Origin of the sequence: Grimontia indica (assembly GCF_000333895.2) — a bacterium.
GTDB lineage: Bacteria > Pseudomonadota > Gammaproteobacteria > Enterobacterales > Vibrionaceae > Enterovibrio > Enterovibrio indicus.
The window spans coordinates 1-111,577 of the sequence record NZ_ANFM02000011.1 but is presented as its reverse complement, the minus strand read 5'-3'; the positions used below and the strand labels follow the sequence as shown (position 1 = coordinate 111,577).

Below are 111,577 nucleotides of genomic sequence, written 5' to 3'. Positions count from 1 at the left end.
GCGCATTGAGGCCCTCCCTTCGGGCGAGTTGACTGACGCCGTGCCCTTTGTTGTTCCTTTTTGATGGAGATGACTACACCGGCAAAGGAACGCCGCGATCACAACGCCAGTCAATCTCGATGAATCCTGCATCTTCAGGTTGTTTGGGTATATTCAAAAAGGTCGGGCATCACTACCTTAATCAATGAGGAAAAGATGATGAAGGACCTCAAGTTAAAGATTTTGCTATTGCTCTCTTTCCTGATCTTAACAGGATGTATGAACGAGAAAGTCACCATTGCGGCGTTCAATCTCTCATTTGACCGCGCCACTTTTGAGCAACTCCAGGATGAAATGGCAACCTCACAAGAAGAGCAGGATGTGCTTGTTGCTGCGTATGTTGAAGACAAAGATGGGATGAGTGATGAAAACAAAGCGAAAGCGGAGAAAGTGATCCAAATCCGTAACGTCGCAGCAATCATCCAGCAAAACCGACCGGATATCCTGATGATGGGCGAATTCAACAATGAAGGATATGGGCAGGATCTCAGTGCCTTGCATGGCTTTCAGGATAACTACCTGTCAATTGGACAAAGCCTGAACAGTATTGATGGGGGAGACGTGCTTGAGCCTATTTCATATCCCATCATAGAAAGCTTTTCTACCAATACTGGCCTGAACAGTGGATTGGATTTAGACAACAATGGCAATGCAGGCCAGTTGCCTGGCGATGCATCAGGCTTCGGTTTTTATCATGGCCAGTACGCGTTTGCTGTTATGTCTAAGTTCGGTATCAGGAAGAACAAGGTAAGAACATTCCAAGCCTTCAAATGGAAAGATCTGCCCACTGCGAGTATTCCAACTATTACTAACTGTGACGATGAGAACAACCCAATTCCTGAAGGACTGGCTTGCGGTGATAACTGGTACACCGATGCAGAATGGGAACAAGTAAGGTTGTCTTCAAAAAATCATGTTGATCTTCCGATAGTCATTCGTACGCCTTATGGCAAAGAGATTGTGCACCTTCTGTTGTCACATCCCACACCGCCTGTGTTCGACACCGTGACCCAAAATAACAAGCTGCGGAACCGTGATGAAATTCAGTTTTGGATTGATTACATCAATGGCGAGAAGTTTATCTACGACGACAGCGGCAAAAAGGGCGGGTTGAAGAAGAATGCACACTTTGTCGTCATGGGAGACTTAAATGCCGATCCTGAAGCGGGTGATGGTGTTCGAGAAACTATTGCTGGGCTGCTTGAACACCCACGAGTCAATCAATCCGCGACAGTGGGTGAATTTGTGCCAACAAGTGCTGGTGCTTTAGAGGAAGCAGTTGATGCCCCGTTTCCTGAACGTGTTACCAGCACCTTTGGACTTCGTGTTGACTATGCATTTCCGTCGTCAATGCTGAAAGTAGAAGACTCCGGCGTATATTGGCCAGCAAGCGATGAACCGGGGCGACTACTGATGAATGACGATCGTGTGGGGCGCTTTGGCAACGGCAAAGATATTTCTTCGGATCACCGGATGGTTTGGTACACACTGGAACTGTACTGAACGAGTGATGAATGATGATAAAGCCGGGCGAAAGTCTGGCTTTTCTTTTTGCGGTTGGGGAATGTTTAGTGCGATGAAAGAGGATGAAGAAGTTGCCACTCTTTCTCAGAAGAACGGCAACGCTTTTGGGGAGTTAGAATTGTTTCGGTGCAAAGCCGGTAACGACTTCCAGTTTCAACTCTTTACCCAGTTTAGTCAGAGGATGAACGACGACCAGACCACGAACTGATTTCTTCAGCTTGCCCATGTCTGCTTGCTCTTGTTTGGTGATTTCACGCGAGAAAGGCATATCCAGCAGCGCCTTACGCTCCTTGTTCAGGGTAAAACTTTGCTTGTGCGTAAGTTGGCTGATTTTCTTGTTCAAATCTTCAATGTCGTTGGTGAACTTAGTCACCATCACGTCGTCACCACGAGACTTAGCAGCATCAAGTTTGACTTGGCTTTTGTTCAAACGGTTTTTCAGTTGTTGTAGTTCTTGTTTAATGCTCATGGTAATCGACCACTCAGATTGACTTGGGCGCGGAGTGTACCACAGGCAAAGCAAGATGGTAATGACATTTCCAGAAGCAAAAACGGCACCTATCGGTGCCGTACGTTTTCTTAAGCGCGGAGGCTCAGAAATCTTCCTGAATCACTCTTTCGATGTTTCTCTCCGCCAATGCAGCGATGGTGAGCGATGGATTTGCGCCGCCGGTGTTACCCGGAATCAGTGAACCATCCATCACGTAGAGGCCTGAGTGATTTATTACCCGTCCAAACAAATCCGTCGCTTTGCCAATTTCCATACCACCAACCGGGTGAGCGCCCGTGAAAATAACATCGTCAAATCCTGGCGCTCCAAGCTTCTGCCAATTAACCCAAGCCATCTTGTTGTTTACTGCACGAACAGCGTTGGTGGCGTCTGCTTGCAGCGTTTTAGGGTAATGCAACACCGCATCGTCTTTTGCGGCGTCGTAATAGAAGTAACCGCGGTTTGTGAAGTCTGCGGTCACTGCCAACGTCATGGAAACCCCAACTTCTGCGATAGCAGCGTTGGCCCAGTTTTCTGCGACAACTGGGCTTTGACCCGCATTGGTCACATAAATCGCTGAAGGTGACGGTGAGGCTTGAGGGCCGCCTTGTGGCAGTCCAAACCAAGATTGACGGAAAGCCATCCGGTTTCCGTTGTCGCCCCAGTTCTTACCGACGAAATCGTTCAGCTCCGGAAGTGTTCCTTTCGCTTTCGCACGGACCAGCATTCTTGGGGTGTGATAAGCGCCAGCCGCCATGATAAGTTTGTCACAGGTGACTGTTTTGGCGCTAATTACGTCACCGTAAGGGTTGTATTCGACCACGTCTAACTCGTAAATATCGCCGTTCGGCCGAATTTCTCTCACTTCATGATTGTGATGAACGGTGACATTCCCCGTCGCTTCCGCCATCGGAATGTAGTTTTGATCCAAACTGTTCTTACAACCATTACTGTTACCGAAATTCGTTAGGCCAATAGTGCTGGAAGGTAACGAGTGTCCGGTTAATTCGTCTCTCACTGTCCCCCAGTTCCAGTTTCCATCAATTTTGTAGGACCGATAGCCCGCTCTCGCGGCTTCTCTGTCCCAATCCCTGCAGTGTTTAAATGGCAGACTATTGTATATGTCGTCCGGCATTTGGGAGAAATTGAGCACTGATTTCACCCGTGGGTAATAAGTGTTCACCATGTAGCTGTAGGAAATGTCTGAGGGGAACAGGCGTTCAAAGTATGCCTGCTTTGGAACCGCTTTCACGCCGGTGTAAATGACAGATCCGCCACCCACTGCGGTGCCAAGAAGAAGGTCAGAACCGCCTGTATAGTTTTCTCCTGGTCTGTCGATGATATCCAATACACCACAGAAGTTATCAATGGCCTTTGAATCGATAGCATTGAAGAAAGGCAGTCGGTAAGTCAATGCAGGGAAAGTGGTAGTGGTGCGATGCCAGAACATTCTGCCATCAGCAAACATATCGTGAGCAAAAATTTTCCGTGATGGGCTTAGCGGCCAGCGATTCCCGCGCTCTAACACTGCGGTTTGAATACCTGCTTCCCCAAGGCGAAGTGCACTAACCGCTCCGCCAAACCCACTTCCGATAATTATGACAGGATAGTGGTAGGAAAGACGGGGTGGCGAATTGAATAGTTCTGGCAATAAAGTTTCGTAATTAAATAGCAGGGGAACGATTGATGCTTGGGTATTGCTGGCGTAAGGGGCAACAGCCGCTGCAACAGATACGCCCAAGGCTGATTTGACGAATTTTCTTCGCGCAGGGTTATTCATTTGTTCTCTCCTTAATACAGAATCCATGATGAATGCCTAACTGCTCGTGCAATTAGATGATGAGGGACAAAGTACAACTGAGATAAGTCCTGTTAACTAGATGAAGTTAAAGCTCCCGCATATGAGGCTGTGTGGAAGGCGTGTCCAGATTAGCATTCATTTTAGGCGGGATATTTTGCATGTTTAAGAAATAAGGAAAGGAAAAAGCCGGCTTACGCCGGCTTTGATAAGGTTTTTACTTACCACCCTTTGGAGATTTTTTTGACGGTCACTGTCATTTCAGTTCTGTCACTTGCTCCATCGTTATCTGTCACTTTCAATGATGTTTGATAAGTTCCGCGTTTGCGGTACTTATGGAGAATAATGCTGTTTCGAGTATCAAAACTTGTACCGTCACCAAAATCCCAATGGTGCTGTTTGATACTGCCATCTTTATCGGTGGAGCGGGAAATAAACAACGCCCATTTGTGGAATTGAAGGACATCGTAGTCAGCTTTCGGTGCCAGATTAAGTGAAATGGTTTTGGTGATGGTATGAGTTTGACCAAATTGATCCGTCACGGTCAACGAAACAGTGTAATCCCCACCCTGTGTATAGACATGTACCGGATTGGTCTGGTTTGAAGTATTTCCATCCCCATAATCCCAAAACCATGCGGTGATTGGACCTTCACGGTCAGTAGACTGGTTGATGAAACTAACCTGATAGCCATCAACTTCGAATTCAAAACCTGCTAGGGGTGCAACATCATCCAGTGAAATTTCAATGATACCGAATTGGTTATCTTCGGCTTGCTCAACAACGGAAATCATCAGACCGTATTCTGGAATGTTGCGGCCCGCATCGGGTTGATCGGCATTGGAATAATCATTTCGATCAGAAAAATGAGCGTTGGCATTGAGAGCATCGTCTATCAGAGAGCCAACGTCTTCACCACTGACATCAATACCGGCAAACTGATCCTGTAGGCTGAATGTTGCATCGTGGATTTGGTAGTGTGTTGAAGCAGCATTGCCAGTCTTGCTCCAGGTGACGGCAGATTGGTCTGCGTCAACGACACCAAGCCAACCGTAGCCGGGATGTTGTCCGACCCAGTTATCGCTGTATGAGTCATCCGCATACCAGATCACCAGTCCCGGTTCGTACTGCCAGACTTTCCCGTAACGGTTTAGATGTTTAAGCCCTTGATCAACGTCGGCATAGCTGCGCCATTGCAGCATGTAGTAATGGTCGTAAATACCGAAGCCATCATTGAGGGTGTAACCGTTAAGTGAAAATGCGCTTTCACCTTCTGCGTCGTCTGAAAAGAGTGCGCTTCCATCGGCAATTATTTGGATGTTATCAGCGTAAAAACCTTGTTCGATCCACCCACCGTCTGTGATGTATTCAAACGTGAGTGTGACATCTTTACCTGCAAATTGTGAGAGGTCAAAAGTTGCGGGTACCCAGCCGTCGACATTGTCAGGGTGATCTTTTGAATAACTGTGTACAGCAGGAACCAATCCGGATCCCAGTGGATCTTCATAAGTGGTGATATTCCCGGGAATTGCTTTGCCGTCAATCAAGACTCTGGCAAAGTCGTAGTTGGGTTCAACATCGTAGTGGGAGTCAAATGTCAAAACGATGCTTGCTGCATCAGGCAGTGATATATCTGCTGACATGCTGGTGTGAAGGTCATCCCCTTTGCCGGAATAGTACTGGTACTGTCCCTGTTTTGGAGGGATTTCCGGAATACGTTTTCCCGGTAGGTTGATGCGAACATGATTAGTGCCGTCGTTATTTTCTGTGGTTTCTGCCAATCGAACCGTTTTCGTGTTTCCTGCCAAATCCTCTAACGAATAGGTTTCCGGTGATAACCAGCTTCCCCCCATTTTGGCAAAGAGGAACTCTTTTGCCCAGGCACTGAATGCTACTGGTTCTGAGCCGGGAATTTTTCCAGCCCAAGAACCGGAAGACATAATCGACCATGCGGAAACTGGCTCTCCACGCCCTGAATATCGTGTGTCATATTCGTCGGGCAATCCCAGGTCATGGGCATACTCGTGCGCCGTTACTCCTGCTGCGGCATCAATCGGCTGCATAGTGTAATCGTAGGCTGCGTATTTGCCATTCCAGTAACCCAAACCGCTGTCAGTTCCTTCAAGTTCATAAACGGAAGAAAGGCTCCAACGGTGAGACCAAATTGCATCAGTGCCAATAGCTCCGCCGCCAGCTTCCTCGCCGACAGATGAATGGAAGATCATGAGATGATCTATTAAGCCATCCGGTTCGAAGAAGTCACCGTCGCCATCCTGGTCATATCGGTCTTCTTTATCGAAATCTGCCAGATTAATGGAAGGGTCTTTCGCGAGCGCATCCAGTGCTTCCATTACTAACGCTCTTGCGTTGATATCGCTGCCACCAGAATCAGTTCGAGCACCGTAGAAAGCCGCTGGATTTTTAGCGCGATACCAACCTGCGACCAAGCCATCAACGCTATAAGAGCCTCCAGATTCTTTTTCGTAATAAGCTTTCATGGTGATGAGAGGATTTCCGTCTGGCCCTTCATAAGAGTCGCCAAACAGTAGATTCTGATAATGCGATGCCGGATAGCTCTCGTAGTACATATCCGTTAAATCTGGCGTTAGCTGGTTATCGTCAAAGGGAAGATCAGGAAAATCAATCAGGATGCCGAGCACTTTATCCATACGTTGACTAGTAGCAAGTAGCGAGAAAAGGGCACGCTTATTCTGATCTGGAGCACTAAGCGACTCTTTGCGAGCTAATACATCGTGCTTGAGCTCTAAAGACTTTTTGGAGAAGACACCATCGTCTTTGGGCTCGGAACGGTTAAGGTATTCGGAGAGGGCTCTTTCTATTTCGTTTTTTGTTGAGTGGTTGTTGATGACTCCAGTTCTACGAAGGTACTCAATGATTTTCTCTTCATTGACGATAGCCCGATCGCTCGGTGTTTGCCCATGAGCCTGATAAGCCATCGCGATGGAGACTAACAGGAGCAGGGAGGTAGCTTTGACGTTGTTCATAAGGTGAAGATCCTTCTCTTTGGTTATGTTGTCGTATCTCTTTGCTTTGTATCGAGAGCCATTTGGGGCACTCAATTCGTTTTATCCTTTGGCTGGGTCTTTTTGTGGTGTGGAGGCTTAGGCTGATTGGGTTCTTTAGGAAATTGTCCGAGGTATTTTCTGAGTTGGTGTTGGACCTCTTCTTCACTCATGTCCTTGGTGATAATGCCTTTTTCTTTCAATGAATTGATAATCATTTGGTCGTTGGCCGGCATGGCAATTGAAAGGCGCGGAGTGGTGACGAGTGCAATGAATACGGTAATCAGCACTAAAGCAATCCAAAGTGATCGATGGAGTAACGCTGAAATCATGAATAGTCCAGAAAAACATATTGTATGCATTTATAAATAGGCATGATTAAGGGCAGGGAATGAATACGAAATGAGAAACGGGATCCTCTTTGGAAAATAAACAGAGATTGGGATTATCAATAAAAGTAAGTAGCCAGAAATTTGGAAGAAAGATTGAAGATCGAGCTTGCTGCGTGTTGTGGTAGAATCTTCGCAATTTTTCAAACGGTACTGAGCCTTATCGAGTCTTACGCTCGTATCGTGAGTGGATTTTCTTCAAAACAGCATTTCTTTGGATATCGATTTGACCGCTTCAATCCATCAAAACAACGCTAAAACGCTTTTCGCTGCGCTTGATGATTGCATGCTGAAAGACAAGTTCCGTCTCAGCAAACGCATCAAGGGAGCACAACGCATTAAGAAAGACGAAGCCCGTCAGGCTGTCTTCGATGAGATCGCGCTGGACATCGCTAAGTCGATGCAAGTGCGCATGCAACGCTTGGCTAATAAGCCAAACATTACTTTCCCTGAGCAACTGCCAGTCAGTCAGAAAAAAGACGACATTGCAGAGGCGATTGCCAACAATCAGGTGGTGATTGTCGCCGGTGAAACCGGTTCAGGTAAAACCACGCAGTTGCCTAAAATCTGCATGGAACTGGGACTTGGTGTATCAGGCGTTATTGGCCACACCCAACCCCGCCGACTGGCTGCACGTTCAGTAGCAACCCGTATCGCTGAAGAACTGGAAACTGAACTGGGTAAAACGGTCGGTTACAAGGTTCGATTCAACGACCAGGTGTCGGAAGAGTCCCGTGTGAAGCTGATGACGGACGGTATTCTGCTCGCGGAAATCCAGCATGACCGTTTTCTGAATCAGTATGACTGCATCATCATCGATGAAGCGCACGAACGCAGTCTGAACATTGACTTCATCCTTGGCTACCTGAAACAGCTTCTACCAAAGCGTCCAGACCTCAAACTGATCATCACATCAGCGACTATCGACCCTGAACGTTTTTCTAACCACTTCCGTGGCGCGCCGATTATCGAAGTCTCTGGCCGAACTTATCCTGTGGAAGTGCGCTATCGTCCTCTAGTCGAAGATAGTGAAGATACGGATCGAGACCAACTTCAGGCGATTTTCGATGCAGTCGATGAGCTGCATGATGAAGGGCCGGGCGATATTCTGATCTTCATGAACGGTGAGCGTGAAATCCGTGATACGGCCGACGCGTTGAATAAACGCAATCTGCGTGATTGCGAGATCTTGCCGCTCTATGCACGTCTGTCATCGGCAGAGCAAAACCGCGTGTTCCAGTCCCACTCTGGTCGACGCATTGTTCTGGCAACTAACGTCGCAGAAACCTCGCTGACAGTGCCGGGTATCAAATACGTGATTGACCCGGGTACGGCGCGTATTTCGCGTTACAGCTATCGCACCAAGGTTCAGCGCCTGCCTATTGAACCTGTTTCTCAGGCGAGTGCGAACCAGCGCAAAGGTCGCTGTGGTCGTGTGTCTGACGGTATCTGTATTCGCCTGTACTCAGAAGAAGATTTCCTGTCGCGTCCTGAGTTCACCGATCCGGAAATTCTGCGTACCAACCTAGCGTCCGTTATCCTTCAAATGACGGCCATTGGTCTGGGTGACATTTCTGCATTCCCATTCGTTCAGCCGCCTGACAGTCGCAACATTTCTGACGGTGTTCGTCTGCTTGAAGAACTTGGTGCGCTGAAAGAAGGCAAGAAAGGTGATGACCACAAACGTCTGACCGAAACGGGGCGTAATCTGGCACGTTTGCCAATCGACCCGCGTTTGGCGCGTATGGTGCTGGAATCAGCCCGTCTTGGCTCATTGCATGAAGTCATGGTGATTGCGTCTGCGCTGTCGATTCAGGATCCGCGTGAGCGTCCATCTGATAAACAACAGCAGTCTGATGAAAAGCATCGCCGCTTTAATGACAAAGAGTCAGATTTCCTCGCTTATGTGAATCTTTGGGAATACATCAAAGAGCAGCAAAAAGAGCTTTCCGGTAACCAGTTCCGCAAGCAGTGTAAGAAAGACTATCTGAACTACCTTCGTGTTCGTGAGTGGCAAGACGTTCATTATCAAATTCGCCAGGTGGTGAATGAGTTGGGCTTCAAGATTAATCAGGAACCGTCTGATTATCAGTCCATTCATATGTCGTTGCTGGCTGGTTTGCTCTCTCATATTGGTCTCAAAGATCAGGAGAAGAACGAATATCAGGGTGCGCGTAATGCCCGTTTCAATATCTTCCCAGGATCAGGCATTTTCAAGAAGCAGCCGAAGTGGGTGATGGTCGCCGAGCTGGTTGAAACCTCTAAGCTTTGGGGCCGTGTTGCCGCTAAGATCCAGCCTGAATGGGTAGAGCCACTGGCGAAACATCTTATCAAGCGAAGCTATTCCGAGCCGCACTGGGAGAAGAAACAGGCAGCGGTATTCGCGTTCGAGAAAGTCATGCTTTATGGCATTCCTATCGTTCCAAAGCGTAAGGTGAATTACGGCAGCATCGATTCGATTGTCAGCCGTGAGATCTTTATCCGCTCTGCGCTGGTGGAAGGGGATTGGGATACCAAACATAAGTTCTTCCATCAGAACCGTAAAATGCTGGCGGAAGTCGAGGAGCTTGAGAAGAAATCACGTCGCCGCGATATTCTGGTTGATGATGACACGCTCTACGAGTTTTACGACCAGCGCATCGAACATACCGTAGTTTCCGGACGTCATTTCGACAGCTGGTGGAAGAAAGCCAGCCGTGATGAACCAGAAAAGCTGAACTTCGAAAAAGCCATGCTGCTGGCAGGCGATGCCAGCCATGTGACTGAACTGGATTACCCGAACTTCTGGCATCAAGGCAATCTGAAGCTCAAGTTAAGCTATCAGTTTGAACCAGGTGAAGATCACGATGGTGTGACGGTTCACATTCCGCTGCCGGTGTTGAACCAGATTGAACCTGAAGGGTTTGATTGGCAAATCCCGGGATTACGCCACGAGCTGATTGTTGCGCTTATTAAATCGTTGCCAAAAACGTTACGTCGTAACTTTGTGCCGGCACCAAACTATGCGTCTGCATTCCTGCAGCGTGTTACGCCAATGGAAATGCCCTTGTTGGATGCGTTGGAGAAAGAGCTCAAACGTATGACTGGCGTGACCGTGCTTCGTGAAAACTGGCAGTTGGACCAGTTGCCTGAGCATTTGAAGATCACTTATCGCGCGGTGGACCATAAGAATCGCAAGCTGAACGAAAGCTACGATTTGTATGAGTTGAAAGATGGCTTGAAAGAGAAGGTTCAGGAAACCTTGTCTCAGGTTGCGGATGACGATATCGAGCAACAAGGGCTGACCACCTGGAGCTTTGGTACGTTGCCGAAAATGTATCAGCAAAAACGCGGTGGCTTTGAGGTAAAAGCTTTCCCGGCGATTGTTGATAACAAAGATTCGGTGGGCATTAAGCTTTACGAAACCGAAGAAGAGCAGCGTCAGGCGATGCAACAAGGTCAGCGTCGTCTGATCCTCCTTAACGTGCCATCGCCAATCAAATATCTGCACGACAACTTGCCGAACAAGTCCAAACTCGGTTTGTACTTCAACCCTTACGGTCGTGTGCTGGATTTGATTGATGACTGCATTGCCTGTGGTGTGGATAAGCTGATTGAGTCACAGGGCGGTTTGAAGTGGCAGCCTGAAGAGTTTGAAGCGCTGAAGGAATATGTTCGTGCAGAACTGGGTGACACCGTGGTGGAAATCGCCAAACAGGTAGAGCAGATATTGACGACGGCATTCAGCATCAACAAGAAGCTGAAAGGTAAAATCGACTTCACCATGGCGTTCGCCCTGTCGGATATTAAAGCTCAGGTTGAGGGATTGATCTTCAAAGGGTTTGCGACGGAATGCGGCTGGAAGCGTTTGCCGGATATTCAGCGTTACCTGAATGCAGTGGAGCGTCGTCTGGAAAAACTGCCGATTGATCCCAATAAGGATCGTCTGCACATCCTCAAGATTGAATCTGTCACTAACGACTACAAAGAGCTGCTGAATAAAATCCCGAAAGGGCAGCGTGTTCCTGAGTCAGTGAAGGAAATCCGCTGGATGATTGAAGAACTTCGTGTCAGCTACTTCGCCCAGCAACTTGGTACGCCTTATCCGATTTCAGATAAGCGAATCAAGAACGCTATAGACGCTATCTAGCTCTGCTTTACAGTCATGCTTCATCTTAGAAGCACTTATCTATAAAAATAGAAAGCCAGCGTTGTCGCTGGCTTTCTCACCTTTTGCCGCTATGGCAACATTCCTTCATACAGGTGATGACAAACGGCAAGCATATGCCTTTCTCACCGACCACATGCAGGTTACGCACGAAAGGAAAAATGCGCAGCTTGTAAACTAAAAAAGCTAACTTACTGAAAAATATAATTAATCGTTTCAGATAAGGCTCTGGCACGAATTTTGGTATGACATAAATGGGATTAGCCGATTTGCATTGCTCGGCACGCATTTTTAATCACATACCATTTACGGGGAATGTTATGTTTAAGGCGTTGAAAGCGACTTTTGCGCTCATTTTATTACTGTTTTCTGCGAACGTATTCGCAGCCATTCTGCCAGATGCACAGTCTATGTATCGGCAACTTAGCCTCTCTGACGAGGTATCGTTCGACAAATTCCAAAAAGCCTACAATCACTTCCGCACACACAGAACAGGAAAATCTGTTTTCACTCTCATTGACTACGGCAAACCTTCTTCAGAAAAACGTTTTTGGGTCGTTGATGCAGAAAAACGCAAAGTGCTGTTCGCTTCTTATGTCTCTCATGGCAAAAACAGCGGCTCGCTATACGCGAAGAAATTTTCTAATGTGGTTAACTCGCGTCAAACTTCTATCGGCGTGTTCCGCGCTGCGGAGACTTACTACGGGAAACACGGCTATTCATTGCGTCTCGATGGTTTGTCTAAAGGTGTGAACGACAACGCGCGTCGCAGAGCGATAGTGATTCATGGTGCGGCATATGCTCATCCAAATGTCATTGCGAAAACAGGTCAGCTGGGTCGCAGTTGGGGTTGTCCGGCGCTACCAAATTACTTGTCGAAGAAAGTGATCAATACCATCAAGGACGGTACTTATATTTACGCCTTTGCTTGATGTTTAAATACGAATTTAAGAGCGGCGCATTCAGACGAATGCGCCGTTTTTTTGTTTGTATCTGCAACAGCAAACAAAGTTCTTGATGAGATATCTCAAATACCTCATCCAAACTGGTAATAGGGCGCTTCGCAGGAAAAATGGATATCTACCTTCTGAATATATTGTGTAGAGACCATGAAACCTACTCCATTGCTTTTAGCCATCAGTTTAGGTCTGGCAACCAGTCAGCATGTCCATGCCACAACTTGCTTGCACTATAAGCCACAATTAGCGATTCCATTTGAAGAGTCTGAAATCAGTCACTGGGAAAACTATGTGTTCAGTGAAAAACTCGATGGTATTCGAGCTTACTGGAGCGGCCAGTACCTTTTTACACGACAAGGCAAACTGATATACGCACCGAAATGGTTTATTGATGCGTTACCGGAAATACCTCTGGAAGGTGAGCTTTGGATAGGCCGTAACCGCTTTGAAGAAACGATGGCGGCGGTCATGGATGGCAAGCCTGATGACAAAGAGTGGAAGAAGGTGAAATTTATGGTCTTCGACCTTCCTGCCAGCCTAGATAGCTTTGATGTTCGCTACAAGCAGTTTAAGAGCATGGCGCAAGGACTAAACATTTCTCATCTTGATTTTGTTGAACACAAACCTGTTGAAAGCAAAGCATCTCTGTTGGCATTACTTGAGACAATCAATGATGCAGGCGGTGAAGGTTTGATGCTCAGAAAGCTAAGCGGTGTCTATCAGGCCGGGCGCTCGGCAAATGTCATCAAAATGAAAGTGGCTGATGATGCCGAAGCTGAGGTGATTGGGTATGTAGACGGCAAAGGAAAGCATGAAGGCCGGATGGGTGCATTAGTAGTGAGGATGCCCAATGGGAAGGAATTTAAAATCGGGACAGGCTTTTCTGATTTTCAACGGGAAAACCCGCCAGAGCTTGGCGAGCTGGTAACCTATCGCCACAATGGTTTCACCAAAAATGGCATTCCAAAGTTCGCACGTTTTATGAGAGTAGATGCCAGTAAGCAATAACCTTTATTCGCTGGATATAGAGTTAATGTTATGGGTCACACTTTGCATATTCCTATTGGCGAATAACTGAATCGTCTCAAAAACTTATTGGAAGAGTGTTTTGAGGAGATTGCTATGGGAAAGAATCGTCGTCCTACCATGAGTGACGTGGCCGAGCGCGTTGGTGTCACCAAAATGACCGTCAGTCGCTACCTCAAACATCCACACAAAGTCGCTAAGAAAACAGGCGAGAAAATCCAGATTGCCCTCGATGATTTAGGCTACATCCCAAACCGGGTTCCCGATATTCTTTCCAACCGCAGCAGTAAAACGCTTGGCGTCATCCTTCCTTCTCTTCGTCATCCTGTTTTCCAGCAAGTGATCGCCGGTATAGAAGCCATTATAGAAGAAAACGGTTACCAACTGATGCTGGCTCACGGCGGCTATGAGGCAGAGATTGAACAGCAACGTATTGAGTCATTGCTTTCGTTCAATGTGGACGGGCTGATCTTGGCTGACAACGACCATACCGAGAAATCACTGAAGATGATTCACACCGCGGGTATCCCTTATATCGAAATCATGGACGCGACAGAAAATGAAACTGCCCAAAGCGTTGGAATCGATAACGAACTGGCGGCATTTTCTATGGTCACCCTGATGATTGAGCGCGGCTTCGAACACATTGTTTGTCTGAATGTGAAAAAGGGGATCCGAACCTCAAGCAAGCTTCAAGGTTATGTCGACGCGATGGAAGACGCAGGGCTGACACCAAGGAGTATTACCGCCAAGGCGGAATCCTCAGTATCCCTGGCCCGTAAAATGACGACTAAGGTATTGGAACGCTACCCGGATACCGATGCTTTCTTCTGCACCGATGATGAACTAGCCGCTGGCGTATTGATTGAGTGCCAAAATCAGGGATTGTCGGTTCCAGAGCAAATTGGCATTGCCGGTATTCATGCACTTGATATCGGGCAGTCTATGATGCCGAAATTGGCCAGTATCATTACGCCTGATAGAGAAACTGGCGAACATGCTGCACTGGCTTTATTCAGTCAAATTCATGGAACCCAAATTGACATGGAGCCGCTGGGCTTTGATATTGATGAAGGCGAGAGCCTTAGCTTATAAACCAACCTAAACGCCCTTAAAAATCATGTTGTTTGGGTGTATTGGATTCCCTGCGTATTCAGTTTGATACCATAAAGTGACGTTGTTGCAGTGATGAACAGGTAGGACTGATCTTTACCGCCAAAAGTGCAGTTACTGACCCGCTCAGGTACGGGTATTAATCCAAGTTTCTCGCCGGTTGGTGTAAAAACGGCAATTCCTTCATCGCAGCTGCAGAAGATGTTCCCTTGAATGTCTACTCTAAACCCATCTGGGATCCCTGGCTCGACAATACAGAGGGTGTCCCCTTTACCGAGTGAACCGTCTTCTTCGACAGTAAACTGGCGGATTTCTCGTCTGCCCTTGGTGGGAAATTCGACTATCGACATATCGGCTACGTACAGCGTCTGTTCATCCGGCGAGAAAGCGAGGCCATTCGGCCTCTGCACGTCCGTCGTCATGATATCCAGATCACCTGTTACCGGGTCGAAGCGATAAACATAACATCCAATCATCTGGCTTTGTGCCTGAAATCCCTCGTCATTCCCTAAAATCCCATATGGCGGATCCGTAAACCAAATGCTGCCATCTCGCTTAACCACAACGTCATTTGGGCTGTTCAATCTTTTTCCATCAAAGTTATCAACGAGAATAGTGCTGACACCGTCTGGTGTAGTTTTGCTGATGCAGCGCCTACCATGTTCACAACTGATAAGATTGCCATCTGAGTCAAGATAATTCCCGTTCGAAAAATGGGAGTAATTTTTTTCTATTCTGAGGCCATCCGCTTCACTCCATCGATAGAGCTTGCAGCCTTTGACATCACTAAAAAGTACCTCATTAGTTTCCCTCAGCCAGACCGGACCTTCTGCCCATATTACGCCAGAGCAAAGTTTCTGCGGTGTTTTTCCTTCAGCGAAAATATCATCGAAATGAATGGTGTAATCCATGAAGCGCTATCCTGATTCTTTATTTTATTCTGGCTTGCCATCTATCGTTCTGCTGACATTCAGTGGGTTATCTGCTTTCAACTCATCAGGTAGAAAAGCCTCTGGAACGTTTTGATAACAGACAGGACGAACAAATCTATCAATCGCGAGTGTACCCACAGATGTGGTTTGACTGTTCGATGTTGAAGGATAAGGACCGCCATGAACCATCGCGCTTGATACCTCAACCCCTGTGGGGAATCCGTTAAACAGGATTCGCCCAACTTTGAGCTCCATCGCTGACACGATGCCATGAACACACTCAGTGTCATCATCAGAATCGGCATGCACAGTACCCGTCAGTTGACCTTCAAGGCGTTTAATGACTTGGATCATATCTGTTGTGTTCTTACAGGTAACCAGCATGGAAAAAGCCCCAAATACCTCTGCATGTAGGCTTTCGTCTTCAAGGAAAGCTCTACTAGATACTTCGATAAACGCGGGCTGACAACTGTTTGGGCTGTCTGCTTTTCCCTCGACGATTACGTTTACCTTTGAGTGACCCATCATTGTGTTTCGCGCACTGTCGTAATTTTTAAAGATATTACTCGTCAGCATGGTCCCAGCACTACAGTCCGTAAGTTGCAGCTTTACTTGTTCAATAAACAGAGACAACGAGGGGCTAGGAGTTGCGAGTATCAAGCCTGGGTTGGTACAAAATTGTCCCGCACCCATCGTCAAAGATGCGGCAAACTGATTAGCTAAACCTTCAGGGTCAGCCTCAAGAGCTTTCGGCATCAACACCACTGGGTTAATACTGCTCATCTCTGCGTAGACTGGAATAGGCTCCCTCCTTGATTGTGCTGTTTGCATCAAAGCCAGACCAGCAGCTTGAGAGCCGGTGAATCCAATAGCTTTCACACTAGGGTGAGCAACAAGTTCATGTGCGATGGAGTTACCATTTGCAAAAACCAAAGAGAAAGTCCCGGGGTGTAACTCACATGATTTAACAGCCTCTGCGATACATCGCCCAACTAATTCGGATACCCCCATGTGTGCCTGATGTCCTTTTACAATGACTGGGCAACCAGCCGCCAATGCTGATGCGGTATCGCCACCTGCAACAGAAAAAGCAAGTGGAAAGTTACTGGAACCAAAAACAACCACTGGTCCTAAAGGCTGCTTCGTCATACCAAGGTATGGGCGGGGAAGTGGGCTTCTATCGGGGAGAGCAGAGTCAATTCTGACATCCTGCCAACTGCCACTTTCAAGAACATCTGCAAAGAGGTTCAACTGCGAACAGGTCCTTCCTCTTTCACCCACTAGCCTGGCTAGCGGTAGACCTGTTTCCAAAGTCCCCCGCTCTATAAGTTCGTCACCGAGCGACATGATGTTTTCAGCTATTTTTCGTAGAAATCTCGCCCTATGTTTCGGTGATGTGTGCCGATAACTCCCGAATGCTTTATCTGCTTCTATACAAGCTGCCATTGCTTGTTCACTGGATGCGCCAGCGAAGGGAGGACTAAAAGGTAAAGCGGTCGCAGGATTGATTGAATACATCTGACCGGTTTGGCCGTTGACTTCTTCGCCAGCAATAAACATTACGCCGTTTACAGACATACTCAGACTCCGTTTTGAGTTGAAGAGGATTGAAGGACCATTGAAACGTCGGGCTCCGCGAGGCAAGAGAATGAACGCTTCACGTTTAAATTATTCGCATCGAGCACTGCAACGGTGTCATTAGTCAATGAAACAAAAACATCACCGCTCGTTGGATGGAAGCTGACAGCAATTGGATCGGCAGGTAAGTCAATTATCCCTATATTTTCGAGTGCTAAGGTAAAAATACTGATGGACTGACCGCCGTAATTGGTGACATAAAGATGGTTGTCAGGAGACAGGTAGGCTCTGGTGGGATCGGCCCCTGTGTCTGCCCGCGCAGTCACTTCTAGCGAAGTTGTATCAACCGCGACAACTTGGTTATCAAGGCGGTTGGTCACAAATAGTGTCTTTTCATCACGGGTTAAACAATTACCCTCGGGCTTTTTACCCGGACATATGGCAACGGGGGCAAAGACAGGGTCCCAAGGTTTAATCTTTGTCACAGTATGGCTGAGAAGGTTCAGACAATAAGCGGTACTGCCATCCTTTGTTAGTGAAAACAGGTGCGTTTTAAGACCACCGGAAGGCAGTGCTCTATCAGGCGCGCAGGCCGTTCTGGGTGACTCAAAGATGACCATGACATTTTGGGATTCACTCATGGCATAAAGGCGGTCTTGGTTATCAAGCGCTAAGCCATGAATACGATAATATGGCCAAGTACTAATGGTGTGGACGTGCTCCTGAGTTTTCAAATCAATCACGAAAATACTACAGCCGCCATGGTCTTCGGTAATCCCAGAGTTTTGCACGCCGTAATGGCCTACATACGCAAACTCATTTTTAGAATCTACAACAAACTCGTGAGGAAACTGGCCCAACTCTATTTGCTTTACCGCTTCACCGCTTTCGACATCAAAAAAGCCGATTGTGTGCGCGCTCTTTTGGTTCAATAGCAAAATATCTTTATTCATGCCTAATCCCTTCAATACATCACATCAACAATCACAACTGAGTCTGTACTTGGGCTTTCCTGCACCAATTTGTTGCTCAGTGGTCTGCCGAACTCAGGCACTTCAATTTCAAACACGTCACCGTCTATGGTCTTTACCGAATCTGCAAAGCTGAGCGTCGACGTACCGAAAAAGTGTATATTGACGTCACCGGGACGACGGAAAAGACTGTACTTGAAATGGTGATGTTCAAGATTACGGATGTTGTGGGACATATTGCTTTCGCCTGTCACAAATGGCTTTTCCCAGATGACTTCGCCATTTCTAAGAATCCTGCTGGTACCTTCAAGACTCTCCGGAATTTCGCCAATCAGCAGTTCTGGTCCAAAGCTACAATTCCGGAGTTTGGAATGCGCTAGCCACAGGTAGTTGTGACGCTCGGTGACATGGTCAGAAAATTCGTTTCCTATTGCAAAGCCGATGCGATGGGGGTTCCCAAGACCGTCATTAATATATGCGCCTACGAGTTCGGGCTCTTCCCCTGCATCTTGCGCGAAAGAAGGGGAGGCCATCGCACCAAATGGCATTTGGACAATACTGCCGTTTCCTTTGTAAAACCATTCGGGTTGAGAGGCATAACGTGTCTTTGTCGCGATACCGTCTTCTATGCCCATCTTGAACATCTTCATGGAGTCCGTCAGTGTCGACTCATCCTGCTGGATTTTGCTATGCATCGAAGAACGTGTGTCCGCGCTGCCTAAGTGAGTTAGGCCAGTGCCCGTGACAAAGGCGTGGGCATCGTCCGGATGATGAAAAGGAGGAAGAATCAGACCTTCATCAATCAGTTGCTGATAGCTGATGGCTTTATCCGACAACAAACCGTCAATCAAGGATGTTAATGGTATTGAGCCTTTTAAAGCCATTAAAGCTACGTCATAGGTGGTCAGTGTCTTCTTTAGAGGTATCACCTCGTCAGCATTAATAACCTTTGCTAAGCAAGGCCCTTCGTTCGACAGAAATTGGATTACACGATAGTGGGTCATGTTGGCACCTATCCGATGATATTAAAGTGGTCCAAATATTTGGTTGATATTGACAAGCCCAACCCAGGCATATTGTCATCTAAATCCAGATATCCATTGACGGGAGCAGGGTCGCCTTCAAATATGTAGTAGAAGAGTTCGTTACCAACTTCTACATCATGAACAGGGAAGAACTCTGCAATAGGAGACGCCAGTGTGGACATCGTCAGGTGGTAATTGTGCATTTGCCCCGCATGAGGAATGACAGGTACGCTATAAACCTCGGCTAAGGCATTAATTTTACGTGCGGCTGTGATACCACCGACGCGATTGGTATCGTACTGAATGACAGAAATTGCTCTTTTGTCTAACAATTGCTTGAAACCATGACTGGTAAATTCATGCTCTCCACCGGAAATCGGGATACTCGTCAACTGATTAAGTTCAGCATAACCGTCGATATCATCTGGGATCACTGGCTCTTCTAACCACCTCGGTTCAAAGCGCTCAAGTTTTGGCAAGATGCGCTTCGCGTATTCCAGATTCCAACCCATGTAGCATTCAAGCATCAAATCATTGTCGTAGCCGATAACTTCCCGAACTGCTTCAACGGACATTAGGTTTTGTTTAACGCCTTGAGGGCCGTCGTTTGGGCCGTAACCGAAACGCATTTTCATCATGTTGAAGCCTTGATCCAGATAAGACTGCGCTTCTCTTTGCATTTCATCTAAGTCAGTTCGGTACAGCTTTGAGGCATAAACAGGGATTTTTTCCTTCGTTCTGCCTCCAAGCAGTTTAAATACCGGTTTATTCGTGGCTTTGCCCATGACATCCCATATAGCGATATCAATGGCAGAAATAGCGGCCATACCGATTCCTTTGCGCCCCCAAGCAATGGTGGAGCGATACATGCTTTGCCAAATATGCTCGTAGTCAAAAGGATCATGACCGATGACAAGTGGAGCCAGGTAATGGTCAATGATGTTTTTAGCGATGCGCGGTGCCAGGGCGACATTACCGATGCCGACAATACCGGTATCTGTTTGTATCTCCACTACCGCCCAATCATGAAAGCGGAATGTGCCCATTGAATCGCCTGAACGCCAAAGCATATCTGTTGCGTTCGAACAGAAGTTAGAAGAGGGTGGAACAGTGTGACCCTTCCACTCGAAAACTCGGGTTTTAATCGATGTAATTTTCATTGGCTTCCCTCTTTAAGATCATCGATTGGAGGAGGATTTTCCCTAAATTGTGATTCACCCATGACACAGGCTAAATTGAATGCTTTGCGCATGGCATTAAAGTTGGCTTTGTTTTCTCCGGCGATGTCGAAAGCCGTTCCGTGAGCTGGGGTAGTAATAGGAATAGGGAGCCCACCTTGGACAGTCACGCCATTTTCAAAGCCCAACAGTTTTATAGCGATCTGTCCTTGGTCGTGGTACATGGTGACAACCGCATCGTATTCACCGTCCCTGACTTTCAGAAATATGGTGTCTGCTGGGAATGGACCGTATGCGTTGACGTTCATCTCTTTCAGGAGACTGACCGCTGGAGCTATGATGTCGATCTCTTCTCTGCCACACGTACCGCCATCACCACCGTGAGGATTTAGTGCTGCTACCGCTATTCTTGGATTGGAGATACCGGCTTTGATGAGGCTATCGCTGATTAAACAGCCTGCGTAGACGATACGTTCGCTCGTTATGTACTGTGAGATATCTGTCAGGGGAACGTGTGATGAAATTCTGGATGTCCAGATGCCATCTAACGTATTGAACTCACAAAAGTAGTTATCGACATCTAGAAAATCCGCGAAAAAATGGAGTTCGTCTTCAAAAGCCATTCCAGCCAATTTCATGGCATGTTTGTTGAGTGGGGCAAAGCAGATGGCGTCTATCTTTCCGTCTCGCGCGGCCTCGAGACAGAGAGAAAGTGCATCGAGTACTGATCTTCCGCTTGCTTTGTTTGCAACAGCAACCTGCAAAGATTCTTCCGCCATCGTGTTGATTGGCAGGAAGTAAATCTTGTTTTCACAGGCTTGCGCTAAATCATCAAGATTGGCGATGTGTGCCGTGTCTATTTGGACACCGACGTTCTTCTGCGCTTTGCTAAACAGCCATTCGTCTCCAACGATCACGATTTTGCATCGTCCGCGATCGAAGTGAGGGTCTGCAAAGTTCTTTACAACTAATTCGGGGCCGATACCTGATGGATCCCCCAATGTCACCGCCACTATTGGCTCATTTCTCGCCATTCTATCTTTCCTGTTATCCGCTTTTCCCTGTCGGATCCCACCAACGCGCTGAGTTCTGTGAGGCATGTTCTCGGCGGTATGGGTCGCTGCTGGGTGCTCAATATTTACACTAAATGGTATTTAAAACGTACCAGTTGATATTTTGTCTGACAAGGTGAAAAGACAGGCTCTTACTAGTTTTAACCACAGTTTATGTAGACTTTTGGAGATATATTGCCGGATAAGTTATTGATATTTACTGATGGCATTATTACCAACATGCGTTGAAATACCAATGTTACAAATTTAAAATATTGTTATTAAAGGATTAAAATATGGATTGTCGATTTTTAACCAAAAATAATTAAAGAATATTGTTAATCGTCTCATCAACAATAAATCATTCATGTATTGCGTTATCAAATTTGATCAAAAGCCAATTATGAACAAAAAATGATCAGGCGACGATCTGAAAATGAATTCTTCTGGTACTTTTAATAGACCAGTTACGCTTAAGCTCGTTTTTCTGGGCGACAGCAGACTGAGAGGTGAAGTTGTTCTTTTACTTCTCGAGACAAAAGCACCGCAGGTTGGTTGTTACATTTTCAAGGACTGAACATGCCTCAAATCAGAATTAAAGAACTCGTGAAACGTTACGAACACGTCGAAGTCATCCATGGGCTGGACCTGACCTTTGAAGACAACGAGTTCACCGTGTTAGTCGGCCCATCGGGTTGCGGTAAATCAACAACACTTCGCATGATTGCCGGTTTAGAGAGAGTCTCTTCTGGCGACATCTATATAGGTGATAGAGAGGTAAGCCAACTAGAGCCGAGAGATAGAGACCTTGCCATGGTGTTCCAAGACTATGCGCTTTATCCGCACATGAACGTAGAGAAGAACCTCTCTTTCGCGCTTCGCCTTGCCAAAGTGGACAAAGCCGAAATTGCCCAACGGGTAAGAAGCGTTTCTGAAATGCTTGGTCTTGATCATCTGCTCCATCGTAAGCCAGGGGAATTGTCGGGAGGACAGCGCCAACGTGTCGCAATGGGAAGAGCCTTGGCACGTGATGCTTCTACGTTGCTGATGGATGAACCTCTTTCCAACCTCGATGCAAAGCTGAGAGCGCAGATGCGTGCTGAGCTCATTCTTATGAGAAAAAAGGTCAACAAAAACATTATCTACGTTACCCATGATCAGATAGAGGCCATGACGCTAGGAGATAGAATTGTGGTCATGAACGACGGGTACGTTCAGCAACACGGCACGCCAGAAGAACTTTTTTGCCGACCGGTGAACAAATTTGTTGCGGGCTTTATGGGTTCGCCTTCAATGAACTTCTTATCTGGCGAAGTAAGGCAAACAGAAGACGGGATCTTTATTGACGGTGATGGCTTTCAATTCCAAGTAGATCCGGTGCTTGAGCATAAAATAAAACAACTACCATCATCTTCTGTCTATGTAGGTGTTCGTCCGTCTTCATTTTCTACAAAGCCTCTGGAACATGCGAACAAAATAAGCCTCCCAGTACTAGTTACAGAGTACTGCGGTTCTAACTCCATCATTGTTTCTGAAATCGGCGGCAACCGGGTTGCTATTGAAGTGACATCCGAATGTTTGCCTAAGAGAGACGAGTACGTTGATTTTTACTTCAAGTATTCAGACCTCTATATCTTCGATGCAAAAACCGAAAAAGCACTTTACCCAGACAACTGATCGAAGACAGGGAAGTGTTATTCATTACTCACCAATTACCCCAAGCAGTTATGCGGGAGGAGAAATGTTAAGGAATGCAAGAAATCTGAAGAGTTGTGCCATTTCGTTGCTGGCTTGCACAGGAATGATGTTTTCGGCCAGTTCGCTAGCGAACCCTTACAAGCCATATGAGGGTGAAACATTGGTCGTGAATTTCCCAGCACACCCTCACTATGATGCCGTGATGAAGGTGCTCCCGGAATTTGAAAAGCAAACTGGGATAGATGTTGAAGTCGACCAACTTCAGTATTTGGCCATGCGCCAGAAGCAAACACTGGAGCTTACAAAAAGGAAAGGTGACTACGATCTGATCGCTTATGTTGTTTTCTCAAAAGCGGATTATGTATCAGCTGACCAGATAGAGCCGCTTGCTCGCTTCTTCATGAATCCAAAGCTGTCTGATCCCAACTATGATGCCGATGACCTCATTGATGGCTACGTTCAAAACGTAGGTGTTGCTGGGGGTAAGAAAGGTTACCTACCGGGCCCTACAGGTGCTTTGTTCGGTATTCCATTTGGCTCTGAAACCTCCGTACTTGGCTATAGGAAAGACATTTTTGACAAGCATGGCCTTAAAGTGCCTGAAACTTATGAAGAGCTACTTGAGACCACTTGTAAAATACAAGAACTCGAACCAGGAATGGTTGGCTTAGCGACACGTGGTAAATCAGGGCACCAAATTTCTCATGCTTATCTGCTCCACCTAGCACCGTTGGGTGGGAGGATATTCGATGACGAGTGGAATCCCACCATCAATAGCCCAGAAGGCATCAAAGCCGCTGAAGCGCTCAAGAAAATTCTAGAGTGTGGCCCCGAAGGTGGTACGTCGTTTGGATTGTCTGAAGCGAAAAATGCTTTCTTGCAAGGAAAGGCTGCGATGTATCTAGACACGACAATTGTGGCTGGAGAAGTTGACGATCCAGAGAAATCAAAAATCGTAGGTAAGGTTGGTTGGGCAAAACACCCTATGGGTGAGCGACGGGCTTCGCAAACCGGTGGGTTTGGTCTGGCTATTCCTAAAAATGCTCAAAATAAAGATGCGGCGTTCTTATTGATGCAATGGCTGACCTCCAAGGAAGCAGACAAGATGATCGCGCTAGCAGGGGGCAACCCATCACGTTTCTCTACTCACCAAGATCCTGACGTCGTCGCTAAATTCCCCCAAATGGAAATTTTCGGAGAGGCGCTCAAGGACGCCGACCCCGACTGGCGACCAATCATCCCTGTATGGGGGCAAATTAATACTGAGTTGGGCACCAATCTATCCAAAGCGATGACGGGAGAAATCACTATCGAGGAGGCGTTGGATAGAACTAACAACACCGCCAAATCGATCATGGAAAAAGCAGGCTATTACACTTATCAATAAAAATAGGGAGGCAGGCTAACCGCCTGCCTCTAACTATCCAACGGAACTGGAAAATGCAAATTATGAGTTCATTGTCGTTGGGCAAAAGCGAAAAAACGGAGCGGCGGACATTACGTCACTTCCTTAATAACGCTGCCCCTTACCTATTCATGGCACCTGCAGCAGTCATTCTGGTTTTCGCCCTGGTCTATCCGGTCGGCTACATGATGTTTGCCAGCTTCTTTGACTGGAGACCAAGCCAGCCTTTTTCCGATGCCGAATTTGCAGGGCTGGATAATTATATTTGGCTGCTTCAGGACGCTGGATTTTTAGAATCTTTCTTTGTCACTGTCACTTTCGCTTTCACCGTCGTGCTACTGGAGATGGCATTAGGTGTTGGTTTGGCGTTGATGCTGGAAAGGCCAATGAAGGGGATGTCCGTTTACCGGACGATATTCATTCTCCCAATGATGATTGCCCCCATCGCCGTTGGCTTAGTTTGGCGCTACATGTACAACCCGCAGTTTGGAATATTTAACAAAATGCTTAATGCCATGGGCTTTGAGAGTGTCCCTTGGTTGTCCGATCCGTCTTGGTCTCTGTTTTCTATCATTCTCGCGGACATCTGGCAGTGGACCCCCTTTGTCATGATCCTTTCCTTGGCGGCACTCCAGTCTCTGTCTAGCTCCGTGGTAGAAGCCGCGCGCCTGGATGGGGCGAACAACTGGAATTTGATTTGGCACATCAAGATTCCACTTATGCTTCCTGTTCTTATCGTTACGTTGCTACTGAGGCTGATCGATGCATTCAAGGTACTGGAAGTCATCATGATCCTTACCAATGGCGGGCCAGGGTTATCAACTGAAATACTGTCCCTGAGGATTTTTAAAACGGTCACCGATAGTCAAGAGCTTGGTCTTGCAGCAGCACTTTCAAACATGCTTCTGGGCTTGGTGTTAATCATCACCATTGTGATGTTTGTCTTTAACAAAATGCGTGAAACACGTAGCAGCAAAATGAAAGCTGCAGCAGAGAAGTATTAGGGAGATTGGGACATGAAACGAAGCACAGTAAACACGGTCCTGTACTACTCGGTACTCCTCTCACTTGTCGTTTTTTCATTGGGGCCGATCGTCCTGATGTTCATGACGTCTTTCAAGTTGAAAGTGGACATCATGAGCGATAGCACGGCATGGTTTTTTATTCCAACGTTGCAGAACTACGCAACTATGCTTGATGACCGTTCGTTGGTGAACAACGTCAGTAATTCACTGTATGTGGCTATCGTATCAACTGCGATAACGTTAGTGGCGGGTTGCATGGCAGCTTATGCCATTGTGCGGTATCGGTTCTTCGGCAGGGATGTGGTCTCAATGACGACGTTGGTGATGCGAATGGTTCCACCGGCTGTGTTGCTGGTTCCTGTCTTCGGTATATGGACTTTCGATTATCAGATTGATGGCACTCTCAACGGTATTGTTCTCATCTACACAGCGATGAACTTACCATTTGTTATATGGATATTGCAGAGCTTCATTACTCAGATACCCATTCAGTTAGAGGAAGCAGCAAGGATGGATGGTGCAAATCCCTTCCAGGTTTTTTTCCACATCATCTTGCCCGTGATTCAACCAGGTTTAGCCGCAGCTTCGATCTTCACATTCAGAATTGCATGGAATGAGTTCCTTATTGCCAACGCTATTTCGGACCGAAGTACGAGGACAACCCCCGTGTATATTGTGAATTCATTGACGGAATACAACATTGACTGGGGGGCCATCATGGCCATGGGTGTGCTGTTGGCGATTCCACCCATCATCTTTACCTTTATTGCGTCGAAACAGATTATCTCGGGGATGACTGCCGGTGCTGTGAAGGGGTAGCAATGAGGTGGTTGTTAGACAAACTCGCTATCAAACCTCTGTGTCGTTGGCAGAAAAGGGTGATTGCATTTGCATCGATTGTGTTAGCCATGGGGGCGTGCATATTTGTCACGTTACTCGTTTACCCCAATATCGCTATAGATGCTAAAAATCCTGATCTCGCTTTACTGACCCCAGACATAAAAAATGGCGAGTATGTTTATCATTTGTCCGGATGCGCAGCGTGTCATACGGGTTTGGGGAATAGCGCAAAAGCTGCAGCGGGTGGGAAGAGGATAAAAACGCCATTTGGGACGCTTTTATCTTCCAATATCACGCCGGACGAGTCCTTTGGTATTGGGAAATGGAGTGTCGCCGAGTTTGAAGGGGCGATGAGAAAGGGTATTTCACCTGATGGTCATTTTTACTATCCGGCATTTCCATACACCACATATTCGCGTATGAGCGACCAAGATATCGTTGACCTTAAAGCATATATCGATGCCAGCATTGCTCCAGTGGCCGAAAAAGTAGAAGAGAAGGAACTCCCGTTTCCCTTTAGCATCCGCTCTGGGCTAGGAATTTGGAATGCCCTCTATGCCGGCCACGACGACATCGCTTTTTCATTGAGAAACTCGGTATCTCCTGAACTATTGCGTGGAGCATATTTAGTGGAAGCACTGGGCCACTGTGGCGAGTGCCATACCCCAAGGGATGCTTTGGGAGGCATTGTGCGTGACGAATGGATGCATGGTGTGGAAATAGGAGAATTCAATCCAGCGCCGAGTTTGATGAATTCCTCAGATGCGCTCGGAGAGTGGTCCAAAGAGGATTGGCGTCGCTTTTTGAAAACAGGGTTGTTACCAGACGGAAACTACACTGGTGGAGAGATGGCACTTGTGGTTGACGAGATTACCTCAAAGCTCAGCGATGAAGACGCGAATGCAATGACGGCATACTTTCAGTCACTTCAGGAAGGAGGAGAACGGTGAAACTTTTACTGACAATTCTTATGCTGTTTTCTTTCTTATCTAATGCAGAGGAAGCGACGCAGTGTAATACGTACCAGAATCAGGCAAGGCTTATCGACAGTGACCTCACTCTCTGCTGGTCGTTGGATGACGAGGCCATAAAAATTAAAGCGTTTCATCCTGGCGAAGTCTGGATTGGACTTGGCTTCGGTAAGACGATGACAAATGCCGATGCGGTTATTGGATACATAGATAAGGCTCTCGTTGTGGATAGTCACATGTCGGGCAGACTTCAGGTCGATATCAATGACGACCCTGAACAGAATATCACCGGCTCATCCATTGAGTTCAAAGATAACGAGACCATACTGGTATTTGAACGCATGCTGGATACCGGCGACAGCATGGACGTGGTGATTAATCCATCTCAATTTACTGACTTATTGTGGGCCGTTGGTGGGAACAAGTCGTTTGGCCTCCACCCAGAATATGGGGTACAGCAAATTCATTTTGAGAGTGGTGAGCAAACGCAAAGAAGCTTTTCAAACCTTATTATCCTTCATGCGCTTTTACTGGTACTGAGCTGGGGGGTCTTGTCTCCAATCATTATTACAGTCACACGTTATTTCAAGGTTACCCCTGGGCAAAACTTTCCAATTGCTCTCGATAACAAGTTTTGGTGGGTCACTCACTGGTTAGGTCATGCCGGTGTTATTGTTTTGTCTATCATTGCATTTGGATTAAGTGTTTGGAGTATTGGCGGTTTTGACCTTTCAACCCTACATGCAAAGGTAGGCATAGCAGTGTTGGCACTATCAGTTATTCAGGGAGGATATGGCTGGGCAAGGGGAACAAAAGGAGGACCTGTTGATGATGACGGGAATCCTGTGCCCAGAAACATGTGGTATGGCGATCACTACAACATGACGCTGTATCGTCGGCTCTTTGAGTGGTTACACAAATCGATGGGCTATGTTGTTCTAATAGTCTCACATCTATGTTTGTACACAGGATTCTTTCTCTTCAACCTTGGCGCCTGGGCTTATATTTTGTTGCTTGTTATGGAAGTATTCATGGTTGGTGCGTATGTGCTATTCAGTCTCCAGCACCGTTGGATAGATACGTACCACGCTATATGGGGCTTTAGCCGGTCTCACCCTGGCAACAGATTTAGTAAGCGGCCATACGAAGAGTAATATACCCAAACTCGCTGAAGCCTACATCTCCAGGTTGTTTGGGTATCTCTACACGCTCAAAAACCACTTTTACCACGCATTACCTCTAGTGTAGTGTCGTAAACGCTATTGAGGTGGTTGACCATCATCTCTTCCGCTCTGTCTGGGTCTCGGTTTTCTAAAGCCTGATATATCCTCACGTGTTCTTTATAACTCTTCTCGATGCTTCCATCGACAGACAGCACAACGCGCCTGAATTGAAGGCCAAAGGCATAGAGCTCTTGGGCGTATTTGTTGAGTAATTCGTTAGGAACGCATTCGGCAATTAAACGGTGGAACTGTTTATCAGACAGTTGAAAATGGACGGGTTGGTCGAAGAGCTTTTGTTGTTGTTCAAGCAGCGAGGCCATGGTCTTGAGGCCAAACTCATCGATATTCAGAGTCGCTTTTCTAACGATCGCCCGTTCAATGATTTTTCGGGTTTCAAATACGGTATCTATATCATGATTGTTTATCTGAAGATCTGACAGGCTGGGATTCAGCTCCTGACATTTTTGTAGGAGGTCTGTTGTTCTGTTAATGGTTGTTTTTGCACCGTGTGAGATGTTAAGCAAGCCGAACTCGGATATCAGCCCTAATGAGCCGCGAACCGTTTCTCTACTTACACCAAAAGTGTTTGAGAGTTCTCGTTCGCTGGGGAGCTCGTCACCGTCTCTCAATAGTCCAGTGAAAATCATTTCCAATATTTTTTCAGCAAGAATTTCTTTTTTGGTTTTATTTCTTAGTTTGTGTTCATTATCCAAAAATAACAGAGACATAATGGGCAAGCCTTTTACTTTCTTCGCGATAGCGTCGACTAAAAACAAAAGCAGATTGATGGTTAACTGGTCTTTAAAGCATACCAGAAAACGAATGGATTTTTGTAGTACTTGCGAGATTTGTATGGATATAAATTGATCAGGCGTGATCGTGATGAGGAGACAGTTAAAAGAGATAAAGAGCAGAGACGTTGTCCGCTGCTCTTTGGTGAGTAAAAATCAATCTATTTAGTTTGTTGGCGTGGAAGCCTCATCCAATAGGTACAAGATGTTGCGATATGGAATACCGCTGTGATGAGTTAATCCAATCTCACACGTTCTACTGTTGCTGAATCCCCGCATACAACCATCTGGTATCTGAGCTTTGAGCGGTGAAAGAGCAGACTCATTGAGCTCAGGCGTGAAGAAGCCTTTGTCGCCAGCAAAGCCACAACACTCAATATGCTCAGGCACAATCACTTCCTTTGCGCACGCTTTAGTGGCTTTGAGCACAGTCTCTGCTAATCCCATACGTCTCGAACTACAGGTGATATGAAGCATGACGGTTTCATCCAGTGGCTGGATATCCAGCTCATCAATAAGGTGCTTCAGGATAAAGCCTGCAGGCTCCATGATATTCATGGTTTGGGAAAAGTGTTCCTTACTGAGTTTGGTGCAGGGACTGGTATCCATCAGAACCGGGAGTGTCCCGTGCTGGCTGGCATGCCAAAGTACGGCTTCCAGTTCTTGGCTTTTGTTCTTGGCGATAGAATTCATGCCTTTACTGTCATAAGGCATACCGCAACAGAGAGATTTGAGTGAGTTTGGTGTAATGACTTGATATCCCGCACGCTCAAGAAGTGACAATGTCACCTCAGTCAGTGAGCGTTTGTCATCACTGGTCACTTCATTGCCCATATTGCGTGAGGCACAGGAAGGGAAGTAAACGACTTTTTTCTCTTTAGCTATGGCAGATGGCTCGACTGGGGCACTATTAGCAACAGGAAAGCTCTCATGCCACCTTGGGGTTCTCCCTTTGGTCAATTTACTAAGTCCATTGACGGTCGAGCCGAGCGCTTTTTGGCCCAGCGTTTTCTGCATCACTCTATTGGCGCTTAGACCGAATCGAGTCATGGCTGTAACTGCGGAGAAATGATCTGCCGTCCAAGTCGCAATCGGCGTGAAGCGTTTGTACTTTTCTGTGCGTACTTTCTTGATGAGATCGCCGGTATTGATACCGACAGGGCAGCGGTCAGCACATAACCCCGTTGCGGCGCAGGTATCTACCCCCAAGTAGTCGAATGCCTTTTGAAGCTCTGCGTGTCTTTCTGTATTGCCTTCGCGCTCGAGACGGCTCAACTCGCGATAAATAACGATACGTTGACGAGGTGAGAGCGAAAGGGTTCTCGAAGGGCAGACAGCCTCACAGAAGCCACATTCGATGCAACGATCAACAAGATCATCCGCTTTTGGCATGGGTTTCAGGTTTTTTACGTGAGCATTAGGGTCATCATTGATGATCACGCCGGGATTAAGCAACCTTTTGGGGTCGAACAAGGTTTTAATGCGTTGCATCAGTGAATAGGCATCAGTTCCCCATTCTAATTCGACATAAGGCGCCATGTTACGGCCTGTACCGTGTTCTGCTTTCAAAGAGCCGCCATATTTCACGGCAACGAGTTGCGCTACGTCGTCCATAAATTTGCCATAGCGTTCAACTTCTTTTTCGCAATCAAACCCCTGTGTGAAGACAAAGTGCAGGTTACCCTCAAGTGCATGGCCGAAGATGATAGCTTCGTGGTAATCGTATTGGGTAAACAATGCCTGCAGTTCACGCACGCCTGATGCTAGACGTTCAACGGGGAAGGCGACATCTTCGATAATTACCGTTGTACCCGCTTCACGGACAGCGCCAACGGCAGGGAACATGCCTTTACGAATCCCCCATAATGTTGCGACGGTGTGAGCGTCTGAGGTGAATTCGACTTGATGTGGCACTTCATATTGAGCGATGGACGAGAGAATAGCGTCGCATTGCTGGTCGAGCGTTTCCTGATCCGCGGCGCGGGACTCCACCAGCAAGGCGCAATGTTCGAGCGTTAGCGACGGCAGAAAGTCTGGCATGTTGGGCTTGTCGGCTACGGAGCGCAGCGCGCGCCCATCCATCATTTCTACCGAAGAAACGGGCGTTTTAGAAAGGGCGGTGACGGCATGGGATGCGGTTTCGATATCGTTAAATACCAACAAGGTTGATGCTTTGTTCGGGTGCTCCACCACAGTGTGGTAAGTGATCTCTGCAATAAAGCCCAATGTGCCTTCAGAACCCACCATCAAGTGCGTGAGCACATCAATAGGATCAGTGAAGTCAATCAAAGCGTTGAGTGCATAGCCGGTGGTGTTTTTTAAGCGGTATTTATGAGCGATACGTGACTTCAATTCGTCATTCGCGTTCACGCAATCACAGAGTGACTGAATACCTTCAATCAGATGCTGGTGGCTTTGTTTAAATTGGTCGATCGATTGGCTATTTGCAGTATCGAGAAGGGCTCCATCGTGAAAAACGATCTTCATCGACTCGACGGTTTTATAGGTGTTCTGTGCAGTACCACAGCACATGCCACTGGCGTTGTTCGCCGCAATACCTCCGATTTTGCAACTATTGATAGAGGCAGGATCTGGCCCGATCTTTCGGTCAAAAGGGGCGAGATAGCGGTTGGCATCTGCACCGATCACACCTGGCTGTAGCCGGATTTTCTCACCGTCTTCGAGAATGGTGTGGTTACGCCAGTTATCTGTGAGCGTAATTAACACCGAATCAGACACTGCTTGACCGGAAAGGCTGGTGCCTGCCGCGCGGAAGGTGAACGGAACATTCAGTTCGCCGCAGGTTTGAATGATGAAAATCACATCCTCTAAATCATCCGCCTGCGCGACAATTTTAGGGATTAAACGATAGAAGCTGGCATCCGTACCATAAGCTAAACGACGGGTTTCATCCGTGATGAGGCGTTGCAGTGGAATCCTTTGTTGCAGCGCTTCATGAAGGGTATTGTAGATTGAGTCAGCCAATGTTTGGCTCATGGTTACTCCTTAACCAAAATCAGGATCAGGCGCTTCGGTCCGTGAGCGCCGTAGGCGAGTGTCTGTTGGATATCTGCTGTTTTTGAAGGGCCAGAAACCAATACCAAATTGGTTGGTGGTTGGGTCTCCCATCCCGCTTCTTTCCAAAAAGTAGAAGCCATTAACTCGCTGAAATTAGACACAATGTCAGATTCATGAAGGATAGCAATATGAACAGGGGGAACCAGTGACAGGGCTCGCGGTTCGTCTTCGCCAGTAACAATGGCGAGGGTGCCAGTATCGGCAATAGCGGCTTTAATCACATTAACGCTGGCATCGACCTCTTGGAACAAGGTGGTTTTCAGCGCTTCCATAGTTTGGTCATATTTCATCGCCGTTGCGTTAGAGCATTGATTTGCGACGGCCTCCTTCAACGGACTGTTTTTCGAAAACAGCACTTTGCCGAATCCATTACTTTGAATGCATTCTGTCAACGCAGTCTCAATGCTTCCTTTCTCGGTGCGGATAATTTCCGTGTGGCTTGCCTCCATGCATCCCAGTAAGCGTTCAACGCGTGTTTGACTGTTTTCCGATGACCAGGCTTGCCACGCTGGCAATTCATTGCTTTTCGGCGCTCGTGGTGCCGCGTTCAACTTAGCGAAGATTGAAGCGCGGGCTTGTTGACTCTGTGCTTTCATTTTTGGCCTCCGTTGCGCTGTGCGAGCTTGGTTTTAAGCGAGGTTTTGGCGAGTTTCGGCTTCACGCGACACTGCGTCCAGTTACCGAGATGATTCGGGATGAGTCCGTTCATCTTTCTCGCGGCATCGAGGCCTGAGTGGTAGAGCGATGGGTGAGTGGCGGCGAAAGCGAAACTTTTCATCGCAGCCTTTTCTAGCGTATTGCTGGCCGCATTTTGTCCCTTTAAAGCATCATGACTCGTTTCCGGCTTGTTCTTAGATTCCTGACGCAAACGCTGGAGCAGGGAAGGGATAGGAATGCGAACCGGACACACTTCCTCACAAGCACCGCATAAACTGGATGCGGTAATCAGCTCTTTGGTACTGTCTATTCCCATCAGATGCGGAGAGATAATCTTCCCTATGGGGCCAGGATAGACTGTTCCGTAGGCGTGGCCGCCAATGCGGGTATAAACCGGACAGTGGTTCATGCAAGCACCACAGCGAATACATTGGAGTGTTTTACGCAGTTCTTCGTCGTGATAAGCCTGAGTCCGGCCATTGTCCAACAAAATAAGGTGGACTTCTTTAGGGCCATCGAACTCGCCCTCTTTACGTGGACTGCTGATCATATTGAAGTATGTTGTGATGTTCTGGCCAGTGGCGGAACGGGTTAGGGCACTGTAGAGCGGTGGTACGTCAGACAGGAACTCGACCACCTTTTCGATACCTGTAATGGCAATATGGACGCTGGGAATAGTGGTACACATGCGACCGTTGCCTTCGTTCTCGACCAAACAAAGTGTGCCAGTTTCAGCGACTGCAAAGTTAACACCTGAAACACCAATCTCAGCTTCTTGATAGGCCTCGCGAAGAGCATTGCGGCCAGTTTGAATTAAGGTATCGACATCTGTCGTTGGCTTAAAATCCTCGAGGTTATGCTCGAAGGTGTCCGACACCTGCTGCTTGTTCTTGTGAATCGCGGGCATGATGATGTGCGAAGGGGTATCTCCATCCAATTGCACAATGTACTCGCCCATGTCGCTTTCCAAACAGCGTACACCTTGCTTTTCCATGTGGTGGTTGAGGGCAATTTCCTCACTCACCATAGATTTCCCCTTCACCATGAGCGTGGCTTGGTGTTTCTCTGCAATTTCACTGAAAATTGCATTGGCCTCGTCTGCATTGAGTGCCCAATGAACATGAATGCCGTTACGGGTGAGCTGAGTTTCTAGCTTATCCAAAAGCTCTGGAAGCTTGCTTAAACAGCGTTGACGAATGGCTTCAGCCCGGTCACGTACGGCTTTCTCTTCGGCTGCATCAGGAAAGGCGTCACGCCGTTTGCCACGAAGGTAGTCCATCGCTCCACGGAAATTCTGTCGAAGCTCTTTGTCACCCAGCGCTTCTTGTGCCTGCAGGTGGAAATGTTCAGGCGTATTGTGACTCATTGTTCACCTCCTGCGGTTCTGGTGCGCTCGGCCAAAAAACGGGCGATATGTTTACCCTTGAAGGTTTTGCCTTTGTATTCCAACGCGCCATTGATATTGAGCATGCAACCCCAATCTGCGCTGACGAATTCAACGCCGCCGGTGTTTTTCAGGTTGTTTGATTTGTCATCCACCATGGCTTCACTGATGTTCGGATGGCGAACAGAGAAAGTGCCACCGAATCCGCAGCACTCTTCTTCATACTGGGGATGTTTCACTTCCACATTGTCGAGTTGTCCCAGCAAATGTGCGGTGTAAACGTGTACGTTCATTTCTCGTCGTGCGGCACAAGAGGTATGCATAGCGACGGTGGTTTGTTCTCCTTGGTCTTTGAATTGTGCGCGACAGACATTGGCCAGAAACTCGGTGAGCTCAAAAACACGTGCCGAAAAAGACTTTGCGGTAGCTTCAAGGGGATGATCTTTAAACAGGCGAGGATAGTGATGAACCATCATGCCACCACAGGAGCCGGAAAGAATGACCACGGGAATGTTTTCTGGAAACAGAGCCATTTGGTGTTCAGCAACGGCTCTGGCTTCTTCCGTATAGCCCGAGCTGTAAGCAGGCTGTCCACAACAGGTTTGTTTAGGAACAAACTCGACGTCTATGCCTTGTTGCTCTAACAGAGATATAGCATCTAACCCAGTGTCAGGGTCAAAAGCATCCACCAGACAAGTGGCGTAGAGGTAAACCTTCCGTGGCTTTGCAGGGTAAATCCGAGGTTGTTCCATTTGCTGTCCTCGCGACATTGCTTTCATTGAGTTCTAGTCACTCTTTCGGAGACTGGATTTTCTAATTATTAGAATTTGAGAATATGCACCGACCACCTTTCGATAAATAGCATTAAATGAATTTATTGTTTCCAAAAATGCCTTAATGGATGCTAGATGTGCGAAAAGCGCCAAAAGGCGCTTTTCAAGGTGTTGTTGGGAAAGGCCTACAGCAGCGAGTCTGCCATTTCTCGACCTGCACCGCGGATGTCATCTATGGTCTCTACAATGCTTTCATTCAGGCCAAGCATGCTGTATTCCAGTTGATGATTAAGCCAGGTTATTTTGGCTTCGCCATCTACAAGATCATCCCATTTATCATCGACTTTTGATGAGAAGTTGATAATAGCAGCCAATTGAGAAAAGTTGTCGCCTTGAACAGCCCCGTATTGGTGAGCGATTGCATCGACGAGGGTATCTGCGAATTTCCAACTTCTTGCCAGTTGACCGCCAAGCTCTGCATTGTCGGTATTTAGGACGATTTGTTGCGCCTCGGGCTTGGTTTTACCCGCTTCCATGTGTAACTCCACCTTCTGGGCTTTATCAGGATAAACGGTGTAAATCAGCAGGTCGCCGATGTTATGAAGCATACCCGCCGTAAAGGCTTCGTTTTGGTCCGCCTTCAATTCTCTAGCCACGGATTTACATAAGGTCGCGACTTCGAATGTGGAGCCCCAAAAGGCATTTAAGTCCAGTCCTTCAATTTTGGGGAAGGTACTCATCAGCGCTGATGCTGTCACCAAGGTTCTAATTGGGCCAAGTCCAAGGCGAATAACAGCTTCGTCGACGGAACTAACGCTTCTTCCACGTCCAAAATGAGCAGAATTCGACAGGCGTAACACGCGGGCACTGATCACCTGATCCATTGCCATTTTTTCAGAGATTTGGTTCATGTCAGAACCGTCACTGTTCACCAAATCCATCAGTTCCTGAACGACCTTTGGAATCTTTGGGAGCTTATCGATATGAGAGAGTAGATTCGCAGTTGCCATATTTAACTCCAGCGCGCTATTGATAAGTTAAATATAGAACAGTGTGTGAAAAGTGTGACTAAATATTGAACATAAGACATTGACGCAAATAAAAAACCCCGAATGAATCGGGGTTCATATGGTATGTCGTACAGGTTATGCAGGCAGTTCTGATAAAAATTCGGATTTTCGGCTGTTAAATTTATCAACTAGCGCATCGACTGCTGTTGTTTCAAATTCTCTTAAGCCGCTACACACCATTTTCTTTTTCCCTTCGCCAATCACTTCACCATTTTCTTTAAAGGCGAAAGCCAAAATGACAGCTCCACGCTTACCTGAAACTTCCATGCTGGAGTGGGTCAGCTCTACAGTAGGGTTAGAGAAATTAAGGTGCTTGAAATTGAGCTCCATGCTCTCATACATCACCAGCGGGCGGTCTGGATTGATCATCATGCCGCTTTCTTCCATCAAAGGAACCATGATGTGTGGAAAGTTCATGCCGGAAAACTTCACATAGTTTTCAGCGACGTTTGCCGCAAGCTTCTCGTCAACAAGGTTTTCACCTTCACGGTGCATGGTGAGATAGCATTTATCATTCGCGTCGACCACATCGAGGTTCCCGTTGTCGTCTTCACGAATATTGAGACCAAGGTTATCGGAGATCATGCCTGCGAAGCTCACTTTCATGTTCTGACTGATACCCGCTTTTGCGAGGAGAACAGAGAACAGAAGGTCACCAGGAACACAGAATCGCTTCGAGTCTTCATCGTGTATTGGGTTAAAGTCACCGGCAACGAGTTTGGCGAAATGGCTGGCTTGCTGGCGAGTGAAAACGAACTGGCCATCTTTTTGGCTGAAGTAGTTATTTAACTGCATGATCTCTTTTGGTGGATGTCCACTGTTAATCTTGCTGGGCATTGTAACTGAGTGAATAGTACTAAATGGTCTAGCCAGTTACAGAATGTGTCCTTGATATATGCGATCGAAGGATTTTGTTTGCAGTGCTTTGACCATGGTTTTCGGAAAAAACAATAATTCAGGCAACTTATTAAGAGGCATCCAAACCATTCCAATCTGGTCTTTGTCGAGTTCGGAGGCTTCTGTTACCTGACGAAAGTTAGTCGCTTCCACAAACAATTCAATTTGATGAAGGTGTTTAGGAAGGTAAGTGGTGTCTAATTCATCAGCAATGACTTCGCGAACAAACAGAATGTCTCCCATGTCTGCTTCGCCACCGGTTTCCTCTAGCAGTTCTCGTTTAAAGGCAACGTCCAGCGTTTCATTGTGTTGTATACCGCCACCGGGAATGATGTACCAAAGGCCGCGTTCATCGCGGTGTTCAGCCAGCAAAATCGTATTTTCGTGATAGCAGACAGCCCGCACAGACACTCTAAGGGGATGCATCAACAAGCTTCCATTCCATTTGAAGATTCAAGGCAGAATACAGAGTAGGAGAGTAAGGGTCTATTTCCTTGTTGAGATAGTTTAACGATTTGCAGATGCGGTCGCTTCTTCTGCTGTATAGAAACGGAAGAAGTTTTTACCGTTATTTTTCACGTAGTACATGGCTTCATCGGCTTGTTCAATGAGAGCACTGATGGTCTCATCGTTATCGGGATAAACACTGATACCGATACTTGAACCGACACAGGCAGTCTGTTCGTGGCCGATTTCTACAGGAAGGGCAATCTGGAACTGGAGGTCTGACGCGATATCAGACACGGCCGTTTCATAATTCGGGTTGTAAGAGAAGCCAATCAAGAACTCATCACCGCCCCAACGGGCGACGACATCTGATCCACGGAAGAATTGCTTGATGCGTTTAGCAACTTCAATAATCACCTTATCACCCGCATCATGCCCGTATGTGTCGTTAACATGTTTAAAGCCATCCAAGTCAATCATCAGTAACGCAAACTTACGCTGTTTCTTTTCAGCTTCTTCCAGAGACACTTCCAATTTCGCCATGCCAGCCCGTCTGTTGAGCAGTTGGGTAATTGGGTCATGTTCTGCTTCATAGATAATGTTTTGCTCTCGTTCGGCGCGCTCGGTGATGTCATAAAGCACGATTTCAAGCAGGCTATCATCGGGATTATTAATGTCTTCGACTTTTGAAAACAGACAATGCACCCAGCGGTCGGCGGCACGGACTTTGTGTTTAAGTTGAATGTCCATGGCGCTGAACTGGTTACCTGGCTTGAGCCAAAACTCTTCAATGAACTCTTTAATTTCGGCAGGGTCGTTGAAGTAACTGGTGAAGTCAGTCTTATTGAATCGCTCTGCATCGACGATAAAGGTTTGACCAAGCAGCCTAAGTAGCGCTGGATTGGCAACGATGAGTTTATTGCTGGCATCGATTAAACCAATGCCGGCACTGGCGCGCTCGAATATAAAGCGGAATTTTTTAGAGAGATTTTCCGTTTCTGCCCTTAGCTCCCGCTCATTGTCTATCTGGTTGTTTACGGCGTCTAACAGGCCATTGATGTCGCCAACCAGCGCACCTATTTCGTTTTCTTTGTGGCCGATAGGCACATCAATCCTTGTGGCGTCGCCGGGGGTTATTAAGTGGAAGCGGTTCGCGATGTTTTTCATTGGCTCCGTCAGGATGCGGTTGACGATAACCAGAGTAAGCAGGGCGATGATCACCGAATAGAAAACCAGTACGATAACCTGAATCTTTGCCAACGATATCGCATTGTTTTCGATATACCTTTGGTTTGGGTACACCAAAAGATCACCAACGAATTCGTTTTCATCAAAAGGAGAAATAATAGGAAAAATGATGGCTGTGTCGGTTTGGTCAAGTTCGCTGTTTCCGGAAAACGAGGCGGATAACCCATCTTGGCTAGTTAGTCGCGCGGCAGAAATAATGTCATTCGCCTCAAGCCCTCTAAGTACTTCTTCTGCCAGTTCTTTGTTACCTAAATACATCGCTATCGAGGCAGTTTGCTCAATGGTGGTGATAACCTGGCGTATCTGGCTGCGTGACCGGTCAACTTCCTGGTGGTAGGAGATGTAGAACCAAGTGATGGAAGCGAAGATCGAGAAGAGTAGCGCCCCTGTGGCCACCCCGGTGGCAACCCGAATGTGTATGCGTTTATTGAGTATTTTCAAATCGATATACCACTTTCAAACCATCAACCAGATCGGCTTCGTTGATATAAGCAATCGCATTCTTGTTATCTTTTACTAAAGCAATGACGTCAGCGGAAGAACGAACGGTCTGTGGAGGCTCTGACTTACCAGTAAAAAGTAACCTTGCCCAGTAAGCGTTAATTTGCGCAGCTGATTTGCCGACTAGCATCCGATAAAAATACTCACGTTCTTTGCTTTTTTCGGGAAGATCGGTTGTGTTCGCTGATTCTCCATTTGGATAGGAGTTGTAACGACCCATGTACAAATCTATCAACTGCCGAGAGGACAAAGAGCTTAGCGGGTTTTCTGCATTCACAACCACAACCAACTCTGCACGGACTCCTGGAGACCATGCTAGCCATATCAATGTGAGTATCGCGAATACAAATCTTTTCATGTCAGAACACAAAACTCAGGCTTATAGAGAAGGTATCGATGTATTCAGGTACTGGCTTTGTTAGGCTTTTTTCAGTTACTGACCAGCCCCCGATCCTATCGTTGTTCAACCAAGTTCTTTCTATTTGTCCTTTTAGTGATAGCTGTGGATTGATGTAATAACGCGCTCCAACACCGAGCGTCTCCTGGTCGATCACTCGTGCATCTAGGTTGGACTTGATTACCCCATATGCAGAACTGATCTCTGGCACTGATAAAACGTTGCCAGGTGGTGGTTCTAATTCGTAGAAGTTGCCTACTGATTTTGCTTTTGAAACGAAACCGTAAATGGTGAGGTCATCAACTGTTTTTCCAAGGCTGGTATATCCCGCCATCAAATCTGGAAAGAAAGGCCAGTCTGCATCCGTATAACTCAATTCGGTTTGTACGTTCCAGTCTCCGGTTTCATATTGAGCGCCAATCGAATAGTAGCGAAACCATGTTGATTCAAATTCAAAGTCCTGCAATGTGCCTTGAAGTGAGGGCCACGCTGCTAAAATTTGCGTGTTCCCTCCAGCTAAAGCGATCAAAGACGCCGCTGGGTTTCCCTCATCAACTTTGGCCGAGGCTGCCGACGCTGAGAGGTTCCATAGATCAGACAGAAAACTAACCTTTGCTCCCACCAGAGGTGACAATGTCACCTCGTACGAGCTAAATACGGTGTTTATGGATACTTCGGACTGCCCACCAAACACTTTGGCTTCTATGACGCCATCTGCGAATGGGGTGGTGTAAGCAATGTCACCACCATTCAAGCTGGTAACAGGAATATTGGCGTAGAAATCCGTGATAGGCTTTGTCCATAGGTAAGCAAAACCTACATCGCGGTATTCTGACAACATATAAATCGGAGTGGCGATACGTCCGACTCTGACGGTCACATCTGGAGAGATTTTGTATCGAAGAAAGGCCCAGGTAATGCTCTTATTTAAATCGTTTTCTATGCGTTCCTGAACAACCCCCTGAATCACGAAGTCCCAATTATCGAAGAGATTGGCATTAAGTTGTAATCCGACCGCAGAACCCGCTTTAAGGCTCCACTCGTCAAAGACACCTTCTTTGGTTAGGTCATAAACGAAACCAAAATCTTCGGAGCCTGAGTGAATGGCAGATATATTTCCGAACCCACTGACCTTGACGTGCTCATTAGCCGCAGCATGACCTGAAGCTAATGTAGCTGCTGAAGCGGCAAGTAATGTGAGTTTGAGCGGTCGCAATTAGTCGTTCCGATTCATGTTTGGGACACTTATTAAATATAAGACATATTTCTGGTTTCTCTCGTTAAATCTTGTTTTATGTGGAATTTCGACCATGGTCTAGTCCCGTCACCCTGTTTTGCCAATACCAACAGTGATATAAAGGATTAAAGCGCTAGCCAAAGAATGACACGAATAAGCGCGCAGAAATCACGACCAGAAAGGAAGCCCAACATGCAATTTCCCTATAAAAACATTGTCATATTGACTGGTGCAGGTATCTCGGCGGAGTCGGGGATTCGTACCTTTCGGGCGCAAGATGGTTTATGGGAAGAGCATCACATCGAAGACGTTGCCACACCGGAAGGTTTCGCGAGAAACCCAGCATTGGTGCAAACCTTTTACAATCAGCGACGCCGACAGCTTCAGTCTGGTGTTGCTCCCAACCCTGCTCACGAAGCATTGGCAAAGCTGGAACGGGAGCTTGAAGGTTCGGTGATGGTCGTTACGCAAAACATCGACAATCTTCATGAGCGCGCAGGAAGCGAAAACATTATCCATATGCATGGCGAATTATTGAAAGCGCGCTGTAGTGGCTCTAATCAGGTGTTGGACTGGAAAGATGACATCATGGTCGATGACCTATGTCATTGCTGCCAAATGCCATCGCCCATGAGGCCACATGTTGTCTGGTTTGGTGAAATGCCACTTGATATGGACAAGATCCATACCGCTTTGGTAGAAGCAGACCTGTTTATTTCGATTGGTACGTCGGGCTCTGTTTATCCTGCTGCAGGGTTTGTGCACGAAGCGGCCATTAATGGTGCGAGAACGATTGAAGTGAATCTGGAGCCAAGTGCAGTAGAGAGCGAATTTGATGAAAAGCGCTATGGAAAGGCGAGTATTCTTGTACCAGAACTGGTCGGGGAGATCTTGGCGCTTCAGGATTAACTTGCCGTTAACAATAGATTAAAAAGCGGCCACTGGCCGCTTTTTGTGTGTTACTGACCCGCTTTCAACTTCTGGAAGTACTCTTCATAAAGCACATTCGCTTCGCCAACTGAGCTTTGCCATTCACCTTTTTCCATCACATCTTGTGGTGGATAAACGCTTGGGTCGTCTTTGAACGCCTTCGGCAGGAGAGGGTAAGCCGCTTTAACCGGTGTTGGGTAACCGATTTCGATAGCCAGTTTCGCTGCATTCTCTGGACGAAGCAGGAAATCGATCATCTTGTGTGCAGCGTCCACGTTTTTAGCCGTTGCAGGGATCGCGAGGCTATCCATCCAGAAAATCGCGCCTTCTTCCGGCCATACGATGTCTACAGGTGCGCCTTCGCTACGAGCGATGTAAGCAGAACCGTTCCAAAGCATACCCAGTGCAACTTCACCTGCCATATAAGGGTTTGCTGGGAAGTCTGAGTTGAACACCAGCACGTTTGGCATGATCTTCTTCAGCTCTTCGTAAGCCGCTTTGATTTCTTCCGGGTTGGTGGTGTTAGCCGAGTAGCCGAGTTTGGTCAGAGCGATATGGAAGAATTCACGAGCGTCATCCATCATCAGCAGTTGGCCTTCGTAGTTAGGACTCCAAAGGTCGGCCCATGAGCTAACAGAATCTTTTTCAATAAAGTCTGTATTTACACCAATACCTGTAGCGCCCCAAATGTAAGGGATAGAGTATTGGTTATCTGGGTCAAACGGCTTGTTCAGGTTGTTTGGATCAAGGCCGTCGAAGTGGCTAAGTTTGCTTTTATCGATTTTTTGCAGCATGCCTTCGTCGCGCATCTTCTTCACATAGTAAGTCGATGGCACAACCAGATCGTAACCTTCAGGGTGTGTTTTCAATTTTGCATACATGCTTTCATTTGACTCGTAGGTTGAGTAAATGACTTTGATGCCAGTTTCCTCTGTGAACTGCTCAAGCACTTCGGTAGGAATGTATTCAGACCAGTTGTAGAAATAGAGCTCTTCTTCTGCAATCGCAGCGTGAGAGAAAAGAGAGAAGGACAGTGCGCTTCCCAGCACAAACTTAGACCAGGGTTTCATCGACAACTCCTGTAGTTTTTCATTGGTATTATTGAGAATAACGGGTGGTTCAAGCCATCCGTGACTGAAAAATGCGAAAACAACAGAGGGGAGCAACCTTCAAGATTGCTCCCCTCGTATCATTATCGCACTTTGTCGCGTGCCAGCATTTGAGAGCAAATAACCAGCACGAGAGAGACGATAAGCATCAGCGTCGCCAGAGCATTCACTTCCGGAGAAACGCCAACCTTAACCATTGAGTAGATTTTCAGTGGCAAGATTTCATAGCTTGGACCCGTCACGAACGAACTAACAATGACGTCGTCCAAAGACAGGGTAAAGCTCAACAACCAGCCCGCAGCAACCGCAGGTGCAGCTAGAGGCAGAATGATTTTCGTCAGAATCGTCCACTCGCTCGCAGCTAAGTCTTTCGCTGCTTCAAGCATACGCGCATCAAAACCATTCAGTCGGCTGTAAACCGTCACCACTACAAACGGCAAACAGAAAGTAATGTGCGATAACAGCAGGGTCAGGAACCCCAATTGCGCGCCCATCAACACGAACAGCGCCAACAGCGAGATTGCCATCACGATGTCAGGAGACATCATTACCACGAACAGCATGCCATTCACGAAGCCTTTACCGCGGAAGCGATAGCGGAACAGGGCAACAGCAGTCAGACTGCCGATAACTGCCGCTGCAGTTGCAGAAAACACTGCGATTGTCAGTGAGTTCCACGCCGCCTGCACCAGGCTGTCGTTATTCAAAAGCAGGGTGTACCACTTGGTAGTAAAACCCTTCCACTCCATACCGAATTTACTTTCGTTAAACGAGTTAACGATAAGAATGACGATAGGGATGTATAAGAACGCATAGACCAGCGACATAAAGCTGGTACGGAAAAACTTACTCATTCCAGCTCTACCTTCTTGTTAATCAGTTTGCCAACACGCCAGTAGGCGAACAGCATAAGACCCATCAATACAGTCAGGGAAATACTCGCTGCTGAACCAAACGGCCAGTCACGAACATTGAGGATCTGACTCTTGATGACGTTACCAATCAACAGGTTCTTCGCGCCGCCCAGTAGGTCAGATACGTAGAACATACCCAATGCTGGAAGCAGAACCAGAAGACAGCCAGCGATGATGCCCGGCATGGTCAAAGGTAAAATAACTTTGATAAATGCCTGAAGCTTGCTTGCGCCTAAGTCTTTCGCCGCCTCGAGGTAGCTGTTGTCCAGCTTCTCGATGCTTGAGTAAAGCGGCAGAATCATAAATGGCAGCAGGATATAAACCAGGCCAATCATCACCGCATACTCGGTGTACATAATCCGTAGTGGCTTGTCGATAATGCCCAGCGTCAGCAGGCCTTCGTTAAGCAAACCACGGGTACCCAGGAAAATTTTCAGGCCGTACGTACGGATCAGCGAGTTAGTCCAGAAAGGAATAATCACCATAAACAGCATCACAGGACGCCATTTCACTGGCATTCGCGCAATAATGTACGCAAACGGGTAACCAATCAGCAAACAGAGCAGGGTAGCAATGGCCGCCATATAGAATGAATGCCAAACCACCTTCGCGTAGAGCGGGTCCATCAACTTGGCGTAGTTGCTCAAGGTGAAGGTCATCTCAATCAGGTTTGCGTCATCGCGGGTCAGGAAGCTGGTGACAATAATCATCAGGTTCGGGATAAACACGAACAGCAGCAACCAACCTACAATCACGCCAATGATGGCGTTTTGGAGATTAAGCTTCTTCATCAGGCAGTACCACTTCCCAGCTTTCAACCCAGGTAATCGCGACTTTCTGATCCAAAGAGTGGTCTACATCTGGATCATCTTCGTTGAAGAATTCGCTGACCATGACTGACATGCCAGATTCTAGCTCTAGCACTGAATCCAGCGTCATGCCCTTGTAGTTGCGCTCGCGAACGTAACCGATAATGCCATTACCAGAATCTGCCGCTTCGATTTCTTCGATACGCAGATCTTCAGGGCGAAGCAGGACCTTCACGCGGTCACCCGCTTTAACGTCCAACTTACAGTAAACCTGACATTCACGGCCTTCGATGGTGGCAGTAATGCGCTCTTCATCAATACGGGCAATAACATCAGCGTCAAACACGTTGATTTCACCGATGAAGCGAGCAACGAATAGGTTTGCTGGTTCTTCGTAAATTTCACGAGGTGTGCCGTCTTGAACCACTTCACCGGATTTCATTACGATGATGCGATCGGACATCGACAACGCTTCTTCTTGATCGTGAGTAACGAAGATGAAAGTAATGCCAAGCTTACGCTGGAGTTGTTTCAGCTCTATCTGCATTTGCTTACGCAGTTTGTAGTCCAGCGCAGAGAGGGACTCATCAAGCAGCAGTACTTTTGGTTTATTCACGACAGCGCGAGCAATCGCGACGCGTTGCTGTTGACCGCCCGAAAGTTGATGAGGTTTGCGTGGTGCAAATTGTTCCAGTTGAACCATGCGAAGGGCTTCCGTCACACGTGGTTCGATTTCACTTTCAGCGACTTTCTGCATGCGCAGGCCGAAAGCAACGTTATCGAACACTGTCATGTGCGGGAACAATGCATAGCTTTGGAAAACGGTATTAACATGACGATGTTCTGCGGGGATAGCAGTAACGTCCTGCTCATCAATGATAATTTGGCCATCGTCTGCATCTTCAAGACCAGCAATCAAACGAAGTACTGTGGTCTTGCCACAACCTGACGGACCTAGAATTGTTAAAAACTCACCGTTGTTAATTTCAAGATCGAAGTTAGAGATGATCTCTTTACCATCGAAGCTCTTACACAGTCCTTTTAACTGGACAACGGGTTTTTTAATTGGTTGTGTTGCGTTCAATTCTACTCTCACTCCTTACACCACGGGCGATTAGCTAAGTAAAAATTCCCCTAAAAATTAGACCGCGCATGATAGACGTGCGAATCATGAAGTTAAAGCGTTTTTTTGTGTTTTATCGGGAATTTTTCGCCCTGAATTGACGCGGCATAAGAAAATGTAGAAACCGCGAACAAAACCGATTCTTGTGACCTGCATCATCCATTTGAGGACGCGGGCGCTCGCAAGTATAGACCCTTAATGTGACGTCCAAAAATGCGACACCTTGAGACGCATCCAAAAAATATCACCTATAACTTTAAGAGTGGGGAAATTTCTTAGGCTAAAGACAAAAGTTACTTTGTTATGAATAAACAACAGTTGAGCAATGCACTGCACGTTGGCGGTACCTTAGAAAATGCGCTGAGTGGTGATTACAACTTGAGTGCTTCCAGCGTAGTTCAAGAAGCCGTTAAGCTAACGCAAAAGCATTTTTGGCAATTTCTGCCAGCGACAGTGATTTTGACCATTGCGCACATTCTGATTTTTCTTGTGGCATTGACCATCATGAATGGCACGCCTTACTCGGTGATGGAAGCCTTTATAGGCAAACAGCAAATGACGCCTGATCTTATGGCGTCGGCCAGAATTGCTGTTTTCGCGGCCACCGTGCTATCCGCACCACTTTATGCCGGTGCGAGCCTGATGGGTTTAAGCCACGCGATAGGCTTTAGAACCAAACCTAGGCATATCATAAAAGGGTTGGCTTATGGTTTGGCAGTGACGTTGGCAATGAGCTTTATCAACGCATTACAAAGCTTCAGCAGCCAACTCATTCCGTTGCTGGGCATTTTCCTCGGCATTACCTTTTCCATGACCATTCTGCTTATCTGTGAAAAACGGCTGCGCCCGGTGGAGGCGATGATCGTTTCATTTAGGGCGATTATAAAAAAACTGATACCATTGACCTTGGTTTACATCGTCATTGCTATCTTGTTTGTCTTTTCATATGCGACGGCAGGCTTGGCCTTGGTCTGGGCGCTACCTTTCATGTTCAATGTGAAGGGCGTGCTTTACCGTGAAATGTTCGGTGTTGGTATTGAAGTGACCGTGTCACAGGAGGGAGATGACGATTCTTCTTCTGATGGCGGTAATAAAGAGGTTTTCAACGCGTAAATGAAGCTTTCCCATGCTGTATTGGCTTCGGCTCTGTTTATTTCTGCGTGTAGCGACGCCCCACAATCTCCCATCACAGTAGACAATCTACAGCCGGCTTCACCACCACCTTCGATGGTCGTGAAGCCTGATTTTGGCTCTTACCAGATAGTCGATGAGAAGAAAAAAGCGTTCGTGGCTTTCATGAAACCCGGCATCAATTACGTCAACGGACTGATCAAAGATGCACGAGCGCGTCTGATTGAACTAGATAAAGGTAAAGCTCCAAATCAAGAAGACAAAGCGTTTGTTGCACGTGTGGCAGAGCTCTTTAATCTGCCTTTACCTGAAGCCGGTGCCGACAAGGCGTGGTATCAGGAAGCATTAAAACGTGTCGATGTGATCCCGGCTGACCTTGTTCTGACTCAGGCAGCGAAAGAATCTGGGTGGGGCACATCACGCTTTGCCCGCGAAGGAAATAACTACTTTGGGCAGTGGTGTTACACTTCGGGCTGCGGCATGGTGCCAAGCGCACGTTCGCAGGGTAAAACCCACGAAGTTGCCGTGTTCAAAGACACTTACCAATCAATCCGCGCGTATTTCCTTAACGTCAACCGCAATAAAGCGTATGCCCAGTTGCGGGATATCCGAGCTGACTTGAGAAAATCAGGTGAGCCGATTTCCGGCGTTGCTTTGGCTAATGGATTGAAAAGTTATTCTGAACGCGGCCAAGCTTATGTCGAAGAAGTGCAAAGCATGATTCGATACAACGAGAAGTATTGGAGCCAAGGATGATTAAAGGACTTACGGCTGTCTTGTTGGCAGCTGTAATTTCAGCACCTGCTGCTGCGGCGCAGGTAAAGTTCAGTTATAGCAAGCTATACACCCAGCTTAAGCATAACTATGGTGAAAACCATCCAGACGTAAAAATTGGGTATTTTATGGTTTCTCCTTCTTCAGGGGCGACTTGTCAAATCACCAAAGCCTGGATGACCAAAAAAGCACATTACGAAGAGTTTGAGATCCCAGCATCACAAGAGCTACCACTTCCCATTGATAACCACCTGCGTAAAGTGAATCCCGATGTGTTTATTGAAACTGCTGGCACCCAAGCTTGTGATATTTCATTCCAGGTGTTGGCAAAGAGCAGTTTTGGTTCTGAAGTGACGGAAGAAGAGGTGAATAACCTGGTTCCTCAGATGACGACCATGATGCAGGATTTAGGCGGTATGTTTGCTTCTTGGTTTATGCCGGAAGTGGAAGGTGTGACTGTACATTTTGCTGATGCACAACCTGAGCTGAAAACCTCAGAAGGGCGCACAATCGATGTAAATGGCAAGGTCGCTGTTATACGCGCTTCGGAGTTAAAGAGTGGGGAGCGTGTCTTCTTCCCGCAAGAGCCGCTGAAAGTGACGCCTTGGATTCCGCAAAGTTAGCCTCTGGCCTTTAAAAAAGAAAAAGCCCGCTGCTGCGGGCTTTTTTGTCTCTGTTGGTCTGCTTAGTTCACTTGAACCACGTCCAGTTTCAGCGATGGATCAAATTCAACTACATCGTCTTCTGATGGTTGTGTATCGCTGAATTGTTCTTTATCGAACGCAGTATCACCACCATTAATGACACCAGAATCTTTATCGATGCTCTTGAAGTCGAACAGTTCGAAGTCAGCCAGGTGCGATGGCACCACATTTTGCATTGCTCGGAACATGGTTTCGATGCGACCTGGGAAACGACGGTCCCAATCGCGCAGCATTTCTTTGATCACCTGACGTTGCAGGTTTGGCTGCGAACCACACAGGTTACAAGGAATAATTGGGAACTCAGCGGCTTCTGCATAACGCTCGATATCTTTCTCACGGCAGTACGCCAGAGGACGAATCACAACGTGTTCACCGTTGTCGGAAACCAGCTTAGGTGGCATGCCTTTCATCTTGCCACCGTAGAACATATTCAGGAACAAGGTTTCCAGAATGTCATCACGGTGGTGACCCAGTGCAATTTTAGTTGCACCTAACTCTTTAGCTGTGCGGTAAAGAATACCGCGACGCAGGCGAGAGCATAGTGAACAGGTGGTTTTACCTTCTGGCACTTTGTCTTTAACAATCGAGTAGGTGTCTTCTTCTACAATCTTGTACTCAACACCAAGACCATCAAGATATTCAGGCAGCACGTGCTCAGGAAAACCCGGTTGCTTCTGATCCAGGTTTACTGCAATGAGTTCAAAAGAAATCGGTGCGCTTTTCTGTAGACTCTGCAGAATCTCCAGCATGGTGTAGCTGTCTTTACCGCCACTCAGACAAACCATGATACGGTCGCCGTCTTCAATCATGTTGAAGTCAGCAATGGCTTGGCCGACGTTACGGCGAATGCGCTTTTGCAACTTATTCTGGTTGTACTTTTGTGCTTTGGTGATTTCTTGATTCGACATGTTAATACTAAGTGCCTCTAAAATTTCTCTACGCGATCAAGCCAGCCAATGGCATATGGTAATGGCACATCGCTCCCCGATGCGAAGGTTAGGCGCGTATGATACGGATTTCGTGGCAGGATGCCAGTGCCGAAGGGAAATAGACTTAAAGTCATAGACAAAGAAAAAGCGCCTTTCGGCGCTTTTCAAAATATGTTTCTCAGCCTAAGCCAACATTAGGTGCGAGCGGGCTGACATAACCGTCAGGTTTAATCGCTAAAACGTCACAGTTGAGTTGGTCAATAGTATGTTCAGCGGTATTGCCGATAAAGATGGCCGACAATCCCACACGCCCTGTTGTTCCCAGTATCACTAACTCAGCATCAAGCTCTTTGGAAACGGCGGGGATAACATCCTCGGGCAAACCTTCCAGGCAGAAAGTCTGCTCTTCATCAATGCTATGTTTTTGCCGCAATGCTTTCATCTGAAGCAAATGGTGTCCTCTCACGGCGTCAGTGTATGAAGCAGGATCGAACTCAGGAAGCTCTATCGTGACGTTCACCGGTGTTGCAGGGTAGGCGTTAACGAGGTTCACTTCTGCGTTAAGAAGTTTACTCATCGCTTTTGCTTCATCGATCAGTTTGTCATTGAGCGGCTCATGAGTTTCATTTTCAGAAGAAACATTCACCGCGGTGAGGATCTTTCCATGCTCAGGCCAGCTATGTTCTTTTACGAGAAGAACGGGGCATGGGCATTTGCGAAGCAGGTGCCAGTCAGTTGGCGTGAAAATCAAAGAACCGAGCTTATCGTGCTGATGTGTCGCTTTGATAAGCAAGTCATGCTCTCCATCAAACACTTTTGCGATCATGCTTTCGTAAGGACGATTGTGCCAGACAAGGTGTTTTACAACGTCTATCCCTTCACACGCATTGTTTTCAACGACTGAATCTATCCATTCTTCTCGCTGTTTGAGCACGCCTGCACGCATTGCCTGACGCTCTTCTGCGGAAAGCATAGAGGTCATTTCATAAGAAAAGTCATAGATGGCAAGGAATAGGGTTATTTTGACAGGCGCAGAAGATTTTCTCGCGATATCCATCGCACGGGAGAGCGCAGGTTGTTCTTCGTGGTCGGGATCGATAGCGACGAGCAAGTTGGTATATCTGTTCATAACAACCTCCAGCTGGGTGATGCCGATACTTTAATTTAACCCATTGTGGCAGGAGTTTGCGATAAATTCAGATAGATAAACGTAAAAAAAGAGAAATGGCGCGTGTAGCGCCATTCCATAAGTCATTTGTAAAGCAGGGGGATTTACTTGGAAACACCCGCCAAACGGCTTAATTCATCGTGGTCAAGAATCGTAATGTATTTGCCTTTAACACTTAGCATGCCGCTCTTTTGGAAACGGCCAAGCAGACGGCTGATGGTTTCAACAGTTAAGCCAAGGTAATTACCGATATCACCACGTGTCATCGTCAAACGGAACTCTTTTGCTGAAAAGCCACGCTGAGAGAAACGAGTAGACAGGCTGTGTAGGAATGCGGCTAGACGTTCTTCTGCATTCTTCTTAGAAAGAAGCAGGATCATTTCCTGATCACCTTTGATTTCGTTACTCATCAAACGCATGATCTGCTGACGAAGCTTAGGCATTTTGCCTGATAGGTCATCAAGAATCTCAAACGGGATTTCACATACCATAGAAGTTTCCAACGCCTGCGCAAAGCTAGGGTGGGACATATGGTTTATCGCGTCAAAGCCAACGAGATCTCCAGCTAAGTGGAATGCTGTGATTTGCTCATCACCTTGCTCGGTGATGGTGTAGCTTTTGATGGTGCCGGAACGAATGGCATACAACGAACGAAGTTGATCGCCCGCTTGGAATAATGGCTGACCTTTTTGAATCGGCTTTTTACGCTCGATAATTTGGTCAAGCTGATTCAGCTCACTCTCGCTTAACGTAAAAGGAATACAAAGCTGACTGATGCTGCAGTCCTGACAATGGATTGCACAACCGCCAGATTGAACACGTTTAGTAGGAATTTTGTCTTGAATCATGAGCCTGCTTAGCCAAATTGATTTGAGTCAATATTTTACCATTTCCGGAAGAGAAAGCGAGACTTAGTACAACTGATTGTATACAGAGTAAGCGGTAACAATTCCGTACATTAGCAGTATCAATGATGAGATCCTTCGGAATATCAGATTGTTAAGGAGGTTCTTGGTTGCTTCTGCAGCAGAGCCAACCAAAATCATTGCAGGGAGAGTTCCTAAACCAAATGCGAGCATTATCAACAATCCATCTAGTGCATTTCCGGCCACAGCTGCCCAGCTCAACGCCGAATATACCAACCCGCAAGGCAACCAGCCCCACAACATACCAAATGGTAAAGCCGCCAAGGGGGAGCGCAACGGAAGTAACTTAGTGGAAAGGGGGGAAAGACGTTTCCAAAGCACTTGGCCCACTTTCTCCACATAGGCAAGGCCATTCCAGAACCGACCAATGTACAAAGCAAGCAAAATCATCATGATAGCAGCAGCCAACCTTAGCCAAAGTAGCTGTTGGGTGATTTGCGTTACACCGACAACACCTGCTACTAATCCACCTGCAATAGCACCAATCAAGCCATAAGAAAGCAGGCGGCCGCCGTTGTAAAAGAGAAGGAAAGGGAGCTTATGTTTATTTTGGGGAGTCCCCATAGAAACAGCGGCGGCGACACCGCCACACATTCCTAAACAATGGCCTGCACCCAGCAGGCCAACTGTAAAAGCAGCAATGAGATCACTGATGGGCATTATTTTTGTTCCGACGAGGTGTCGCTCTGTTTCTTTGATGAGGATGTCGACTCATCCTCATCAAGAAGGATGTTCATGCCTTGTCTTTCAAGATCTTCAAATTGCTCGGATTTTACCGCCCAGATAAAAATCCCCACGGCGACACAAACCAAAGCAATTGCGATGGGGATGAGGATATACAGACTTTCCAAACCGTTACTCTCCCTTCAGCTTTTCAATGAGGTCTTTCTTAAATAAACGAAGCGAGTTCGTAACGACGATCACTGAGCTGCCTGACATACCAGCTACCGCCACATAAGGTGCGACAAATCCCATCACCGCCAGTGGCAAAATCACAAGATTGTATCCTAATGCCCAAGCCAGATTCTGACGAATGATTTTTTGGGTAAAAGCCGCCAATTTGCGCGCATCGAGTAGCTTGGTGAGGTCATCACCGAGCAATACCATATCCGCAGAGGCTTTTGCCACGTCAGTGCCTCCGCCCATGGCAACCGAAAGGTGCGCACCAGCCAGCACGGGCGCATCGTTCACACCATCACCAATCATCATGGTTATTTGGTCATGCGGCAGAGAATTTAAATACTCCAGTTTACCTTGCGGCGAGACACCCGCGACCAGTTCATCAATACCCAACTTATCAGCAACAGCTTGAGCTGTGGCAGAGTTGTCGCCGGTTAGCATGGTGACTTTGATACCAGCTTCGTGGAACTTTTCAATCAGCGTTTTGCTTGATTCACGGATTGGGTCAACAAGCAAATATGACGCTACCGCCTCACCGTTTCGGGATAGCCAAATCTGGTGGGTACTTTGCTTGGAAATTTGTGTGTTGTTTAACGCAAACTGAGGTTTGCCGATACGCCATTCGTCACCATCGATTTGACCTTTTAAACCTTCACCGATGACGTTTTCGACGTTCTCTAACCCCTTAGTTTTATCAAAGCCGCTAAAAGCTTCCGCGATAGGGTGGTTAGCATAGGACTCTAAAGACGCAGCGATGGAAGTTGCCTGATTCGCATCTATGTTTGCGTAAATCTGGGTATCAGCAATTGAAACGTTGCCTTCAGTCAGTGTGCCGGTTTTATCAATGACTACACGGTTGATGTGAGTTAGCGTTTCGAATACATGGCCCCGACGCAGAAGAATACCGAGTTTGCCAAAGGTGGATGTCGAACAGGTCAGTGCGGTAGGTGTTGCCAATGACAACGCACAAGGACAGGTTGCAACCAAGACCGACAGCATGATCCAGAAAGCGTCTTCTGGGCGATGACCTTGCCAGTACCACCAAGTACATGCCGAAATGACAAGAATGGCCGCCACGAAATAGCGCGCGACGATATCAGCAATTTCAGCCACTCGCGGTTTAGCAAGCTGCGCTGCATCCTGGAGCTCAACAATATGGGCAATAAGGGAGTCTTTTTTCTCAGCCGTCACCTTCACATTCACGTTTCCGTCAATGTTCATGGTACCCGCATAGACATGCTCACCACTTTGACGTGATTCGGGCATTGACTCACCAGTCAGCATGGATTCGTCAACTGTCGTTACGCCATCTACGACCAATCCATCTGCAGGGAAGGGTTCACCAGGTAATACACGCACGACATGACCAATGGTCAGCGACTTAGCAGGGATTTGCTCACCCGATGCCAGTGTCGCCAGACGCGGGATCAGCTTAAGCAAGTTTGCGCTTGCAGCAGCCGCCGTTCTTCGGGCGCGCATTTCAAGGAATCGGCCAACCAGCAGGAAGAAGGTGAACATGGCGATGGATTCGAAGAACACTTCGCCTTTTCCTGTGACTGTGGCATACAAGCTGGCGAAATAGGCAAACAAAAGCGCGATTGAAACAGGAACATCCATTCCGAGCGTTCGGGCTTTGAGGTTTCGCCAAGCATTGATATAAAAAGGCATCGCGGAATAGAGTAGGACCGGCGTTGCAAATATCAGGCTTACCCAGCGGAAGTAATCACGAAATGCTTCGTCCATGTCTCCGAATACTTCGAAGTACATAGCAACAGCCAGCATCATGACCTGCATGGTCGCGAGACCAGCAATACCCAACTTATAAAGGTATTGCTTCATAGTGTGGTGATATTGCGCTTCCTGATTATCAGCTTCGAAAGGTGCCGCTTTGTAGCCAAGCGCGTGAATCTTATTGAGCAAAGTACTGAGTTTGGTTTTTGATGGGTCCCAACGAAGCGTTGCGCGGTTGGTTGTGGTGTTGACGCGAATGCGCGAGACACCTTCTTGGCTATTTAGTTGTTTTTCAATCAACCAAGCGCATGCGGCACAGGATACGCCATCAACTGATAAAACAACTTCATCTATACCGCTTTCATGACGCACGAATTCCTGTTGGACGTCTTCGTTGTCATAAAGAGAAAGTGATTGAAGTTCTTCCGGTACGAGGCTGGCTCTTTCTGCCGGGGCAGTGCGGTATTCGTAGTAAGAGGTGAGGCCGCTTGCCACAATGGTGGTGGCGACCGCTTCACATCCAGGGCAACACATAATTCGGGTGGCGCCCTGAATCTCGACTTTATAAGAGTCACCGGTAAGAACCGGCTCTCCACAGTGATAACAATCTTTCGTCATTCCTTGCTCTGACCATACAACTCTACTGGGTCTTCAGATGGGAAATTTGCGCGGCCATTTAGAGCCCACGTCCCATCAAATGCGTTAACTTCAACGTACCAAGGGCCAGTGAGCGGTTCGCTCAGGGCGAGTCGGTAGCGGCCGGAAGCATCAGCGTTGACCATCTGTTCGATATCTCTATCAGCAAGCGTACGGTGTTGGAATGTGATTTTTAGAGTAGGGTATTGCGTCAGCTCACCTTTATCCAAGGTGAAAATAGCGGTGTCATTCTGTGCAGACAGGAAAGCGGAGATGGCGAGCTCATCGGCTTTCTTCAAGCGGGATATGTCGATGTTAATCCCTTTACCTTCTTTGTAATAATCTTCGGCGACAAGGGATACCTGATTTTTGCTGAACAATGCAAAAGTGAAAAGACTGGCAACGACAACGCTACCTGGAAGGGCTATCAGGAACCAGGGCCAAAACTGCTTATACCATGGCTTAATCATATCGCTTTCCTGTGTGAACTGAATTCTTGGGGAAAAAAGCCCCTGCAAGCAGGGGCTTAACTAACTAATTATTGATTTTATTGGTTTTGCGGTGTGCTTAGCTGCCAGACATAAGCAGAAAGCAGCTGGATCTTGTCTTCGTCCAGAATGTCTTTCCAAGCTGGCATAACGCCTTGGCGACCATAGCGAATGGTTTCTTCAACGGCTTTACGAGAGCCGCCGAACAGCCACACGTTGTCAGTCAGATCAGGTGCACCAAATGCTGGGTTACCTTTACCGTCTGTACCGTGACATGCTGCACACACAACGAAGCGTGTTTTACCTTTCGCAGCTTCCTGAGCGTCAACCTTACGGCCCGACAGGCTCAGTGTGTAAGAAGCGACTTCACGAACGCCATCTTCACCAAGCGCATCAAGCCATGATGGCATATTACCCACTCGACCATTAACCAGTGTTGCTTTGATGGTTTCTGGCTCACCGCCATACAACCAAGCTTCGTCGGTTAGGTTAGGGAAGCCAGACTGACCTCGAGCATCAGAGCCGTGGCACTGAGCACAGTTTTGAATGAACAGGCGTTGACCCACTTTAATTGCTTCAGGGTTCTTAGCAATTTCAGTGATATCTTGCAGTTCATCTGAACCTGGCTTGTATGCGAGTTTGCGGAAGGTTTCGCCGAAAATCGCGTTCGCAGATGCTAGCTCGCGCGCATATTGGTCAATTCCGTCGCTATTAGCCAGCAACTGACGTGACTCTTCAATATTCGCAACGTCCTGAGCGGAACTTTGCCAATTGAAAACGCCTTTCCAGTTACCCAGACCAGGATACAGTACGAAGTAAACCGCGCCGAATACGATGGTCGCCCAAAACATGTACGACCACCACTTAGGCAGTGGGTTGTTCAGCTCATGAATACCATCGTATTCGTGGCCCATATCTTCACCATCAGCCACGCCATCAAGGTCTTTGCTACACCAAATAATCAGTGCGGCACAACCCACAAGGGTACCAATGGTAATGACAGTGATAAATAGACTCCAAAACGTAGTCATTTGTTATCTTCTCCTGTCTTTTTATCGCCTTTCTCCTCGTCAGCGAAGACGAGGTTAGCAGCTTCGTCGAATTCCTTTTTACGGCGACTGCTATAGGCCCAAAGCACAATCACAATGAAGCAGACGAAAATCGCTAGCGTCCATAGGGCATGAAAAGATGCCATAAGAGCTCCTTATTTCATCGCGTGGCCGAGTGACTGCAGGTAAGCGATGATGGCATCCATCTCCGTTTTACCTTCAACGTCTGTTTTCGCATTTGCGATTTGCTCATCAGTGTATGGAACACCGAACATATCGCGGAAAACAGTCAGTTTCTTAGCTGTGTTGTCGCCAGTCAGAACATTCTCTTCCAACCAAGGGAAGCCAGGCATGTTTGACTCAGGCACAACCGCACGAGGGTCGATAAGGTGAACGCGGTGCCACTCATCAGAGTAACGGTCACCAACGCGCGCCAAATCAGGACCTGTACGCTTGGAACCCCATAGGAATGGGTGTTCCCAAACACTTTCACCCGCCACAGAGTAGTGACCGTAGCGCTCAGTTTCCGCACGGAAAGGACGAATCATCTGGCTGTGACAAACATTACAGCCTTCACGGATGTAAATGTCGCGGCCTTCCATTTCCAGTGCAGTGTATGGGCGCAGGTTATCAACAGGTTCGGTCGTTTGCTTTTGGAACAGCAGTGGTGTGATTTCAACAAGCGCACCGAGACTGATAGCAATGACCGTGAGGATAGCGAAAAGACCAACGTTCTTTTCTACAATTTCATGACGACTAGAACTCATTCGTTGGTCTCCTTATGCTGCTTGCTCAACGGATTTGAGGCTTGCTTTTGGTGCGGCAATCGTCTTGTAGGTGTTGTAAGCCATCAAGAGCATGCCTGACCAGAAGATTGCGCCACCAACGAAACGTACAAAGTAGAATGGATAAGAAGCTTCCAAAGATTCTACAAAGCTGTAGGTCAGGGTGCCGTCAGTGTTAACTGCACGCCACATCAGACCCTGCATTACGCCGGAAATCCACATTGCAACGATGTACAGCACGGTACCTACAGTTGCTAGCCAGAAATGGACATTGATCAGGTTGATAGAGTACATACGCTCTTGCCCGAACAATTTTGGAATTAGGTGGTAAACCGCACCGATAGATACCATCGCTACCCAGCCCAAAGCGCCGGAGTGAACGTGGCCGATTGTCCAGTCGGTGTAGTGTGACAGTGCGTTAACTGTCTTGATTGCCATCATCGGACCTTCGAAGGTAGACATACCGTAGAAAGACAGAGAAACAATCAGGAATCGAAGGATTGGGTCATAACGCAGTTTATGCCAAGCACCTGACAGCGTCATGATACCGTTGATCATGCCACCCCACGAAGGAGCGAACAGGATAACGGACATCACCATACCCAGTGACTGAGTCCAGTCAGGTAGAGCAGTGTAGTGCAGATGGTGAGGACCCGCCCAGATGTACAGAGATACCAGTGCCCAGAAGTGAACGATAGAAAGGCGATAGGAGTAAACCGGACGACCTGCTTGTTTCGGGACGAAGTAGTACATCATACCCAGGAAACCTGCAGTCAAAAGGAAGCCTACAGCATTGTGACCGTACCACCATTGGATCATGGCATCGATGGCGCCCGCATATATCGAATATGACTTCATTCCGGAAACCGGAATTGCCATGCTGTTTACGATGTGCAGGACAGCGACGGTGATGATAAATCCACCGAAAAACCAGTTAGCAACATAGATGTGCGAGGTTTTACGTTTGATTAGCGTTCCAAAGAACACGACGGCGTATGAAACCCATACGACCGCAATAGCGATATCGATTGGCCATTCCAGCTCTGCATATTCTTTACCACTGGTGAAACCCATAGGTAGTGTTATTGCTGCAGACAGAATGATTGCTTGCCATCCCCAGAAGGTAAATTCAGCCAGCTTACCTCCGAACAGCCTTGTCTGACAGGTGCGCTGTACAACGTAATAAGACGTCGCAAACAGGGCGCTGGTGCCGAACGCAAAAATCACCGCATTGGTATGCAGTGGGCGTAAACGGCTATAAGTCAGATAAGGAATGTCGAAGTTCAGCGCAGGCCATACCAGCTGAGCGGCAATTAGAACACCAACACCCATGCCCACGATTCCCCACAGGATAGTTACCAGGGTGAATTGACGGACAACGCGGTAGTTGTATTCCAGTTCAAGCTGCTTTTCTTGGCTCATATTGCATGCTTCCACTTTTTGATTACTACACTCACGTATTACAAAGTGACTTAAACGTCACAATGCCACCCCAGAAGCAATGCAATGCGAATAGTGATTGATTTATACCCACTTGATGCATTCCATTGCTATTTCATTGTAAAAGTGGCATTTTCATTGGTGATAATACTTCAGTTATTCAGTTAAATACAGGGTCGAACCCACACTCGGTTTACGCTCGGGTAACATTTCTACTAAAACTTTGAGCTCTGTAACACGGGAAAAGCATAAATCACATGGCAGCAGAAAAATTAACCACAGGTCGTTTAGTACAAATATTAGTCGTTATGACAGTGCTCGTAACCGCTTTTATTTGGAGGACCGTAGACTATTCCAATACCCAGGAAACTTTAAAATGTTCAGTAGTAGCGGGAAGTTGCAGTGTTTCTATTAATGGTGAAACAGTGGAGATTAAGGTTGAAAATCAAGCTGATAATTCGCTTATTATGCTTGTTGATTCAGTCTATGTACCCGGTGAGTTGCAGTGGTTAGGTCAGCCTGAAAAAGTCATAACTTCTCACAAATTTTTTGAAAAAGAAGATAAAAAACGGGTCTATATTTATGCTTTACCTACTGATGTTAATTCTGGGTCAGCGCATAAATGGCTTTTAAACATTGATCGAGATCAATTAGAAATTAACTTTTAACATCGAATTAATATTTATGCGAATGGCGTTAACAATCTTGAATTAAGTCATTCAAATTGGCTGAACGTCTTAAAAATCACATTAAAGCAGCTAAAGGCTGCTTTTTTACTGCCTGTTAATCTATCAAATTACCAAAATAAAATGCCTGATGCCGCACTGCTTTAGCATGTTCTGAGCACAGGTAATGGATAAGATCTGACGCATCGGTTGCAATATCGGCACACTTTGGACCCTGAGTGTATTGATCACCGCCAATGACGACATGATTCACTTTTAATCCTTTGTGAACAGTTTTATTGGAATGGGCAAGTTGGCATAGCTTTAAGTGAAGTGCTTTCAAAGAGTCGCTAGCATCTTCGCTTTTATCGGGAACGATAACGTAGGTCAGGGTGAGTTCATCAATAGTGCCCGAGGCGTTAACTTTAAGCGAAGCAAAGAAGGTTTCATCCAGCGGCATCTTGAGTTGGTCAATCGTGCTTTCAGATACCAGAACGACCACACCATCAACCGGGGCAACATTCGACGTAGCCCAGTCAAACTCGTCAGCAATCATTGGGCGATTGAAGGGCAGGCAATGTCGATATCTGACTCTTGGCTCATCGGCGGCAATGGCATATCCGTCTTGCTCATTGTCTGCCAAATACACCACAGTATTCCCTTTTTGGGCGAGGCGCTTGCTAATTATTTGTCCTAGTGGGAGATTCGCATTAATGACGATATAAAGCTGGCTATCCATTGCTCAAGCGGAGTTTTTGGTCGATGTTGGCGATTCTATCGTCTATTAATAGAGAATTCAGTGATTAAGCGAAAAGAATCACGGTAAAAACTGGTGTTTGCAGAAGTGAGAAGGCTATTATTGAAGGTATTGCCGCAACCAAGCTGTGTAGATGTAAATGAGAATTGCGACATCATCATCAACTGCCCCCAAAGCCAGTGAGGCCATACAAGACTTAGCCAGGGAGATATCTCAAAAAATCTCCTCTCCTTCGCTCATGCTTGTTTATTACACAGAAACGCAAGACGCTGAAGCGATCAAACGTGAACTGAATACGCATTTCCCCAATACCTATGTCATTGGTTGTTCCTCATGTCAGGGAACCATGACGGACAAAGGTTACGTTGGCGGGCATTCTATTTCAGTATGGGCCGTTGAAGATGCAGACGGTGCATATGGGTCGGCACTCTGCGAATTAAAAGAAGGTGATGACATCGCCGAATCCGCACGGACAGTTCTCAGCAGAGCTATTGATAGCAGTGGACGTCCCGGAGAGTTGCCCGCGCTCATCACATTACATGCCACACCGGGTCATGAAGAAACCATTCTTCAGGCTATTCGAGAAGAGCTCGGTGTCAATATTCCTATTATTGGTGGTTCAGCCGCTGATGACGGTGTCAGTGGTAAATGGTCTCTGATGGACAACGCGCGCGTGACGTCGGAAGGCATCGCCATGGCCGTCTTTTTCCCCTCTGCTCGTGTCAGCTATTCATTTCACAATGGCTATGCTGCCATGGGGTCAAGTGCGGTCGCTACCAAGGTAGACGGTCGTACACTCGTCGAATTGGACGGTAAACCTGCTTTTGACGTCTACGGAAAGTGGTATTTCAACGCCACAGGCAATGCTATCGATCCCGATGGGCTGTTTGCCCAGTCAACGCTTTTTCCTCTGGGTCGTCAGACAGGCGAAATCCATGGAATGCCTTACTATACGCTTTCTCACCCAGCCACAGTCTCTCCGGAAGGTGGCATTCAGATGTTCTGTAATATTCAGGAAGGTGAGACAGTTCATTTCATGTCCGGCACGACGGAAATGTTGGTGTCGAGGGCAGGGCGCGTTGTAGATTCAGCCAACGACCACGACAAGAATACCTGTGACCCAATCGGCGGATTAGCAATATATTGTGCAGGATGTATGCTTCATGTTAGCGATTCTCTGCACAACGTCGCAGCGAATATGCGTCTATCAATGCATCATGCCCCCTTTATTTGCCCGTTTACCTTTGGCGAGCAAGGACAGTTCCTCGGCGGAGAAATTGCCCACGGAAATTTGATGATATCTGCCGTATTGTTCCACAAGGATGAGCTATGACAGGCGCAATCTCAGAGAAGTTGCAGGAAACACTGTTCGAACTGAACCGTGTTGAAGAGAGAGAGCAAAAGTTCAAGGAAGAAAACCGCGCGATTCTGTCAGCGATCTCCGCGATGTCTGGTGCCAGCAACAAAATCGAAGTGTTCAACACGCTGTTGAAAGTGATTGAGCGCTATGTTTCTTTTGATAATGCAGTGGTGCTAACCCGTAACAAAGAAACGGAAGACAAATATTCCTGTTTGGTGTCTACATCACCACACGTAGAAAACTTTATCTGGGAAGACGGCGGGACCTTCTCCCGCTGCGTGAATGGCCAGACCGTCGTACTTTATGCGCCAGAAAGAGTAAAAGAATTCTCCTTGTTGCAAGGCGATGATTTTGACTCGTGCCGCTCCGCGCTGATCACCGGGATGACGGTGAATGCCAGCGAGTCGATCCTCATCCTGTTCGCTTCAGAAAAAGGGCGTTTCCAAACCAAATCACAACAGGTTATTGAGCGTTTCCGACCGCTAATCGAACGCACAATCATCGATATTGACTACCGCGAACGTCTCCAGTGTTTGGTGTCAGTCAAGACTCAGGAATTGACCGCGAGTCGCCAGCGTTTTCGTGACTTTGCGAAAACTGCCGGTGACTGGTTCTGGGAAATCAATAATAACCTTCAGTTCACCTATCTTTCTTCGCCATCAAATGAATCATTCTCTGCTGAGCCGCAGGGAATAATGAACCAGTTGAATCGCCAGCCGGATGTGAAACACAAATTACTCGACTTGATTCAACTTGAACAACCATTCTCTGAAGTGGAGTGGAAAGTATTCCAAGAAGGGAGAGAGCAGTGGATCAGCTTGTCAGGTCGACCGTATTATGACAAGCGTGGGAACTGTATGGGGTTTCGGGGTACGGCGAAAGACATTACAGCCCGAAAGCAGCGTTTACACGAACTGCAACAGGCAAGACAACAGGCAGAATCTGCCAACGCCGCGAAATCCCAATTTCTGGCAATGATGAGTCATGAAATCCGTACGCCACTCAATGCGGTAATGGGGTTACTGGATACTTTGCAACAATCGCCACTGGATGACGAGCAAACCGTTTGGGTTTCCCAAATGGATAAGTCAGCACAATTGCTCCTTACCATCATTAACGATGTACTTGATTTATCGAGAATTGAATCAGAACGCTTCTCTCTGCATCCTGAAAGTATTAATCCACGTGACAGTGTCACTGTAGTATTCAGCCAACTCAACGAAGTTTCGTCCCGTAAAGATATCAAAATGGAAATGGACATCGCCGATGATGTACCTGACAACATTTATCAGGACGGAAACCGCTTCACCCAGATCTTATTAAATCTTGTTGGTAACGCAGTGAAGTTTACCGAGCACGGTAAAGTCAAAGTCTCAATGCGTGTCCGTAATGGAAGGCTGAAGCTCTCTGTGAAAGATACCGGAATTGGTATCAACGCCGAACGTAAAAAAGATGTGTTCCTGCCGTTTACTCAGGCAGATGGCAGCATTACCCGCCAATATGGTGGAACCGGTCTGGGGCTTTCCATCTGTAAAAAGTTGGTGACCATGATGAACGGCAGCATCGACTTTGACAGCGAGCAAGGTGTAGGCACCACCTTCTATATCGATATACCTCTTATTGAGCCTTCGCCGACAGAGCAGGTGAAAAAAGACAATGTTGAAGAAAGTGACCTTCACGCATTGAGCATTCTGGTAGCAGAAGACAGCAAAGCCAACCAGATGGTGGCAAAGCTAATGCTGGAGAAAGCGGGGCACCATGTCGTCGTAGCAAACAATGGCAAAGAAGCGGTCGATTTGGTTCATGATGGACACGTCCAGTTCGATATGATTCTGATGGACATGTCGATGCCAGTACTTTGTGGTATTGAAGCGACCAAGCAACTGCGCGCTGAAGGCTATGAATTACCAATTATCGCTTTGACAGCCAACGCAATGAATGAAGACAAAGAACGTTGCATGGAAGCCGGAATGGATGACTTTGTTACCAAACCTATCCGTGCCGTAGTACTAAAACAGGCGTTACAGCGTCACGCAAAGGTTAAAGATTGAGCGGGTTGGGTGTTCTTTGTCCGACTTTGGCCGGAATGTGACGCCGTCACATTTTTACAATCTGTCGCTCCACCTCTATATCCTCGTGATTATTGCGGCTTAACAGATAGTTACTGAACGCCTGCGCGATAGGCGACAGTGCCTTGTCACTTCGATGGACCAAATACCAATGCCGAATGATCGGCATGTCTTCCACATCCAGCACTTTAAGTTTTCCTGCTTCCAACTCTAACGAAATGGTATGGCTGGAAACGATTCCTAAACTTAAACCGGCAGACACCGCTTGCTTAATCGCTTCACTGGCACTCATTTCCGCCGAGACATTTAGTTCGTGCCCGTGTTGAAGGAAAAAGCGCTCAATCGAAAATCGTGTTCCCGAACCTTTCTCTCTCACAACCATTGGCTCTTTCGCTATCACAGATAAAGGAATCTGCCTTTGTTGGCAGAGCGGATGATTAACAGGGGCGATGACTACCAATGGGTTCTCCATAAATACCGTCGCTTCTACATCAAACTCCGCTGGCGGCTTTCCCATGATCACCAGGTCACAATCATTACTTTTAATGTCTTTAAGTAATTGTTCGCGGTTCGTGACTTTCAGGCTGATTTTTATCTCCGGGTGTTGCTGAGAAAACTCAGCCAGCAGTTTCGCCGCGAAATAGTTTGCGGTACTAGCGACGGTTACTTTGAGTTTTCCGCAGGTCAGTGATTTCATCTTCTCAAACGCATCTTCGGCATCGCGTAGCTGCTCAGAAATGCGTTCGCAGTAACCCAGAAGCTCCTCGCCGGCATGAGTGAGAAATAGGGATTTCCCTAAATGCTCAAACAACGGCAAGCCGATATTGTCTTCGAGTTGTTTTATCTGCATCGAAACGGCAGGCTGAGTGAGGTGCAGTTCAGCGGCAGCGCGCGTGAAACTTAAATGCGTTGCAACTGCCTGAAAAATATTGAGCTGTCTTAACGTCAAATGCATAACAACCTTCCTTGTTTCTTATGCAGAGAGTGCTTTTAAGATTAGGCAGATGTCCGGGTAATGCTCGCGAACAAGTTTGGTAATGCATCAGGCAGTCTGTTGGCATCATCCAAAACTGAATAATGGCCTTCACCAAATATCTGAGCGACGTAATTGTCCGCGTTCGGATCTATCGTCAGACAGAATGGAGTGATGCCTTGCATTAACACATCATCGATAGCATGTTTGGTATCAGCCTGAAGATAAAGCAGATCACGGCTGTCTATGTCCGCAGGTTCTCCATCGCTGATCATTAACAGTAGTTTTTTTCGCTGGGGTTGCTGAGCCAAATATGTTTTGGCGTGTCGCAACGCTGCGCCCATTCGGGTTGATAATCCGCCCTCCATAGCAGCTAACCGGGACTTTGTTATGTCATCGTAGGCTTCATCAAAATCTTTAAAGCGTTGGTAGCGAACATCACTTCGTCCGTTGGAACTGAACCCATGAATGGCAAATGGATCACCAATACCATCAATCGCATTTGCCAACATCACTGTCGCTTCCTGGGCAATATCCAACACTCTGATATCACAATGATTTCCAGGTAGTACATCCATGGTCGATTGAGAAAGATCCAGTAGAACCAATACGGCTAAATCCCGCTCACGCCGAATAAGCCTCTGGTCAATGTTCATATCCGGCAGCGCGCCACGACGAATTTCCTTCATGGCATCAATGGCCGCATCCAAATCCAATTCGTCACCTTCAAACTGTTTTCTTAGTCTTTGAAGCCCTTTAGGTTGAAGCGCTTCAACGATGGCTTTGATTTTCCTGAGTTGAGCTTGCCGGCTTTCTGCGAGTTCATCGATTTTAGAAGCAGTGCCTTTTTTCACCGAACGCTCGGTGAGAGTTACCCATGCCGGGCGCACTTGATTTGCCACGTAATCCCATTCTGGATAGTGGAAAGGGGATGATATTTGTTGTTTGCCTTCCAGTTCATTCATGCTGACGTTTTCAGGATCGCCATCCCGAAAAAACTCTGACTCCAGAATCCACACTTCTTGCGCGTTATCATCAGCCAGTTCGTTGTCTATTTCATTGACCATTTCCATCACATTGACGGTTCTCTTAACCTGAGGTTCGGAAAGAAGCGGCCATTGATAAAACTCATCACCGTTTTCAAACCAGAGATAAGTATTATCGTCACGATAGCAAAGCTGATTAGGCAAATAGCCTTCATCACTGATCTCTATATCAGAAGCTAAACGACGGGCTAGCGTGTCTGTATGGACTTCCCGTTCATAAGCGTTCTCCATGCTCAACAATGTATTGAACGCATTGACGACGTAAGTGAGATGAGCTGGAGCAGCTTCAGCATTACCTGATAGTAATGCCAGTGACAGTTGGTAGGGTTCGCCGTTGCTTTTTTTGATCTGATCAAGATGGAAGGGCATCCATAGCTGACGCAATCCGGGAAAATCTCTGATTGCTAACGCTTCGACGCGGGCATCTTCTATAAGTCCGTAACAGTAGCGCTGAATGCCAGAGTAATCGCCGTGTGGTTTTGGTCGAGAAAACATCAAGTGCGCTGCGGCATGAGTAACAGATGCTCGGTATAAATTTTTTGCTGAAAGTGTTGGATTGCTGGGATCCTGAGCTTCCATGGCATCCGGCAACAAAATGATACCGCTGTGAATAGCAGATAGTGGCGAAGAATTTTGTTTATTTTCGGCGTCATCGATCTCAATGATTCTGGGACGGAGAAAGAAATCACGGCCCCAGATGGCGCGGAGGTAAAAATTAAGTTGGCGTTGGGCATCTACAAAAAGGGTACCACGGCGCTGCCTTTGAAAAATATTCTGACTTTCCGGCGACGTCAGTGTGAAGTAACTATTTAGGGAGTCTATCTGGTTTGCATGTAATTTAGCGCCAATGAGTGCCCAGTGACGTAAGCCCAAAATGGGTAACGATGTGAGAAAACCGGGGGATCGCGTAAGAAATATCTTAAGACACCTTGGCGCAGTACGAGCTAATTCCTCAACAAGTTTTTGGTATATGTTAAAGCCTTCCTTTGAGCAAAGCCTTTCCGCGACTGTAGGCAGGGTATTCAGATATTGAGATAGGCGCTCTGAACCTAACCATTCAGACAAGGTAACAATGGTATTTCTTATATCAAATGTGACGCTGTCACCTATGTGGTTATGAGTATTTGGAACGGATAACAGGAATGCAGTTATTGATTCATCAGACTGATTTTTATCGAATAAATCTAATGCCGCCGTCAAATATTCATTCAGATCAATGGTACTCATCAGTGCTTCAGCTTCCTGAAAGCCAGTTTCAAAAGCGAGCTTTAATCCATCCGTTTTTTCTACCAGCTGCGCTTCAACTCTTCGTTTATTCGCGCGCATTTTATCGTCCATAATCAGCCCTCTAATATCGAATCAAAAGCAACCTTGAACCGTCGCTTCCAAGGTTTCCCGGATATCAGCGTCATCACTCAGAGGGCGAACCAAAGCCATGTGACAAGCAGCGACGGGGGGGATTCCTTTTTGGATGAGTTGTGCGGTATAAACCAATAGTCGGGTCGAAATGCCTTCGTTGAGCCCATGCCCGACCAGATTCCGGGCATGTTTTGCTATTTGAATGAGTCGGCCTGCTGTTCCTTCATCGATCCCGGTTTCATGGCAAACGATCGAAATTTCGGTTTCTTCATCCGGATATTCGAACTCCAATGCAGCAAAGCGCTGTTTAGTTGACGTCTTAAGGTCTTTCATCAGCGTTTGGTAACCGGGGTTATAAGAGATCACCAGTTGGAAGTCGTTATGTGCCTGAAGCAGTTCACCTTTCTTTTCCAGCGACAGTGTTCGGCGATAGTCAGTCAATGAATGAATTGCGACGGTTGTATCCTGACGCGCTTCGACCACTTCATCGAGATAACAAATCGCTCCGATTCTCGCTGCGGTCGTCAAGGGGCCATCTTGCCAGTAGGTGCCTTCTGCATTGAGTAGGTAGCGTCCAATTAAGTCGGAAGCTGTCATGTCTTCATGACACGAAATCGTGATAAGCGGTTTACCCAATCGCCAGGCCATATGTTCGATAAAGCGGGTTTTCCCACAGCCCGTGGGACCTTTGAGCATCATAGGAATGCGGGAATCATACGCGGCTTGGTACAGCGAAATTTCATCGCCAGATTCTTGATAGTAAGGCTCGTTGGCAATCAGATATTGATTGTTAAGCGGCACAGGTTGGACTGCCTGACTCATAGTGAACTCCGTAACGAATGAGCTAAACCAACAGGGAAAAAGGGCTGGGAGACGCAGGACCGCACATTCCCAGCCAAGCCCTATCGAGAAGGTTTACCCAAACAGCACCGGAGAAGTTTGGGTAAGTTCGGGGTTACTCAAATCCTGGGGCGCGGTAGATAACCATGGATGCTCCCTGACTTTGGCGATAGTTGTCATAACCAATCAAACGAACATGGTGGTTCGGATTCAGGTTATGGCAGAGCTGCGCTTCGTTCAGGATCTGATCGACATTGGTTTCACCAAACATGGGCAGTTTCCACATGTACCAGTAAGAGCTTGCCGCTTCTTCCGGCTCAGTGTGCTCAATGGCCGGGTTCCAACCTTTGCTGACAATGAACTCGACCTGACGGCGAATCTGTTCAGCGGTCATTCTCGGCAGATAAGAAAAAGTTTCAAACTTGCGGCTGTGCGGGTCAGTCAGCCGCGACGAATAATCCATCACTTCACTCATTGGGATTCTCCTTCATCTATCACTAGGCGTGCACAACATCGAGTTTGTCGACTGTATCGAATTCAAACTTGATCTCTTTCCACGTTTCCATGGCGGCCTTCAACTCAGGGCTGTGTTTCGCTGCCTGTGTAAGAATGTCTTTGCCTTCACGTTCCAGCACACGGCCTTCGTTGCGCGCTTGTGTACAAGCTTCCAAAGCGACACGGTTGGCAGCTGCGCCTGCAGCATTACCCCAAGGGTGACCCAAAGTACCGCCACCAAACTGGAACACCGCGTCATCGCCGAAGATAGACACCAACGCCGGCATATGCCACACATGGATACCACCAGACGCCACAGGCAGAACGCCAGGCATAGAGCCGAAGTCCTGATCGAAGAAAATGCCACGGGAACGATCTTCCTTAATGAAGCGATCACGCATGATATCGATCCAACCCAGCGTCGCCTCACGGTCGCCTTCGAGTTTGCCCACCACGGTACCGGAATGAAGATGATCACCACCTGACAGACGCAGGCATTTCGACAGCACGCGGAAATGGATACCGTGGCGGGGGTTTCTATCAAGAACGGCGTGCATCGCACGGTGAATGTGGAGCAACATACCGTTTTCACGGCACCAGTTCGCCAGACCTGTGTTGGCGGTAAAGCCCGCGGTCAGGTAGTCGTGCATGATGATGGGCATGTCGAGTTCTTTCGCAAATTCAGCGCGACGATACATTTCTTCCGGGGTAGGCGCGGTCACATTCAGATAGTGGCCTTTACGCTCTCCGGTTTCACGCTCAGCGCGGTGAATGGCTTCGGCGACATACTCGAAACGATCACGCCAGCGCATGAAAGGCTGGGAATTCACGTTCTCGTCATCTTTAGTGAAATCCAGCCCGCCGCGCAGACCTTCATAACACGCGCGGCCATAATTCTTCGCCGACAAACCCAGCTTGGGTTTAATGGTGCAACCCAACAGCGCACGGCCGTATTTGTTGAGCTTGTCGCGCTCGACCTGAATACCGTTTGGCGGTCCGCCACAGGTTTTCACATACGCGATGGGGAATCGCACATCTTCAAGCCGCAAACCACGAATCGCTTTAAAGCCGAATACATTACCAACGAGCGACGTCAGCACGTTAACCACAGATCCTTCTTCAAACAAATCGATGGGATAGGCGACAAAGGCATAGAAGGTGCTGTCATCGCCTGGTACATCTTCAATCGCGTAAGCGCGCCCTTTGTAGTAATCCAGATCCGTGAGCAAATCAGTCCATACCGTCGTCCATGTGCCGGTCGAAGACTCTGCAGCAACCGCGGCGGCGGCTTCTTCTCTTGGTACACCCGGTTGGGGTTCGATTTTAAAACACGCCAGAATGTCGGTGTCAGCGGGGATATATTCGGGCATCCAGTATGTTTCCCGGTACTCCTTTACACCTGCCTGATAACTCTTAGCCATAACCCATTTCCTTCTGTGAATCGCCAGATGGCTTGAAACCTTCTGATGAAGATTGCTTGTGATTAAGTGTTGGGAAATGGCGGCCACAAGTGAAATTGGTTCTTCTTATGCTCAGGATAAGAAGTTCTGTTAAAAGGCAGATTTTCACCATTTTAATGATGAAGTAGAACGTTAAAGCATTGAATTAATTCAGTAGTGCTTGATTGATGACGATTCGACAAAGCAGAGTTTTTGTCAGGCACTAATTCACTAACAAACTGATTTCATTTGGTTAAGTGTTCGAATATCAAGGCTATAAGTTTTCCTTATCATCTTTACGGCTATTCCTGATTGGAGTCACCGTAACCGACTGGATAACTTGGAATGCAGAAGGAATTTTCATTTTGCGTCCAAGGAGACCGTCATGGCATTGATCAGTTTGAGACAATTGCTCGACCACGCCGCCGAATTTGGATACGGCGTTCCCGCATTTAACGTCAACAATATGGAGCAGGTACACGCCATTATGGGGGCTGCTGCCGAATGCGATGCACCTGTGATCCTGCAAGCATCAGCGGGAGCCAGAACTTATGCTGGGGCAGGGTTCCTGCGTCATTTAATGCTGGCTTCTGTCGAACAATGGCCAGAAATTCCCGTCGTCGTGCATCAGGATCACGGGGCTTCACCCGCCGTCTGTCTGCAATCTATTCAGCAGGGATTTACCTCTGTCATGATGGACGGATCCTTGCTCGAAGACATGAAAACGCCCGCGAGTTACGAATATAACTGCGACGTAACAGCGCGGGTGGTTGACATGTCCCACGCCGGTGGCGTTTCTGTAGAAGGGGAATTGGGCTGCTTAGGCTCACTCGAAACGGGCGCAGCAGGGGAAGAAGACGGATCTGGCGCGGAAGGGATATTAAGCCACGACCAACTGCTGACTGATCCGGAAGAAGCCGCCATGTTTGTGCGTCAAACAGGCGTTGATGCTTTGGCCATCGCTATTGGTACCAGTCATGGTGCTTACAAATTCAGCCGCCCGCCAACTGGCGACATTCTTGCCATCGAGCGTATAAAGGTGATTCACGAAAGGATCCCAGATACCCATTTGGTAATGCACGGTTCATCTTCAGTGCCGCAAGAGTGGCTGCAAATCATCAATGAGTTTGGTGGTGATATGGGCGAAACCTACGGCGTGCCGGTTGAAGAGATTGTCGAAGGGATTCGCCACGGCGTTCGCAAGGTGAACATTGATACCGACCTTCGCATGGCAAGCACAGGCGCGGTGCGACGCTTCCTCGCACAAAATCCCAGCAACTTTGATCCCAGAAAATTCCTCGTAGCCGCCACCAAAGCCATGGAAGCCTTGTGTAAAGAACGCTATCAAGCCTTTGGTTGCGCAGGTATGGCATCGAAAATTAAACCTGTCAGTCTGGAAGTTATGTCTTCCCGTTATGCTTCCGGCGAATTGAATCCCTCCGTCAGATGAAATCGATCTGAACCTACAACGCATTTCATTTGAAGGAGAAAACTATGTCAGTGAAGCATCCCATTGTGGCAGTGACCGGATCGTCTGGTGCTGGTACCTCAACAGTGAAAAACGCGATGGAACAAATTTTCCGTCGCAACCAGTTCAAAGCTGCCGTGATTGAAGGCGACAGCTACCACAAATATGACCGCGCAGAGATGCGCGAAAGGCTGAGGAGGGCGCAGGAAAAAGGGAAGAACCTGAGTCATTTTGGTCCTGAAGGCAACGATTTCGCCGAACTGGAGAAAACCTTCCGCGCCTATGCAGAATCCGGTACTGCGCTGCGTCGTTACTATGTTCACAACGAAGAAGAAGCCCAGCTACATCAATCACGTCCTGGCACATTCACCGATTGGAGCCAGATACCCGAGGGCTCGGATCTTCTGTTCTACGAAGGTCTGCATGGCGGCGTGGTCACTGCTGCCAGCAATGTCGCGCAATACGTTGACCTTTTAATAGGTGTGGTTCCCATTGTGAACCTGGAATGGATTCAAAAAATCCACCGAGATACCCATGTTCGGGGCTACAGTCGTGAAGCCGTGACCGACACCATTTTGCGTCGTATGCACGACTATGTTCATTACATCACACCGCAATTTTCTCTCACGGATATCAACTTCCAGCGCGTGCCTATGGTGGATACCTCAAACCCGTTTATCTCGCGGGATATTCCCACACTGGACGAAAGCATGGTGGTGATTCGTTTCCGTGATCCCAAGAAAACCGGCGTCGATTTCCAGCACCTGCTCAATATGATCCACGGTTCGTTTATGTCCAGACGCAACAATATCGTCGTGCCTGGCGGAAAAATGGGATTTGCGATGGAGCTGATCATGCAGCCACTGATTGAAGAACTGGTGCTGCACGGTTCTAACCGCGTGAGTGTTGAAACCACCCATGATCGCTTCTCGAAGCGCGTGCCAGCGTTGTAAGGAGGATGCATGATCAGGAAAGGAACGACATTTACCCGTTTTATCATCGAAGATTTACGAAAACTGCCCGAAGCGACAGGTGACTTTACTTTACTGCTCAACACCATCGTCACTGCCTGTAAAGAGATTGCAGACGATGTGAGCCGTGGGCAGCTCATCAATGTGCTTGGTTCAGCAGACACCGAGAATATTCAGGGCGAAACCCAGAAAAAGCTCGATGTGATTTCCAATGAAATCCTGATCAAAGCGCTGGAATGGTCAGGGCATTTAGGCGCGATGGCATCGGAAGAAATGGAAGAGGTCTATGCAATTCCCGCCAAGTTCCCAAAAGGAAAATACCTGCTGGTTTTCGACCCGCTGGACGGTTCTTCAAACACCGAAGTGAATGTCTCGATTGGGACGATTTTCTCGATTCTTCGCTGTCCATCGGGCATTTCAACCCCGACAGAGCAGGATTTTTTACAACCTGGTGCCAGCCAGGTGTGTGCAGGATACGTGCTCTATGGCCCAGCGACCAATCTAGTGCTGACCACAGGGCAGGGCGTGAATGGCTTTACGCTGGACAGAGACATTGGCGAGTTCATTCTCACCCATCCCAATCTGACCATTCCTGACAAGACCAGCGAGTTTGCCATCAATATGTCGAACCAACGCCACTGGGAACCTGCGGTAAAACGCTATATCGACGAGGTTGTCGAAGGCAAAGAAGGCCCACGAGGACGAGACTTTAATACCCGTTGGGTAGCGTCCATGGTCGCAGAAGTGCACCGAATTCTAATGCGTGGCGGCATATTTCTTTATCCGCGGGACAGCCGTGAGAACGTGAAAGAAGGGCGCTTGCGTCTACTTTATGAAGCTAACCCTATGAGCTTCATCATCGAACAGGCGGGAGGCGCAGCATCAACGGGTAGGGAACGTATTCTTTCCGTTAAACCTCACCGTTTGCATCAACGTATTCCCGTCGTTATCGGCGCCCGTGAAGAAGTGGAAAGAGTGGAACGGTATCACCTCAGTATGGATAAAGAAGCGTAACTTAATGACCTAAATAGGAAATTAAAGGTAAATCATCATGATAATAGAGACTTCTGAAACCCACTCGTCTTTGGGCGATTTTTTGAAAATGCGGGAAAGCGATCTGCAATCTCTGCTTTTCGATATCGTCAGAAGTACGGCGTTCAAAACGATACTTCCACTGTATCAGCGCGGTTTGGCTAACACCGATATTGGCTACAAAGACAATAATGACATAGTGACCGCCGCCGATACGGAGATGCAGAACCGTTTGATTGATGCGTTTTCTACCTACTGGCCAAACATTGGGGTACTCAGTGAAGAACAGCCTATAGAGACACAACAAGCTGTTTTTAAAAACAAAAAAAGGCCGTTCTGGGTGTTGGATCCGATCGATGGAACCAGCAATTTTGCCTTTGGCATACCGTATTTCTGCACATCTTTGGCACTGATCTTCGAAGGAGAGATTCGTGTTGGTCTGGTTTACGATCCGATCAGGGATGAGTGTTTTTACGCTTCTCAGGGGAATGGCGCTACACTTAATGGAGTCAAGCTGTCTGGTTTCACCCAAATAAATCAGTCGGATAGCGAGAATAACTTAAAAAGCGCAATGGCTATGGTCGACTTCAAGAGGTTGCCACAAGCACTGGCTACAGAACTTGCTGCCAAGCCGCCATATCGTTCACAACGAAGTTTCGGGGCGAGCGCGTTGGATTGGTGTTGGATAGCCGCAAACCGATGCCAGCTTTATCTGCACGGAGAACAAAAGCTGTGGGATTACGCAGCAGGTAGTTTGATTCTGTCAGAAGCCGGCGGCATGTCATCGTCGTTTGATGGCAGCAAAGTGTTTAACCAATCCATGCAGGCAAGGTCGGTCATTGCCGCCACACAGCCAGCGCAGTTTAAGCGATGGCAACAACACATCAACCAACATCTGTAACCGAAGCGGCATCAGCCACACAAGCCAGGCCGCCGCATCCGGCTTTCGATAATTCACCAAAGCTAGAAGAACTCTGTTGGAACAGAATGATCCAATATGAGCGTCTTAGAGAATTGGTAATTATCTATTTTATGGTAAATAGATAATTACGTTCAATAGACTGAAATATTTGAAGAAAGTGGGTAATGACAGACGTAGGAGAGTCAGATTTGGCGTAGCTGCATATCTTATTTAACATAATATACATAATGCGTACTTAAAGGTTGAGATTTAACAACCCAACATAGTCCCATATTGAGCTTCAGTTTGTTCATATCGAATCACGACTGTCAGCTTTCTATGTCACGCCTGATTGGCATCATTCTGACAAAATAGATTCTGCGTTTCCTTAAATGTCTTTCAGTTATCACCACGCTGCCAACCCTAAAGCCGAAAAGCTCCTTCTTATCAAAGCATGCGGCTATCTACCGAACGACCTCAACTGGCAAGGCTTCAAAATCGATGAAACCCGCGCCATTCTAATCACTCCATCAGGCGCGGTTTTCCACCCCAGAGAGCTTGAAGCCGCGCAACGAGTATTTTGAGCTGGTTCGCCGTCATGGACACGTCCCTGACGCCCCGCAACGCCCGACTAAGCCCCCAGTAACGGAATATCGAGGTGGTCGAAGGCAGAAAGCTGCACCTTGGGTTCCAACCAGAGATAAATAAAGGAGAGCCGCGCCCGTTTCTTGCGGGCGCTCTAAATTCAATCACTAGTAATCAGCTATCTAACTCGATGGAGTATGCCCTCTGATTAATATAAAATGATTCAGAATATCAGCATATTAGTCAGGAAAAACAATATTGGGACTTTACAAATATACGACTTTCGAGAATGTAAAACATTTGCTCGATGGCACTATACGATTTACCCAACCAAAGGCTTTCAATGACCCATTTGAGTTACTACCAGAAATGCATATTTCTAAGGTTTTATCTGGTTTTTCAATCAGTGTATTGAGCCCTCAAACGGAGCAGAACCTTGGCCTCATACCGGAAAGCGAAGAGTCAAGGCACAGTGACGACATTGCGTCGAGAGAGTTACTTGACGAACTAAATAGCAAGCTTGGAATCCTTTGTTTGACAAGAAATGCTGACTCACTATTAATGTGGTCTCACTATGCTGATGAGTACAAAGGGGTCGTTGTAGAGTTCGACGAGGAACACGAGTTTTTTACCGGACTATTCCCAATAATGTACCGGAAAAACAGACCTAGACTAGATCTCGCCTTGTTGATAGAGAAAGACAATGTACTTAGGGTGTCAGATATTTCCTACAAGCCCTACCAATGGGAGTATGAAAATGAGTTTCGAATTACTCGAAGCTTAGATGATTGTAATAAAGTTGGAGTGTGTCCTCGGGGTTTTGATATCTACACTATGGATATTCCACTGGAGTGTATAAAGGGAATAACTATGGGTGAGAGAATGCCCATTGAACAACAAAGGTATCTGCTTTCGAAAATCCAAGAAACAGATGTTAGCTTAGGGCTCGCGGCAATTTCCAACAAGGGATATACATTTAGGCCAGAACCAATTAAGTACAACACACCACTATCAAAGATGGCACCTACAATGTCTCCCCGCACAGCACACATATTCAAAGAGCTAAATTGTGAACTTGGAGAAATCGCTCGTTGGATGATTAAGACTCATCCATTATCTAAAGTTGCAATTAAGACTCTTTAAGTGAATAACTAAAGCCGTTAACAATTAGGACGGCTTTTTATTCAACTTCTCGAGAACCCTAATACGATTTTCTTGATCTTCTTGGATGCTTTTTATCCACCGCACCTCAGTTTTCAGTGCCGCTATAGTCGCTAGGCTTGAGGCCAAACCTGTTCCAATTGAAATAGCCAAAGTTTCCAGTATACCCACCCTACTTCCCCTTAAGTTTGAATGAGAAAAACTCCAACAGATAACGCACCATAGAGCGAAATCCAAACGTATCAATGACCACCGCTGCCACTACATACCAATAATATTCAGGGACAGCTTTCAATGCGGTAAAACCTGCCTCCACATATGGCGCATAATCTGGCAGAAAAGACAGCATTAACGGCACAGTCACTACTCTAGATAGTCAGCACAATTGACTCACCGAGACATGTCAAAATCTAAAACGCTATCTATCTCAATAACATGTCGTTTTCTCATCATGACGCATTGAGTATTGCTTAATTGAACGATGTTCTATTCGAGCTTTCCCGTTTTAATACCCTGTTTTCACTATATTCGCCGACTTCCTGGTTGAGTTAGCCTGTTAACGCTCAACAAACCAACAATAAAAAGGAAGGTGAATAATGTCGCCAATGTTAAAACGCGCACTCTGCGTCAGTTTAGTGTTAACCCCTGCTCTGCTCTCATCTACAACCGCTACAGCGACCGTCACGCAATTCGAAGGTCAAAATGATTGGGTGATGAATAAAGAAACCAGTGATGAACGATTTAAGGTGTTGCAGAAGCAAATGCGCGGCTTCGACATGACCATGTTTGAAACCGGCGCACGCTTCAATACGTTCTACTTTGCGCTAAAAAACCAGAACTACGACATGGCAACCTATCAATGGAAGAAGATAAAGAAAACCATAGTGAATGGCACTGAGCGTCGTCCTGCGCGCAAAGCCAATGCTGATGCCATGTTCATCAACTCGCAATGGAAAATGATGCAGGCGGCCATTGATTCAAAAGATGATGCGAAGATTTGGGAAACATACGAAACCACCAAAGCGGTTTGTAACGCTTGCCATGTGGCTGAGAAGGTTCCTTTTGTAAAAGTGGTGGATCCTCAATATCCCATGATGCCTGTACAATAAACTCTGCCGAAGCACGTTGTTAAACGGCGTGCTTCGCTTTTCATAGGGTTGCCTTATCGTTCAAGTGTCGTTCTCGTCCAAAATCAACGGCCACTTCATTATCAATCGCAAACCCATCAAATAACATTTCAGTCATCGCTTCTCCCCCGTTAACTGTTCTTACATGCCCTTCCCTTTGCTACTGGGTTGTGACGGCGGCTATGTCACAACACTTCAAAGTACCAGTGCAGACGTGTTCGCTAACGACAGCATGCATGTCTGTGGGCTACCCTGACCTGACACTTCTAATGTGAACAATGAGCTATTCAATCGCGCGGGCTATGGGGCTCTGATGTCTATACCCAAACAACCTGAAGTTGGTTGGGTATAGATGCTGCGCGGGTTTTGAATGATTGCAGAAACCGATCCTTCCTTTACGGTCTATTAGCTTCCTCCATCATTACACACATTGTTACAGCTCTAAGGAATACATGAATGGAAACGTTAATCGAACACCGTATTATTGCAGCCGAATGTTTACATTCTCTTGGAGCAGTCTGGCTATCGGCCATGGATTAAGACAGGGACCGTTTTGCAAGGAAGCCTTAATAAACAGCAATAAAAAGGCTTTACGATGAAGAAAATGACTATCGCATTGGTTGTCGCGTTATCCGCACCCACTTTTGCGTCTGATACGTCAGACGATACTTATCTTTTCGGCGGATACAAAGGCGGTGATCGTAGCGGTTTTGCTCTAGGGGCTGGCTATCAGTTCAGTGAAAGCTTGGGCTTCGAAGCCTCTTACGCCTATGGTGGTGATGAGAGTTTCTATGAGTTCGAAGGAAACAGGGTTACCTATCGAAACAAGGTTAATGTCACTTATCATTCCACACACTTTGATGCGGTATGGAGCAAGGAAATGTCGCCCTACTTCATCCCGTTTGCTAAAACGGGGATCGCTTACAACGTTGGAAAATCGGACATGACAAGCACCTTCAGTTCTGGAAAAATGTCATCCCGTGACAGTGAGATTAGACCTCATTTGGGCTTAGGTGTTGAGATGCGTTTGCCTTCTGAAAGTAACGTATTTGCCAGGATGGAATACAACACCTATCTCATGTCCAGCCCAGCCAGTGACAGTTGGTGGGGATTAAATCTGGGTTACCGGTTTAGCTAATAACTACCGCTATAAGCTTTATCATTAAAGGATCTGAACTTGAGGCCTTTAGGTTGGCTTACTTTGTATTTCTACTGGTAACTTCAAAAAATAAAGCCCTCTTTCGAGGGCATTTTCTTACGAGTTGTGTCTACTCAAACTTTGAATTTGTTTAACTCACTTTCCTGCTGGCCAGCTAAATCCGATATCGCGACACAAAGCGACTCCTGCTCTTTGGCTTGCTGAGAAAGAGTTTCACTGATGTCACGGATGTTGTCTGTATTCTGTTGGATATCAGCGGCAGTATCACGCTGTCTGAACGAGGAGTTAGAGATCTCAGTGATCAGTTCGTTAATACGGTAAATGTGGCTGTGGATGTGGGTCAATGCTTCATTCGCGCCCAGTACTTCTTCCTGTGTACTTGATGCCGTATTGCGGCTTTGAATAATGACACTTTCCGCTTCGCCAACACCAGCTTGAAGCTGGGCAATCATGTTTTTGATTTCTTCCGTTGAAGTTTGGGTGCGTGAAGCCAGTGCACGAACCTCATCGGCAACAACAGCGAACCCTCGACCCATTTCGCCAGCACGAGCCGCTTCGATCGCGGCATTTAATGCCAGTAAGTTGGTTTGCTCAGCAATGTCGGTGATCACGGTGAGGATGGATTCGATGTTCGCGCTGTAGTTAGCCAGTTCGTTGACTTTGGATACTGCGGTTTCCATTTCGCCCATCAACACTTCTATAGACGCTTTGGTTTGCTCAACAGAACGCCCACCTTTGTTAGTGGCCTCACTACTTTCCGCTACCGCTTCGGCGGCGTGGCGCGCACGCTCAGCTACGTCATTGGAGATCTCTGTCATTTCATGAATGGCGTTGGACACCAGATTGATCTCATTGAGCTGGTGATCAGCGCCCTGCGCTGCATTTTTGGCAGTGGATACTGTCAGGCTGACATTGTTGGAGACTTCGCCAGAGGTGGTTTTGATATTGGTGACCAGCGCTTGAAGGTACTTGATAAAGCCGTTGAACTCGTTAGAAACGCCACCGAATTCGTCATTACTTTTAATGGTAAGACGCTTAGTGAGGTCGCCGTCACCGCTGTTAATTTCTTCCAGACTTTCACGGAGGTTTTCCAGAGGTTTAAGTTGACGGGAAATCAGCAAGCTAAGCAAAATCCCAATAAGAATGGCGCAACCGGCCGTGGTCGCTGCTGCGGTAAATCCAAAATTATCGCTGTGCGCCATAACAATGGATTTATCAAGCACAACACCTATCAGCCAGTTACTGCCTCTCAGACCATCAAGCGGCTGAAATGCAGTGAAAGCAGCTCCGGCATCGACCTCAACTTCCTGAAATGTATCATCCAGCACGGGTAATGTGCCTTTGAAGAGCTCACTGAGTTTGAGTCCATTTAGCTCGCCATTTGGGTGGCTGATGATGGTGCCGTCTGCACTCAACAAAAAGGCGTAACCGGCATTGTTGAAATTGAGGGTGTTGAGCGCTTCTGACACGGTTTTTAAGCTGAGATCCCCACCAAAGGCTCCTTTGGATTTGCCGTTATCATAAAGATTGGCAACAACGGAGATGAGAATTTCTTTGGTCGCGGCGTCCGGATATGGGTCGGTCAGCATCGCAGAATCGTTTTTCTTGGCAAAGGGATACCAAGGACGTTTCCGAGCATCCCAGCCTTCTGGATTCCAAGTTGGATCATTGGTGATGCGTTTCCCATCGGTGTCGAGCCCTCCAAATATCAGGATAAACTCGTCTTTAAGCATCGGAAGATCGAAGGTGCTTTGAATGGTTTCTGCACTGAAGTCGGCATTGATGTTTCCGGCCATCATATCGATGAGGGCGAGTTTACCGTTCAGCCAGTTGGTTATTTGCTCTCCCATGGCAGCAGTGGTTTCAAGGGTGTTTTGTTGTGAGCTGATCAGCTCTTCCTGTTTGACGCTCTGGTATTGAAACCAAGAAAGCGCCGAGAGTACTCCGATAACAACTGTTGTCGAAAGTAGAGCAACACGATAAGAGACTTTCATTTGCGATACCCGTCATTGATTAGGTGGATCAATTTTTCTTATATGTATCGTTTAATGAAGCAGACCATTTAGTCTCAAGCTAGGGCTTGTTAATGATTATTGTGTTATTTGTAAATATAATGAGCTGAATGTGTCAGAATATTTTACACCCGGAGTTTTTTCCTCGATCTTTCAGTGTATTGAACTTGAAGCATGAAAAAGTGAATCGCCTGTTTTTATAGACTTTTCACCCTGACTGAGACCTTTACTCCGCGGTACTCTACTTGCTCTATTTCCTCAAACCCAATGCGGCCGTATAAACCTCCGTCTAGCTGTTCGGTTTGGAGGTGAAGTTTTTCAATACCCAAGTCTCTCGCCAAGCGCTCTAACTCACCAACCATATGAGATGCGACCTTCTTGCCTCGATGCGCTTTTTCTACATAAACGCCACCGACCCAATGTTCCTTGTCGGTGTAGATGCTCATTTCGTGATAACAGAGGTAGGAACAACCGAGGATCTCGTCACCTTCAACGGCATAGATCATCAGTGGCAGTTTGTCTCTGTTGAGGTATTCGCTCAGATTGGTTTGATTGCGCTCTAGCGTCGCTTCCGGGTTCAGGTGGCCCCATTCATTGAGAAACCACTGAGCAACGGTAGGAAGTGTTTCTGGCTTATCTGCAAGGAAGATGAATTTCATGATTTGGCCTTTTCCAGAAGGTTCTTGGTTTTTAACCAAGAATACAGACCATAGAAGATACCGCCTAATGGAAATGCCCAAAGCGAGAAAGAGAGCGCTTCTATGAAGCCTTTTCCGGTAAAAAGTGGCGTGATAGCGGCGTAAAAAATCGCGGTAGGAATTCCCCACAACAACACACCGTAAACCAGTATGTGTTTGGGCATCCCCATCGCGATCTTTTGTTCTAGTTTCTTGAGGTCTTCTGGATTCGTCACTGTCGGCTCGTATGCATGATAATTAAGTCATGCGTTCTTTATGCCTTGGTGACTTGCTCCTGCACAGTTGCCGCAATGATTGTTGCGAGTTCAGTCGCAGGCGTTTTGGTGCTGTCGAGTTTGAGATCATATTTCAGATGATGTGGTGATGTGTAGAAGCCATGCCTCACTTCATCTAACGTTCTATCTCCTCGGTCAAATGTGCGTCTCTCTAACTCTGGAAGTTCGCAGACAAGACCAACATATAAACGCTCATGGCGCTCGAAAGCCAGATCCATTTTCAGTGCTCGCTGTGGCGTTGAAATCACAGCATCAAAAATCACTTTGTTGCCTGCTTCAAGCAATGCATTCACACAAGAGAATGCCCCGTTCATAAGGGTATTTGGGTCCAGTGAACGCCAGTCATTTTCCTGATTACAGCGCTGAAGCACTGACGGTGGAAGTGAATAGACTAATGTGTCGATAGAAAAATACAGCCAGTTTTCCGGAAGAAACTGCTCCTGGAGAGCTTTTGCCAGCGTGGTTTTACCCGCTCCAGAGGCGCCATCGAGAACGATTAAATTTGGGCTCATAAAGAAAATTGCCTCTTTGTTGTTTTTGTTGGCGACATCATTCTTGTTATGTGAATCTGAGGGAAGTTTTTCCGGTTTATGTGGAAGAAAAATGCGATCCATACGCACTCTGTTTCAATGATGAGCCACACATTTTTTAGGTAATTTCACTGCAATATCGAAGGTGTTTGTAACTGACCGATGTACCGATTGCACTCAGAATAGACCAATCTCGAATTACTGATTACTCGCCTTGTAGCCCGCCACTGCTGTACTAATGTTCTGAAAAACACAGATAAATATGAGCCTAACCCATTGGGCCGTAACAACAATAACGTCAGTAACTACATCAGGGGAAATAACGTTGGCTAGAGTTCTTATCATCGCTGGTGACTTCGTTGAAGACTATGAGATCATGGTGCCCTTTCAAACGCTTCAGGTTTTAGGGCACGCGGTTTCTGTGGTTTGTCCGGGGAAATCAAATGGCGAAACCATCAAAACAGCTATCCATGACTTCGAAGGCGACCAAACCTACACAGAAAAACCAGGCCACAAATTCACGTTGAATGCGGATTTCGATGCGGTATCCGAAGCCTCGTTTGACGGTTTACTTCTACCTGGCGGACGCGCACCAGAATACCTACGTTTGAACGAAGATGTGCTCAACTTGATCACTGCGTTCAACAACAAAAACAAACCGATTGCTGCCATTTGCCACGGCGCCCAGTTACTCACGGCATCATATGTGGTTTCAAACCGCGCGATTTCCGCTTACCCCGCTTGCGCTCCGGAAGTTCGTTTGGCTGGCGGTGAATTCACAGACATTGCAATGGACGAAGCCATTACCGACGGTAACCTCGTCACCGCACCTGCATGGCCAGCGCACCCTGCATGGCTCACACAGTTCCACACACTGCTTACTCAATAACTATAACGATCCATCACTAAGCCTCCCATTTGGGCGCGATTCGCGCCCTTTTTTTATTAGGCTTACTTTTCGTTTAAACCTCAATTTTTCAGATAGATAAGTAGTAGGATTTTCCTGTTATTCAGATTGAACTTATGCGAACGAAAAATAAGTTATAGTGCGTTAAAGTTGTGTTTATACGCTATAGCCACTGTTCAGTTTCCGTCTTCGCGGAATAGAAAACATCAGGTGCGAAATCCCGTATTGAGTCCGGTGTTAGCTGGGGTTTCGCCACCACGACATAGCGCAGTGGTCCATTGAATGTCATGGCGTCGAAAGGATAACAGGTCACCAGTGTGACGCGATCATCGTCCGTTTGCTCTATCCATTGAGTGTCAGATTCATGAGCGATGCTGATTTCTTCCACGCTGTAATACACCTGAGTGCCGGCGCGGGTCTCAATGCTCATGGAATCACCCGGCTTTATCTCAGCTAATCCCGCGAAATGGGTGTCGTTATGACCGTAGATGACGACGTTTCCCCTCCTTCCCGGCAAAGCAGTTTGCATCTGCAGTGTGGGACCAAACGCCAGGTTTCGCATGTTTGCGCCAGACAACACCCACTGCGGCTTGTTGTTCTTCAATGCAATCTTGGCGATGGGATAAGTATCAGCCCACGGCCAAGGGGCTTGGTTCTCGCCCGTTTGTTTCTGCTTCTCCCAAGCATGGGCAATCATGAGTTGGGCGAGTTGCGCCTTGGCTTTGATGTATAGGCCATTTGCCATGATGACACCTCCACACAGGAAGCTGGCGATAAAAACGAGTTGCCAGGGCTTCTGTGGAAAATAACGACGGATGACTTCCATGTATACTGACCTTCTATTGGAAAACGTCACGCGATGCGCGACTGAAGCGAATCCCTACCGCACTGACAGCCAGCATTAATCCACCCAGTAACATCATGAAGGTGCTTCCTAAACCACTTTGCAGCATGGCGACGTTGTTTTTGGGCGCATGTGGATTGATTTGATGTGGCTTTGCTTTCTCATCCAACGGTCGGCTTGGGTTGTTATCAACGGCGGCCAGCGATGTATGCTTGGTGACAATGTGATGGTTTAAACCCAGCTCTGTGATTCGGTTTTCTTTCTCATCTGCACTCAAGCTTTGATTGAGGGTGATACTTTCGATTTGTTTGCGCGCCCAAAGTACGTCGATACCTGTCGCAGCGCCCGCTTGAATGGCTTCAAGGTCAATATCGAGTTGCCAGGGTGCGTCACTTTGAATGCCTGTTAGCTGTAATGTGCTCGCGTTTTCGGGGATGGTAAACGCCAAATCCAAAGGCTGGGTTTTGTACAGATCCGGCACTGGATTTGGCCACGAATCGACAGGCTCGCCGTTATCCCATTTCACGGTGATGTCTTTCATTACTGGGCTTGAAAGCTTTTCAAACAGTGGCTTTAGGGATGTAGAAACTTCGTTGAGGTTACTGATATGGGTGAAGCTTCCTTTACCTGATACGGCGGCGCGCTGCATAAATGCGCTGTTTGGCGCTGATCCGATCCCTACGGTAAACAATCTTCGATCTTTCAATCCTTTGCTGATTAAGCCGTACAGTTCGTCTTCATTGCCGATGGCACCGTCTGTCATAAAGACAATTTGGTTCAGGTAACCAGCCATTGGCTCTGACGCATACGCCAACTCTAATGCTGTCGCCATTTCGGTGCCGCCATCAGCTTCAATGCCACGCACAATGCTGCTGACTAAACCAATATTTTGAAGCGTTGCTTTGACTGGCACGGATGAATAACGACGCGCTTCGTGGTTAAAGATAATCAGGTTGAAGTAGTCATCGGCTTCGAGGCTGTGCAGCGCGTAGATTACGGCTTCTTTGGCTTGCTCGATGGACTCACCGTACATGGAGCCGGAGATGTCCAATACCAAGGTAATGTTTTGGGGGATGCTGTTGGTCTGCTTAGATTGCGGCGGCATCGCCATCAAAAGGCCGTATTTCTCGCCCTCTTTTTCCTGCACAAACAAGGCGGCAACCGGCATGCTGGCTGCCGCTGGTCGCCACTTGAGTACAAAATCCTGATTGGCGATTTCCATTTCGCTCAGTGTGACGGAATAGCGGCTATCAGAGACTTTCTGGACATTAATAGATGCCGTGGTGCTTTCGACAAAATCAATGGGCAGACCCATGTTGATGTCCGCTTCCAAGGTAAAAGCGATTTCGTCTTCAAGCAGCGGATCACGATACTCCGGCGTGATTTCATTGGCATCCGGCACCTGACGCGTTGCCACAGCCCAACCGTTTTGCATTTCCTGCAACGGCGTTACCACTTCTTCAACGTGCTGTTCGCCTTCTTCTGGGACTGGGGCTTCTGTGTCGCCTCTTGCCTGCAGTGCCGTCGAATCAGGCAAACCCGGAATGTAGCGATGCGTGAAGGTGGTTGGGAAACGAAGGCTGAATTCGCCATCTTCATAGTGAACCGTCTCCTGATATTGGATATTCACCACAATGGTTTCACCAGGCGCGACATTGGCAATCTGCGTAGAGAACAAGTTCGCTCGGTGCTGTTCCACCAACGAGGCTTTTTTGCCCTGCTCAGCGGCACGGTTGAAGGTTTCCCTCGCTTGCTGTTTCTTTTGGATTTCACCTTCAATGATGCGCTCACCAATTTGAATCGTCAGATGATCAACCGCTGCGTTCTGAGGTAGCGGAAACAGATAACGGGCGTTAATCCAATCGTCTGTTGGATTGGTAAAACGCTGTTCGACCTTCACGCGATTGACCAAGCCATTTATCACCATATCTGCACTGGTGGAAAGCTGAGGCGCAGCCGTCCAGAGTTTGTCTTCGCTGTTTTGCGTTTGTATATACAAGCCGCCTTCTTCCTCACTGGCAAAGGCAATTGCCGGGAGAAACATGATGAAAAGCGCTGTCAGCAGCCAATCTGCTAACGGCGCTTTGAATGAGACTTTGGAGATTTTCAGGGAGTACATTGCCACTTCCTTGACCTGTTGTTATTGACTGGCATTACACCAAATCAATCTGTCGGTTCCGGGTAGCAACTGAGGCCAATTCAGACCAATTGTGGCAAGATTATGGCAGTGCAACACCAATAAGTTATAGTGCATTATAAGATGTGAAACAGCAGGAGACATGCTCCTGCTTATCTTATTGATTTAACGTGTGGTCAGTCGTATTTACCCTTTCACACAAACCACTTGCTTCAGGGTATGTACGACTTCAACAAGGTCTTTCTGTGCTTCCATGACTTTGTCGATGTCTTTGTAAGCGTGCGGGATTTCATCGATCACTGCTGCATCCTTTCGGCACTCAACACCTTCCGTCGCGGCAACCTGATCTTTGATGCTATAAACCTTTTTCGCCTGTGTTCTCGACATGACACGCCCAGCACCATGGCTACAGCTTTCGAAGCTTTCAGGATTACCCAGCCCTCGAACGATAAAGGACTTCGCCCCCATGTTACCCGGGATGATCCCCAGTTCGCCCTTGCCAGCCCTCACCGCGCCTTTACGGGTGACATAGCACGACTTTCCAAAGTGCGTTTCCCGCGAGATATAGTTATGGTGACAATTCACCGCCACGTCTGCCGTTTCAAATGGCACTGGGATTTGTTTTCTCAGTGCTGTAATCGCATTAATCATCATGATTTCACGGTTCTTAGCGGCGAAATCCTGCGCCCATTCGACAGCTTCCACGTAATCGTTAAAGTAGTCGCTACCCTCTTCCAGATAGGCAAGATCCTGATCGGGAAGGTGAATCTGGTGCCGTTCCATCTCTTTCTTGGCCAGTTCAATGAAGTAGGTACCTATTCGGTTTCCTACGCCACGGCTGCCAGAGTGAAGCATGATCCAAACTGCGTCGTTTTCATCCAGACACAGCTCGAGAAAGTGGTTCCCCGTTCCCATGGTGCCAAGATGGTTAACGTGATTACTTTTCTTGATGGCCGGATGCTTATGGCAGATCGCTTCGAAGCGCAGTTCCAGCTTTTTCCATTCTTTCGCTACCACGTCAGGGATGTTATGCCACGCGCCACGGTCGGTTTTCCCTCGCCCAGATGTTCTTCCATGAGGAATAGCAGACTCAAAGGCATGTCGGATATCACTTAGGTTATCCGGGAGCTGTGAGGCTTTCAGCGAGGTTTTGGTCGCTAGCATCCCGCAGCCGATATCCACTCCTACTGCCGCTGGAATGACGGCTTTGACCGATGGGATCACGCTGCCAATCGTGGCTCCCATACCAAGGTGGACATCCGGCATCACGGCAATATGGGAATGAACAATATCCATAGATGCGATGTTATTCAGTTGCTGACGTGCCTTATCTTCAAACGGTACGCCTTTGGTCCACGCTTTTATCGTTGCTTTATTTTCGTTTTTGATTTCGATGTAGTTTTCAGTACACATTGTGCTTTCCTTGATGACGCGCCTTACCGTATTTGCTTAACGGCAAGACGCGTTTTCTATGTCATTTTCACCACGCCTTGCATGAGTCCTTCCAGACCACCGTAGACGTTGAGGTTGCTGATTTTGTCCGCGACTTTTTCAAGTGCTTCCAGCTCTTTCAGGCGCATCAGTGTTGGGTTGTTTTCCATCACTTTGGCGGTGTTGTGCAGGCTTCGCGTCGCTGCCGTTTCCTCACGACGTTTGATCACGTTGGCCTCTGCCGCTTTTTGCGCTTCAACCACCTGGTTGAGAATCGCTTTGATTTCACCGGGTAAAATGATGTCTTTCATACCCACGTTGCCTAACTCGACACCGACCGCTTTCAGATTTTCTGCCACCAGCTCTTTCACGGTTTCACCCACGTAGAGCTTGTCCAACAGCAAATCATCCAATGCTTTGGTGCCAATGGCTTCACGCAGCGCTAACTGAAGCAGTTTGTAGGCGTATTGCTCGACATCATCCACGCTGCTGGCAGCTGTTTCAGCATCCAGGATGCGGATGTTGGCGGTTAAGTTGATGCGCAGGCTAACGCGATCTTTGGTCATGATTTCCTGACCTGACACTTCCAGAATTTGGGTGCGCGTGTCATAGCTTTTCAACTGAAACTCGCGGTTGAACTGCCAGTAGCCATAAGTGCCCGGAGACAATTTTTCCGACAGCTTACCGTCGATGTACAACAGACCGACATGGCTGTTTTTCACTGTCGCCACCGCCACAGGTTTCACTGCGACCGTCGATTCACTGCGGATCAAACGCGTCGCCAGGTTCACACCGGCTTTGTTGATCAAATACAGCGTCTTATCCTCCACCAGCGGTGTATCTGCAATGTCGATACGATCCAATCGGATGTCACCGGCATCTTTCCACATAAACAGACGCTCTCCCGGTGCCACCACACCACGCAACATGCCATCAAGATACAACATGCCTACTTCTGTATCCTGAAGTTTCTCGTGTTGGATGTGCTCCTTCAAAGAGGCTGAGCCTTGGTATAAACGCTCTCCGTTTTTCTGGGAGAAATACAGCTCGTCGATATCGAAAACTTCGAATTCAATATCGTCTTTCATGTCCCAAATTTTGTGTAAGCCCGGCATAAGCACTTGGGTTAGTTTCTGGTTTTGAAAAACCAGTGCGCGTTCGTTTTCTGCAATTTTGATGGTTTTACGAAACATAATCTTTTTCCTTGTTTAAGTGAGAAACGAAAGGACACAGCGTGAAGATGCAGTGGCAACTGTCGCTCTTGGTAAAGGGAGCTTCCTGCCTGCTTTACCCTTCTGCACGGTTGCGTCTTCATCTCATTGGTTGCTCCGTTCGTTTCCTTGTTTCCATTTCTATGCGTTATCTGAGTGGGACTCGAACCCACGACATACGAATTAACTTCGCCGTTCTACCAATTGAACTATCAGTTAAGGTGACTAGAGCGGGAATCGAACCCGCAGGTGACGGAACATGTCCGCTGCTTTACCGTTTAGCTATCTAGTAGTTTTTAGGGAATCGAACCCTCGGCAGTTTCCTGCTCCCTCCCAGGGGAAGCGTGGTTGGTATACACAATCACAGTGTGAGATGCACCGGGGTGGCATTCAGAACCACACGCCGCTAACCACGAACTTGTTATTCCAAGTCACGTGCCAGTTTCAAAAGAAGAGTAAGAATTAACTTTTATTTCATTGTTTTTATTGAATTAAAATATTTTCAGTCGATTATCAGTCGCCAAATTCATTGCCGTTAACATTCAATTATTCGATACTTTTAGATATGGATATATCTTTTTGGATATGAATGCGGTGATGAAGAAAACGATTGTTGTCAGCCTTTTGGGCACACAGTTAGACAGAATTGGAAAACGGGTTGATAGATGGACACGCTGGAGACCAAATGTAGGATTGGTTCAACAAGAGAGCCTGTCTATCGACACGCTTTATTTACTGCATGACAACCATTCCAAGCGCCTTGCCAATAACGTTGCCGTTGATATCGAGTCAGTCTCGCCAGATACAAATGTGGCCCTGTGCCAGATGAACTTTAGCGACCCTTGGGATTTTGAAGAGGTGTACGCCAAGCTTTATGACTTTTGTGAAGCGATGGATTTCGACATCGATAATCATGATTACCTTTTCCACATCACGACGGGCACTCACGTGGCACAGATTTGTAGCTACCTTCTGACGGAGAGTCGTCACTTTCCGGGGAAGCTAATCCAGTCTGCGCCAGACCTGTCCAAGGAAGATAAGACCATTGGCCGTGTGCAGATTATCGATCTGGATCTGTCTCGCTATGACCAGCTCGCCACGCGCTTTGATAATGCACGAATTGAAGACGAAACCTTTCTGAAAGGCGGCATAGAAACACGCAATGAAGCCTTCAACCGGATGATTTCGCAGATCGAAAAGGTCGCGATTCGCTCCACTGCCCCTATCCTGCTTACCGGACCAACAGGTGCAGGGAAAAGCCAACTCGCTCAGCGTATCTATCAGCTTAAAAAGCGCCGTGCCTTGCTCAAAGGAGAACTTGTCACTGTGAACTGCGCAACGCTTAAAGGAATGAATGCGATGGCGGCGCTGTTCGGACATACCAAAGGCGCTTTCACGGGCGCTTCTGCGGCGCGTGAAGGTTTTCTTCGCGCTGCCGACAAAGGGTTACTGTTTCTGGATGAAATTGGCGAGCTTGGGCTTGAGGAGCAAGCTATGTTGCTTCATGCCATCGAATACAAACGGTTTCACCCTGTTGGCAGCGACAAGGACGTAAACAGCAACTTTCAACTCATCGCCGGTACAAACCGTGATTTGAAAGCCATGGTGATAGAGGGCACGTTTCGTGAGGATTTGCTGGCGAGAATCAACTTGTGGACGTATCCACTTCCTGGGCTAAAAGACCGCAAAGAGGATATTGAGCCTAATCTGGATTATGAAGTGATGGCCTTCGCCGAGAAACATGGTGATCGCATCCGCTTCAACAAAGAAGCGCGCGATAAGTTCCTCTCCTTTGCGCTCTCTCATCAGGCCACCTGGAACAGTAACTTCCGCGACTTAAGCTCTGCAGTCACCCGATTGGGCACATTGGCGGATTCATCCAGGATCGCGGTTGAAGATGTAGACGATGAAATAGCGCGTCTATCAGGTATGTGGAGCGGCTCGTCTAATGAAAGCTCCAGTTCCTATCTTTCTCTGTTAGATGACGAAGTCAGGGAGGATTTGGACACCTTTGACGTGCACCAGCTTAACTATGTGTTGAGTGTGTGTGACCGACATGATTCGATGGCGTCTGCAGGACGTGAATTGTTCAATATCAGTCGCACGAAAAAGGTTCAGTCTAACGATTCAGCGAGGCTTCAAAAGTATCTGGCAAAGTTTGGGGTTTCTTGGAAGGACTTGAAGAAAAAATGACCAATGAATGTCTTGTAGCGTAATGAAATTTAGAAGATAAATTCAGAATCATGAATACTTACGCATGAACTATTTTACTTCCCTCGGGAATTTTTTCACTTTAGTGATAAGTCATTCAATTCAATGAATAAAAGAAGTAAAACTGCACGAATACAAAAACGGACGCTTTTTAGGCATCCGTTATTGTATTTATTCTTTGTTCACCACCAGCTCGGTGAAGCCAGTATCGGGATCATGCTCTCGACTGAACCCGTAACCTTCAAACCGTAACAAGCAGACTTCTGCAGTGTGGCTGACAACACACCCATCCATCAAGTGACCGCCTATCACTGCGCCCTGTTTATCCGCAACCGAAATATGTAGATGAACATGCTCTAGCGTGAGCGTGCCAGAAACAGAAAGGATTTCGAATGGCTCGATTTTGCTCAGCGTAGATTTTCCATCCGCCACCCGAATTTTTAGTTCAGACAGACACCCCACCAGCGATGCAACACAGCCAGCGCTAATCTGATGCGTTTTCACGGCGTCTAGAATCGACTGCTTGAGATCTGCACCTCTGGTAAGACGAAATGCGATGGGTTCAACGGATGACATGGCGACTTAAATGATAACTACTTGAAAGACTTGTGAGGAAACACGTTGCGGATACGTTGTTGCACTTTGTGGTCAATATCTTTTGATAGAACCAGCTTGGCAGGATTAAAACGGTTTCGATACACCTTGATGGTGCCGCTGAAAGGCGTTCGCTTGTTGATTTCTTCACAGTCATGAAGAAACCCATGAGGAATTTTCCCTTTCTTATTAACGAGCTGACCGTCCTTAAACTTGATAAGAATAATAGGACGATCAACCAAAAGATAAGCGAATAAAGCGATAAAGCTGGCTGCGAGAAAATACTCCATGCACACTCCTTACATGTCGAGCAAACTACTCAAATCCTTCTTCAGCGCATCTACTTTCTTGTTAGCATTCTGGGAACGGTTGGCTTCACCAATCAGGTATTCAATCGTGTCCGAGAGCGTCGCATCGAGTTCCTGCGCTTTCAAAGACAATTTTTCCCAAACTCGGAAGTCCAGGTCAATCGACTTTTTGCGAGTGTGTTCTTGTTCAGCATTAAAGTGACGCTTACGCTTCGCACGAATCGCCTGCTTGAGCTTCGTATCAAGCTCCGAAGACATGTGCTCGCCGATCCATTCGATCACTTTTGTAGGCTCGTGTTCGAGCGCTAACAGCGACTTCACCGCGGCTTCGACCTCGCTGGTGTCGACATAACGTGTAACGTTCGCACCTTCTTTATGCTTTTTGACCAGATAGCTCCATTTCCATCCGGCTTCGAGGTTTTCAAGTTGTTGATATTTCATAATTCGAGTTTTATTTGGTTGAGAGCAAAATAAATGTGAAATACAGTGACAGCGTAACAGCAGTTTACTTTTTAATCAAATTAACTCTGCGTATCTCTTTGATCTTTTCTATTCAGATATCAAAACTGAACCCTTTTGTATCGAGACTTTATTCACTTCGTTTCTTTAACACCGACAACTGGTTATCTTCGCTACTTTGAAGGAGCGTATTCATTTATACTCATCGGTAATTAATACACTGAAAAAGTTGATACCCAAACGTATGCAAGAAGTTTCCTGGCAGTCCGTCGTGCCGCAGTTTTCTCATGTTGAAGCGCACATTCGTCAATACGCCGCTATCGAAGCGACCTCTCCTTGTGCATTGCAACCGAGATTAAAAAGCAGCATTGAACGTCTCGTTCATGAGCATCACTTCCCGCGTCTTCTTCTGGTAACAGCACCAGATGTTTATGACTACCTGAAATTGCTCGAGAGCATGACGAAAGCGGCGCTACCGTCAGATGATATGCCTGTGGTCATCGCAGAGAATATCGATGAAGTTCAGCTGTTTGGCGCAGTGTATCCGAATAATTCAGATGTGACAACGTCACGAACAGTGAATGGTCTCCTCCATCAAGCAAATGGCGGCGTGCTTCTCATTTCTCTTGGCTGCATTCTTGCGCAACCCAACGTTTGGAGCCGATTGAAGTCTCTACTTTCAACGAACAAGCTGGGCTGGAAAAGCGCAAAACCAGATGTTTACTGCGAGCTACCACCACCTTCAGAAATTTCCGTCAGAGTTATCGTCGTTGGCGATCGCGCATTGATGTCTGACTTTGAAGCTGGCGAACCTGAATTACATGGTTTGGCGAGCTACACCGAATTCGAACAGGACATGTATCTGACTGAAGAGAACGTTGGTACCTACCTGTCGGTGCTAAAAGGCCATCAACAAGCTTTCGGTATCAAGCCTCTCGATCCAGAAGCCGCTCAACGTGTGATGCAGGCTGGTGCGAGATATACCGAAGATCAGGAAAGATTGCCGCTCTGCCCGCTCTGGACACAAACCTTGTTGCGTGAAGCTGACTATCAAAGCACTGGCGAGACAATTGTGGCAGCAGATGTTGAAGCCGCCATCGAAGCCAAATACTTCAGAGAGTCTTACCTGCCATTACGCGCAGTTGATGACATTCATAAAGGTCAGGTATTCATTGATACCCGTGGCGAACACATTGGTCAGGTAAACGGCCTAACAGTAATTGAAATGCCCGGACACCCGATGGCATATGGCGAGCCAGCACGTATTTCCTGTGTGGTTCACTTCGGTGACGGCGATATTGCCGATGTTGAGCGTAAAGCAGAACTCGGCGGCAACATACACGCCAAAGGCATGATGATCATGCAGGCGTTCGTTAGCGCTGCGCTGGACTTAGACGAGCCACTGCCATATTCCGCGTCCATTGTATTCGAACAGTCTTACTGCGAAGTAGACGGTGACAGTGCTTCCCTTGCTGAGCTTTGTGCGTTTGTCAGTGCCTTGTCCCAAACCCCAATTAATCAAAGCATCGCCATCACCGGTGCTGTTGACCAATTTGGACGTGTACAGGCCGTTGGCGGCATCAACGAGAAAATCGAAGGCTTCTATCACATCTGTGAGCATAGAGGCCTGACAGGTGATCAAGGTGTTATCTTGCCGATGACCAACCTCAACGCGCTGTGCCTGAGCAAAGAAGTCACTGAAGCTATTCTCGACGGAAACTTCCACATTTGGGCTGTCGAACATGTTGAGGAAGCTTTCCCACTGATCACGGGCTTACCATTTAGCGGTGATGAAGAAGAGGAAAATGGTGTTGAAACTGAGACACTTCTCGGCAAAATCGCCCAGAGAATTGATGTTTTTCATCACGGTGAGACCCGTCACACATCCTTAATAAATAAGCTTAAAAACTGGTTAAACCACAACTGATCCGAGTTGTTTAGCGTACACGTGTACGCTAATCTGCTCCTATCTTTTTGCAGGAGCAGTTTAATGCTAATGAAACGCCACTCTTACGACAGAGACGACCTCCTAGCCTCTAGCCAAGGAGAGCTTTTCGGACCAGGTCGTCCACAGCTTCCAGCACCAAACATGCTGATGATGGACCGCATTTCTAACATCACGGACGAAGGTGGTGATCACGGCAAAGGCTTTATCATTGCCGAGCTAGACATTACTCCAGACCTATGGTTCTTTGATTGCCACTTCCCTGGTGACCCAGTTATGCCTGGTTGCCTTGGCCTTGACGCAATGTGGCAACTGGTTGGTTTCTTCCTCGGATGGGTCGGTGGAGAAGGCAAAGGTCGCGCACTGGGTGTTGGCGAAGTGAAATTTACTGGCCAAATCCTGCCTACCGCGAAGAAAGTGACGTATGAAATCCAGATGAAGCGTGTTATCAACCGCAAACTGGTGATGGGTCTGGCTGACGGCCGTGTGCTGGTGGATGGCAAAGAAATCTACGTAGCGAAAGACCTGAAAGTAGGCTTGTTCCAAGATACCTCTTCTTTCTAAGTCGATATCGACACGCCAAATTCTAAACCGCCTCCGGGCGGTTTTTTGTTAATTGTGTTTTACCTCCTCTCCCGCTCCCACCTAATAAGCAACGCGCTAGCCACTATCGATCTGTAACGAAGCTTAAGTAGAGTCAAACATATATAGTTATAGTGCATTAAATGGTAAACAAAAGCCCCGTTTTCCGGGGCTCATGTATAGTTTGGTGTGGGTTAAAAAGTTACTTCAGCATCGATACTTTCGTATCTCGACCTTCGCGCCAACCTCCTAGCCATTGGCTGCGCGCGTCCATGGCTTGATAGGGACATGTCTCAGAGGATCGACCGTTTACACCAGCTTGATAGCCTTTCGCTTGTGCTCGCTCTAAACGATCTCGCTTCTGTCTTTTCATATATTCGCCCTCTTATCCTAAGATGGTTGTATCTTTTCAGTGAGGTTTCATTCAAGTTGATCTTTTATGACCCTCACCAATTAAGATTCACGCATGGTTAATAAATAATCAAGCATCGAAAGGCTCATCCAACAAAAATTTGTGAAGATGAGCCAGAAAGTGAAATTACTTTTTACGGCGGAAAATTCCGCCCAGTGCCAATAGGCCGAGACCTAGTGCCCCCATACCACCACCGCTACGTTCGATAACATTTTTTTCTTCTGGACGAGGAGAAATATCACCCGACTGGCGAACCAGTTTTACAGCTACCAGCTCTTCGGTTCCGTTACACCTTGCGTTATGCGCTACTGAGCTGTATCCACCAGCACAGTAGAAAGCTGAAGCGGCAATATCGCCATTTGCAGCAATATCAAATGCTTCTGCGATACGGAAGTGGTTAGCATTTCCGGTTGGATTGTCATCGTTAGTCAAATCATCCAGACGCCAACCACGCGTGCCGTCAAAGTCAGCACTCAGTGTACCGTGCGCATAGATGTAGCCACGTTGACGACGTGATCGATCACGTGAATTCTCGATATCAACCTTACCTACCAGCTCATTATTGTCGTTGATAGCCGCAGCAGTCGCGTTGTACCCGTTAAAGAACAGAGCACTCTGTGACGTACCCAGAAGCGTGGTGGAACTGCCATTGTTAACAAATACGGTTTCTGCATAAGCACCGTTATTCAGGCGCGCATTCTTTGCCACCCCAACGACAACACCACTACTGTTAATATCAGTCGCTTCGGTGTATTGATAAATGATGTCTCCGCTCTGACGAATATCGACACCAGGGATCAGCGACATATCCCAGCAGCGTTTGGTGGTTCCTGTGATACAGGTAGCGAAGTCGGCAACTGGTGTGTATTTAACAGCTCGAGCATAAAAGCCACTGTCGTTATAAGTATTAAAACCAACCATGGTTGGAGCACTGTTACTTACAATAGCCGCTGCATTTACGCTAGCTTGCGCTGTGTCGTCAGTGTTGCCCGTCGCTCCATTAGGAAAATCCGCAATAGCAAAAGCATTGACGGCATCAGCCGCACCAGAGCCTGATGCCAACCAAATAGAAGCCTGATTGGCAAATTGGAAGTACTGGCAAGCGCGATCCGAGTAATTCAGGTTAGTTGCACAGCTTGAAAGATTGGCTAGACCAGTGTCTTCAGGAACTTTGTTCCCGTTACCCACATCAGCCATGTTTGCTACTGAAGCTGAACCGAAAACAATAGTCTGACCTGCTGCTTCAATCACGCCGTTCGCGTTGGTTTGTCCAATCGCTTCTATGACTGTGCTTGAACCGGATGGTGGCAACATTTCTGCTTCACCGTAAAAGCCCCTGCGTTGGAATGCTCGTGCGTGAATAGATCCAGAGTTGGTGTAAGGACCACTTGAAGCACCTACTGGAACGCCTCCATCTGTCACTGAGTTAACAACTACATTGGTCGACGAGGGATCTGCACTGCCCGGGGGTTCAGTGCCATAAACACCATTACCAAAAGGATTAACAGACGTTCCGTTTACTGTGGCGACACTATTGCTGCTGAAACCATTGCTCCAGGCATCAATTTCTTTCTTCAAACCACCAAGGCAATTTTGCGAGCTATCTTCACTATCACAGACAGCTCCGCTCGCTTGAACACCGTACCACCTTTCATCAGCCCACTCTTCACAAGTGTTGTAACCCAGAAAATCGCGGCAGTAACGGTAGAGATCGTCCTGACTGTTAATGAAGTGCTCAACATCTACCATGTAAGGCAGTTCTTCTGAGTAGTTCAGACCAACAGGACCACTCAAACCTTCAACAGCAACCTTCGATGAATCAGAAGAAATGGCTGTTGTTTGAGATGAATTACTTGAAGGTGCATCCATCAACTGGACTTGGTACAGGGCAGCATTTGCTACCGCAGGGATACCAGCCACCGCAAGTGCGATAGCTGATAGTTTGAATTTGTTGAACTGCATTACGATTCCTTTTGCATCTCTTCGAGTTCTTCCCATCTTTCAAAGGCGGTTTCCAACTCAGCTTCTGCATCGCTCAAACGCTGCAAAACGGGCTGTGTTTCTTCCGTGCTTTTCTGGAAGAACGCAGGATCGTTTACCGATTCCTGTATTTGCGCGATTTCATTCTCTAGGTTTTCAATAAGCTGTGGAAGTGCTTCAAGCTCTCTTTGCAACTTGTAAGACAGTTTTTTGCCCGGCTTATTGTTATTTGCCTGTTTTTTAGGCGCTTCTTCCTTTGGAGTTTCCTTCGCTTTCGGTTTTTCTGACTCGATGGTCTTTAGATAGTTCTCACGTTGCTGCATCGCATCGTGATAGCCACCAACAAATTTGCGGATGACACCATCGCCTTCGAAAATCCAACTGTGAGTAACGGTATTGTCGACGAACTGACGATCGTGGCTCACCAACAGTAACGTACCCTGATAATTGGCAAGTAATTCTTCCAAAAGTTCCAGCGTTTCGATGTCCAAATCGTTGGTTGGTTCATCGAGCACCAAAAGATTACAGGGTTTTAGGAAAATGCGTGCCAATAGAAGCCTGTTTTTCTCGCCACCTGACAGTGCTTTTACCGGCGTACGGGCACGGCGTGGATGGAACAGGAAGTCTTGTAGATAACCGAGCACATGTCGCTTACGGCCCCCTACTTCTACTTCCATCTTGCCTTCTGCCAGATTGTCGATAACTGTCTTTTCCGGATCCAGTTTTTCGCGGTACTGGTCAAAGTAAGCGACTTCCAACTTGGTACCCACATGGAACTTACCGGAGTCTGGCGCGATTTTTTCCAGCATCAGCTTCAACAGCGTACTTTTACCGCAGCCATTGGGTCCGATCAGCGCAATACGGTCACCGCGCATCACATTGAAACTGAAGTCACCGATGATCTTTTTACCATCCCAGTGGTAGTCGATGTCACTCGCTTCAAACACAATCTTGCCCGAGCGCACAGCTTCATCCAGTTGAATGTTTGCATTGCCCTGCACTTCTACGCGATCCGCACGCTCTCGACGAAGCTGTTTCAGAGCGCGCACACGACCTTCATTGCGGGTACGGCGTGCTTTGATACCCTGACGAATCCAGGTTTCTTCCTGAGCCAGCTTCTTATCGAATTCAGCATTCTGCTCAGCTTCTACGCGGAGCATCTCTTCTTTGCCTTCTAGGTACTTCTCATAGTCGCCCGGCCAGGAAGTCAGTTGGCCACGGTCCAAATCGACAATACGGGTTGCCATAGATCGAATAAATGCACGGTCGTGTGAGATGAAGACGATGGCACCTTTGAAATCTTTCAGGAAGGTTTCCAGCCAGATGATGGTCGCCACATCTAGGTGGTTGGTTGGCTCATCAAGCAGCAGAACGTCTGGATCACACACCAGCGCGCGAGCCAGCGCCGCTTTGCGCTGCCAGCCACCAGAGAGCTCAGACAGCTTTTTAGTGCCATCCAGTTTCAACGCGCCTAGTACCGTGGTCAGTTGGTTTTCAAAGCGCCACGCACCGGAATGCTCCAGTTGCTCTTGAACACGTGCCAAGCGATTAATGTTCTTCTCGCTTGGGTCATGCTCAATTAAGCCCAGAAGGTCGTGATACTCTTTGAGTTGCGCACCAACCTCTGCCAATCCTTCAGCGACATAATCAACAACACTTCCCTCAGCATCACGCGGAGGATCCTGCTCTAGGCGGGAAACTTTCAGATCTTGTTGGCGGTTAATGCTGCCGTCGTCGAGTTGAACTGTGCCATGAATCACCTTCATTAAGGTTGATTTACCTGCGCCATTACGGCCAACCAAACAAACCCGCTCGCCCTGCTGCAGGACAAACTCTGCGTGATCCAGCAACGGGTTATCACCATAAGCCAGTTGCGCGTTAGTGATGTTAATCAATGCCATGTTTTACTAACCAAGTGTTTAAAGCTGAAGAATCGAATGGCCAGCCCAGTTCATCGTCGACTGAGCCGTCATTATTTTGGAGAGAAAGCACCGGAATAGTGACGCCGTAACGCTCAAACAAAGCGTCATCAAACGCTATGTCTACAACGCGCAAGGCAGCGGTTTTACCCGCTGCCTGATATAGCGCCAATGCCTCTTCACATAAGTGACACCCTTCCGTGCTGTAGAGGATTAAGGCCATTAACCTTCCTTGTGTGTGATAATCCAACAGTTATGAATCTGCTTGTTACGCTCAAAATCCATAGGGATTGAGCGGTTTGTGATGTTCTGAGCTTGTAAGCCTATCTCTGCCAGCGCTTCGACATCCATTTTGAAGTTACGCTTGTTGTTAGAGAAGACGATTTCTCCGCCTTCACGCAGCAGACGCTTAAGTTCAGTCATCAGTTTGATGTGATCACGTTGGACGTCAAACGTATCGAGCATGCGCTTAGAGTTCGAGAAGGTCGGCGGATCGATAAAAATCAGGTCATACTGCCCTTTCGCCAATGACAGCCACTTCAGGCAGTCAGCTTGCTCAAACATGTGTTGGCGACCTACTTTGCCGTTAAGCTTCATGTTACGCTCAGCCCAGGCAAGATAAGTCTTCGACATATCTACCGTGGTTGTCGATCTAGCACCGCCTACCGCCGCGTGAACGGTCGCTGTACCGGTATAAGCAAACAGGTTGAGGAAGTCTTTGCTTTTTGCTTTTTCACCCAGCATCTTACGTGTATAGCGGTGATCCAGGAATAGGCCTGTATCCAGGTAATCATAGAGATTCACTTCCAGCGTCACACCGTACTCGTGAACCTTCATAAAGCGCTTGGCTTCACCTAGCTTCTCGTACTGGCTAGTGCCCTTTTGCTTCTCTCGGGTTTTAAGAACCACGTTATTGGCATTGACGCCCGTCACAGCAATTGTGGCGCGAACCATATCCAGCAGGCGGCGACGTGCTTTCTCTTCTGGGACGGTTTTAGGTGGCGCGTATTCCTGAATAACGATGTTGTCGCTGTAACGGTCAATTGCCGCGTTGTAATCAGGCAGGTCTGAATCATATAGACGGTAACATTCAACACCTTGTTGCTTAGCCCACTTTTCCAACTTCTTGATATTTTTGCGAAGACGGTTGGTAAACTCAGGCGCTACATCAGCGAGAGGAGCAGAGTCGCCTTGTGACGTTGTCATCTCGCCACGTGCAGTAATGTGATAAGTCTTCATCACACAGTCAAGCGCGCCATTACGGAGCTTGTAAGTACTGTCTGCTCGCATGCGCAAGCAGCTCAGCAACTCGTCAGAACCCGAGTAGATAGATGCAATTGAGCCTTTAAATTGGCTCTTCAACTGCACACCTAATTGGGTATATAACGCGATAAGGCCCGGCGTAGTGCCCAGACGCTCACCATATGGAGGGTTACAAATGATGTTACCCTCTTCGAAGCCTTCTGGACGCGTCAGTTCCGCTGCGTCACCTAACTCAAACTGAATCAGGTCTGCTACGCCAGCACGACGGGCGTTTGCCTTAGCGGTTTCCAGCACGCGGCGGTCGTTATCGAAGCCGAAGAATTTACTTTCGCACTTCGCAGGCCCTTTCTTCGACTTGAAAGTTACTTCCGCGTGTACTTCCATCCACTCTTCACGATTGAATGATTTCAGTGCTTCAAAGCCCCAGCGCTTGCGTTTCAGGCCTGGTGCCACTTCTGCGGCCATCATCGCCGCTTCAATCAGCAAGGTACCTGAACCACACATTGGGTCCAGCAAAGGCTTATCAAACGTCCAACCACTTTTCATGACCAATGCCGCAGCGTTGGTTTCACGAAGCGGTGCAGCTCCAGATTCTGTGCGATAGCCGCGTTGGTGCAAGCCAGAACCCACCATGTCGATACCCAGCAGGCCTTGCTCTTTAGAGAGTCGCATGTGAATACGTAGGTCTGGCTGCTCACGATCGATGCTAGGGCGATCTAAATCCGCCTTCACGAAGCGGTCTACAATCGCGTCTTTCACTTTCAGCGCACCATACTGGCTATTGCGGATTTCACGGTTTGTACCATTGAAATCAACAGCAATACGCTTTCTCTCGCTGAAATATTGTGGCCAGTTAATGGCAGATGCGCCCAGATACAGGTCCATGTCGTCACGCACTGCGAATTCACCCAAAACAAGAATGAAGCGTGACGCCGTGCGGCTCCATAAACAGCACGTGTAGAGAGTCTTTTCATCCGCGCGGAAACGAACACCAGCGCTTACAGCTTTCACACTGCTAGCACCCAGTTTTTGTAGTTCTTCTGCTAGCAGATTTTCTAAACCGCGGGAGGTAATTGCTAAATATTGATTCATGGAAATGGATTCTGAGGAATGTTGCGCGCGATTATAAACGAATTCAGACGCCAACGCTCTATCAAGGGTGATATATCTCACTATTTTCCTTGATATACGGATGCTCCTTTTTTGCCGAGACTCTGGGGGCTGTTGGGCAAGACATAGCCATGCCTAATCACCCCTCAAAAAAGACGCTTCGCACAAAGTCGATTTCTCACAATCCCACGCTCACCTTTCCATCACCCCTCACTTATCCACAGGCGGATTTTCGTTTCCCAAGGGAAACATGCTTAATCCGCTTAGAATGCCGCTATCTTTCGGCGACAATTTCTCATTTCATTCATTGCCCTTCGAATAATAAGTAAGCACACACTTATCCACAAAGACATATTAAATATGACTTTGTGATTCTAAATTTGGTTAGATTAATTCCCAACAGGAAATGCGAACAAACCCTTAAATCTGGTATATACCAGTGAGCGTTTTTGGATGTATCTCCCTCTATAAAGGAGGAAGAAATGGCATTAATGTTTACCAAATTGAGCAAATTTTGGCTTGAATGAAGAAGAAAGAGAGAGCAAAAATACAGCAGATAGTTTCACTTAATGTGACATTCGTCACTATTAATATCCGGAGCATCTCCCCCGATTATCAGCTAAATCGACGAAATGTCGGACTAAGTCTGTCGGATTATTTACCAGAGAATATTGAGAATGCACCGAAGATTTTTATCACTCAGCGAGTGAAACCTGAGCCTCATTCTTCGGCAAGATTGATGAAGGATTTCCGTCGCGTAAAACCTTTTTACAGAACATAAAGGCACACGTTATCGAAGCAGCATTGTCCTTTTTCATGCCATGAGATCGGGTCATTTCTCTTTAGGGATAAAGAGCAAGCATATGTTTCTGGCAGGGTGCGCTGAGCGCTCGATTTTGGGTTTGGGAGTAAGGGATTTTTTAAGTCAAACAACGGAAAGAAAATGGGGCTGATAGAAGCCGCTCTATCAGCCCACTAACGCATAATGACCACTGCCGTTATCGTATTGCTGTTGGTATGTAAATAACCGGTCATTCATTACTTTTATAGCTTCGCAAAACCGCATATTTTTAGTGTCGTTCAGCATAAGCGGGCTCTCACTGGCATGCATGCACAAGGATGCTGAGCCTGCATTTTCAATAACCAGGAATGCTTCGCTGCCGTGATCGGTTTTCAGTTCAATAATGGAACCTAGTTCTGGAGAGAGGTCCCCTTCCTGAGCCTGAAAAAACCAGCTTTTAGGTAGAAGCGGTTTATGGAAGCGTTTTGCTGCCACTGCGTTCAAAACGATTTCGGCCTTTCTAGGGCCAGATAAAGGTAAGACGCTTACTGCATCTGAGTAAGCTTGAAAGAGTGATGCGTCATCGACTGAAAATGGGGTATCGACAAACGCATCGGGGATGAGGTGTTTCTTTTCAATAGCAACACGGAAAACCATCTCCTGACCCAAATCCAGCATCAGCGTTTGAGCTTCGGAATCGAAGTACCACTTCCACGCATTATTTGGCTTCAACATCGTTTTCGCTCCTGCGACAACCTGAGATTCGGTCCGTGACCATTGAAATTAAAGGTGCTTTCGGAGAAGTTTAATCGGCAGGAGAGAAAAAAAAAGGGGAAACAAATTCCCCTTCTCGTTCTAATTTCTTAATTTTCAGGCTTAAATATTTCGAACTATATCTTTTACCAGACGTGGGCCGTGGTAGATGAAACCAGAGTAAACCTGAACAAGTTCCGCACCTGCCATCATTTTCTCTTTTGCTGCCATCACTGAGTCAATACCACCTACACCGATGATGGGTAGTTTGCCATTCAGTTCCAGATTCAAACGACGAATCACTTCCGTGCTCTTGTTCTGAACAGGACGGCCACTCAACCCACCCGCTTCATGTGCGTGCGGCATGCCTTCCACCAGCGAACGATCAAGAGTGGTGTTAGTTGCAATCACACCATCAATACCATGGCGCACTAAAGAGTCTGCCACCTGAACCAATTCGTCTTCGGTCATGTCTGGTGCAATCTTCAATGCGAGAGGAACATACTTGCCCTTCTCTTCTGCCAGTTTGTTCTGACGTTCTTTCAAAGAAGAAAGAAGATCGTCCAACGCTTCACCGTATTGCAACGAACGAAGTCCTGGCGTGTTTGGCGAAGAAATGTTAACCGCGATATACCCTGCATGGTCATAAACTTTGTCCATACAGATCAGGTAATCGTCTTTGCCATTTTCCAGCGGCGTGTCTTTGTTCTTGCCGATGTTAATGCCGATGATACCTTCGTACTTTGCCTTCTTCACATTCTCCACCAGCGCATCGACACCATGGTTGTTGAAACCCATGCGGTTGATGATGCCTTCTGCCGGAAGCACGCGGAACAAACGAGGCTTGTCGTTACCATCTTGAGGGCGTGGTGTTACTGTCCCTACTTCTACGAAACCAAAACCCATTGCGCCAAACGCGTCAATGCATTCGCCGTTCTTATCAAGGCCAGCCGCAAGGCCAACTGGGTTTTTGAAATGCAGTCCCATGACTTGAACAGGACGAGGAGGAAGATGCTGACGATAAAAGATATCGAGAGGAGTGCCGGTGAAACGCGAAAGATTCTTGATAGCCAGATCATGCGCATGTTCTGGATCCAACTGGAAGATTGCCGATCTGGCGAGGCGGTACATCATGTAACCTCCAAAAAAAAGCCCCGTATAAACGGGGCTGTATTATTAACGCTTTATCGGCTTAATTCAAATTTAAAAGCGTAAGTTCCCGCAATGCAACGGAGAATTTAGCAAATTCGTGGGCGGAACCGACTTTAAACTCGGCAACGATGCTTTCCCAACGACCTAAACTCACGGCATGCTCTACCATCCACGCTTCTAAACCAAGCTCTGCGCTCTCGCCTTTCTTCATTCCTTCCAGAATATGAGCAGTCAACATGCGTTGTTGCCAATCCAGATCTTCGCGGAACGATGCACGAGCCAGTGCCTGCCAGTGGTTTTCCACTGGTTGGTTTGTGATCTGCTTAAGGAACCAGTGCAGCGACAGCGTGTCACCCAGTACAAAGTACAGACGGGCAACCACATCAAACGGTTTCTTCATTTGATCTGAAACCTGCGCCAGATCCAAACCTGCGTAGAGACTGGTCAAACGGGCAACCTTATTCGAGATGTCTTTTGGCACACCCTGAATAATGTACTCTTCCGCTTGTTCTTCATGCTCTTTGATTTCCGCAGGAACCAGATATTTTTCAAGGTTGTCCGCCAGGTTCTTAACCGCTGGTTTGTAGAACGCCACTTGTTCTTCCAGACCTTTCCCTTTCATCGGATTACGGAGAATCCAACGCGTGGTGCGGCGCATCATTCGTCTGCAGCGATACATCACTGCATACTGAACCTGTGCGGGTAGCTTGTTATCCAATGCACGAACATCTTCAAACGTCTGACCAAAATCAAACACTTCACGGGCAATCGCGTAAGCCGCCGCAATATCACCGACGCTTGCGCCAGTTTCATCTTGCATACGGGTAACAAAGTTAAAGCCCATGTCATTCGACATTTGGTTTGCGAGGCTGGTTGCGATAATTTCGCCACGTAGAGGGTGCGTTTCCATCGCATCGCGATAGTTACGTTGTAACTCCTGTGGGAAGTATGCCGGCAGTAGCTTACCGAAATGCGGGTCTTGGGTGATTTGCTCAATCACCAACTGCTCTTTCAGCACCATCTTGCCATAAGCCACCAATACCGCGATTTCTGGTCGGGTCAAACCTTGACCACGTAGTTGGCGTTCAGCCAGTGTTTCATCATCTGGCAGATATTCCAGTGCGCGATCCAGTTTTCCGTCTTTTTCGAGGTAATGGATAAAGCGGATTTGCTCTTTCAACAGAGAAGCTTGTTGCTCAGAGGTCACTGAGATTGATTCACTCTGGCAATAAGCGTCATCAAGTACGATGTCAGAGACTTCATCTTCCATACGCTCGAGCAGCTCATTGCGCTGTTTGTATGTCAAATCCCCTGCAGCCACCAGACCATTCAACAAGATCTTGATGTTGACTTCGTTATCTGAACAATCCACACCACCGACGTTATCGATAAAGTCAGTGTTAACACGGCCACCGTTCATTGCGTATTCAACACGGCCGAGTTGCGTCATGCCTAAGTTACCGCCTTCGCCAATGATACGTGCACCCATTTCGTTGCCGTTAACACGTACTGCGTCGTTCGCGCGGTCACCTACGTCAGTGTGGGTTTCGGACTCTGATTTCACATAAGTACCGATACCGCCGTTCCAGAACAGATCCACATTGGTTTTCAGGATCTGTTTGATCAACTCATTCGGTGTCATGGTTTGCTTGCGCACACCCAACATCTTCTGGATTTCCGGTGTCAGCTCGATGGATTTCGCTTTACGCGAGAACACACCACCGCCCTTCGAAATCAGCTTAGGATTGTAATCTTCCCAGCTTGAACGTGGCAGTTTGAACAGACGATCACGCTCAACCCAGGATTTCGCTGAATCTGGGTTTGGATCAATAAAGATATGCAGGTGGTTAAATGCGGACAGCAGTCGAATGTGCTTAGACAGCAACATACCGTTACCGAATACGTCACCGGCCATGTCACCAACAGCCACACAAGTGAAATCAGTCTCTTGACAGTCGATACCGATTTCGCGGAAGTGACGTTTCACCGATTCCCAACCACCTTTTGCCGTGATGCCCATGGCTTTGTGGTCGTAACCGTTTGAACCACCTGATGCGAATGCATCACCCAGCCAGAAGTTATACTGGTCAGACACAGAGTTCGCAAGATCAGAGAAAGTCGCTGTCCCTTTATCGGCCGCAACAACCAAGTAAGGGTCATCTTCATCATGGCGAACGACGTTAAGTGGTGGCGTCAAATCACCTTCAACAATATTGTCAGTGATATCCAACAAGCCTTGGATAAAGATTCGGTAACAACGCTGACCTTCTGCAAAGATCTCGTCACGGCCGCTTAGCGAGTGTTGCTTCTTACAAACGAAGCCACCTTTCGCACCCACAGGCACAATCACGGTATTCTTAACCTGTTGCGCTTTCACCAAGCCAAGTACTTCAGTACGAAAATCTTCCTGACGGTCAGACCAACGCAGACCACCACGGGCAACTTTACCGCCACGAAGGTGAACACCCTCGATATCTGGCGAGTAAACAAAGATTTCAAAGAAAGGTACAGGTTTAGGAATTTCAGGAATATTGCCCGGCTGCAGTTTCAAAGACAGGTAATCTTTGTTTTCGCCAGTTTCCTTATCTTTCTGGTAGAAGTTCGTACGAAGGGTTGCAAGGATCATTTCCATGTAACGTCGGATGATACGATCATCATCCAAGCTTTCGACTTGCTCCAGCTCTTCTTCGATCTTCTGAATGATCAGTTTCTGATCTTTATCGCTGTTCTTCTTCGGATTAAATCGCTTGCTGAAGAGTTGAACCAAAAGCTGCGCGAGATCTGCGTGTGAAGCCAGCGTTTCTTCAATGTAAGACTGACTAAATGGGAACGCGACCTGACGCATGTAACGCGCATAAGAACGAAGAATCGTCACTTCACGGCCACTCAGGCCCGCATTCAAAACCAGACGGTTGAAACCATCATTCTCTAGTTTGCCGTGCCAGATACCTGCGAACGCATCTTGGAAACGCTCGCGCGCGTCAGACAATACAAAGCCATTGCTCACGCTGTGCAGCATTGAGAAGTCTAGGATCCAATAAACATCGCCAGACGTCGTCTCGACTTTGTACGGTGCTTCACCAATCACGCGAAGACCAAGGTTTTCGAGCATTGGCATTACGTCAGAAAGGTGAATCGCTTCATCTTTCTGGAACAGCTTCAATCGTACTGCACGCGAATCTTTAGGCTCTTCTTGAGGGCGATAGAAAAGCATATCCAGCTTTTTCTCTTCGCTCAGTCCTTCAAGGCGCTCAATATCCGCAACCGCTGAACCCGGCAGCATCGCCTCTTTATATGAGCGAGGGAATGCACCGAGGTAACGTTTGGCAACTGGTGTACCTAGGTTCTCACCAAAGGTCGTGATCACCGCTTCTTGCAGACGATCATCCCAGGTTGATGCTGCTTCAGTCAGGTTCTGTTCCAATTTCTTCACGTCAATGTCAAAGTTGTTGTTATCTACACGGACAATGTAATGGGTTCTCGCCAACGGACTTTCTGAGAAGAAAGTGTTGAACTCAACGTCCTGATCCGAGCCAAAGTAGTTGCCCAGAATGCGTTGGGTTGCGCGGCGGAATTCCGTGTTGTATCGCTCACGCGAAACATAAACCATGCAGGAGAAGAAACGGCCGAATGGGTCGCGGCGCACGAAGATTCTCAGCATGTCACGGTCTTGAACCTGAACAATCCCCATACCAATATCGAGCATCTCTGCTTCGCTGGCCTGGAACAGTTCATCACGTGGGAAGTTTTCAATGATATTCGCCAGCGCTTTCCACGAATGCGATCCTTCGTAGTAGCCACTGATATCTAGGATCCGGCGAACTTTGTTTTTCAACACTGGAATGTTGGTGGTTGACTGGTTGTATGCCGACGATGCGTAGAGACCATGGAATCGATGCTCACCGATAACATTGCCCTTCTTGTCGAAGCACTTGATACCAATGTAATCCATGTATGCTGGACGGTGAACGCGCGATTTGCTGCTGGCTTTATTAATGACCAACAAGTCTTTGCGAAGTGCAGTTGCACGTGCAGATTCCGGCATTTCAGACAACTTTAGACCAGGACGTTTTGGATCCAGCTTTTTCGCCAGACCTAAACCCTCTAGCGATGAGGCTTTCAGTTCGTGGTCACCTTCTATTGCATTCAGTTCGTAGTACTTATATGCCATAAAGGTAAAGTTGTGGGATGCAATCCACTGCAGGAAATCCACCGCTTCTTGTTGGAGGTCTTTGCTGACCGGCGGTTTGTCTTTCTTGAGTGATTCAATCACTGATTTGATCTTGTTTTGCATTGGCTGCCAATCATTAACAATCAATGCAACGTCCGTGAGGGTTTCCGTCAACTCTTCCTCCAGAGCAGACATCTCCTTCTTCGAACTCATTCGGTCAATTTCTAGGTGGAAGACAGTTTGCCTTACCCCTTTGTCGTCTCCGATTGCTTTAACACTACCCTTCGCATCTTTCTCAACTGACAGTGGTCCGTTCAACATCAGGTGTGATGCAATGTCCAGACGGTTGAGCGCCATGCGGACAGAGTCAACGAGAAACGGAGCATCTGGGGTGAGAATTTCGACGATGGTATGGGTGGACTGCCATCCGTCTCCACTCAGTGTAGGGTTAAAGACTTTAACAAAAACTTTGTCTTGTTCGAAAGCGTTCAAATGATGCCACAGGCTGATAACAGCACCGTAGAGGTCGGATTCATTCCTTTCCTGCAAATCATCATCTGAGATGGGACCCAAAATCCTTTTTGCCAAAGTTTCTACAAGCGGTTGCTGTGTCTTGTCCAGTTTTTCAGCAATAAGATGATAAACCTTCTCAAGTAACACCGGCACAATAGGGTCACGCGCGGTCATGGTTTACTCCATATATTTTTTATGTAATCGCTATGAGTATAGAGGTTAATTAGTCTTTGCGACTCATGGAGTAGTTTACGGCGTCATTTATAATTTCGTTACATCAATTTTCGTTAATTAGATTCGAGTTTTTAGTTATGTGATTGCCGTACGGTTTAACCAATTTGTTCAAGAGATTTAAAACGGTTGTTTTCGTCAACTGTTAAGCGAAATCGCCCTTTTACACCCAGTTGACTCAAATATGGACGCAGTCTTGATGCAGGTAGTTGCAGTGTTAAACCATTGTCGGTTCTGACAACTACGGTTGACGCAGCACCGCTATAATGCTGCTGAAAAATGTGGTAATCGATGTCCACAGAAAATAAATAGACACTTGAGTTCATAAAAAAGCCGTCTCCTTTTAGACGGCTTTTAAATTACCTAATCGATATTAATTAGCAAGCGTACGGTTTAAGCTTCCAGCGCTTTGTTGATTTTCTCGTAAAGATCTTTCGCAAGATTACCCAAAGCAGCCAAACGCTCGAGTTGTGCGCGCATTAAATTCTGGCGTTCTTTATCGAAACGCTTAAATTTGAGCAATGGATCTATTAAACGCGATGCAACTTGTGGGTTCGATTCGTTCAGTTTAAGCAATATTTCCGTTAAAAACGCATAACCCGAACCATCTTTCGCATGGAAATGCACAGGGTTAGCATTGCAGAAAGATCCGACCAGTGAGCGCGTACGGTTAGGGTTCTTCAAGCTAAATGCTGGGTGGCTCATTTGCGCCTTGAGATTTTCGAGTGCGTTCGCCGCAGGGTTACAACCTTGCAGTACAAACCACTTGTCCATAACCAAGCCATCATGTTGCCACTTATCACTGAAAGACTGCATCAGGGCATCGCGGTTTGACAGTTCAGCATGGTTTGCTGCCGCCAATGCTGCAGCAGTGTCGGTCATGTTATTGGATTCTTCATAGTGCGCCGTCACCAAAGCTTCACCCTGCTCATTAGAAGCGAGATAGCTTAAGCAAACATTACGCAATGAACGCTTTCCGATTGCTGCATGGTCAATGGTGTATTGGTCTTGCTTCAGCGTGTGGTAAATCGCACTGAACTCATCAGCCAGATCTACGGCAAGACGATGCTTGATTTCACCTCGTACTTTATTGATGGCATCAACGTCGACAACATCGAACCAACCGCCAATTTCATTTTCACTAGGCAGCGTGAGTACTTCTGCAATCAACGCCACATCCAAGTCTTTGTTGAGCAGGACACCACGGAATGCATCAACCACTTCGCTCGGCAGTTCCACACCTTCGCCTCGCTGGACTCGTGCAACATTTGCTTTGATATGTTTCGCCAACAACATTTGGCCAGCATCCCAACGCGCAAATTCGTTACGGGCGTGTACCATCAGGAATGCCAGTTCTTCGTCTGAGTAGTCGTAGTTAAGTTTTACTGGTGCGGAGAATTCAAGCAGCATTGAAATCACTGGCTTCTCAGTGATGCTATCGAACACAAAGGTTTGTTCTGCGTCAGTAACACTTAGAACATGATGTACTTTTTCACCGTTACGTTGTAACTCAACAACATCACCATTCGCATCATACAGCTCAATATCAAATGGGATCAGCAGCGGCTGTTTCTCTTTTTGATCTGCGGTGGCTGGCGTGTGTTGTTTTACGGTGAGCGATAATGTCTGAGTCGCTTCATTGTATTCATCGGTCACATCAAGTGTCGGCGTACCCGATTGGCTGTACCACAAACGGAATTGGCCGAGGTCAACGCCGGAAGCATCTTCCATTGCTTTCACGAAATCTTCGCAAGTTGCTGCTGTTCCGTCATGGCGCTCGAAGTACAGCTTGATGCCCTTTTGGAATTTCGCTTCACCAAGCAATGTATGCATCATACGAATGACTTCGCTTCCCTTTTCGTAAACGGTCAGGGTGTAGAAGTTATTCATTTCGATCACTTTGTCAGGACGGATCGGATGTGCCATTGGGCTGCAGTCTTCAGCAAACTGAGGGCCACGCATCACACGAACATTGCTGATGCGGTTTACCGCTCTAGAACCCAGATCGGAAGAAAATTCCTGGTCACGGAAAACGGTCAGCCCTTCTTTTAAGCTCAACTGGAACCAATCGCGACAGGTTACACGGTTACCCGTCCAGTTGTGGAAATACTCGTGACCGATAACCGCTTCAATGCCGAGGTAGTCTGTGTCCGTTGCCGTATCAGAATTTGCCAGCACGTATTTCGAGTTAAAGACGTTAAGACCTTTGTTCTCCATCGCACCCATATTGAAGAAATCAACAGCGACGATCATGTAGATATCAAGATCATATTCAAGGTCGAAACGATCTTCATCCCACTTCATGGAGTTTTTCAAAGAGGTCATCGCGTGGGTAGCGCGGTCTAAGTTGCCTTTGTCGACAAAAATTTCAAGCGCCACATTACGACCGCTACGAGTCGTAAAGGTATCTTCCAGCAAATCGAAATCACCGCCGACCAAAGCGAACAGGTAGCTTGGTTTTGCATAAGGGTCTTCCCATTGCACCCAGTGGCGACCACCTTCTGCTTCGCCTGAGCCAACTTTGTTACCGTTGCTCAATAGGAATGGGAATGCTGATTTATCCGCAGTAATTTTAGTGGTGAATTTCGCAAGAACATCCGGACGATCCAGATAATAAGTAATACGGCGGAAGCCTTCTGCTTCACACTGTGTGCAATATGCACCATCAGAAAGGTAAAGTCCTTCTAGTGATGTGTTTGCGGCAGGATCAATTTCTGTTTCTATCAGCAAATCAAATTCTGCTGGCAGATTGGAAAGCAATAGTCCTTCTTTGCTTTCCTGATATTGGTTCCAAGCTTCCCCGTTCACTTCAACACGCTTCAGCGACAGTCCTTCACCATCCAACATCATAGAATCTGAGCCAGCCACCTGCTGCACCACTTTGCTCTTCGCAATCACACGTGTAGAAGATTCGTGCAAGTCAAAATCCAGGTCGATATGGGTGATCGTATATTCAGGAGCTTTATAGTCCTTGCGATATTTGGCCTGAGGTTGTTGCGTCATGTCAGATTCCTTTTATTGCATAACGTAGACAGACGAGCCGTGTCGCCTGTTATAGAAATGGGACAATCGTCTAAGATACTCGCTTCATAACCGCATTACCACACACCGACCGGTTAAAAACGAATCAAACTCGCTCTCATTTACTCGATTTATAGAAGGAGATCCTACTCTAAACATTAAAAAGATTGATGGCGTTCGCTGTTAGCCCGGAAATGCCTTATCACAGTAAGGGTTTCCCATTTGAATATATATATACCCAAACAACCTGAAGATGCTCGCATTCAGAGGTCATCAATGCGTTCAATT

The 111,577-nt window shown here is 47.3% G+C and carries 93 protein-coding genes, 1 tRNA gene and 1 pseudogene; 30 read left to right on the top strand and 65 right to left on the bottom strand.

Annotated features, from left to right (window positions below; all coding sequences use genetic code 11):
- Positions 1-198 precede the first annotated feature (198 nt).
- Positions 199-1,542, top strand: a complete 1,344-nt coding sequence (locus D515_RS06650; RefSeq protein WP_002537232.1) for an endonuclease/exonuclease/phosphatase family protein — start codon at positions 199-201, stop codon at positions 1,540-1,542.
- 133 nt (positions 1,543-1,675) lie between these two features.
- Here D515_RS06650 and D515_RS06645 read toward each other — a convergent pair whose 3' ends face one another.
- The 4 genes from D515_RS06645 to D515_RS06630 form a co-directional block, all read right to left on the bottom strand.
- Positions 1,676-2,032 carry a YibL family ribosome-associated protein gene (locus tag D515_RS06645; protein ID WP_002537231.1) on the bottom strand — a complete coding sequence of 119 codons (357 nt, stop codon included), beginning with the start codon at positions 2,030-2,032 and terminating at the stop codon, positions 1,676-1,678.
- 124 nt (positions 2,033-2,156) lie between these two features.
- Complete coding sequence (locus D515_RS06640; RefSeq protein ID WP_002537229.1) at positions 2,157-3,833, bottom strand: GMC oxidoreductase; 1,677 nt, start codon at positions 3,831-3,833, stop codon at positions 2,157-2,159.
- Between the two features lie 239 nt (positions 3,834-4,072).
- Entirely contained in the window at positions 4,073-6,856 is a 2,784-nt protein-coding gene (locus tag D515_RS06635) for an immune inhibitor A domain-containing protein (RefSeq protein WP_002537227.1), read from the bottom strand.
- Positions 6,857-6,927: 71 nt separating this feature from the next.
- Positions 6,928-7,206, bottom strand: a complete 279-nt coding sequence (locus tag D515_RS06630; RefSeq protein ID WP_039849711.1) for a hypothetical protein — start codon at positions 7,204-7,206, stop codon at positions 6,928-6,930.
- Between the two features lie 283 nt (positions 7,207-7,489).
- Here D515_RS06630 and hrpA point away from each other — a divergent pair, with 283 nt between their 5' ends.
- The 4 genes from hrpA to D515_RS06610 all read left to right on the top strand — a co-directional run bounded on the left by hrpA (position 7,490) and on the right by D515_RS06610 (position 14,490).
- Entirely contained in the window at positions 7,490-11,392 is a 3,903-nt protein-coding gene (gene hrpA, locus D515_RS06625) for an ATP-dependent RNA helicase HrpA (protein ID WP_039849721.1), read from the top strand.
- A 338-nt stretch (positions 11,393-11,730) separates the two neighbouring features.
- On the top strand, positions 11,731-12,342 hold the full coding sequence (locus D515_RS06620) for a murein L,D-transpeptidase catalytic domain family protein (protein ID WP_002537222.1): 612 nt from the start codon (positions 11,731-11,733) through the stop codon (positions 12,340-12,342).
- Positions 12,343-12,519: 177 nt separating this feature from the next.
- On the top strand, positions 12,520-13,377 hold the full coding sequence (locus D515_RS06615; protein WP_002537220.1) for a DNA ligase: 858 nt from the start codon (positions 12,520-12,522) through the stop codon (positions 13,375-13,377).
- Between the two features lie 114 nt (positions 13,378-13,491).
- Complete coding sequence (locus tag D515_RS06610; RefSeq protein ID WP_002537219.1) at positions 13,492-14,490, top strand: substrate-binding domain-containing protein; 999 nt, start codon at positions 13,492-13,494, stop codon at positions 14,488-14,490.
- 23 nt (positions 14,491-14,513) lie between these two features.
- Here D515_RS06610 and D515_RS06605 read toward each other — a convergent pair whose 3' ends face one another.
- From D515_RS06605 to D515_RS06580, 6 genes are read right to left on the bottom strand one after another with little or no spacing between them, the layout of a single operon-like run.
- The gene (locus tag D515_RS06605; RefSeq protein WP_002537217.1) at positions 14,514-15,419 is read right to left on the bottom strand and encodes an SMP-30/gluconolactonase/LRE family protein; all 906 of its coding nucleotides are present in this window, start codon (positions 15,417-15,419) and stop codon (positions 14,514-14,516) included.
- Positions 15,420-15,443: 24 nt separating this feature from the next.
- Positions 15,444-17,018, bottom strand: coding sequence for an aldehyde dehydrogenase (NADP(+)) (locus D515_RS06600; RefSeq protein ID WP_002537216.1), 1,575 nt, complete (start codon positions 17,016-17,018; stop codon positions 15,444-15,446).
- 2 nt (positions 17,019-17,020) lie between these two features.
- Positions 17,021-17,971, bottom strand: coding sequence for a YncE family protein (locus D515_RS06595; RefSeq protein WP_002537213.1), 951 nt, complete (start codon positions 17,969-17,971; stop codon positions 17,021-17,023).
- Positions 17,972-17,982: 11 nt separating this feature from the next.
- The gene (gene araD1, locus D515_RS06590) at positions 17,983-18,993 is read right to left on the bottom strand and encodes an AraD1 family protein (protein WP_002537211.1); all 1,011 of its coding nucleotides are present in this window, start codon (positions 18,991-18,993) and stop codon (positions 17,983-17,985) included.
- An 8-nt stretch (positions 18,994-19,001) separates the two neighbouring features.
- On the bottom strand, positions 19,002-20,174 hold the full coding sequence (locus D515_RS06585; protein ID WP_002537208.1) for an L-rhamnonate dehydratase: 1,173 nt from the start codon (positions 20,172-20,174) through the stop codon (positions 19,002-19,004).
- Positions 20,171-21,226: a 4-hydroxythreonine-4-phosphate dehydrogenase PdxA gene (locus D515_RS06580; protein WP_002537206.1), complete on the bottom strand. Its 1,056-nt coding sequence runs from the start codon at positions 21,224-21,226 to the stop codon at positions 20,171-20,173. Before D515_RS06580 ends, D515_RS06585 begins: the two co-directional genes overlap by 4 nt.
- A gap of 597 nt (positions 21,227-21,823) precedes the next feature.
- Between D515_RS06580 and D515_RS06575 the strand changes: the two genes are divergently transcribed.
- The 6 genes from D515_RS06575 to D515_RS06550 all read left to right on the top strand — a co-directional run bounded on the left by D515_RS06575 (position 21,824) and on the right by D515_RS06550 (position 28,337).
- Entirely contained in the window at positions 21,824-22,921 is a 1,098-nt protein-coding gene (locus D515_RS06575) for an ABC transporter ATP-binding protein (protein ID WP_002537204.1), read from the top strand.
- A 64-nt stretch (positions 22,922-22,985) separates the two neighbouring features.
- Positions 22,986-24,329, top strand: a complete 1,344-nt coding sequence (locus D515_RS06570; RefSeq protein WP_039849710.1) for an extracellular solute-binding protein — start codon at positions 22,986-22,988, stop codon at positions 24,327-24,329.
- A 53-nt stretch (positions 24,330-24,382) separates the two neighbouring features.
- Positions 24,383-25,351 carry a carbohydrate ABC transporter permease gene (locus D515_RS06565; protein WP_002537200.1) on the top strand — a complete coding sequence of 323 codons (969 nt, stop codon included), beginning with the start codon at positions 24,383-24,385 and terminating at the stop codon, positions 25,349-25,351.
- A 12-nt stretch (positions 25,352-25,363) separates the two neighbouring features.
- The gene (locus D515_RS06560) at positions 25,364-26,191 is read left to right on the top strand and encodes a carbohydrate ABC transporter permease (RefSeq protein WP_002537198.1); all 828 of its coding nucleotides are present in this window, start codon (positions 25,364-25,366) and stop codon (positions 26,189-26,191) included.
- A gap of 2 nt (positions 26,192-26,193) precedes the next feature.
- Positions 26,194-27,162: a cytochrome c gene (locus D515_RS06555; RefSeq protein ID WP_002537196.1), complete on the top strand. Its 969-nt coding sequence runs from the start codon at positions 26,194-26,196 to the stop codon at positions 27,160-27,162.
- On the top strand, positions 27,159-28,337 hold the full coding sequence (locus D515_RS06550; protein WP_002537193.1) for a cytochrome and DOMON domain-containing protein: 1,179 nt from the start codon (positions 27,159-27,161) through the stop codon (positions 28,335-28,337). The genes D515_RS06555 and D515_RS06550 overlap by 4 nt, the downstream gene beginning before the upstream one ends.
- Positions 28,338-28,393: 56 nt before the next feature.
- Here the strand turns inward: D515_RS06550 and D515_RS06545 are convergent, their stop codons facing one another.
- The 11 genes from D515_RS06545 to D515_RS06495 form a co-directional block, all read right to left on the bottom strand.
- Positions 28,394-29,119: a FadR/GntR family transcriptional regulator gene (locus D515_RS06545; RefSeq protein ID WP_239643949.1), complete on the bottom strand. Its 726-nt coding sequence runs from the start codon at positions 29,117-29,119 to the stop codon at positions 28,394-28,396.
- Positions 29,120-29,362: 243 nt separating this feature from the next.
- Positions 29,363-32,194, bottom strand: a complete 2,832-nt coding sequence (locus D515_RS06540) for an FAD-binding and (Fe-S)-binding domain-containing protein (RefSeq protein WP_002537190.1) — start codon at positions 32,192-32,194, stop codon at positions 29,363-29,365.
- A gap of 2 nt (positions 32,195-32,196) precedes the next feature.
- On the bottom strand, positions 32,197-32,871 hold the full coding sequence (locus D515_RS06535; protein ID WP_002537189.1) for a LutC/YkgG family protein: 675 nt from the start codon (positions 32,869-32,871) through the stop codon (positions 32,197-32,199).
- Positions 32,868-34,298: a LutB/LldF family L-lactate oxidation iron-sulfur protein gene (locus tag D515_RS06530; RefSeq protein ID WP_002537187.1), complete on the bottom strand. Its 1,431-nt coding sequence runs from the start codon at positions 34,296-34,298 to the stop codon at positions 32,868-32,870. The genes D515_RS06535 and D515_RS06530 overlap by 4 nt, the downstream gene beginning before the upstream one ends.
- Positions 34,295-35,068, bottom strand: a complete 774-nt coding sequence (locus D515_RS06525) for a (Fe-S)-binding protein (RefSeq protein WP_002537185.1) — start codon at positions 35,066-35,068, stop codon at positions 34,295-34,297. Before D515_RS06525 ends, D515_RS06530 begins: the two co-directional genes overlap by 4 nt.
- Before the next feature lie 206 nt (positions 35,069-35,274).
- Positions 35,275-36,099, bottom strand: coding sequence for an HDOD domain-containing protein (locus tag D515_RS06520; protein WP_039849709.1), 825 nt, complete (start codon positions 36,097-36,099; stop codon positions 35,275-35,277).
- Between the two features lie 135 nt (positions 36,100-36,234).
- Positions 36,235-36,954, bottom strand: a complete 720-nt coding sequence (locus tag D515_RS06515) for a DUF3581 family protein (RefSeq protein WP_002537180.1) — start codon at positions 36,952-36,954, stop codon at positions 36,235-36,237.
- 78 nt (positions 36,955-37,032) lie between these two features.
- A complete protein-coding gene (locus tag D515_RS06510; protein ID WP_002537178.1) occupies positions 37,033-37,482 on the bottom strand; it encodes an NUDIX domain-containing protein in 450 nt (149 codons plus the stop codon).
- 81 nt (positions 37,483-37,563) lie between these two features.
- Positions 37,564-39,192: a sensor domain-containing diguanylate cyclase gene (locus D515_RS06505; protein ID WP_039849708.1), complete on the bottom strand. Its 1,629-nt coding sequence runs from the start codon at positions 39,190-39,192 to the stop codon at positions 37,564-37,566.
- The gene (locus D515_RS06500; RefSeq protein ID WP_239643948.1) at positions 39,176-39,472 is read right to left on the bottom strand and encodes a hypothetical protein; all 297 of its coding nucleotides are present in this window, start codon (positions 39,470-39,472) and stop codon (positions 39,176-39,178) included. The genes D515_RS06505 and D515_RS06500 overlap by 17 nt, the downstream gene beginning before the upstream one ends.
- A gap of 139 nt (positions 39,473-39,611) precedes the next feature.
- Positions 39,612-40,865, bottom strand: a complete 1,254-nt coding sequence (locus D515_RS06495) for a porin (protein WP_002537173.1) — start codon at positions 40,863-40,865, stop codon at positions 39,612-39,614.
- 213 nt (positions 40,866-41,078) lie between these two features.
- On the opposite strand from D515_RS06495, the gene cobB reads away from it, so the two are divergent.
- Positions 41,079-41,795, top strand: coding sequence for a Sir2 family NAD+-dependent deacetylase (gene cobB / locus D515_RS06490; protein ID WP_002537172.1), 717 nt, complete (start codon positions 41,079-41,081; stop codon positions 41,793-41,795).
- Positions 41,796-41,845: 50 nt separating this feature from the next.
- Here cobB and D515_RS06485 read toward each other — a convergent pair whose 3' ends face one another.
- The 4 genes from D515_RS06485 to potA all read right to left on the bottom strand — a co-directional run bounded on the left by D515_RS06485 (position 41,846) and on the right by potA (position 45,732).
- Positions 41,846-42,886 carry an extracellular solute-binding protein gene (locus D515_RS06485; RefSeq protein WP_002537170.1) on the bottom strand — a complete coding sequence of 347 codons (1,041 nt, stop codon included), beginning with the start codon at positions 42,884-42,886 and terminating at the stop codon, positions 41,846-41,848.
- A 122-nt stretch (positions 42,887-43,008) separates the two neighbouring features.
- Positions 43,009-43,779 carry a spermidine/putrescine ABC transporter permease PotC gene (gene potC / locus D515_RS06480; protein WP_002537168.1) on the bottom strand — a complete coding sequence of 257 codons (771 nt, stop codon included), beginning with the start codon at positions 43,777-43,779 and terminating at the stop codon, positions 43,009-43,011.
- Complete coding sequence (potB, locus tag D515_RS06475) at positions 43,776-44,633, bottom strand: spermidine/putrescine ABC transporter permease PotB (protein WP_192815496.1); 858 nt, start codon at positions 44,631-44,633, stop codon at positions 43,776-43,778. The genes potC and potB overlap by 4 nt, the downstream gene beginning before the upstream one ends.
- Positions 44,617-45,732 carry a spermidine/putrescine ABC transporter ATP-binding protein PotA gene (gene potA / locus D515_RS06470; protein WP_002537165.1) on the bottom strand — a complete coding sequence of 372 codons (1,116 nt, stop codon included), beginning with the start codon at positions 45,730-45,732 and terminating at the stop codon, positions 44,617-44,619. The genes potB and potA overlap by 17 nt, the downstream gene beginning before the upstream one ends.
- 342 nt (positions 45,733-46,074) lie before the next feature.
- Between potA and D515_RS06465 the strand changes: the two genes are divergently transcribed.
- From D515_RS06465 to D515_RS06455, 3 genes are read left to right on the top strand one after another with little or no spacing between them, the layout of a single operon-like run.
- Positions 46,075-46,884 carry a DUF2189 domain-containing protein gene (locus tag D515_RS06465; RefSeq protein ID WP_002537163.1) on the top strand — a complete coding sequence of 270 codons (810 nt, stop codon included), beginning with the start codon at positions 46,075-46,077 and terminating at the stop codon, positions 46,882-46,884.
- Positions 46,885-47,658 carry a glucosaminidase domain-containing protein gene (locus D515_RS06460; protein WP_002537162.1) on the top strand — a complete coding sequence of 258 codons (774 nt, stop codon included), beginning with the start codon at positions 46,885-46,887 and terminating at the stop codon, positions 47,656-47,658.
- On the top strand, positions 47,655-48,299 hold the full coding sequence (locus tag D515_RS06455; protein WP_002537160.1) for a DUF2987 domain-containing protein: 645 nt from the start codon (positions 47,655-47,657) through the stop codon (positions 48,297-48,299). The genes D515_RS06460 and D515_RS06455 overlap by 4 nt, the downstream gene beginning before the upstream one ends.
- Before the next feature lie 62 nt (positions 48,300-48,361).
- Here the strand turns inward: D515_RS06455 and ttcA are convergent, their stop codons facing one another.
- From ttcA to ccoN, 11 genes are all read right to left on the bottom strand, one after another.
- Entirely contained in the window at positions 48,362-49,288 is a 927-nt protein-coding gene (ttcA, locus tag D515_RS06450) for a tRNA 2-thiocytidine(32) synthetase TtcA (RefSeq protein ID WP_002537159.1), read from the bottom strand.
- A gap of 199 nt (positions 49,289-49,487) precedes the next feature.
- Positions 49,488-50,438, bottom strand: a complete 951-nt coding sequence (uspE, locus tag D515_RS06445) for a universal stress protein UspE (protein WP_002537157.1) — start codon at positions 50,436-50,438, stop codon at positions 49,488-49,490.
- A 143-nt stretch (positions 50,439-50,581) separates the two neighbouring features.
- Positions 50,582-51,325 (bottom strand): FNR family transcription factor, encoded by a 744-nt coding sequence (locus D515_RS06440; protein WP_002537156.1) that lies wholly within the window; start codon positions 51,323-51,325, stop codon positions 50,582-50,584.
- A 63-nt stretch (positions 51,326-51,388) separates the two neighbouring features.
- The gene (locus D515_RS06435) at positions 51,389-52,063 is read right to left on the bottom strand and encodes a sulfite exporter TauE/SafE family protein (protein ID WP_002537154.1); all 675 of its coding nucleotides are present in this window, start codon (positions 52,061-52,063) and stop codon (positions 51,389-51,391) included.
- Entirely contained in the window at positions 52,063-52,254 is a 192-nt protein-coding gene (ccoS, locus tag D515_RS06430; RefSeq protein ID WP_002537152.1) for a cbb3-type cytochrome oxidase assembly protein CcoS, read from the bottom strand. Before ccoS ends, D515_RS06435 begins: the two co-directional genes overlap by 1 nt.
- Positions 52,255-52,258: 4 nt before the next feature.
- On the bottom strand, positions 52,259-54,652 hold the full coding sequence (locus D515_RS06425; RefSeq protein WP_039849707.1) for a heavy metal translocating P-type ATPase: 2,394 nt from the start codon (positions 54,650-54,652) through the stop codon (positions 52,259-52,261).
- A complete protein-coding gene (locus D515_RS06420) occupies positions 54,649-55,140 on the bottom strand; it encodes a FixH family protein (protein ID WP_002537150.1) in 492 nt (163 codons plus the stop codon). Before D515_RS06420 ends, D515_RS06425 begins: the two co-directional genes overlap by 4 nt.
- 77 nt (positions 55,141-55,217) lie before the next feature.
- Positions 55,218-56,189, bottom strand: coding sequence for a cytochrome-c oxidase, cbb3-type subunit III (gene ccoP / locus D515_RS06415; RefSeq protein ID WP_002537148.1), 972 nt, complete (start codon positions 56,187-56,189; stop codon positions 55,218-55,220).
- Entirely contained in the window at positions 56,186-56,353 is a 168-nt protein-coding gene (locus tag D515_RS06410; RefSeq protein ID WP_002537147.1) for a CcoQ/FixQ family Cbb3-type cytochrome c oxidase assembly chaperone, read from the bottom strand. The genes ccoP and D515_RS06410 overlap by 4 nt, the downstream gene beginning before the upstream one ends.
- Before the next feature lie 9 nt (positions 56,354-56,362).
- Positions 56,363-56,974, bottom strand: a complete 612-nt coding sequence (gene ccoO, locus D515_RS06405) for a cytochrome-c oxidase, cbb3-type subunit II (RefSeq protein WP_002537146.1) — start codon at positions 56,972-56,974, stop codon at positions 56,363-56,365.
- A gap of 12 nt (positions 56,975-56,986) precedes the next feature.
- Positions 56,987-58,414: a cytochrome-c oxidase, cbb3-type subunit I gene (gene ccoN / locus D515_RS06400; RefSeq protein WP_002537144.1), complete on the bottom strand. Its 1,428-nt coding sequence runs from the start codon at positions 58,412-58,414 to the stop codon at positions 56,987-56,989.
- 275 nt (positions 58,415-58,689) lie between these two features.
- On the opposite strand from ccoN, the gene D515_RS06395 reads away from it, so the two are divergent.
- On the top strand, positions 58,690-59,100 hold the full coding sequence (locus D515_RS06395; protein WP_039849705.1) for a hypothetical protein: 411 nt from the start codon (positions 58,690-58,692) through the stop codon (positions 59,098-59,100).
- A 115-nt stretch (positions 59,101-59,215) separates the two neighbouring features.
- Here D515_RS06395 and D515_RS06390 read toward each other — a convergent pair whose 3' ends face one another.
- Positions 59,216-59,746, bottom strand: coding sequence for a hypothetical protein (locus D515_RS06390; protein WP_239643947.1), 531 nt, complete (start codon positions 59,744-59,746; stop codon positions 59,216-59,218).
- Between the two features lie 247 nt (positions 59,747-59,993).
- Here D515_RS06390 and D515_RS06385 point away from each other — a divergent pair, with 247 nt between their 5' ends.
- Both D515_RS06385 and D515_RS06380 read left to right on the top strand, forming a co-directional pair.
- Positions 59,994-61,187, top strand: a complete 1,194-nt coding sequence (locus D515_RS06385) for an FIST signal transduction protein (protein WP_039849702.1) — start codon at positions 59,994-59,996, stop codon at positions 61,185-61,187.
- Complete coding sequence (locus tag D515_RS06380; protein WP_002537140.1) at positions 61,184-63,265, top strand: PAS domain-containing sensor histidine kinase; 2,082 nt, start codon at positions 61,184-61,186, stop codon at positions 63,263-63,265. Before D515_RS06385 ends, D515_RS06380 begins: the two co-directional genes overlap by 4 nt.
- Before the next feature lie 46 nt (positions 63,266-63,311).
- Here D515_RS06380 and D515_RS06375 read toward each other — a convergent pair whose 3' ends face one another.
- The 5 genes from D515_RS06375 to D515_RS06355 all read right to left on the bottom strand — a co-directional run bounded on the left by D515_RS06375 (position 63,312) and on the right by D515_RS06355 (position 69,417).
- A complete protein-coding gene (locus tag D515_RS06375) occupies positions 63,312-64,238 on the bottom strand; it encodes a LysR family transcriptional regulator (RefSeq protein WP_002537139.1) in 927 nt (308 codons plus the stop codon).
- Positions 64,239-64,279: 41 nt separating this feature from the next.
- Positions 64,280-66,640, bottom strand: coding sequence for a nitric oxide reductase activation protein NorD (locus D515_RS06370; RefSeq protein ID WP_002537138.1), 2,361 nt, complete (start codon positions 66,638-66,640; stop codon positions 64,280-64,282).
- A 21-nt stretch (positions 66,641-66,661) separates the two neighbouring features.
- Positions 66,662-67,483 (bottom strand): CbbQ/NirQ/NorQ/GpvN family protein, encoded by an 822-nt coding sequence (locus D515_RS06365; protein ID WP_002537137.1) that lies wholly within the window; start codon positions 67,481-67,483, stop codon positions 66,662-66,664.
- A 133-nt stretch (positions 67,484-67,616) separates the two neighbouring features.
- Positions 67,617-67,976, bottom strand: a complete 360-nt coding sequence (locus D515_RS06360) for a ribulose bisphosphate carboxylase small subunit (protein ID WP_002537135.1) — start codon at positions 67,974-67,976, stop codon at positions 67,617-67,619.
- A gap of 22 nt (positions 67,977-67,998) precedes the next feature.
- Positions 67,999-69,417: a form I ribulose bisphosphate carboxylase large subunit gene (locus tag D515_RS06355; RefSeq protein WP_002537133.1), complete on the bottom strand. Its 1,419-nt coding sequence runs from the start codon at positions 69,415-69,417 to the stop codon at positions 67,999-68,001.
- 403 nt (positions 69,418-69,820) lie between these two features.
- On the opposite strand from D515_RS06355, the gene fba reads away from it, so the two are divergent.
- The 6 genes from fba (at position 69,821) to D515_RS06325 (ending at position 75,535) form a co-directional block, all read left to right on the top strand.
- Positions 69,821-70,885, top strand: a complete 1,065-nt coding sequence (gene fba, locus D515_RS06350) for a class II fructose-bisphosphate aldolase (RefSeq protein ID WP_002537129.1) — start codon at positions 69,821-69,823, stop codon at positions 70,883-70,885.
- A 44-nt stretch (positions 70,886-70,929) separates the two neighbouring features.
- Positions 70,930-71,856: a phosphoribulokinase gene (locus D515_RS06345; protein ID WP_002537127.1), complete on the top strand. Its 927-nt coding sequence runs from the start codon at positions 70,930-70,932 to the stop codon at positions 71,854-71,856.
- Between the two features lie 9 nt (positions 71,857-71,865).
- Positions 71,866-72,888, top strand: coding sequence for a class 1 fructose-bisphosphatase (locus D515_RS06340; RefSeq protein ID WP_002537126.1), 1,023 nt, complete (start codon positions 71,866-71,868; stop codon positions 72,886-72,888).
- 37 nt (positions 72,889-72,925) lie between these two features.
- A complete protein-coding gene (locus tag D515_RS06335) occupies positions 72,926-73,807 on the top strand; it encodes an inositol monophosphatase family protein (protein ID WP_002537125.1) in 882 nt (293 codons plus the stop codon).
- A gap of 392 nt (positions 73,808-74,199) precedes the next feature.
- On the top strand, positions 74,200-74,391 hold the full coding sequence (locus D515_RS26180; RefSeq protein ID WP_002537123.1) for a DUF3653 domain-containing protein: 192 nt from the start codon (positions 74,200-74,202) through the stop codon (positions 74,389-74,391).
- 259 nt (positions 74,392-74,650) lie between these two features.
- Positions 74,651-75,535 (top strand): DUF2971 domain-containing protein, encoded by an 885-nt coding sequence (locus tag D515_RS06325; protein WP_002537121.1) that lies wholly within the window; start codon positions 74,651-74,653, stop codon positions 75,533-75,535.
- A gap of 190 nt (positions 75,536-75,725) precedes the next feature.
- Here D515_RS06325 and D515_RS26175 read toward each other — a convergent pair.
- Positions 75,726-75,920, bottom strand: a pseudogene (locus tag D515_RS26175) (hypothetical protein); the annotation flags it as partial.
- A gap of 229 nt (positions 75,921-76,149) precedes the next feature.
- Here D515_RS26175 and D515_RS06320 point away from each other — a divergent pair.
- Together D515_RS06320 and D515_RS06315 are read left to right on the top strand one after the other, a co-directional pair.
- Positions 76,150-76,662, top strand: coding sequence for a hypothetical protein (locus tag D515_RS06320; RefSeq protein WP_002537117.1), 513 nt, complete (start codon positions 76,150-76,152; stop codon positions 76,660-76,662).
- A gap of 613 nt (positions 76,663-77,275) precedes the next feature.
- Positions 77,276-77,818 (top strand): porin family protein, encoded by a 543-nt coding sequence (locus D515_RS06315; protein WP_002537115.1) that lies wholly within the window; start codon positions 77,276-77,278, stop codon positions 77,816-77,818.
- Positions 77,819-77,952: 134 nt separating this feature from the next.
- Here the strand turns inward: D515_RS06315 and D515_RS06310 are convergent, their stop codons facing one another.
- From D515_RS06310 to D515_RS06295, 4 genes are all read right to left on the bottom strand, one after another.
- Positions 77,953-79,833 (bottom strand): methyl-accepting chemotaxis protein, encoded by a 1,881-nt coding sequence (locus D515_RS06310; RefSeq protein ID WP_002537114.1) that lies wholly within the window; start codon positions 79,831-79,833, stop codon positions 77,953-77,955.
- 215 nt (positions 79,834-80,048) lie between these two features.
- Complete coding sequence (locus D515_RS06305) at positions 80,049-80,510, bottom strand: GNAT family N-acetyltransferase (RefSeq protein WP_002537112.1); 462 nt, start codon at positions 80,508-80,510, stop codon at positions 80,049-80,051.
- Positions 80,507-80,764: a hypothetical protein gene (locus D515_RS06300; protein ID WP_002537110.1), complete on the bottom strand. Its 258-nt coding sequence runs from the start codon at positions 80,762-80,764 to the stop codon at positions 80,507-80,509. The genes D515_RS06305 and D515_RS06300 overlap by 4 nt, the downstream gene beginning before the upstream one ends.
- A 38-nt stretch (positions 80,765-80,802) precedes the next feature.
- Positions 80,803-81,336: a phosphotransferase-like protein gene (locus tag D515_RS06295; RefSeq protein WP_039849715.1), complete on the bottom strand. Its 534-nt coding sequence runs from the start codon at positions 81,334-81,336 to the stop codon at positions 80,803-80,805.
- Positions 81,337-81,679: 343 nt separating this feature from the next.
- Here D515_RS06295 and D515_RS06290 point away from each other — a divergent pair, with 343 nt between their 5' ends.
- The gene (locus D515_RS06290) at positions 81,680-82,243 is read left to right on the top strand and encodes a DJ-1/PfpI family protein (protein ID WP_002537107.1); all 564 of its coding nucleotides are present in this window, start codon (positions 81,680-81,682) and stop codon (positions 82,241-82,243) included.
- A 181-nt stretch (positions 82,244-82,424) separates the two neighbouring features.
- On the opposite strand, the gene D515_RS06285 is transcribed toward D515_RS06290, so the two are convergent.
- The 5 genes from D515_RS06285 to D515_RS06260 form a co-directional block, all read right to left on the bottom strand.
- Positions 82,425-83,087: a class GN sortase gene (locus D515_RS06285; protein ID WP_002537105.1), complete on the bottom strand. Its 663-nt coding sequence runs from the start codon at positions 83,085-83,087 to the stop codon at positions 82,425-82,427.
- Between the two features lie 13 nt (positions 83,088-83,100).
- The gene (locus tag D515_RS06280) at positions 83,101-85,224 is read right to left on the bottom strand and encodes a marine proteobacterial sortase target protein (protein ID WP_002537103.1); all 2,124 of its coding nucleotides are present in this window, start codon (positions 85,222-85,224) and stop codon (positions 83,101-83,103) included.
- Between the two features lie 204 nt (positions 85,225-85,428).
- Positions 85,429-86,655, bottom strand: a complete 1,227-nt coding sequence (locus tag D515_RS06275; protein WP_002537101.1) for an RtcB family protein — start codon at positions 86,653-86,655, stop codon at positions 85,429-85,431.
- A gap of 56 nt (positions 86,656-86,711) precedes the next feature.
- Positions 86,712-87,866: a slipin family protein gene (locus D515_RS06270; RefSeq protein WP_002537099.1), complete on the bottom strand. Its 1,155-nt coding sequence runs from the start codon at positions 87,864-87,866 to the stop codon at positions 86,712-86,714.
- Positions 87,867-88,106: 240 nt separating this feature from the next.
- Positions 88,107-88,175 (bottom strand) — tRNA-His (locus D515_RS06260).
- A 306-nt stretch (positions 88,176-88,481) separates the two neighbouring features.
- Here D515_RS06260 and rtcR point away from each other — a divergent pair.
- On the top strand, positions 88,482-90,077 hold the full coding sequence (gene rtcR, locus D515_RS06255; RefSeq protein ID WP_039849713.1) for an RNA repair transcriptional activator RtcR: 1,596 nt from the start codon (positions 88,482-88,484) through the stop codon (positions 90,075-90,077).
- Between the two features lie 189 nt (positions 90,078-90,266).
- Here the strand turns inward: rtcR and D515_RS06250 are convergent, their stop codons facing one another.
- The 3 genes from D515_RS06250 to matP are packed head-to-tail and all read right to left on the bottom strand — an operon-like array spanning position 90,267 to position 91,438.
- Entirely contained in the window at positions 90,267-90,671 is a 405-nt protein-coding gene (locus tag D515_RS06250; RefSeq protein WP_002537095.1) for a PPC domain-containing DNA-binding protein, read from the bottom strand.
- Positions 90,672-90,688: 17 nt separating this feature from the next.
- Positions 90,689-90,979 carry a DUF3634 family protein gene (locus D515_RS06245; RefSeq protein WP_002537093.1) on the bottom strand — a complete coding sequence of 97 codons (291 nt, stop codon included), beginning with the start codon at positions 90,977-90,979 and terminating at the stop codon, positions 90,689-90,691.
- Between the two features lie 9 nt (positions 90,980-90,988).
- The gene (matP, locus tag D515_RS06240) at positions 90,989-91,438 is read right to left on the bottom strand and encodes a macrodomain Ter protein MatP (RefSeq protein ID WP_002537092.1); all 450 of its coding nucleotides are present in this window, start codon (positions 91,436-91,438) and stop codon (positions 90,989-90,991) included.
- Positions 91,439-91,700: 262 nt separating this feature from the next.
- Between matP and D515_RS06235 the strand changes: the two genes are divergently transcribed.
- Both D515_RS06235 and fabA read left to right on the top strand, forming a co-directional pair.
- Positions 91,701-93,383 carry an AAA family ATPase gene (locus D515_RS06235; RefSeq protein ID WP_002537091.1) on the top strand — a complete coding sequence of 561 codons (1,683 nt, stop codon included), beginning with the start codon at positions 91,701-91,703 and terminating at the stop codon, positions 93,381-93,383.
- A gap of 63 nt (positions 93,384-93,446) precedes the next feature.
- Positions 93,447-93,965 carry a bifunctional 3-hydroxydecanoyl-ACP dehydratase/trans-2-decenoyl-ACP isomerase gene (gene fabA, locus D515_RS06230; protein WP_002537089.1) on the top strand — a complete coding sequence of 173 codons (519 nt, stop codon included), beginning with the start codon at positions 93,447-93,449 and terminating at the stop codon, positions 93,963-93,965.
- A gap of 220 nt (positions 93,966-94,185) precedes the next feature.
- On the opposite strand, the gene rmf is transcribed toward fabA, so the two are convergent.
- From rmf to pepN, 10 genes are all read right to left on the bottom strand, one after another.
- Positions 94,186-94,356 carry a ribosome modulation factor gene (rmf, locus tag D515_RS25210; protein ID WP_082111327.1) on the bottom strand — a complete coding sequence of 57 codons (171 nt, stop codon included), beginning with the start codon at positions 94,354-94,356 and terminating at the stop codon, positions 94,186-94,188.
- 165 nt (positions 94,357-94,521) lie between these two features.
- The gene (locus D515_RS06225) at positions 94,522-96,357 is read right to left on the bottom strand and encodes a DUF3466 family protein (RefSeq protein WP_002537088.1); all 1,836 of its coding nucleotides are present in this window, start codon (positions 96,355-96,357) and stop codon (positions 94,522-94,524) included.
- Positions 96,357-98,276, bottom strand: a complete 1,920-nt coding sequence (gene uup / locus D515_RS06220; protein ID WP_002537086.1) for an ATP-binding cassette ATPase Uup — start codon at positions 98,274-98,276, stop codon at positions 96,357-96,359. Before uup ends, D515_RS06225 begins: the two co-directional genes overlap by 1 nt.
- Entirely contained in the window at positions 98,263-98,517 is a 255-nt protein-coding gene (locus D515_RS06215; protein ID WP_002537084.1) for a glutaredoxin family protein, read from the bottom strand. Before D515_RS06215 ends, uup begins: the two co-directional genes overlap by 14 nt.
- Entirely contained in the window at positions 98,517-100,649 is a 2,133-nt protein-coding gene (gene rlmKL, locus D515_RS06210) for a bifunctional 23S rRNA (guanine(2069)-N(7))-methyltransferase RlmK/23S rRNA (guanine(2445)-N(2))-methyltransferase RlmL (RefSeq protein WP_039849712.1), read from the bottom strand. The genes D515_RS06215 and rlmKL overlap by 1 nt, the downstream gene beginning before the upstream one ends.
- Positions 100,650-101,634: 985 nt before the next feature.
- On the bottom strand, positions 101,635-102,183 hold the full coding sequence (locus D515_RS06205; RefSeq protein ID WP_002537081.1) for a cell division protein ZapC: 549 nt from the start codon (positions 102,181-102,183) through the stop codon (positions 101,635-101,637).
- 141 nt (positions 102,184-102,324) lie between these two features.
- Positions 102,325-103,335: a quinone-dependent dihydroorotate dehydrogenase gene (pyrD, locus tag D515_RS06200; protein WP_039849701.1), complete on the bottom strand. Its 1,011-nt coding sequence runs from the start codon at positions 103,333-103,335 to the stop codon at positions 102,325-102,327.
- 58 nt (positions 103,336-103,393) lie between these two features.
- The gene (locus D515_RS06195) at positions 103,394-108,211 is read right to left on the bottom strand and encodes an NAD-glutamate dehydrogenase (protein ID WP_002537076.1); all 4,818 of its coding nucleotides are present in this window, start codon (positions 108,209-108,211) and stop codon (positions 103,394-103,396) included.
- A gap of 155 nt (positions 108,212-108,366) precedes the next feature.
- Positions 108,367-108,594 carry a DUF2835 domain-containing protein gene (locus D515_RS06190; protein WP_002537074.1) on the bottom strand — a complete coding sequence of 76 codons (228 nt, stop codon included), beginning with the start codon at positions 108,592-108,594 and terminating at the stop codon, positions 108,367-108,369.
- 67 nt (positions 108,595-108,661) lie between these two features.
- Positions 108,662-111,271, bottom strand: coding sequence for an aminopeptidase N (pepN, locus tag D515_RS06185; protein WP_002537073.1), 2,610 nt, complete (start codon positions 111,269-111,271; stop codon positions 108,662-108,664).
- Between the last annotated feature and the right edge of the window lie 306 nt (positions 111,272-111,577).

What these genes read in the sequence shown, in the direction of transcription:
- D515_RS06650 (WP_002537232.1), top strand. Translation starts at nt 199, where the DNA reads ATGAAGGACCTCAAGTTAAAGATTTTGCTATTGCTCTCTTTCCTGATC.
- D515_RS06645 (WP_002537231.1), bottom strand. Translation starts at nt 2,032, where the DNA reads ATGAGCATTAAACAAGAACTACAACAACTGAAAAACCGTTTGAACAAA.
- D515_RS06640 (WP_002537229.1), bottom strand. Translation starts at nt 3,833, where the DNA reads ATGAATAACCCTGCGCGAAGAAAATTCGTCAAATCAGCCTTGGGCGTA.
- D515_RS06635 (WP_002537227.1), bottom strand. Translation starts at nt 6,856, where the DNA reads ATGAACAACGTCAAAGCTACCTCCCTGCTCCTGTTAGTCTCCATCGCG.
- D515_RS06630 (WP_039849711.1), bottom strand. Translation starts at nt 7,206, where the DNA reads ATGATTTCAGCGTTACTCCATCGATCACTTTGGATTGCTTTAGTGCTG.
- D515_RS06620 (WP_002537222.1), top strand. Translation starts at nt 11,731, where the DNA reads ATGTTTAAGGCGTTGAAAGCGACTTTTGCGCTCATTTTATTACTGTTT.
- D515_RS06615 (WP_002537220.1), top strand. Translation starts at nt 12,520, where the DNA reads ATGAAACCTACTCCATTGCTTTTAGCCATCAGTTTAGGTCTGGCAACC.
- D515_RS06610 (WP_002537219.1), top strand. Translation starts at nt 13,492, where the DNA reads ATGGGAAAGAATCGTCGTCCTACCATGAGTGACGTGGCCGAGCGCGTT.
- D515_RS06605 (WP_002537217.1), bottom strand. Translation starts at nt 15,419, where the DNA reads ATGGATTACACCATTCATTTCGATGATATTTTCGCTGAAGGAAAAACA.
- D515_RS06600 (WP_002537216.1), bottom strand. Translation starts at nt 17,018, where the DNA reads ATGTCTGTAAACGGCGTAATGTTTATTGCTGGCGAAGAAGTCAACGGC.
- D515_RS06595 (WP_002537213.1), bottom strand. Translation starts at nt 17,971, where the DNA reads ATGAATAAAGATATTTTGCTATTGAACCAAAAGAGCGCGCACACAATC.
- araD1 (WP_002537211.1), bottom strand. Translation starts at nt 18,993, where the DNA reads ATGACCCACTATCGTGTAATCCAATTTCTGTCGAACGAAGGGCCTTGC.
- D515_RS06585 (WP_002537208.1), bottom strand. Translation starts at nt 20,174, where the DNA reads ATGAAAATTACATCGATTAAAACCCGAGTTTTCGAGTGGAAGGGTCAC.
- D515_RS06580 (WP_002537206.1), bottom strand. Translation starts at nt 21,226, where the DNA reads ATGGCGAGAAATGAGCCAATAGTGGCGGTGACATTGGGGGATCCATCA.
- D515_RS06575 (WP_002537204.1), top strand. Translation starts at nt 21,824, where the DNA reads ATGCCTCAAATCAGAATTAAAGAACTCGTGAAACGTTACGAACACGTC.
- D515_RS06570 (WP_039849710.1), top strand. Translation starts at nt 22,986, where the DNA reads ATGTTAAGGAATGCAAGAAATCTGAAGAGTTGTGCCATTTCGTTGCTG.
- D515_RS06565 (WP_002537200.1), top strand. Translation starts at nt 24,383, where the DNA reads ATGCAAATTATGAGTTCATTGTCGTTGGGCAAAAGCGAAAAAACGGAG.
- D515_RS06560 (WP_002537198.1), top strand. Translation starts at nt 25,364, where the DNA reads ATGAAACGAAGCACAGTAAACACGGTCCTGTACTACTCGGTACTCCTC.
- D515_RS06555 (WP_002537196.1), top strand. Translation starts at nt 26,194, where the DNA reads ATGAGGTGGTTGTTAGACAAACTCGCTATCAAACCTCTGTGTCGTTGG.
- D515_RS06540 (WP_002537190.1), bottom strand. Translation starts at nt 32,194, where the DNA reads ATGAGCCAAACATTGGCTGACTCAATCTACAATACCCTTCATGAAGCG.
- D515_RS06535 (WP_002537189.1), bottom strand. Translation starts at nt 32,871, where the DNA reads ATGAAAGCACAGAGTCAACAAGCCCGCGCTTCAATCTTCGCTAAGTTG.
- D515_RS06530 (WP_002537187.1), bottom strand. Translation starts at nt 34,298, where the DNA reads ATGAGTCACAATACGCCTGAACATTTCCACCTGCAGGCACAAGAAGCG.
- D515_RS06525 (WP_002537185.1), bottom strand. Translation starts at nt 35,068, where the DNA reads ATGGAACAACCTCGGATTTACCCTGCAAAGCCACGGAAGGTTTACCTC.
- D515_RS06520 (WP_039849709.1), bottom strand. Translation starts at nt 36,099, where the DNA reads ATGGCAACTGCGAATCTACTCTCTCATATCGATAAGCTCCCAAAGATT.
- D515_RS06515 (WP_002537180.1), bottom strand. Translation starts at nt 36,954, where the DNA reads ATGCAGTTAAATAACTACTTCAGCCAAAAAGATGGCCAGTTCGTTTTC.
- D515_RS06510 (WP_002537178.1), bottom strand. Translation starts at nt 37,482, where the DNA reads ATGCATCCCCTTAGAGTGTCTGTGCGGGCTGTCTGCTATCACGAAAAT.
- D515_RS06500 (WP_239643948.1), bottom strand. Translation starts at nt 39,472, where the DNA reads ATGGGTCGTTACAACTCCTATCCAAATGGAGAATCAGCGAACACAACC.
- cobB (WP_002537172.1), top strand. Translation starts at nt 41,079, where the DNA reads ATGCAATTTCCCTATAAAAACATTGTCATATTGACTGGTGCAGGTATC.
- D515_RS06485 (WP_002537170.1), bottom strand. Translation starts at nt 42,886, where the DNA reads ATGAAACCCTGGTCTAAGTTTGTGCTGGGAAGCGCACTGTCCTTCTCT.
- potC (WP_002537168.1), bottom strand. Translation starts at nt 43,779, where the DNA reads ATGAGTAAGTTTTTCCGTACCAGCTTTATGTCGCTGGTCTATGCGTTC.
- D515_RS06465 (WP_002537163.1), top strand. Translation starts at nt 46,075, where the DNA reads ATGAATAAACAACAGTTGAGCAATGCACTGCACGTTGGCGGTACCTTA.
- D515_RS06460 (WP_002537162.1), top strand. Translation starts at nt 46,885, where the DNA reads ATGAAGCTTTCCCATGCTGTATTGGCTTCGGCTCTGTTTATTTCTGCG.
- D515_RS06455 (WP_002537160.1), top strand. Translation starts at nt 47,655, where the DNA reads ATGATTAAAGGACTTACGGCTGTCTTGTTGGCAGCTGTAATTTCAGCA.
- ttcA (WP_002537159.1), bottom strand. Translation starts at nt 49,288, where the DNA reads ATGTCGAATCAAGAAATCACCAAAGCACAAAAGTACAACCAGAATAAG.
- uspE (WP_002537157.1), bottom strand. Translation starts at nt 50,438, where the DNA reads ATGAACAGATATACCAACTTGCTCGTCGCTATCGATCCCGACCACGAA.
- D515_RS06440 (WP_002537156.1), bottom strand. Translation starts at nt 51,325, where the DNA reads ATGATTCAAGACAAAATTCCTACTAAACGTGTTCAATCTGGCGGTTGT.
- D515_RS06435 (WP_002537154.1), bottom strand. Translation starts at nt 52,063, where the DNA reads ATGCCCATCAGTGATCTCATTGCTGCTTTTACAGTTGGCCTGCTGGGT.
- D515_RS06425 (WP_039849707.1), bottom strand. Translation starts at nt 54,652, where the DNA reads ATGACGAAAGATTGTTATCACTGTGGAGAGCCGGTTCTTACCGGTGAC.
- D515_RS06420 (WP_002537150.1), bottom strand. Translation starts at nt 55,140, where the DNA reads ATGATTAAGCCATGGTATAAGCAGTTTTGGCCCTGGTTCCTGATAGCC.
- ccoP (WP_002537148.1), bottom strand. Translation starts at nt 56,189, where the DNA reads ATGACTACGTTTTGGAGTCTATTTATCACTGTCATTACCATTGGTACC.
- D515_RS06410 (WP_002537147.1), bottom strand. Translation starts at nt 56,353, where the DNA reads ATGGCATCTTTTCATGCCCTATGGACGCTAGCGATTTTCGTCTGCTTC.
- ccoO (WP_002537146.1), bottom strand. Translation starts at nt 56,974, where the DNA reads ATGAGTTCTAGTCGTCATGAAATTGTAGAAAAGAACGTTGGTCTTTTC.
- ccoN (WP_002537144.1), bottom strand. Translation starts at nt 58,414, where the DNA reads ATGAGCCAAGAAAAGCAGCTTGAACTGGAATACAACTACCGCGTTGTC.
- D515_RS06395 (WP_039849705.1), top strand. Translation starts at nt 58,690, where the DNA reads ATGGCAGCAGAAAAATTAACCACAGGTCGTTTAGTACAAATATTAGTC.
- D515_RS06385 (WP_039849702.1), top strand. Translation starts at nt 59,994, where the DNA reads ATGAGAATTGCGACATCATCATCAACTGCCCCCAAAGCCAGTGAGGCC.
- D515_RS06380 (WP_002537140.1), top strand. Translation starts at nt 61,184, where the DNA reads ATGACAGGCGCAATCTCAGAGAAGTTGCAGGAAACACTGTTCGAACTG.
- D515_RS06375 (WP_002537139.1), bottom strand. Translation starts at nt 64,238, where the DNA reads ATGCATTTGACGTTAAGACAGCTCAATATTTTTCAGGCAGTTGCAACG.
- D515_RS06370 (WP_002537138.1), bottom strand. Translation starts at nt 66,640, where the DNA reads ATGGACGATAAAATGCGCGCGAATAAACGAAGAGTTGAAGCGCAGCTG.
- D515_RS06365 (WP_002537137.1), bottom strand. Translation starts at nt 67,483, where the DNA reads ATGAGTCAGGCAGTCCAACCTGTGCCGCTTAACAATCAATATCTGATT.
- D515_RS06360 (WP_002537135.1), bottom strand. Translation starts at nt 67,976, where the DNA reads ATGAGTGAAGTGATGGATTATTCGTCGCGGCTGACTGACCCGCACAGC.
- D515_RS06355 (WP_002537133.1), bottom strand. Translation starts at nt 69,417, where the DNA reads ATGGCTAAGAGTTATCAGGCAGGTGTAAAGGAGTACCGGGAAACATAC.
- fba (WP_002537129.1), top strand. Translation starts at nt 69,821, where the DNA reads ATGGCATTGATCAGTTTGAGACAATTGCTCGACCACGCCGCCGAATTT.
- D515_RS06345 (WP_002537127.1), top strand. Translation starts at nt 70,930, where the DNA reads ATGTCAGTGAAGCATCCCATTGTGGCAGTGACCGGATCGTCTGGTGCT.
- D515_RS06340 (WP_002537126.1), top strand. Translation starts at nt 71,866, where the DNA reads ATGATCAGGAAAGGAACGACATTTACCCGTTTTATCATCGAAGATTTA.
- D515_RS06335 (WP_002537125.1), top strand. Translation starts at nt 72,926, where the DNA reads ATGATAATAGAGACTTCTGAAACCCACTCGTCTTTGGGCGATTTTTTG.
- D515_RS26180 (WP_002537123.1), top strand. Translation starts at nt 74,200, where the DNA reads ATGTCTTTCAGTTATCACCACGCTGCCAACCCTAAAGCCGAAAAGCTC.
- D515_RS06320 (WP_002537117.1), top strand. Translation starts at nt 76,150, where the DNA reads ATGTCGCCAATGTTAAAACGCGCACTCTGCGTCAGTTTAGTGTTAACC.
- D515_RS06315 (WP_002537115.1), top strand. Translation starts at nt 77,276, where the DNA reads ATGAAGAAAATGACTATCGCATTGGTTGTCGCGTTATCCGCACCCACT.
- D515_RS06310 (WP_002537114.1), bottom strand. Translation starts at nt 79,833, where the DNA reads ATGAAAGTCTCTTATCGTGTTGCTCTACTTTCGACAACAGTTGTTATC.
- D515_RS06305 (WP_002537112.1), bottom strand. Translation starts at nt 80,510, where the DNA reads ATGAAATTCATCTTCCTTGCAGATAAGCCAGAAACACTTCCTACCGTT.
- D515_RS06295 (WP_039849715.1), bottom strand. Translation starts at nt 81,336, where the DNA reads ATGAGCCCAAATTTAATCGTTCTCGATGGCGCCTCTGGAGCGGGTAAA.
- D515_RS06285 (WP_002537105.1), bottom strand. Translation starts at nt 83,087, where the DNA reads ATGGAAGTCATCCGTCGTTATTTTCCACAGAAGCCCTGGCAACTCGTT.
- D515_RS06280 (WP_002537103.1), bottom strand. Translation starts at nt 85,224, where the DNA reads ATGTACTCCCTGAAAATCTCCAAAGTCTCATTCAAAGCGCCGTTAGCA.
- D515_RS06275 (WP_002537101.1), bottom strand. Translation starts at nt 86,655, where the DNA reads ATGTGTACTGAAAACTACATCGAAATCAAAAACGAAAATAAAGCAACG.
- D515_RS06270 (WP_002537099.1), bottom strand. Translation starts at nt 87,866, where the DNA reads ATGTTTCGTAAAACCATCAAAATTGCAGAAAACGAACGCGCACTGGTT.
- rtcR (WP_039849713.1), top strand. Translation starts at nt 88,482, where the DNA reads ATGAAGAAAACGATTGTTGTCAGCCTTTTGGGCACACAGTTAGACAGA.
- D515_RS06250 (WP_002537095.1), bottom strand. Translation starts at nt 90,671, where the DNA reads ATGTCATCCGTTGAACCCATCGCATTTCGTCTTACCAGAGGTGCAGAT.
- D515_RS06245 (WP_002537093.1), bottom strand. Translation starts at nt 90,979, where the DNA reads ATGGAGTATTTTCTCGCAGCCAGCTTTATCGCTTTATTCGCTTATCTT.
- matP (WP_002537092.1), bottom strand. Translation starts at nt 91,438, where the DNA reads ATGAAATATCAACAACTTGAAAACCTCGAAGCCGGATGGAAATGGAGC.
- D515_RS06235 (WP_002537091.1), top strand. Translation starts at nt 91,701, where the DNA reads ATGCAAGAAGTTTCCTGGCAGTCCGTCGTGCCGCAGTTTTCTCATGTT.
- fabA (WP_002537089.1), top strand. Translation starts at nt 93,447, where the DNA reads ATGCTAATGAAACGCCACTCTTACGACAGAGACGACCTCCTAGCCTCT.
- rmf (WP_082111327.1), bottom strand. Translation starts at nt 94,356, where the DNA reads ATGAAAAGACAGAAGCGAGATCGTTTAGAGCGAGCACAAGCGAAAGGC.
- D515_RS06225 (WP_002537088.1), bottom strand. Translation starts at nt 96,357, where the DNA reads ATGCAGTTCAACAAATTCAAACTATCAGCTATCGCACTTGCGGTGGCT.
- uup (WP_002537086.1), bottom strand. Translation starts at nt 98,276, where the DNA reads ATGGCATTGATTAACATCACTAACGCGCAACTGGCTTATGGTGATAAC.
- D515_RS06215 (WP_002537084.1), bottom strand. Translation starts at nt 98,517, where the DNA reads ATGGCCTTAATCCTCTACAGCACGGAAGGGTGTCACTTATGTGAAGAG.
- rlmKL (WP_039849712.1), bottom strand. Translation starts at nt 100,649, where the DNA reads ATGAATCAATATTTAGCAATTACCTCCCGCGGTTTAGAAAATCTGCTA.
- D515_RS06205 (WP_002537081.1), bottom strand. Translation starts at nt 102,183, where the DNA reads ATGTTGAAGCCAAATAATGCGTGGAAGTGGTACTTCGATTCCGAAGCT.
- pyrD (WP_039849701.1), bottom strand. Translation starts at nt 103,335, where the DNA reads ATGATGTACCGCCTCGCCAGATCGGCAATCTTCCAGTTGGATCCAGAA.
- D515_RS06195 (WP_002537076.1), bottom strand. Translation starts at nt 108,211, where the DNA reads ATGACCGCGCGTGACCCTATTGTGCCGGTGTTACTTGAGAAGGTTTAT.
- D515_RS06190 (WP_002537074.1), bottom strand. Translation starts at nt 108,594, where the DNA reads ATGAACTCAAGTGTCTATTTATTTTCTGTGGACATCGATTACCACATT.
- pepN (WP_002537073.1), bottom strand. Translation starts at nt 111,271, where the DNA reads ATGACGCAACAACCTCAGGCCAAATATCGCAAGGACTATAAAGCTCCT.